Source organism: Paenarthrobacter sp. TA1.8 (assembly GCF_048595705.1).
Classification (GTDB): domain Bacteria; phylum Actinomycetota; class Actinomycetes; order Actinomycetales; family Micrococcaceae; genus Arthrobacter; species Arthrobacter nitroguajacolicus.
Genome location: NZ_CP184287.1, coordinates 2,575,449 through 2,690,791, shown reverse-complemented (window position 1 = coordinate 2,690,791; position 115,343 = coordinate 2,575,449). Strand labels below are relative to the sequence as shown.

General features: G+C 61.2%; 106 protein-coding genes and 1 pseudogene (2 of these 107 cut by a window edge). 78 read left to right on the top strand and 29 right to left on the bottom strand.

Annotated elements, in window-relative coordinates; all coding sequences use genetic code 11:
- Positions 1-843 carry the 5' portion of a hypothetical protein gene (locus tag ACNAOT_RS12395; protein ID WP_420178234.1) on the bottom strand. 129 nt of this gene lie to the left of the window's left edge, so only the first 843 of its 972 coding nucleotides appear in the window; its start codon is at positions 841-843; the stop codon falls past the left edge of the window.
- Positions 844-958: 115 nt separating this feature from the next.
- Here ACNAOT_RS12395 and ACNAOT_RS12390 point away from each other — a divergent pair, with 115 nt between their 5' ends.
- The 4 genes from ACNAOT_RS12390 to ACNAOT_RS12375 all read left to right on the top strand — a co-directional run bounded on the left by ACNAOT_RS12390 (position 959) and on the right by ACNAOT_RS12375 (position 5,436).
- On the top strand, positions 959-1,447 hold the full coding sequence (locus ACNAOT_RS12390) for a VTT domain-containing protein (RefSeq protein ID WP_091467891.1): 489 nt from the start codon (positions 959-961) through the stop codon (positions 1,445-1,447).
- Positions 1,448-1,478: 31 nt separating this feature from the next.
- Complete coding sequence (locus tag ACNAOT_RS12385; protein WP_420178233.1) at positions 1,479-2,282, top strand: thioesterase family protein; 804 nt, start codon at positions 1,479-1,481, stop codon at positions 2,280-2,282.
- Positions 2,282-3,031 (top strand): lipoate--protein ligase family protein, encoded by a 750-nt coding sequence (locus tag ACNAOT_RS12380; protein WP_420178232.1) that lies wholly within the window; start codon positions 2,282-2,284, stop codon positions 3,029-3,031. The genes ACNAOT_RS12385 and ACNAOT_RS12380 overlap by 1 nt, the downstream gene beginning before the upstream one ends.
- Before the next feature lie 86 nt (positions 3,032-3,117).
- The gene (locus tag ACNAOT_RS12375) at positions 3,118-5,436 is read left to right on the top strand and encodes an FdhF/YdeP family oxidoreductase (protein WP_420178231.1); all 2,319 of its coding nucleotides are present in this window, start codon (positions 3,118-3,120) and stop codon (positions 5,434-5,436) included.
- A 35-nt stretch (positions 5,437-5,471) separates the two neighbouring features.
- Here the strand turns inward: ACNAOT_RS12375 and ACNAOT_RS12370 are convergent, their stop codons facing one another.
- From ACNAOT_RS12370 to ACNAOT_RS12360, 3 genes are all read right to left on the bottom strand, one after another.
- Positions 5,472-6,110, bottom strand: coding sequence for an MBL fold metallo-hydrolase (locus ACNAOT_RS12370; protein WP_420178230.1), 639 nt, complete (start codon positions 6,108-6,110; stop codon positions 5,472-5,474).
- Positions 6,107-7,192 (bottom strand): S-(hydroxymethyl)mycothiol dehydrogenase, encoded by a 1,086-nt coding sequence (locus ACNAOT_RS12365; RefSeq protein ID WP_420178229.1) that lies wholly within the window; start codon positions 7,190-7,192, stop codon positions 6,107-6,109. Before ACNAOT_RS12365 ends, ACNAOT_RS12370 begins: the two co-directional genes overlap by 4 nt.
- A 148-nt stretch (positions 7,193-7,340) precedes the next feature.
- Positions 7,341-7,601, bottom strand: coding sequence for a mycoredoxin (locus tag ACNAOT_RS12360; RefSeq protein ID WP_091467878.1), 261 nt, complete (start codon positions 7,599-7,601; stop codon positions 7,341-7,343).
- A 168-nt stretch (positions 7,602-7,769) separates the two neighbouring features.
- Between ACNAOT_RS12360 and ACNAOT_RS12355 the strand changes: the two genes are divergently transcribed.
- Positions 7,770-8,516 carry an SOS response-associated peptidase gene (locus tag ACNAOT_RS12355; protein ID WP_420181161.1) on the top strand — a complete coding sequence of 249 codons (747 nt, stop codon included), beginning with the start codon at positions 7,770-7,772 and terminating at the stop codon, positions 8,514-8,516.
- Between the two features lie 3 nt (positions 8,517-8,519).
- Here ACNAOT_RS12355 and ACNAOT_RS12350 read toward each other — a convergent pair whose 3' ends face one another.
- A complete protein-coding gene (locus ACNAOT_RS12350) occupies positions 8,520-8,909 on the bottom strand; it encodes a hypothetical protein (RefSeq protein ID WP_091467874.1) in 390 nt (129 codons plus the stop codon).
- A gap of 46 nt (positions 8,910-8,955) precedes the next feature.
- Entirely contained in the window at positions 8,956-9,492 is a 537-nt protein-coding gene (locus ACNAOT_RS12345) for a TetR/AcrR family transcriptional regulator (protein WP_420178228.1), read from the bottom strand.
- 52 nt (positions 9,493-9,544) lie between these two features.
- On the opposite strand from ACNAOT_RS12345, the gene ACNAOT_RS12340 reads away from it, so the two are divergent.
- The 7 genes from ACNAOT_RS12340 (at position 9,545) to pdxS (ending at position 19,122) form a co-directional block, all read left to right on the top strand.
- Entirely contained in the window at positions 9,545-10,606 is a 1,062-nt protein-coding gene (locus ACNAOT_RS12340) for an FAD-dependent monooxygenase (RefSeq protein WP_420178227.1), read from the top strand.
- A gap of 81 nt (positions 10,607-10,687) precedes the next feature.
- On the top strand, positions 10,688-11,032 hold the full coding sequence (locus ACNAOT_RS12335; protein WP_420178226.1) for a DUF6504 family protein: 345 nt from the start codon (positions 10,688-10,690) through the stop codon (positions 11,030-11,032).
- 3 nt (positions 11,033-11,035) lie between these two features.
- A complete protein-coding gene (locus ACNAOT_RS12330) occupies positions 11,036-14,548 on the top strand; it encodes a DNA polymerase III subunit alpha (protein WP_420178225.1) in 3,513 nt (1,170 codons plus the stop codon).
- 151 nt (positions 14,549-14,699) lie between these two features.
- Positions 14,700-16,709 carry a threonine--tRNA ligase gene (thrS, locus tag ACNAOT_RS12325; RefSeq protein ID WP_420178224.1) on the top strand — a complete coding sequence of 670 codons (2,010 nt, stop codon included), beginning with the start codon at positions 14,700-14,702 and terminating at the stop codon, positions 16,707-16,709.
- A 19-nt stretch (positions 16,710-16,728) separates the two neighbouring features.
- Positions 16,729-17,322, top strand: a complete 594-nt coding sequence (locus tag ACNAOT_RS12320) for an HIT family protein (protein WP_091467865.1) — start codon at positions 16,729-16,731, stop codon at positions 17,320-17,322.
- The gene (gene pgsA / locus ACNAOT_RS12315) at positions 17,312-17,941 is read left to right on the top strand and encodes a phosphatidylinositol phosphate synthase (protein ID WP_091467863.1); all 630 of its coding nucleotides are present in this window, start codon (positions 17,312-17,314) and stop codon (positions 17,939-17,941) included. The genes ACNAOT_RS12320 and pgsA overlap by 11 nt, the downstream gene beginning before the upstream one ends.
- A 254-nt stretch (positions 17,942-18,195) precedes the next feature.
- Positions 18,196-19,122, top strand: coding sequence for a pyridoxal 5'-phosphate synthase lyase subunit PdxS (gene pdxS / locus ACNAOT_RS12310; protein WP_017197521.1), 927 nt, complete (start codon positions 18,196-18,198; stop codon positions 19,120-19,122).
- Positions 19,123-19,320: 198 nt separating this feature from the next.
- On the opposite strand, the gene ACNAOT_RS12305 is transcribed toward pdxS, so the two are convergent.
- Entirely contained in the window at positions 19,321-21,333 is a 2,013-nt protein-coding gene (locus ACNAOT_RS12305; RefSeq protein WP_420178223.1) for a M3 family metallopeptidase, read from the bottom strand.
- A gap of 73 nt (positions 21,334-21,406) precedes the next feature.
- Here ACNAOT_RS12305 and ACNAOT_RS12300 point away from each other — a divergent pair, with 73 nt between their 5' ends.
- Positions 21,407-22,672: a CapA family protein gene (locus ACNAOT_RS12300; RefSeq protein ID WP_420178222.1), complete on the top strand. Its 1,266-nt coding sequence runs from the start codon at positions 21,407-21,409 to the stop codon at positions 22,670-22,672.
- Between the two features lie 3 nt (positions 22,673-22,675).
- On the opposite strand, the gene ACNAOT_RS12295 is transcribed toward ACNAOT_RS12300, so the two are convergent.
- Entirely contained in the window at positions 22,676-23,452 is a 777-nt protein-coding gene (locus ACNAOT_RS12295; RefSeq protein WP_420178221.1) for a type 1 glutamine amidotransferase, read from the bottom strand.
- Entirely contained in the window at positions 23,449-24,777 is a 1,329-nt protein-coding gene (locus ACNAOT_RS12290; protein ID WP_420178220.1) for a MurT ligase domain-containing protein, read from the bottom strand. Before ACNAOT_RS12290 ends, ACNAOT_RS12295 begins: the two co-directional genes overlap by 4 nt.
- Before the next feature lie 102 nt (positions 24,778-24,879).
- Between ACNAOT_RS12290 and pdxT the strand changes: the two genes are divergently transcribed.
- From pdxT to ACNAOT_RS12245, 9 genes are all read left to right on the top strand, one after another.
- Complete coding sequence (gene pdxT / locus ACNAOT_RS12285; RefSeq protein ID WP_420178219.1) at positions 24,880-25,581, top strand: pyridoxal 5'-phosphate synthase glutaminase subunit PdxT; 702 nt, start codon at positions 24,880-24,882, stop codon at positions 25,579-25,581.
- A gap of 3 nt (positions 25,582-25,584) precedes the next feature.
- Complete coding sequence (locus ACNAOT_RS12280; RefSeq protein ID WP_091467853.1) at positions 25,585-26,340, top strand: YebC/PmpR family DNA-binding transcriptional regulator; 756 nt, start codon at positions 25,585-25,587, stop codon at positions 26,338-26,340.
- A gap of 65 nt (positions 26,341-26,405) precedes the next feature.
- Positions 26,406-26,984, top strand: a complete 579-nt coding sequence (gene ruvC, locus ACNAOT_RS12275; RefSeq protein WP_420178218.1) for a crossover junction endodeoxyribonuclease RuvC — start codon at positions 26,406-26,408, stop codon at positions 26,982-26,984.
- Between the two features lie 103 nt (positions 26,985-27,087).
- The gene (ruvA, locus tag ACNAOT_RS12270; protein ID WP_091467851.1) at positions 27,088-27,732 is read left to right on the top strand and encodes a Holliday junction branch migration protein RuvA; all 645 of its coding nucleotides are present in this window, start codon (positions 27,088-27,090) and stop codon (positions 27,730-27,732) included.
- The gene (gene ruvB / locus ACNAOT_RS12265) at positions 27,725-28,801 is read left to right on the top strand and encodes a Holliday junction branch migration DNA helicase RuvB (protein WP_420178217.1); all 1,077 of its coding nucleotides are present in this window, start codon (positions 27,725-27,727) and stop codon (positions 28,799-28,801) included. Before ruvA ends, ruvB begins: the two co-directional genes overlap by 8 nt.
- 143 nt (positions 28,802-28,944) lie before the next feature.
- On the top strand, positions 28,945-29,328 hold the full coding sequence (gene yajC, locus ACNAOT_RS12260; protein WP_402936167.1) for a preprotein translocase subunit YajC: 384 nt from the start codon (positions 28,945-28,947) through the stop codon (positions 29,326-29,328).
- Between the two features lie 114 nt (positions 29,329-29,442).
- Positions 29,443-31,194 (top strand): protein translocase subunit SecD, encoded by a 1,752-nt coding sequence (gene secD / locus ACNAOT_RS12255; RefSeq protein WP_091467847.1) that lies wholly within the window; start codon positions 29,443-29,445, stop codon positions 31,192-31,194.
- Complete coding sequence (gene secF, locus ACNAOT_RS12250; RefSeq protein ID WP_178992610.1) at positions 31,194-32,183, top strand: protein translocase subunit SecF; 990 nt, start codon at positions 31,194-31,196, stop codon at positions 32,181-32,183. The genes secD and secF overlap by 1 nt, the downstream gene beginning before the upstream one ends.
- Positions 32,184-32,344: 161 nt before the next feature.
- Positions 32,345-34,738, top strand: a complete 2,394-nt coding sequence (locus ACNAOT_RS12245; protein ID WP_420178216.1) for a RelA/SpoT family protein — start codon at positions 32,345-32,347, stop codon at positions 34,736-34,738.
- On the opposite strand, the gene ACNAOT_RS12240 is transcribed toward ACNAOT_RS12245, so the two are convergent.
- The 3 genes from ACNAOT_RS12240 to ACNAOT_RS12230 all read right to left on the bottom strand — a co-directional run bounded on the left by ACNAOT_RS12240 (position 34,735) and on the right by ACNAOT_RS12230 (position 37,899).
- Positions 34,735-35,343 (bottom strand): hypothetical protein, encoded by a 609-nt coding sequence (locus ACNAOT_RS12240; RefSeq protein WP_179016515.1) that lies wholly within the window; start codon positions 35,341-35,343, stop codon positions 34,735-34,737. The genes ACNAOT_RS12245 and ACNAOT_RS12240 overlap by 4 nt on opposite strands.
- Before the next feature lie 102 nt (positions 35,344-35,445).
- On the bottom strand, positions 35,446-37,038 hold the full coding sequence (locus ACNAOT_RS12235) for a DUF349 domain-containing protein (protein WP_420178215.1): 1,593 nt from the start codon (positions 37,036-37,038) through the stop codon (positions 35,446-35,448).
- Between the two features lie 66 nt (positions 37,039-37,104).
- Positions 37,105-37,899 (bottom strand): peptidylprolyl isomerase, encoded by a 795-nt coding sequence (locus tag ACNAOT_RS12230; RefSeq protein ID WP_420178214.1) that lies wholly within the window; start codon positions 37,897-37,899, stop codon positions 37,105-37,107.
- Between the two features lie 206 nt (positions 37,900-38,105).
- On the opposite strand from ACNAOT_RS12230, the gene hisS reads away from it, so the two are divergent.
- The 3 genes from hisS to ACNAOT_RS12215 all read left to right on the top strand — a co-directional run bounded on the left by hisS (position 38,106) and on the right by ACNAOT_RS12215 (position 42,221).
- Entirely contained in the window at positions 38,106-39,455 is a 1,350-nt protein-coding gene (hisS, locus tag ACNAOT_RS12225) for a histidine--tRNA ligase (RefSeq protein ID WP_420178213.1), read from the top strand.
- Between the two features lie 110 nt (positions 39,456-39,565).
- On the top strand, positions 39,566-41,371 hold the full coding sequence (gene aspS, locus ACNAOT_RS12220; RefSeq protein ID WP_178992614.1) for an aspartate--tRNA ligase: 1,806 nt from the start codon (positions 39,566-39,568) through the stop codon (positions 41,369-41,371).
- Positions 41,372-41,438: 67 nt separating this feature from the next.
- Positions 41,439-42,221 carry a GNAT family N-acetyltransferase gene (locus ACNAOT_RS12215; RefSeq protein WP_420178211.1) on the top strand — a complete coding sequence of 261 codons (783 nt, stop codon included), beginning with the start codon at positions 41,439-41,441 and terminating at the stop codon, positions 42,219-42,221.
- Here the strand turns inward: ACNAOT_RS12215 and ACNAOT_RS12210 are convergent.
- Positions 42,218-42,817: a Vms1/Ankzf1 family peptidyl-tRNA hydrolase gene (locus ACNAOT_RS12210; protein ID WP_420178210.1), complete on the bottom strand. Its 600-nt coding sequence runs from the start codon at positions 42,815-42,817 to the stop codon at positions 42,218-42,220. The genes ACNAOT_RS12215 and ACNAOT_RS12210 overlap by 4 nt on opposite strands.
- A 41-nt stretch (positions 42,818-42,858) precedes the next feature.
- Between ACNAOT_RS12210 and ACNAOT_RS12205 the strand changes: the two genes are divergently transcribed.
- From ACNAOT_RS12205 to nusB, 14 genes are all read left to right on the top strand, one after another.
- Entirely contained in the window at positions 42,859-44,355 is a 1,497-nt protein-coding gene (locus ACNAOT_RS12205; RefSeq protein WP_420178209.1) for a replication-associated recombination protein A, read from the top strand.
- Positions 44,356-44,560: 205 nt separating this feature from the next.
- Positions 44,561-45,181 carry a 30S ribosomal protein S4 gene (gene rpsD / locus ACNAOT_RS12200; protein WP_011774968.1) on the top strand — a complete coding sequence of 207 codons (621 nt, stop codon included), beginning with the start codon at positions 44,561-44,563 and terminating at the stop codon, positions 45,179-45,181.
- 157 nt (positions 45,182-45,338) lie between these two features.
- Positions 45,339-45,713, top strand: coding sequence for a DUF948 domain-containing protein (locus ACNAOT_RS12195; RefSeq protein ID WP_420178208.1), 375 nt, complete (start codon positions 45,339-45,341; stop codon positions 45,711-45,713).
- A 70-nt stretch (positions 45,714-45,783) separates the two neighbouring features.
- The gene (locus ACNAOT_RS12190) at positions 45,784-46,014 is read left to right on the top strand and encodes a hypothetical protein (protein ID WP_208295800.1); all 231 of its coding nucleotides are present in this window, start codon (positions 45,784-45,786) and stop codon (positions 46,012-46,014) included.
- Between the two features lie 115 nt (positions 46,015-46,129).
- Positions 46,130-48,808 (top strand): alanine--tRNA ligase, encoded by a 2,679-nt coding sequence (gene alaS, locus ACNAOT_RS12185; protein WP_420178207.1) that lies wholly within the window; start codon positions 46,130-46,132, stop codon positions 48,806-48,808.
- A 2-nt stretch (positions 48,809-48,810) separates the two neighbouring features.
- Positions 48,811-49,401, top strand: coding sequence for a Holliday junction resolvase RuvX (gene ruvX / locus ACNAOT_RS12180; RefSeq protein ID WP_178992620.1), 591 nt, complete (start codon positions 48,811-48,813; stop codon positions 49,399-49,401).
- Positions 49,398-51,092, top strand: coding sequence for an endolytic transglycosylase MltG (gene mltG, locus ACNAOT_RS12175; protein ID WP_420178206.1), 1,695 nt, complete (start codon positions 49,398-49,400; stop codon positions 51,090-51,092). Before ruvX ends, mltG begins: the two co-directional genes overlap by 4 nt.
- The gene (locus ACNAOT_RS12170; RefSeq protein ID WP_420178204.1) at positions 51,089-51,943 is read left to right on the top strand and encodes a shikimate dehydrogenase; all 855 of its coding nucleotides are present in this window, start codon (positions 51,089-51,091) and stop codon (positions 51,941-51,943) included. The genes mltG and ACNAOT_RS12170 overlap by 4 nt, the downstream gene beginning before the upstream one ends.
- Before the next feature lie 26 nt (positions 51,944-51,969).
- Positions 51,970-53,169 (top strand): chorismate synthase, encoded by a 1,200-nt coding sequence (gene aroC, locus ACNAOT_RS12165; RefSeq protein WP_420178203.1) that lies wholly within the window; start codon positions 51,970-51,972, stop codon positions 53,167-53,169.
- A 47-nt stretch (positions 53,170-53,216) separates the two neighbouring features.
- On the top strand, positions 53,217-53,726 hold the full coding sequence (locus ACNAOT_RS12160) for a shikimate kinase (RefSeq protein WP_091469547.1): 510 nt from the start codon (positions 53,217-53,219) through the stop codon (positions 53,724-53,726).
- The gene (gene aroB / locus ACNAOT_RS12155) at positions 53,723-54,814 is read left to right on the top strand and encodes a 3-dehydroquinate synthase (RefSeq protein ID WP_091467821.1); all 1,092 of its coding nucleotides are present in this window, start codon (positions 53,723-53,725) and stop codon (positions 54,812-54,814) included. Before ACNAOT_RS12160 ends, aroB begins: the two co-directional genes overlap by 4 nt.
- Entirely contained in the window at positions 54,811-55,332 is a 522-nt protein-coding gene (locus tag ACNAOT_RS12150) for a tetratricopeptide repeat protein (protein ID WP_420178202.1), read from the top strand. The genes aroB and ACNAOT_RS12150 overlap by 4 nt, the downstream gene beginning before the upstream one ends.
- Before the next feature lie 155 nt (positions 55,333-55,487).
- Positions 55,488-56,051 (top strand): elongation factor P, encoded by a 564-nt coding sequence (gene efp / locus ACNAOT_RS12145; protein ID WP_024816828.1) that lies wholly within the window; start codon positions 55,488-55,490, stop codon positions 56,049-56,051.
- The gene (gene nusB, locus ACNAOT_RS12140; protein ID WP_420178200.1) at positions 56,051-56,461 is read left to right on the top strand and encodes a transcription antitermination factor NusB; all 411 of its coding nucleotides are present in this window, start codon (positions 56,051-56,053) and stop codon (positions 56,459-56,461) included. Before efp ends, nusB begins: the two co-directional genes overlap by 1 nt.
- Before the next feature lie 86 nt (positions 56,462-56,547).
- Here the strand turns inward: nusB and ACNAOT_RS12135 are convergent, their stop codons facing one another.
- On the bottom strand, positions 56,548-57,831 hold the full coding sequence (locus tag ACNAOT_RS12135) for a PrsW family glutamic-type intramembrane protease (RefSeq protein WP_420178199.1): 1,284 nt from the start codon (positions 57,829-57,831) through the stop codon (positions 56,548-56,550).
- 110 nt (positions 57,832-57,941) lie between these two features.
- Here ACNAOT_RS12135 and pyrR point away from each other — a divergent pair, with 110 nt between their 5' ends.
- The 13 genes from pyrR (at position 57,942) to ACNAOT_RS12070 (ending at position 72,945) form a co-directional block, all read left to right on the top strand.
- Positions 57,942-58,526, top strand: a complete 585-nt coding sequence (pyrR, locus tag ACNAOT_RS12130; RefSeq protein WP_091467815.1) for a bifunctional pyr operon transcriptional regulator/uracil phosphoribosyltransferase PyrR — start codon at positions 57,942-57,944, stop codon at positions 58,524-58,526.
- Positions 58,523-59,530: an aspartate carbamoyltransferase catalytic subunit gene (locus ACNAOT_RS12125; RefSeq protein WP_420178198.1), complete on the top strand. Its 1,008-nt coding sequence runs from the start codon at positions 58,523-58,525 to the stop codon at positions 59,528-59,530. Before pyrR ends, ACNAOT_RS12125 begins: the two co-directional genes overlap by 4 nt.
- Entirely contained in the window at positions 59,530-60,855 is a 1,326-nt protein-coding gene (locus ACNAOT_RS12120; RefSeq protein WP_420178197.1) for a dihydroorotase, read from the top strand. The genes ACNAOT_RS12125 and ACNAOT_RS12120 overlap by 1 nt, the downstream gene beginning before the upstream one ends.
- Positions 60,855-61,376, top strand: coding sequence for a hypothetical protein (locus ACNAOT_RS12115; protein WP_420178196.1), 522 nt, complete (start codon positions 60,855-60,857; stop codon positions 61,374-61,376). The genes ACNAOT_RS12120 and ACNAOT_RS12115 overlap by 1 nt, the downstream gene beginning before the upstream one ends.
- Entirely contained in the window at positions 61,357-62,604 is a 1,248-nt protein-coding gene (carA, locus tag ACNAOT_RS12110; RefSeq protein WP_420178195.1) for a glutamine-hydrolyzing carbamoyl-phosphate synthase small subunit, read from the top strand. The genes ACNAOT_RS12115 and carA overlap by 20 nt, the downstream gene beginning before the upstream one ends.
- Complete coding sequence (gene carB, locus ACNAOT_RS12105; protein ID WP_091467807.1) at positions 62,604-65,912, top strand: carbamoyl-phosphate synthase large subunit; 3,309 nt, start codon at positions 62,604-62,606, stop codon at positions 65,910-65,912. Before carA ends, carB begins: the two co-directional genes overlap by 1 nt.
- Positions 65,905-66,780 (top strand): orotidine-5'-phosphate decarboxylase, encoded by an 876-nt coding sequence (gene pyrF, locus ACNAOT_RS12100; RefSeq protein WP_091467805.1) that lies wholly within the window; start codon positions 65,905-65,907, stop codon positions 66,778-66,780. Before carB ends, pyrF begins: the two co-directional genes overlap by 8 nt.
- A gap of 97 nt (positions 66,781-66,877) precedes the next feature.
- The gene (mihF, locus tag ACNAOT_RS12095) at positions 66,878-67,204 is read left to right on the top strand and encodes an integration host factor, actinobacterial type (RefSeq protein WP_091467803.1); all 327 of its coding nucleotides are present in this window, start codon (positions 66,878-66,880) and stop codon (positions 67,202-67,204) included.
- A 21-nt stretch (positions 67,205-67,225) separates the two neighbouring features.
- Positions 67,226-67,798, top strand: a complete 573-nt coding sequence (gmk, locus tag ACNAOT_RS12090) for a guanylate kinase (RefSeq protein WP_011774946.1) — start codon at positions 67,226-67,228, stop codon at positions 67,796-67,798.
- A gap of 39 nt (positions 67,799-67,837) precedes the next feature.
- Complete coding sequence (gene rpoZ, locus ACNAOT_RS12085) at positions 67,838-68,098, top strand: DNA-directed RNA polymerase subunit omega (protein WP_011774945.1); 261 nt, start codon at positions 67,838-67,840, stop codon at positions 68,096-68,098.
- Between the two features lie 27 nt (positions 68,099-68,125).
- Positions 68,126-69,382 (top strand): bifunctional phosphopantothenoylcysteine decarboxylase/phosphopantothenate--cysteine ligase CoaBC, encoded by a 1,257-nt coding sequence (gene coaBC / locus ACNAOT_RS12080; RefSeq protein WP_420178194.1) that lies wholly within the window; start codon positions 68,126-68,128, stop codon positions 69,380-69,382.
- 76 nt (positions 69,383-69,458) lie between these two features.
- Positions 69,459-70,688, top strand: coding sequence for a methionine adenosyltransferase (metK, locus tag ACNAOT_RS12075; RefSeq protein ID WP_017197561.1), 1,230 nt, complete (start codon positions 69,459-69,461; stop codon positions 70,686-70,688).
- 160 nt (positions 70,689-70,848) lie between these two features.
- The gene (locus tag ACNAOT_RS12070; RefSeq protein WP_420178193.1) at positions 70,849-72,945 is read left to right on the top strand and encodes a primosomal protein N'; all 2,097 of its coding nucleotides are present in this window, start codon (positions 70,849-70,851) and stop codon (positions 72,943-72,945) included.
- Here the strand turns inward: ACNAOT_RS12070 and ACNAOT_RS12065 are convergent.
- On the bottom strand, positions 72,942-73,562 hold the full coding sequence (locus tag ACNAOT_RS12065) for a PadR family transcriptional regulator (RefSeq protein WP_420178192.1): 621 nt from the start codon (positions 73,560-73,562) through the stop codon (positions 72,942-72,944). The two genes, ACNAOT_RS12070 and ACNAOT_RS12065, sit on opposite strands and share 4 nt — an antisense overlap.
- Before the next feature lie 152 nt (positions 73,563-73,714).
- On the opposite strand from ACNAOT_RS12065, the gene ACNAOT_RS12060 reads away from it, so the two are divergent.
- From ACNAOT_RS12060 to ACNAOT_RS12050, 3 genes are read left to right on the top strand one after another with little or no spacing between them, the layout of a single operon-like run.
- On the top strand, positions 73,715-74,818 hold the full coding sequence (locus ACNAOT_RS12060; RefSeq protein ID WP_420178191.1) for an aromatic ring-hydroxylating dioxygenase subunit alpha: 1,104 nt from the start codon (positions 73,715-73,717) through the stop codon (positions 74,816-74,818).
- 15 nt (positions 74,819-74,833) lie between these two features.
- The gene (locus ACNAOT_RS12055) at positions 74,834-75,835 is read left to right on the top strand and encodes a PDR/VanB family oxidoreductase (protein WP_420178190.1); all 1,002 of its coding nucleotides are present in this window, start codon (positions 74,834-74,836) and stop codon (positions 75,833-75,835) included.
- 14 nt (positions 75,836-75,849) lie between these two features.
- The gene (locus ACNAOT_RS12050) at positions 75,850-77,196 is read left to right on the top strand and encodes an MFS transporter (RefSeq protein ID WP_420178189.1); all 1,347 of its coding nucleotides are present in this window, start codon (positions 75,850-75,852) and stop codon (positions 77,194-77,196) included.
- Positions 77,197-77,226: 30 nt separating this feature from the next.
- Here the strand turns inward: ACNAOT_RS12050 and ACNAOT_RS12045 are convergent, their stop codons facing one another.
- The 4 genes from ACNAOT_RS12045 to ACNAOT_RS12030 are packed head-to-tail and all read right to left on the bottom strand — an operon-like array spanning position 77,227 to position 81,166.
- Complete coding sequence (locus tag ACNAOT_RS12045) at positions 77,227-78,321, bottom strand: glycosyltransferase family 4 protein (protein ID WP_420178188.1); 1,095 nt, start codon at positions 78,319-78,321, stop codon at positions 77,227-77,229.
- On the bottom strand, positions 78,318-79,262 hold the full coding sequence (locus tag ACNAOT_RS12040; protein WP_420178187.1) for an alpha/beta fold hydrolase: 945 nt from the start codon (positions 79,260-79,262) through the stop codon (positions 78,318-78,320). The genes ACNAOT_RS12045 and ACNAOT_RS12040 overlap by 4 nt, the downstream gene beginning before the upstream one ends.
- A gap of 10 nt (positions 79,263-79,272) precedes the next feature.
- Positions 79,273-80,169, bottom strand: coding sequence for an aldo/keto reductase (locus ACNAOT_RS12035; protein ID WP_179016537.1), 897 nt, complete (start codon positions 80,167-80,169; stop codon positions 79,273-79,275).
- A 34-nt stretch (positions 80,170-80,203) separates the two neighbouring features.
- Positions 80,204-81,166 carry a sugar-binding transcriptional regulator gene (locus ACNAOT_RS12030; protein ID WP_178992641.1) on the bottom strand — a complete coding sequence of 321 codons (963 nt, stop codon included), beginning with the start codon at positions 81,164-81,166 and terminating at the stop codon, positions 80,204-80,206.
- Between the two features lie 122 nt (positions 81,167-81,288).
- Between ACNAOT_RS12030 and ACNAOT_RS12025 the strand changes: the two genes are divergently transcribed.
- From ACNAOT_RS12025 to ACNAOT_RS12005, 5 genes are all read left to right on the top strand, one after another.
- On the top strand, positions 81,289-83,070 hold the full coding sequence (locus ACNAOT_RS12025) for a glycerol-3-phosphate dehydrogenase/oxidase (RefSeq protein ID WP_420178186.1): 1,782 nt from the start codon (positions 81,289-81,291) through the stop codon (positions 83,068-83,070).
- Between the two features lie 170 nt (positions 83,071-83,240).
- Positions 83,241-83,993: an MIP/aquaporin family protein gene (locus ACNAOT_RS12020; protein WP_420178185.1), complete on the top strand. Its 753-nt coding sequence runs from the start codon at positions 83,241-83,243 to the stop codon at positions 83,991-83,993.
- 82 nt (positions 83,994-84,075) lie between these two features.
- Positions 84,076-85,590: a glycerol kinase GlpK gene (gene glpK, locus ACNAOT_RS12015; RefSeq protein WP_178992644.1), complete on the top strand. Its 1,515-nt coding sequence runs from the start codon at positions 84,076-84,078 to the stop codon at positions 85,588-85,590.
- A 292-nt stretch (positions 85,591-85,882) separates the two neighbouring features.
- A complete protein-coding gene (gene leuS / locus ACNAOT_RS12010) occupies positions 85,883-88,411 on the top strand; it encodes a leucine--tRNA ligase (RefSeq protein ID WP_091469541.1) in 2,529 nt (842 codons plus the stop codon).
- Positions 88,412-88,470: 59 nt separating this feature from the next.
- Entirely contained in the window at positions 88,471-89,454 is a 984-nt protein-coding gene (locus tag ACNAOT_RS12005) for a DegV family protein (protein WP_420178184.1), read from the top strand.
- Positions 89,455-89,484: 30 nt separating this feature from the next.
- On the opposite strand, the gene ACNAOT_RS12000 is transcribed toward ACNAOT_RS12005, so the two are convergent.
- Positions 89,485-90,834 (bottom strand): ComEC/Rec2 family competence protein, encoded by a 1,350-nt coding sequence (locus ACNAOT_RS12000; RefSeq protein ID WP_420178183.1) that lies wholly within the window; start codon positions 90,832-90,834, stop codon positions 89,485-89,487.
- A gap of 127 nt (positions 90,835-90,961) precedes the next feature.
- On the opposite strand from ACNAOT_RS12000, the gene ACNAOT_RS11995 reads away from it, so the two are divergent.
- Positions 90,962-91,153 (top strand): hypothetical protein, encoded by a 192-nt coding sequence (locus ACNAOT_RS11995; protein ID WP_420178182.1) that lies wholly within the window; start codon positions 90,962-90,964, stop codon positions 91,151-91,153.
- Here the strand turns inward: ACNAOT_RS11995 and ACNAOT_RS11990 are convergent.
- Positions 91,118-91,570: a helix-hairpin-helix domain-containing protein gene (locus ACNAOT_RS11990; protein WP_420178181.1), complete on the bottom strand. Its 453-nt coding sequence runs from the start codon at positions 91,568-91,570 to the stop codon at positions 91,118-91,120. The genes ACNAOT_RS11995 and ACNAOT_RS11990 overlap by 36 nt on opposite strands.
- Before the next feature lie 648 nt (positions 91,571-92,218).
- Between ACNAOT_RS11990 and ACNAOT_RS11985 the strand changes: the two genes are divergently transcribed.
- The 14 genes from ACNAOT_RS11985 to ACNAOT_RS11920 all read left to right on the top strand — a co-directional run bounded on the left by ACNAOT_RS11985 (position 92,219) and on the right by ACNAOT_RS11920 (position 107,123).
- Positions 92,219-93,247, top strand: coding sequence for an ornithine cyclodeaminase (locus tag ACNAOT_RS11985; RefSeq protein ID WP_420178180.1), 1,029 nt, complete (start codon positions 92,219-92,221; stop codon positions 93,245-93,247).
- A gap of 150 nt (positions 93,248-93,397) precedes the next feature.
- The gene (locus tag ACNAOT_RS11980; RefSeq protein WP_420178179.1) at positions 93,398-94,615 is read left to right on the top strand and encodes an ABC transporter substrate-binding protein; all 1,218 of its coding nucleotides are present in this window, start codon (positions 93,398-93,400) and stop codon (positions 94,613-94,615) included.
- Positions 94,612-95,370 (top strand): ABC transporter ATP-binding protein, encoded by a 759-nt coding sequence (locus tag ACNAOT_RS11975; RefSeq protein WP_420178178.1) that lies wholly within the window; start codon positions 94,612-94,614, stop codon positions 95,368-95,370. The genes ACNAOT_RS11980 and ACNAOT_RS11975 overlap by 4 nt, the downstream gene beginning before the upstream one ends.
- Positions 95,367-96,146, top strand: coding sequence for an ABC transporter ATP-binding protein (locus ACNAOT_RS11970; protein WP_420178177.1), 780 nt, complete (start codon positions 95,367-95,369; stop codon positions 96,144-96,146). Before ACNAOT_RS11975 ends, ACNAOT_RS11970 begins: the two co-directional genes overlap by 4 nt.
- Positions 96,139-97,008, top strand: a complete 870-nt coding sequence (locus ACNAOT_RS11965) for a branched-chain amino acid ABC transporter permease (RefSeq protein ID WP_420178176.1) — start codon at positions 96,139-96,141, stop codon at positions 97,006-97,008. Before ACNAOT_RS11970 ends, ACNAOT_RS11965 begins: the two co-directional genes overlap by 8 nt.
- A complete protein-coding gene (locus ACNAOT_RS11960) occupies positions 97,008-98,057 on the top strand; it encodes a branched-chain amino acid ABC transporter permease (RefSeq protein WP_420178175.1) in 1,050 nt (349 codons plus the stop codon). The genes ACNAOT_RS11965 and ACNAOT_RS11960 overlap by 1 nt, the downstream gene beginning before the upstream one ends.
- A complete protein-coding gene (locus ACNAOT_RS11955; protein WP_420178174.1) occupies positions 98,047-99,441 on the top strand; it encodes a M20 family metallopeptidase in 1,395 nt (464 codons plus the stop codon). The genes ACNAOT_RS11960 and ACNAOT_RS11955 overlap by 11 nt, the downstream gene beginning before the upstream one ends.
- Positions 99,438-100,736, top strand: a complete 1,299-nt coding sequence (locus tag ACNAOT_RS11950; protein WP_420178173.1) for a glutamine synthetase — start codon at positions 99,438-99,440, stop codon at positions 100,734-100,736. Before ACNAOT_RS11955 ends, ACNAOT_RS11950 begins: the two co-directional genes overlap by 4 nt.
- Entirely contained in the window at positions 100,726-101,880 is a 1,155-nt protein-coding gene (locus ACNAOT_RS11945; RefSeq protein ID WP_420178172.1) for an amidohydrolase family protein, read from the top strand. Before ACNAOT_RS11950 ends, ACNAOT_RS11945 begins: the two co-directional genes overlap by 11 nt.
- An 83-nt stretch (positions 101,881-101,963) precedes the next feature.
- A complete protein-coding gene (locus tag ACNAOT_RS11940) occupies positions 101,964-103,079 on the top strand; it encodes a M20 metallopeptidase family protein (protein WP_420178171.1) in 1,116 nt (371 codons plus the stop codon).
- Positions 103,080-103,187: 108 nt separating this feature from the next.
- The gene (locus ACNAOT_RS11935; RefSeq protein WP_420178170.1) at positions 103,188-104,081 is read left to right on the top strand and encodes a MurR/RpiR family transcriptional regulator; all 894 of its coding nucleotides are present in this window, start codon (positions 103,188-103,190) and stop codon (positions 104,079-104,081) included.
- Positions 104,082-104,196: 115 nt separating this feature from the next.
- Positions 104,197-105,738, top strand: a complete 1,542-nt coding sequence (locus ACNAOT_RS11930) for a zf-HC2 domain-containing protein (protein WP_420178169.1) — start codon at positions 104,197-104,199, stop codon at positions 105,736-105,738.
- 210 nt (positions 105,739-105,948) lie between these two features.
- Entirely contained in the window at positions 105,949-106,305 is a 357-nt protein-coding gene (locus tag ACNAOT_RS11925) for a helix-turn-helix domain-containing protein (RefSeq protein ID WP_420178168.1), read from the top strand.
- A 167-nt stretch (positions 106,306-106,472) separates the two neighbouring features.
- Entirely contained in the window at positions 106,473-107,123 is a 651-nt protein-coding gene (locus ACNAOT_RS11920) for a nuclease-related domain-containing protein (protein ID WP_420178167.1), read from the top strand.
- A 30-nt stretch (positions 107,124-107,153) separates the two neighbouring features.
- Here the strand turns inward: ACNAOT_RS11920 and ACNAOT_RS11915 are convergent, their stop codons facing one another.
- The gene (locus ACNAOT_RS11915) at positions 107,154-107,456 is read right to left on the bottom strand and encodes a hypothetical protein (RefSeq protein WP_420178166.1); all 303 of its coding nucleotides are present in this window, start codon (positions 107,454-107,456) and stop codon (positions 107,154-107,156) included.
- A gap of 665 nt (positions 107,457-108,121) precedes the next feature.
- Between ACNAOT_RS11915 and ACNAOT_RS11910 the strand changes: the two are divergent.
- Positions 108,122-108,907 (top strand): annotated as a pseudogene (locus ACNAOT_RS11910) (penicillin-binding transpeptidase domain-containing protein).
- A 104-nt stretch (positions 108,908-109,011) separates the two neighbouring features.
- On the opposite strand, the gene ACNAOT_RS11905 reads toward ACNAOT_RS11910, so the two are convergent.
- The 5 genes from ACNAOT_RS11905 to ACNAOT_RS11885 all read right to left on the bottom strand — a co-directional run bounded on the left by ACNAOT_RS11905 (position 109,012) and on the right by ACNAOT_RS11885 (position 112,603).
- Positions 109,012-109,743: a hypothetical protein gene (locus tag ACNAOT_RS11905; protein ID WP_420178165.1), complete on the bottom strand. Its 732-nt coding sequence runs from the start codon at positions 109,741-109,743 to the stop codon at positions 109,012-109,014.
- A 93-nt stretch (positions 109,744-109,836) separates the two neighbouring features.
- Entirely contained in the window at positions 109,837-110,478 is a 642-nt protein-coding gene (locus ACNAOT_RS11900) for a matrixin family metalloprotease (RefSeq protein ID WP_420178164.1), read from the bottom strand.
- 838 nt (positions 110,479-111,316) lie between these two features.
- The gene (locus ACNAOT_RS11895) at positions 111,317-111,757 is read right to left on the bottom strand and encodes a hypothetical protein (protein WP_420178163.1); all 441 of its coding nucleotides are present in this window, start codon (positions 111,755-111,757) and stop codon (positions 111,317-111,319) included.
- 224 nt (positions 111,758-111,981) lie between these two features.
- Positions 111,982-112,314, bottom strand: coding sequence for a PadR family transcriptional regulator (locus ACNAOT_RS11890; protein ID WP_420178162.1), 333 nt, complete (start codon positions 112,312-112,314; stop codon positions 111,982-111,984).
- 13 nt (positions 112,315-112,327) lie between these two features.
- Positions 112,328-112,603: a hypothetical protein gene (locus tag ACNAOT_RS11885; RefSeq protein WP_054808075.1), complete on the bottom strand. Its 276-nt coding sequence runs from the start codon at positions 112,601-112,603 to the stop codon at positions 112,328-112,330.
- 197 nt (positions 112,604-112,800) lie between these two features.
- Between ACNAOT_RS11885 and ACNAOT_RS11880 the strand changes: the two genes are divergently transcribed.
- Together ACNAOT_RS11880 and holA are read left to right on the top strand one after the other, a co-directional pair.
- The gene (locus tag ACNAOT_RS11880) at positions 112,801-113,250 is read left to right on the top strand and encodes a hypothetical protein (RefSeq protein WP_420178161.1); all 450 of its coding nucleotides are present in this window, start codon (positions 112,801-112,803) and stop codon (positions 113,248-113,250) included.
- 92 nt (positions 113,251-113,342) lie between these two features.
- Positions 113,343-114,359 carry a DNA polymerase III subunit delta gene (gene holA, locus ACNAOT_RS11875; RefSeq protein WP_420178160.1) on the top strand — a complete coding sequence of 339 codons (1,017 nt, stop codon included), beginning with the start codon at positions 113,343-113,345 and terminating at the stop codon, positions 114,357-114,359.
- Positions 114,360-114,451: 92 nt separating this feature from the next.
- Here the strand turns inward: holA and rpsT are convergent, their stop codons facing one another.
- Together rpsT and ACNAOT_RS11865 are read right to left on the bottom strand one after the other, a co-directional pair.
- Complete coding sequence (rpsT, locus tag ACNAOT_RS11870) at positions 114,452-114,712, bottom strand: 30S ribosomal protein S20 (protein ID WP_054808077.1); 261 nt, start codon at positions 114,710-114,712, stop codon at positions 114,452-114,454.
- 178 nt (positions 114,713-114,890) lie between these two features.
- Positions 114,891-115,343, bottom strand: partial view of a type II toxin-antitoxin system PemK/MazF family toxin gene (locus ACNAOT_RS11865; protein WP_420178159.1) — the 3' portion only. Its footprint extends 75 nt past the window's final position; the window shows 453 of its 528 coding nt (coding positions 76-528); its start codon lies beyond the right edge, outside the window — the gene reads right to left on this strand; it ends in the stop codon at positions 114,891-114,893.

The window sequence follows — 115,343 nt, the reverse complement described above, 5'->3', positions numbered from 1 at the left end:
TTCAAGAGTGGCCAGACGCTTATTGATGTCTTCGATCTCGGATTTGAGGTCTGTTCGACGGCCGGCCAGCTCTTTGACGGTGTCCCACGCCTCGGATGCTGCCGCTTCTGCTTCCTTGGCGTCCTTGTCGGCGGCTTCGAAGTCGCGGCGGGCCTCTTCCAGTGCGGCTTGTTGTTTGGCGGCACGCCGATCGGCGAGGGACGTCGCCTCGTCCTTTGGTTCCTTCTCTTTGGACGGCTTCTCTTTAGAGGGCTTGTCCTTGGAAGGTGACGCCGGTTCCGTCTTGGCCGCGCGCTTTGCAGGCGCCTTCGCAGATACGGGGCCAGCTTCGTCGTCCGGACCGGTCGCAGCGATGGCACCTGTAAGGTCCACTGTCTCAAAGCCGCTCCCGCTGAGTCCCCGCACCAGCCGCCCGGTTCCTACCGCGGCGGCGGCCCCGGCATCGGCCATGGCGGCCCTGAGCGTTTGCTCAACGTCGGATGCCGCGGCAGCACTAAGAGGAGCGCCAAGCTCGGAGGCAAGATCTTTGGCCGCATGCACAGCAGATGTCAGTTGGCCCTGGCGCTGCTGCCCGAGTTCGCGAAACACTTCTGCGTCGCCCTCCTCCTGGGCGGTTCGCAGCGAAACACCAAAGCGTACGACGCCGTCAATCACCTCGGGCTTGTGAACGGCCAGCATGTTGATGGCCCAGGCGCCGGCGGCCGGCTTTGGGAGGTTGCCAATCTCTTTAGCCAGGTCCTTCTGGCCGGCATCCTTCGCTTTGCGGACAAGCGCAGTTCGTTCGGCCGTGAAATCACGGGGTGTCACGGCGTACAGCTCCTGGGCGGCATCGCGGAGGTCCATCCACTCATCCTAGGGTTCGCACTGGTCCTTCGGTTTGGACTCGTCCAGAGTTTCCGCCGTGCAGTCCATGAGCGCGAGTCTTCATTGACCCGCTGCTTAGGGTAGCCTAAGTCGAGTGGACCAGATCATGAGTTTGCCTTTCGGCGTCGCACTCGCGGCGCTCTTCGCGATCGTCATGATCCGCGTCAACGTCACCTACTGGATTGGGCGGGGAGCGGTGGCCGGACTCGCGCACACCCGCTTCGGTGATTCTTTGGAGCGGCCCAAAGCAGCGCGTGCCCAGGCCCTGATTCAGCGCTGGGGACCGTACGCCGTCGTACTCTCTTTCCTGACCATCGGCCTCCAGACGGCCATCAACCTTGCAGCGGGCGCAGCCCGCATGCCGCTCCGACGGTACTTGCCCGCCGCCGTGGCGGGTTCTGTCATCTGGGCACTGCTTTACGCGACCATTGGTCTTGCTGCTTTGGAGGCGTGGCTGGCGGTAGCGGCGGCGTCGCCAGTTGGTGCTGCGGTGGGAATCGCAGCCTTGGCGGCCATCGTCGTCTGGGTTGTCGTGTTCCGTCGGCGTCGGGCGAGGACCAAATCAGCGGATACAGTGGTCTGAGTTCTACAGCTGGATCGGCGAAAGGCCTGGGTTGACTACTGCATTACCGGAACTGGCGGACGGCGATTTTTACTACGAATCATTGGGCGAGGGCCGCTACCGGTCCACCATCCATGCCCAAGGCGCGTGGAATCCCCACGAACAACACATGGCCCCCGCCTCGGGCATCATCGCCGATGCCCTGGTTCGCCATGAGCCACGAAACGACGTCCGCCTGGCGCGGATCAGCTACGAAATCCTCGGTCTGATTCCCGGTGGCGAGTTCCAGGTCACCACCTCGACGTTGAGGCCGGGACGGACCATCGAACTCATCCAGGCAGAGCTTTCGGCGGGAGGCCGTGTGGCAATCCGTGCTGCCGCGTGGCGTATGGTCACCAGCGACACCAGCGCTGTAGCCGCAGTGGAAGATGAGTCCATGCCGGCCCCGGACGAATGCAAGCCATGGGATGGCGCCAGCGTGTGGCCCGGGGGATACATCCGGTCCTTGGAGATGCGCATTGCCGAAGGACACCGGCCTGGTTCGGGCAAGGTGTGGATCCGGACATCCCATCCGCTGACCGACCAACACGACAGCACCGATCTCGCCCGCCTCATGGGCTTGGTGGATACCGCGAACGGCATCGCGGCCCGTGTTCCACCTGGTGAAAACAGCTACATTTTTCCCAATGTCGATCTTCAGATCCACATGTACCGTGCTCCGTCGGGTGAATGGTTGGGGCTGGACAACAAGGTCTCTTTCGGGGCTGACGGCATCGGCCTGACATCCACTGTGCTCCATGATGCCAACGGACCTTTCGGGCGGGCTGAACAGATCCTGACGTTGAGGAAGAGTTGATGGGCGGCTCGGAAGCAGGGACCCGCCAGCTTACGGTTTATCGCCAGAAGGATTCGATGGGGGCGGCGGGAGACCTCGATTTCGCCTTGGAGCTGCTTCAGCGTGCCCGCAACGGCAAGCTCGGTCCGTCCCTCCGCCTGTATCGTCCGCAACCTACCGTGGCTTTCGGCCAGCGCGATGCCAACCTTCCTGGTTTTCACGCAGCGGAGGAGGCATGCCGGGAACTCGGTTTTGAGCCCCTGATACGCAAAGCCGGGGGCCGCGCCGCCGCGTATCACCAAGGGACCCTGGTGATAGATCATATTGAGCCGCATCCCGACGCGATCGTGCGTGCCAAAGCCCGTTTCTCGGAGTTTGGTGAGCTGCTGGCCGGTGCGCTTCGCAGCGTCGGCGTCCATGCCGCCGTCGGCGAAATTCCGGGGGAGTACTGTCCGGGGGAGTTTAGCGTCCACGGTGAGGACCCCGATTTTCCTGCTCACCGCATCAAGCTCATCGGCACTGCCCAACGCGTCGTCTCCGGAGGTTGGTTGTTCAGCTCCGTGATCGTGGTGGAGGACTCCAAACCCATTCGCGAGGTACTGGCCGCGAGTTATGCTGCGCTCGGCCTCGAATGGGACACCGCCACTGCCGGGGCTGCGAATGACCTGCTGCCGCATCTGGACGTAGCAACCGTGGAGGACGCCGTGATTGAGGCTTACCGCGGTTACGCAGACATCATCGACGGCGACTTCCAGACTTTGCTGGCCTAGTCGCCGCAGGTCCGTTGAGCGTGTTGGTGCCCGGGTCTAGTCTGAATTAGACAGGGTTTCCCAAGCACGCGGATCGCGGTGGAACAATGGGCCGGAAGAAGCACCCTATTGAGGATTCTGACGTAGGCATCAGCGTCAGCCCGCCCAAGAGATCCGCCGCGGGATTGCCCAGTCTGAGCGAAACACTTCCGCACGCCATGGCCGATATGGGGCCGTCCCGGGCGTGGAAGACACTACGGGCCGTCAACCAAAAGGACGGTTTCGATTGCATGAGTTGCGCCTGGCCTGACCCGCCGGAACGTAAGGCTGCTGAATTTTGCGAGAACGGCGCCAAGGCAATCGGGTGGGAGGCGGAGCCACTCAGGATTCCCACGCAGTTCTGGGCGGACAACACCTTGAGTGCCTTGGAGTCCAAATCCGAGTACTGGCTGGGACAGCAAGGAAGGTTGGTGGAACCGGTCTATAAGGCTGCGGGCTCTGATCATTATGAACCTGTGAGTTGGGACCGGGCGTTTGAGGTCATCGCCCAGGAGCTGAACGGGCTTGGGACCCCTGACCAGGCGACGTTCTATACCAGCGGACGCACGAGCAACGAGGCAGCGTTCCTCTATCAACTTTTCGTTCGGGCATTCGGAACCAATAATCTCCCCGACTGCTCCAACATGTGCCACGAATCCACAGGGGTCGCCATGGGGGAAACCATCGGGGTGGGGAAGTCTGCCATCACCTATGCGGACTTTGCCAAGGCTGACCTGATCATCATCATGGGCCAGAACCCGGGAACCTGCCATCCGCGGATGCTTACGGCCCTGGAGGAAGCGAAAGAAGCGGGCGCGGAGATTGTGGCCGTGAATCCGTTGCCCGAGGCTGGTCTGATCAACTTTCGGAACCCGCAACGGCCTCGGGGATTGGTAGGCAAGGGCACAGATCTGGCAGACCAGTTCCTGCAAATCCGCATTGCCGGGGATATGGCATTGTTGCAGGCACTATCGAAGCGTGTCCTCGATGCCGAGAGGGCTGCCCCCGGAACGGTGCTGGACCGCACGTTCATAGATGAGCATTGCCAGGGCTTCGTCGGTTTGGCAGCCCACCTCGCCACGTTGAATGAACGCGATGTCCTCATTGCCACTGGGCTTGGCAGCGCCGATATTGATGAACTGGCCGCAAGGTACGTCCGTGCCGATAAAGTCATCATTACGTGGGCCATGGGCATTACCCAGCACAAGAAGGCCGTGCCCACCATCAAGGAGATCATCAACCTGCTCCTGTTACGCGGCAACATCGGAAAGCCCGGCGCAGGGCCGGGCCCGATCCGTGGACACAGCAACGTCCAAGGCGACCGGACCATGGGCATTTGGGAGAAGATGCCGCCACGGTTCCTGGAGGCAATCAAGCGGGAGTTCGGCTTTGCCCCGCCACAGAATCCCGGCGTCGATGCAGTGGACAGCATTAGGGGCATGCGGGATGGCAGGATCAAAGTCCTGATCGCGTTGGGAGGTAACCTGATCCACGCAATTTCAGACACCAAGGTTGCTGAAGCGGCGGTGCGGAAAACGCGTCTGTCTGTACAAATCTCAACCAAACTCAACCGCTCCCATGTGGTGGTAGGTGAGCAGGCCCTGATCTTGCCGACGTTGGGTCGCACAGAGATCGACAGGCAGGGCGGCGTGGCGCAGTTTGTCACCGTGGAGGACACGGTCTGCGCGGTACATCGCTCGGTGGGTCCGCTTGAGCCAATAGCCCCGAATGTGTTGTCCGAGGTGGCCATCGTCAGCCGCATGGCCCAAGCTGTCCTAGGCGATAAAGTGCCGGTTGACTGGGTCGGGCTGGAACGCAACTATGACGCCATCCGGGATCACATATCCCGCGTCGTGCCGGGGTTTGAGGATTTCAATGCCCGCATCCGTGAGGAGGATGGCTTCGTCTTGCCGCACGGGCCAAGAGACAGCAGGACATTCCCGACAGCAACGGGCAAGGCCATGTTCTCCGTTAACGAGCTGGAGACAATTACGATTCCCAAGGGCCGCCTGCTCCTGCAAACAATCCGGTCACATGATCAGTTCAACACCACCACGTATGCCATGAACGATCGGTACCGGGGCATAAAGAAAGGCCGCATGGTCCTCTTGGTGAATTCATCGGACCTGGCCGAATTGGGTTTCGAGGACGGGGGCTACGTGGATGTACACAGCGAGGCCGACGACGGCGTTGACCGTGTCCTGCCTCAGTTGCGTTTGGTCGCGTACCCCAGTGCGCGGGGATGCGCAGCGGCTTACTATCCGGAGGCGAACGTCCTGGTGCCGTTGGATTCGACGGCGGAGGAGAGCAATACTCCGGCCTCGAAGTCGGTGATTATCAGGCTTGAGCCGGCCGCCGCCCCGGTATACGGGTCGGCAGCCGGCTGACGCGAACGAAACCGTGAAGCTCGCTAGCGCTGGAGCTAGTGACCCCTTGCGATCCACTCATCCAGGTGCGGCTTTTCCGCGCCGATGGTGGTGGAATCGCCGTGTCCGGTGCGGACCACGGTTGCCTCGGGCAGCGGGAGGAGCTTGGTCCGGATGGACTCGATGATGGTGGGGAAGTCGCTGTATGAGCGTCCCGTCGCACCGGGTCCGCCTTGGAAGAGTGTGTCTCCGCTGAAGAGTGTTTCTTCGCTGGGCAGGTGGAACGAGACAGACCCGGGCGAGTGTCCGGGAGTGTGGATCGCTTTCAGTGTTGCACCGGCAATGGTGAACTCGTCGCCGTCCACGATTGCCACATCGGGATCAATTTCGGGGAACACTGCCCGCCATAGCATCCAGTCGTCCTGGTGCAGGTGGATGGGAGCTTTGACGAGCTCCCAAAACGCGCCGGCGGAACTGATGTGGTCGTCATGGCCGTGGGTCAGCAAAATGGCTTTGACGGTGCGGCCGCCCACGGCCTCACGAATCGCTTCGGCGTTGTGGGCGGGGTCGATGACGATGCATTCGGAGTCGTCGCCGATGATCCAGACGTTGTTGTCAACGTCCCAGGTTCCGCCGTCAAGGGAGAATGTCCCGGAAGTAATGACGTGATCGATTGAGAGGTTGCCGGCGCTCACAGCTCAACCACCGATCGCAGGACGGCGCCTTGATGCATCTTGTCGAACGCTTCTTCGACCTGGTTAATGGTGATGCGCTCGGTCACGAATGCGTCCAGGTCCAGCTTGCCCTGCTTGTAGAGGTCCACGAGCATGGGGAAGTCCCTGGAGGGCAGGCAGTCGCCGTACCAGGATGACTTGAGTGATCCGCCTCGGCCGAAGACGTCTAGAAGTGGTAGTTCCAGGGTCATCTCCGGAGTGGGGACACCAACCAGGACCACGGTGCCTGCGAGGTCGCGGGCGTAGAACGCCTGCTTGTAGGTTTCGGGACGTCCGACGGCGTCAATCACCACGTCTGCGCCGAAGCCGCCTGTCAGGGCGCGGATTTCTTCGACAGGGTCTCCTGCGGATGAATCCACGGTGTGTGTCGCGCCGAGTTCTTTGGCGCGCTCGAGCTTCTTTGCGTCGATGTCGACGGCGATGATGGTGGTGGCGCCTGCGAGCGCGGCACCGGCGATGGCTGCTACGCCCACGCCGCCGCAACCAATGACGGCCACCGAGTCGCCACGCTTGACGCCGCCGGTGTTCAGTGCCGCACCCAAGCCTGCCATGACGCCGCAGCCGAGCAGCCCGACAGCGGCGGCATCGGCGTCGGGGTCTACCTTGGTGCATTGTCCGGCGGCGACCAGGGTCTTTTCGGTGAACGCGCCGATGCCCAGGGCGGGCGAGAGTTCCGTGCCGTCTTCGAGGGTCATTTTTTGGGTGGCGTTGTGGGTGTTGAAGCAGTACTGGGCTTGGCCGCGGTTGCAAGCACGACAGTTACCGCAGACTGCCCGCCAGTTGAGGACGACGCGGTCGCCGGGGGCTACATCGGTGACATCGGGGCCCACCGCGCTGACAACGCCGGTGGCTTCGTGGCCGAGCAGGAACGGAAAATCGTCGCTGATGCCGCCCAGTTTGTAGTGGAGGTCGGTGTGGCAGACGCCGCTGGTGAGGATGTCCACCAAGGCTTCGCCGGGACCGGGCTCGGGAACCATGATGGTTTCCAGGGTTGCGGGTGCGCCTTTGGAGCGGACGACGACACCTTTGACTGCGTGGACCATGGAGATGTTCCTTTCGGGCTCGCGGGTAGCGGGGGCCCTTAAATGCAGCAGGGCCCGCTACGGATTCCCAATCTGTCTATCACAGGTGACAGACAGCGTGTGGATTGTTCCGTGCGGGCCCTGGAGGGGTTACGCGTGGAGCCGGCGGTTAGACGGCGACCAGGCGCTTCTCAACCTCGGAAGCGGAGGGGTTGGTGGCCGCGGTTCCGTCGGGGAACAGCACGGTGGGGACCGTACGGTTTCCGCCGTTGAGCTGCTCGACGAGTTCGGCAGTGCCATCCACTTCTTCAATGTTGATCTCGGTGTAGCCGATGCCCTTGGCGTCCAGCTGCTTCTTCAGGCGGTTGCAGTAACCGCACCAGGTAGTCGAGAACATGGTGATGGTGCCGGAGTCGGGAGTGAAGTCCACAGAGCTCTCCTCAGTATTGATCGTTTGCACGGGATGGTTCGTTGATATCAACGGTAACCCGCGATCAAATAATTCCCGTTCGGTCGCGAAGCCGGGTTACGTCACATGCCTGCGCTGGTGCGTTTGGCGGGGAGGAGGCAGACTGTTGCCATGTGTGGACGTTATGTGATGGCCCGTGCGGTGGGGGACCTGCTTGCCGATTTCGACGCCGAGCTTGAGAACGAGATTGCCCTTGGGAAATCGTGGAATGTGGCTCCTACGGACGCTGTTCCCATTGTGTTGGAGAGGTTGATTGACGACGACGTTAAGCGGCAGCTCCACGTCGCGAAGTGGGGGCTGGTGCCCTCATGGGCGAAGGACCCCAAGGGCGGCGCGAGGCTTATCAACGCCCGCAGCGAAACGTTGTTGGAGAAGCCGTCCTTCAAGAAAGCTGCGGTGGCCAGGCGTTGTGCGGTTCCCGCGGACGGCTACTACGAGTGGAAGAAGGGCGAGGGCAAGAACAAGCAACCGTACTATGTGCATCCGGCGGACGGCCACGGTCTGGTCTTTGCGGGCTTGTACGAGTGGTGGCGGGACCAGTCAGCTTCCCCTGATGACCCGGGCCGCTGGTTGCTGTCCATGTCCATCCTGACCGCCGACACCCCCACGGTGGAGGAGGCGCGAACCCGGCGCAGTGCTTCGGTGTTTGACGAACTGACCGCCCTCCATGACAGGGTTCCGTTGCCCATGAGCACGGAGACGATGGAAGCGTGGTTGGATCCGCGCGAGAAAGACGCCCAGGGTTTGGTGGACATGGTCCGGTCCAGGGCGCACGACGCCGCCGCTGACTGGACGCTGGACCCGGTGGGGGCCGCAGTGGGCAATGTCCGTAACAACTCACCGGAACTCATCGAACCGGTGGAGGGTCTCTTCTAGGAGTCAGAGGGCTTCGTTCACCGGCACGCCGGATTGGAACTCCCGGCCATCGGCTTCGCTGAAGCCCGTCATGACGTGGCCTTTGCTGAGGCCGTGGATGGCCGACATCGGGAAGTTCCCCGTGATGACGTTGCCGGAGTGCTCCACGCCCTTGATGTCGTAGTTCTCCTCGGCACTGAGGGAGTGGTTGAAGGAGTAGAACGAGATTGCCTCGCCGTTCATGAACTCGATTCCGAGCCTGCGCTGTGAGGAATAGTCCTCGCTGGCAGCAACAAGGCCCACGACGTAAGCGCCGGAGCCTGGTATGTTGCCATCGATTTCGAACCGTGCCACGAGGTTGTCGTCTTCGGCGGAGATGTTGACCTGCTTCAGGAGTGCGTCATTGGTGCTCATGCCACAATCCTGCTCTGTGGACCGGCTGCCGTCCACCCCTTGACTTTCACCCTTCCAGCAAGCGCCGGACGTTCCGTGCCACCGTAGCGCTGTCCGTGTGCTGCCCTTTGCGGGCGGTCAGCAGGTGCATGGCCAAGCCGTCGCTGTAGTCGGATATTGCTTCCGCCCGGGCCCTGGCTTCTGGTATGCCCATGGCTCCGAGCAGTTGCGCCAAGGCCGATACCAGCCGCTCGTGCCCGGCAGCCACAACATCGGGCTGGTCAAGGGCAAAGGCGAAACGGGCCCGGGTCAGTTCCGCGTTCTCATGCGCGAGTCCCATGACCGCTCCGGCGATCTGCTCTGCCAAGGCGGCTACCGACGTCGGGATTTCCCTTCCACCCTGCTGGAGCAGGAGGCGGTCCCGTTCTTCAACGCGGTCGACGGCGGCCCCTATCAGCGCTGCACGGCTGCGGAAATAGTTCGAGGTAGTTCCGACGGCGACGCCTGCTTGGGCGTCGACGGCCCGGTGGGTGAGTCCCTTGAGGCCCTTGGCAGCAACGACTGCGAGCGCTGCGTCGGCAAGTTCGGTTCGGCGGTCCGGCATGGCGAAAGTCTAGCTTCAAACCCTATCGGTACTACAAATGTAGTAGTACAGTGTGGCCATGGAAAAAGTGGACATCATTGGTGGAGGAATCGCCGGGCTTGCGCTCGCAGGAATGCTCAACCCCGGCAGGTTCGACGTCACTGTCCATGAACAGCGGACCGAACTCCCAACAGTCGGAACAACCCTGGCCATGTGGCCGGAAGCCCAGCAGGCGTTATCCAGACTGGGGATACTCGGGGCCGTGCGGAATCATGGAGCCATTATCAAAGCCGGCGCACTTCGACGGCCCTCCGGAGAAGCCCTGCTGTCCATGGAGGGTGAGGGTTTGTTGGGAGTATCCCGACCCGAACTGCTGAGGCTGCTGGACACCGCGGTGCCCGTTTCGGTACGCCGGGTAGCGGGGAGGGTGGATCACCCTTCGGGCGCAGCCGCGTTGACCGTGGGAGCCGATGGAGTCAACAGCATTGTTCGGAGGGATTCGTGGGGCAAGCGAAGTGCGGCAAAGCCCACGCCCTTCCTGGCAGTCAGGGGAGTCGTTCCCGGAACCCCGTCCCCACGCGACGTTGGAGAATACTGGGGACGCGGTGAAATTTTCGGCTTGGCCCCTGCCGTAGGGGGAAGCAACTGGTACGCCTCCTTCCGCTCCGAGTTGGGCCCGGACAAGGTAGACGTCGCAGAGGCACTCGAAGTGACACGTCAACGCTATGCCAACTACTCGTCCGCTGTGCGGGTTGTACTCTCGCAGGCAAATCCGGAGACGTCACTGGCGCAACGCATCTGGACCACTCCACCCATGGGCCGATACACGCGAGGGAGCGTTGCGCTGGTAGGGGATGCCGCGCACGCCATGACCCCAAACCTGGGGCGTGGCGCCTGCGAAGCCCTCATCGATGCTGTGACCCTGGGCAAACTGCTGAACGACCAACCCATGGACCAGGCACTCGCCACCTACAACAGGAGGCGGGTCATTCGCACCCAGCTACTCCGCTCGGCTTCTTCCGCCATGGGGAGCGTTGCTCTTGCCCAGGGCGCACAACCATGGCGCGACGCCTTGTTGAAGCAGGTGGGAAAACGTGTGGCCGGAGCCCGGGAGGGCGCTGAAACTTCGAAGTAGGTTTTGTCGGTACGTCGGCGTAAACTTGATTTATTCGAACATACTTTCGAATATGGTTTCCTGGCGTAAAGAGGTGAGGGCATGGGGCTGTTCAGTGAATCTGTCGGAGTTAGCTGCACTGACGCAGGCCAGCCGCGGGAAGTCCAATGGAAAGGAACGCAATACACGGTCACCAACGAACCTGTTCGATGGTACGAACGGCGCCAATGGTGGCTTGAAGAAAGCCGCGCCCCCCTTGGCAGCGGAGCTGGCCTGGTTGACCACGAGATCTGGCGTGTCCAACTCCTGCCAACCTCAGCTGACGCAGAAAACAGCCACCCCATCACCCTCGACCTGGTCCGGCACGTAGGAAGCGGACGCTGGAGACTCCTGCGCATCCACGACGCCGCACCAGCACGCGCCGTAGAACCCGAAGAAGCGGCGTAAACGTTGAGCTTCACCCACCTGCACGTCTCCACGGCATTCAGCGCTCACTACGGCGTCTCCTGGCCGGATGAGCTGGCCCAAACAGCCGCAGCAGACAGAGCCACAGCGCTCGCCTGCACAGACCGGGACGGCCTGTACGGCACCATCAAACACCTCAAAGCATGCATGGACGCAGGCATCGACCCCATCGTAGGGGTGGACCTAGCGGTATTCGACGACGACCACCGCACCCAAGTCGCGGGCCGCGTCGTCGTACTCGCCCACGGAAACAACAACGGCGCAGGGTACAGGGCACTGTGCCGCCTTATATCCGACGCCCACGCACGCACTTCAGGCAAAGCCGGGGGAGCGGTCCCCGCTGCAGTCACCCGCGGCGAACTCGCCTCAAGGACCCTCGACCCCAAAACCCTCAAACCAGTCCTGACCGTGCTGATAGGACCCGACTCAGACGTCGGCCAAGCCATGGGAGGCCGCAAATACCTCAGGCCCAGAACCCTCTTCAAACAATGGATAGACGCCATGCCACCCGGCACCATGGTCGCTGAAGTCGTATCCCACCTCAGCGCCCCCGGAGAACCACTAAGCACAGCCCATGCCGTGCGCATGCTCAAGCTCGCACTCGAATACAACATTCCCGCAATCCTCAGCAACGCCGTCCGCTACTGTGCCCAGGACGGCGCCGCCACCGCAGACGTCCTCGACTCCGCACGAACCCTCAAATCCCTCCCTGAACTCTCAACGGCACCCCCGCTCCAACCAACAGGGATGCTCCAACCAACAGGGCAGGGCTGGCTTAAGACCCCGCACCAAATGCTCCAACTCGGCAAAGAAATCATGAGCGCAGCAGGCCTGGGGAAAGCCGACCTCACCAAACTCCTCGCAAACACTGAAGTGCTCGCAGACAAATGCCGCATCAATCCTGTCCTTGATATGGGATGGAAGAAGCCGGTAGTTCCCGAGGCCTCCATCATCGGCATCGACGCTGACCCCATGATTGAACTCAACCAACGCTGCGAAGCCGGAATCACCCGACGGTTCCCGGGCATCAATGGAGATGCAGAAGAACATCTGCGCTCGCGGTTGGAGCACGAGCTGGGGATCATCGGCAGGCTCGGCTTTGCCTCGTACTTCCTTACAGTGGCAGAAGTTTCAAGGATGATCCTCGATATGGGTGTCAGGGCAGCTGCGAGGGGATCCGGTGCCTCAAGCCTGGTCAATTACTTGATCGATATCAGCCAGGTTGACCCGATCCGCCATGACCTCATCTTCGAGCGCTTCCTCTCCGGCCGCAGATCCACGCTTCCTGACATTGATATTGATGTGGAAAGTGCTGAAAGGCATAACGTCTACCGAAAGATTTTTGACCGCTTCGGTGCCGAACGCGTCACCCTGATGAGCATGCAAAACGGCTATAGGGCACGTGGTGCCGTTCGGGATGCAGGCATGGCCCTGGGAATGCCTGACGAAGAAGTGGGTGAGATTGCCAAGCAGCTGTGGAGATTCTCTGCACGTAAGTTCCGCGAAGCCCTGGTGGAGAAGCCCGAGTTGCGCGATTTTGCCGGGCGCGTGGAGAGGGGTGCCATGGAGGAGAACCAGCAGTTGGATTTGTTGGTGGATCTCACCGAAAGGCTGGATCGGCTGCCCCGGCATATCTCCATGCATCCCTGTGGAGTGATTTTGGGAGATGCAACACTCCTGGACCGAACTCCCGTTCAGCCCAGCGGTTTGGGCCTGCCCATGAGCCAGTTCGACAAACACGACATGGACCCCATGGGCATGCTCAAACTGGATGTCCTGGGAGTGCGCATGCAGAGCGCCATGGCATTCGCGGTTCGGGAAGTAATCAGGCTGCATCCTTCCAAGGCTGAAGTTGTCGCAGCCGGGCGGCATCCAGTGGAGCCAGGTGGCGCAGGTCCCGACTACATCGCCCCTGACGGCCGGATTGACCTCAACGCCGTACCGTTCGACGATGAGCCCACCTATGAGCTGATCCGGAGCACCCACACACTCGGTTGCTTCCAGATCGAATCACCGGGACAGCGTGAGCTCATTGGAAAGATGGCGCCCCGGGAATTCAACGACCTCATCATCGACATCTCACTTTTCAGGCCCGGACCCATGAAATCCGACATGGTGCGACCCTTCCTGGAACATCGGCATGGCTTTGCTCCTGAGATTTATCCCCATCAGGACCTGAAGCCCGTGTTGGAAGAGACCCATGGCGTTACCGTGTTCCATGAACAGATCCTGAAGACCTTCCGCGTCATGACTGGCTGCGGTTTGGACAGGGCTGATGAGTTTCGCAGGGCCCTGGGCGACGAAGTGCATGAGCCGGGAGTGGAGAAGTACTTCCGCAGGGAAGCAATCAAGAACTACTCTCCCGAAGTGGTGGACAAGGTCTGGGGAACCCTGAAAGCCTTCGGCAGTTTTGGTTTCTGCAAAGCCCACGGTGCTGCCTTTGCGGTGCCCACTTATCAGTCCGCCTGGCTCAAGGCCCATCATCCCGAGGCTTTTCTTGCCGGTCTGTGGGAACATGACCCCGGGATGTATCCCAAACGCCTTCTGGTAGCGGAAGCCCGCCGACTCGGCATTCCCATCCTTCCTTTGGATATCAACAGGAGCCAAACCGAATATCGGGTGGAGAAAATCCAACAGGGCCCCGATGAGGGCAAGCTCGGCATCCGCTTGAGCCTCACAGGAATCTACGGACTTTCAGGCGCGGAATTGAAGCGGATCGTGGCCGGGCAACCTTACGACTCCCTGGCGGACCTGCGTGCGCGGGCAAGGGTGAGCAAGCCGAACATCAAAAGACTTGCCCAACTTGGCGCCTTCGATGCTTTGCATAAAGATTCTGGCGGAAAAGCTAACCGGGCCGATCTTGTGCACCATTTGCAGGCACTCCAAAGCAGCCCTTCGAAAAAATCTGCAGATGTCATCGAAGGTCAACTGTCATTTGCCTTGGGCGATATTGAATTGAGGAACCTGGCTCCTGAACTTCCCGAACCTTCCATGGTGGACAACGTCAGGGCGGAACTTGATCTCATGGCTGTGGATGTCAGCGAGCATCTGATGGATAGCCACAGGCCACTGTTGGACAAACTGGGAGTTACAACGGCAGACAAACTCCTGGGCCTGCGCAACGGGACCGAAGTCCTGGTGGCAGGGGTCCGAATAGCGACCCAGACCCCACCCATGCGAGGCGGGCGGCGCGTCGTCTTCATCAGCATCGACGACGGGACCGGTTGCGTGGATTCAGTCTTCTTCCATGAAGCCCAGGAAGAATCCGGGCCACTGCTGTTTGGTACCCGATTGCTACTGATCCGTGGAACCACCAGAAGGACCGGTCCCAAGGGAATCAGCCTGAGCGCAAGCAAAGCCTGGGACCTCAGCCGGCCCGAAGCATTGCCATATGCCGAACTCCTGCCTGCCGAAATGGGGCTACCGGAGGGTTACACCCACCATGGGCCGCTCCACGGCATCTCCAGGAACCTTGCCATCACTGGTCTGGGAAGCTGAACCCGCGGCTGAATCTTGCCCCGGCCAGCCCAATTCGGTCCCGGCGCGCTGCTTTGGCCGCCTTCGCTGAAGCGGATACGATTGTCGGTGGCTGGCTGTGGTCCCCGTACGCCACAAGCTATGAAGCCTTAACTATGAATAGGAGACACCCGTGTCAGATGCCCAACAGATCACCCTCATCGTCGATGGCGAAGAGACCAAGGTGACGGAAGGGACTACCGGCGCGGAACTCTTCTTCGAGCGCCGCGACGTCGTTGTAGCCCGTGTGGATGGTGTGCTGAAAGACCTTGACCAGATCCTCACCGAAGGCGCAGACGTCCAGGGCGTCACCATCGATTCCCCCGATGGGCTCAACGTTCTCCGCCACTCAACAGCCCACGTCATGGCACAGGCTGTTCAGCAGTTGCGCCCCGACGCCAAGCTCGGCATCGGCCCGTACATCACCGACGGCTTCTACTTCGACTTCGACGTCGCTGAGCCCTTCACCCCGGAAGACCTCCGCACGCTGGAAAAGATGATGCAAAAGATCATCAACCAGAACCAGAAATTCGTTCGCCGTGTGGTCACCGAAGAAGAAGCCCGCGAAGCGATGGCCAACGAGCCCTACAAGCTCGAGCTGCTGGGCAAGAAGAACGACGCAAGCGATGCGGTGGAAGGCGTCAATGTCGAGGTAGGTGCGGGCGACATCACGATCTACGACAATGTGGATCGAAAGAGCGGCGAGAGCATCTGGTGCGATCTTTGCCGCGGTCCCCACCTGCAGAACACCAAAATCATCGCCAACGCCTTCGCGTTGACCCGCTCTTCCGCCGCGTACTGGCTCGGCAACCAGAACAACCAGCAGTTGCAGCGCATCTACGGCACCGCGTGGCCCACCAAGGAAGCCCTCAAGGCTTACCAGGAGCGCATTGCTGAAGCTGAGCGACGGGACCACCGCAAGCTCGGCGTCGAACTTGACCTCTTCTCCTTCCCGGATGAGCTGGGCTCAGGCCTCCCTGTGTTCCACCCCAAGGGTGGCATCATCCGCAAGGCAATGGAGGACTACTCCCGCCAACGCCACGTGGACGCAGGTTACGAGTTCGTCTACACCCCGCACATCACCAAGGGACACCTCTACGAGGTCTCCGGCCACCTTGACTGGTACAAGGACGGCATGTTCCCGGCGATGCAGGTAGACGCTGAATTCAACGAAGACGGCACTGTTCGGAAGCCGGCCCAGGATTACTACCTGAAGCCGATGAACTGCCCCATGCACAACCTGATCTTCCGTTCACGGGGCCGGTCCTACCGCGAACTTCCGCTGCGCCTCTTCGAATTCGGCTCTGTGTACCGCTACGAAAAGTCCGGGGTTGTGCACGGTCTGACCCGCGTCCGTGGCATGACACAGGACGACGCCCACATCTACTGCACCCGCGAACAGATGAAGGACGAGCTCACCACCACGCTGAACTTCGTCCTGGGCCTGCTCAAGGATTACGGCCTGGACGACTTCTACCTGGAACTCTCTACCAAGAACGAAGAGAAGTTCGTTGGTGACGATGCCGCTTGGGAGGAAGCCACCCGCACTCTTTCCGAGGTTGCTGCGGCTTCCGGTTTGGAGCTGGTACCGGACCCGGGTGGAGCAGCATTCTACGGACCTAAAATCTCCGTCCAGGCAAAGGACGCACTCGGCAGGACCTGGCAGATGTCCACCATCCAGCTGGACTTCAACCTGCCTGAGCGTTTCGAACTGGAGTACCAGGCAGCCGACGGCACGCGCCAGCGGCCGGTCATGATCCACCGAGCCCTTTTCGGTTCCGTGGAACGCTTCATGGGTGTACTCACCGAGCACTACGCCGGGGCGTTCCCGGCCTGGCTGGCTCCTGTCCAGGTGGTGGGAATCCCCGTGGCGGAAACTTTCAACGACTACATGTTCGACGTCGTTGGCCAGCTCAAAGCTGCAGGAATCCGTGCCGAGGTTGATATCTCCTCGGACCGGTTCCCGAAGAAGATCCGCACGGCCAGCAAAGACAAGATCCCCTTCGTCCTGATTGCCGGTGGTGAGGACGCAGAAGCCGGTGCGGTGTCGTTCCGCTTCCGGGACGGCAGCCAGGATAACGGGGTTCCCGTGGCCGAGGCGGTCCGCAGGATCGTTGACGCCGTCAAGAACCGCGAGAGCTGACGGAACGGACACATAGACGGTGCAGGAGAACACAGGCGCGGCAGCTGACCTTCCAGGCGACGCAGACGTAACCGATGACTTCGGATTGGCGGGCGTACCGGACGCGTTTCAGCGCCTGTGGACTCCGCACCGTATGGCCTACATCAAGGGCGGGCAGGATCAATTCAAGAACAAGGATGACTGCCCGTTCTGTGTAGGACCCACGCGCTCGGATGAGGAATCCCTCATCGTCCATAGGGGAAGGACCTGCTATGTGGTCCTGAATTTGTTCCCGTACAACCCCGGGCATCTGTTGATCTGTCCCTACCGGCACGTTCCCGACTACACGGACATCACGGCGGAGGAAACGGCGGAGTTCGCCGATCTTACCCAGACGGCAATGCGCGTGCTGCGGAAGGTTTCGAATCCCAGCGGCTTTAATCTGGGCATGAACCAAGGCGTTACCGGCGGTGCAGGCATCGCCGCGCATCTCCATCAGCACGTGGTTCCGCGCTGGGGCGGGGATGGAAACTTTTTCCCGATCATCGCTCAGACCAAGGCCATTACGCAGACCCTTGATGAGGTCCGCAAGCTTGTGGCTGAAGCCTGGCCGGGGGAGTCGAATGCTCAATAGGCATGCGCGCGGCTTTTTCACTTCACTTTTTACACCTTTAGCGCGTTGGCTCCTCAGGATCGGTGTGTCTCCGGACGCAGTGACCATTGCAGGGACCGCCGGCGTCATCCTGGGGGGACTCGTCCTCTACCCGCTGGGCTTCTTATGGTGGGGTTCAGTCGTGGTCGCCTTTTTTGCGTTCTCGGATGTCGTAGACGGAATCATGGCAAGGCTGCAGGGGCGGAGCGGTGGTTGGGGTAATTTCCTGGACTCTACCTTGGACCGTCTCGCCGATGGCGCGATTTTTGCCGGCCTCACCATCTGGTTTTTCACCGGCGGTGAGGATCCGGCAATAGGCACCGCCGCCGTCGTCTGCCTGGTTCTTGGCATGGTTGTTTCCTACGCCCGGGCCAAAGCGGAGTCCTTGGGCTACCAGGCCAGCGTGGGGATCGCAGAGCGCGCAGAACGCTTGGCTTCCGTGCTGCTCATCACGGGGCTCACGGGATTGGGGCTCCCGCCGGTTGTGTTGTTCGGGACCCTGATTCTTCTTGCCCTGGCCAGCTTGGTGACGATCGTCCAGCGAATGTCGGCAGTGCGGCGGCAGGCCATGGCTGAAGCCGATGGAACCGCTGCAGCGTAAACGACCAGCAGGCAATGCTTGCCAAAGGAACTGGCAAGCGACCAATGTGGCTCCTCCGAAGTTGTGCACCTGCCCTACTGGAGCCCGCTTTGTTGCCCGCTCAGGCAGTAATGAATGTACAGCCACCATGCAAGGTGCGACTACTATTACTAGTACTTGGTCACCTTGACCTGAAACCCGGTGTGCGCTGATAGCGGTCTGTGGCTGCGTGCGCCCCCGGCAAGAAGGTCGTTTATCTACCCATAGGGGTTTTTGTGTCTACACCAGATGTAAGCAACGAAGCCGGTTCGTCCGCGAACAGCGTCACGGGCAGCAGCCGCGTCAAGCGGGGCATGGCGGAGATGCTCAAGGGCGGCGTCATCATGGACGTCGTTAACGTCGAGCAGGCCCGCATCGCCGAGGATGCCGGTGCCGTCGCTGTCATGGCGCTCGAGCGTGTCCCGGCCGATATCCGCGCCCAGGGCGGAGTGTCCCGCATGTCCGATCCGGACATGATCGACGCGATCATCGCCGCCGTGTCCATCCCGGTCATGGCCAAGGCCCGCATCGGCCACTTCGTCGAAGCCCAGGTCCTGCAGTCCCTCGGTGTTGACTACATCGACGAGTCCGAGGTCCTGACCCCGGCGGACTACATCAACCACATCGACAAGTGGAACTTCACCGTCCCCTTCGTTTGCGGTGCCACCAACCTTGGTGAGGCCCTGCGCCGCATCAACGAGGGCGCGGCGATGATCCGTTCCAAGGGCGAAGCCGGCACCGGCGATGTTTCCAACGCCACCGGGCACATGCGCAAGATCCGCTCCGAGATCGCCAAGCTCGCCGCCCTTCCCGAGGACGAGCTGTACGTTGCGGCCAAGGAACTGCAGGCCCCGTACGAGCTGGTCAAGGAAGTTGCCGCCACCGGCAAGCTCCCCGTGGTGTTGTTCACCGCCGGTGGCATCGCTACTCCGGCTGACGCTGCGATGATGATGCAGCTCGGCGCCGACGGCGTGTTCGTCGGCTCGGGGATCTTCAAGTCCGGCAACCCGGCAGAGCGCGCCGCCGCCGTCGTCAAGGCCACCACGTTCCACGACGACCCCGATGTCATCGCAAAGGTCTCCCGCGGCCTCGGTGAAGCCATGGTCGGCATCAACGTCGACGACATCCCGCAGCCGCACCGCCTGGCTGAGCGCGGCTGGTAAGCCGCACTTAAGTCTCGGACAGCGGCAATCCTCTGCGTGCTATTCCCCGCGCCCCGTTGGCAGCTAAGTAGCTGCTCAGGGCGCGGGGCCCCTTTTACGCACACTGCCGGATCGCCCCTGCCCTCAGCTTGAGGTGCTTGAGGTTATGAACGACGCCGGACGGTCGCCTTATGAGGTGAGCGTCCGGCGTCGTTGTGTTTAGTTGAGGCCTCGGCGCTTTAGTAGGGGGGCCAGGTCGGCGTCATGGCCTCGGAATGAGCGGAAGGATTCCAGCGGATCGCGGCTGTTACCCCTCGATAGCAGCTCGGATCTGAACCGGTCCCCGTTGGATCGGGTAAGGCCGCCGTTTTCCTTGAACCACTCCACGGTGGCCGCGTCCAGCACCTCGCTCCAGATGTAGGAGTAATAGCCGGCTGCGTAGCCCGCGCCGGCGAAGATGTGCTGGAAGTAGCCGGTGCGATACCGCGGCGGGATCAGTGGATGCGCGACTCCCGCGTCGGCCAAAGCCCTGGCTTCGAAGGCGGGAATGTCGTCCGGAACTTCGGACTCTGACAGCACGTGCCACGCCAGGTCAAGGAGGGCCGCGCCGAGGTATTCGGTGGTTGCGAAACCTTCTCCCCACAACAACGACTCATTGAGTTTGTCCACCGTGTCCTGGGGGAGAGCTTCCCCGGTGGAGTAGTGACGTGCGTAGTTGGCCAGTACCTCCGGCCACATGATCCACATTTCGTTGACCTGGGACGGGTACTCCACGAAGTCGCGCGGCACGGACGTGCCGGAGAACCGCGGATAGGTGACATCGGAAAAGAGGCCGTGCAGGGCGTGGCCGAATTCATGGAAAACGGTACGGACCTCGTCCAAGGACAACAGTGTAGGCTCGCCGGGCGCCGGCTTGGTGATGTTGAGGTTGTTAATGACCACGGAGCGCGTTCCCAGGAGGCTGGACTGTTCGACCAGGGAATTCATCCAGGCACCTCCGCGCTTTGATTCCCGCGTGTAGTAGTCGCCCAGGAAGAGGCCGAGGCCGCTGCCGTCTTCATTCCGGACCTCCCAGATTCGGACGTCGGGGTGATAGCCGTCCAAGTCTTCGCGCTCATGGAAAGTGACCCCGTAAAGCTGCGTTGCCGCATGGAAGACACCGTCGTTGAGCACGGTTTCAAGGCTGAAGTAGGGCAGGAGTGCCTGCTCGTCCACCTGGAACTTTTCCTTTCGGACAAGTGCAGAGTAGTACGCCCAATCCCATGGCTCGAGTTGGTGTCCGGCGGATTCCGCTAAGGCGTCTGCCTCCTTCCGGGCGTTACGCACAGCAGCAGGTGCCAACTGGCCCAGCATCGCCGCCACCTCGCTGAAACCGGGAGCAGTCTGTTGGTCCACGACCAACTCAGCGAAGTTGGCAAACCCCAGCAGCGTTGCTTTCTCGGCCCGCAAACGCGCGGTAGCCTTCACAAGTTCACGGACATCCAAGTCGCCGCCCTCGGTGCCGCGTGCCAGAGACGCTTCGAACAGACGACGGCGGATGGTCCGGTTCTCCAAGGACGCCATGGCAGGTTGGTTGCTGGGTTGGATCAAGGTCAGTAAGTACTTGCCGTCATGCCCGGCAAGCTTGGCTGCTTCCGCGGCGCCGGTGACCACTTCGGGCTGCAGCCCGGCAAGATCATCGGCGTCGTCAAGAAGCAGGGCGGCGGACTTCATGCCTTCCTTGACGCGCTGGCCAAACTCGGTGCCCAATCGGGACAGTTCGGAGTTAACTTCACGCAAGCGTTGTTGCCCGGTGTCATCCAGTTGAATTCCGGACTGCCGGAACTCCTTGAGGTACTCCCGTACTAGTCGGGACGATTCTGCTTCCAAGTCTGTTGTATCGATGGCCGCGAATCGGTGGTAGAGCGCGCGGTTCATGTAAACAGCATCCTGGTGTGCCGACAACTTAGGTGACAGCTCTGTCTCCAGCGCCTTGATGGCGTCGGAAGCATCCGCGGAAACCAAGGTGAAGAATGCCGCAGCCGCCCTGTTGAGGAGAAGCCCCGACCGCTCCATGGCCAGTGCCGTGTTTTCCAAGGTAGCTGGCTCCTGATTGGCCACGATCCGGGAAATCTCCTGGAGGTGCGATGCCAATCCTGCCTCTATAGCCTCCGCATAGTGCTCTGCTGAGATGCCGGCAAAGGGCGGCAGCCCATAGGGCAGGGGGCTGGGGCTCAAGAGTGGATTAGTCATGAAGTGACTCTTTCACGTAAGAATCGTGTCCTCAAGGGCGGCACGCCCGCTTCCGCAAAGCTCCCGCCGTAGGATGAAACCCATGGGCAAAATCACATTTTCCGGGGGATGGTTCGGTCCTCGCAAGGCGGTACTCGTGCTGAGTGCCGTGGTCGTGTCCCTATCGGTGAACGCCTGCGGTGTCATCGCGGAAAATGATGACGGGAACCGCAGCAGCGCCACTTCCGCCCCGGCAAACGTGAGCCCAAGCCCAACCCGCACCCCCGCACCGAACCCCACCCCAGGTAAGGGGCCCGCCTGCCCGGAGTTACGCTGCACCTCCATCACGGTGACAGGCGACATGTTGGTCCATACGCAGCTCTGGCAACAAGCGAGAGCTGACGCTGCGGCAGCTGGTCAGCCCGGCTACACGTTCGTTCAGCTTCTCGAGGGGCAGCGTCGCTACATTCGTAACAGCGATCTCGCCATTTGCCACCAGGAAACTCCCGTTGCAACCCCGGAAGGGCCGTTCTCTGCCTATCCATCCTTCAACGTGCCACCGCAGATCATCACAGCATCCAAGGATGTCGGCTACCAGGCCTGCACCACGGCCAGCAACCACACCATTGATCGCGGTACTGAAGGTTTGCTCCGGACACTGGACGCGTTGGACGCGGCGGGCCTGAAGCACACGGGGTCCTACCGGACGGAAGCGGAGTCCAAAGAGATACTCATGCTCCAAACGGACGCTGCCAAGGTGGCGGTCATCATTGGAACGTATGGCCACAACGGGCAAATCCCTGAATACCCGTGGTTGGTTGACGAGCTGGACCCAATGGCCATGATCGCTAAGGCGAAACAGGCAAAGGCGTTGGGAGCCGACATTGTCCTGGGCGTCATGCACGCCGGTGACGAGTACGCCAGCGAAGCCAATGCCCAGCAGCAGGAAGTTGCGCACGCGTTGGTGGACAGCGGCCAGTTCACCATGATCTACGGGCACCACACCCACTCGGTGCTGCCGATCGAGAATTACAAAGGCACCTGGATCGTCTATGGGCTGGGCAACGGCGTCACCGAGCTGTCCCCGTGGTACGTCCTGAACAATGAGGGGCTTCTAGTCCGGGCACAGTTCAGCCAAAACGCAGCAGGTGTTTGGACTGCGTCGGATCTCGCCTGGGCCCCGTCAGTGATCGTTCGGGATCCCTATCGTTGGTGCTCCGTGGCCAGCGATGCACCACAGGGAGTCTGCGCTACACCCGCGGCCGATGCTGAGACCTACCAGCGGACCAAAGCGGTGGTTGAGTCCATGGGCGCAGCAACAGCAGGCGCGCACGAACTGCTGATCACCAAGGAAAAGTAGCGCCTACCGCGGCCGGCGTGCGGCGTGTTCGCGCGCAAGGCGGGCGTAACCGTCGTCGGGCGTTCCCGGCACGAACGTTCCGAACTTGCGTTCGGCTGCCATTCGGATCAGGAAGTCCGCAATGGCCGGATTCTTCGGGAGCAGTGAACCGTGCAGGTAGCTCGCTACGACGTTGTTGTAGCGGGCGCCTTCATGTCCGTCCTTGCTGTTGTTGCCGGCGCCTTTCGTGACGGTGCCGAGGGGCTCGACGCCGGGACCCAAAGTTGTCTGCCCGCTGTGGTTCTCGTAGCCCAGAATGTCGCCGAACTCGGCTGATTTCATGGTTACGTTGCCGATGAGTCGCTCGTCAGTACCGTGGGTTTCGACGTCAAGAATGCCGATGCCGGGAATGACGGGCCCGGTGCTGGTCTTGAAGAACTTGCCGAAAAGCTGGTACAGCCCACAAATCACCAACATGGGGGCACCTTCATCCGCGAGTTGCTTCAACTGCGTGGCACGCGCCTGGAGATCGTCCTGGATGACCAGTTGTCCACTGTCCTGCCCGCCTCCGCCCACAATGATGTCGACGTCGTCCGGGAACTCGTCACCCACGTTGTATTCGAGCAACTCGGGCGTATAACCGTGCCACTTGATGCGTTGCTTCAGTACCAGGGCGTTGCCCCAGTCGCCGTAGATGTTCATTTCCCGCGGGTAGAGCTGGAGGACGCGGATTGTTCCCTTGCTGGGCTGTGCGTCTGAGTGGGGCTGTGTTTCCGGGTGGGGCTGTGTTTCCGAGGTCATGAGACCACCTCAACTATGGTGATTTTGGCCAGTTCACGGCGAATGGCGAGCATGGAGGTGTAAGTGCAGAAGACGCGCTTGGGCTTGCCTCGCGAGCCGTCTATGAAAGTCCGCAGGGCAGCGGTGATGTCCGGTTCCACTGTTCCGAACGGCACATCGTCGTACTGGAGGCGGAGGGCCATGTCGTAGGCGCGGACGCCGGTGAGGACTTCCACGCCGTCTTCCCGCAGGGATTCGAACTCGACGTCCCAGAGCCAGGACATGTCCCTGCCGTCGGCGTAGTTGTCGTTGATGGCAATCATGGTGGCGTATCCGCCGGCGGGGAAGGACTTCAGTCCGAGTCGGAAACCGCTCGGGTTCTTCACAAGCACCAGCTCCAGGGGCTGGCCGTCCACCGTGAGGCTTTCGCCGCGGCCGAACGCGGGAGCAACTTTTCCCAAGGCCTTGACGAGTTTGGGCGTGTCCACCGGCCCGGTTCCCAGGATGGCGCGCGCCAGCGACAAAGCTGCCGCCGCATTGAAGATGTTGTAGACGCCACGCAGTTTCATCGATGTGGTGACGGTTTCGTCGTCGAACTCAAAGTCAGCGTCCTGGGCGCCTACCCGGCGGAGTACGACGTCGGCAGCCGGCAGTTCTACATCGTCACCGGTTTCCGCAGCAACAGAGGTGCCTGACGGGGATGGACCAATGCCTGTGCGCATTTCGTCGTCGTTGGGGAAAGTGCTGCGCAACGATTCGTCGAGTCCGAAGTACCGGATTTCGGGGTGGTGAACAGCGTCTAGGGTGTTGAGGGCGGCGGCAATCCGGGCAACGCGCGGGTCTTCCCGGTTGAGGACCACGGTGTCCGTCGTCTTGGAGGCGATGTGCTCCAGTAAGCGGGCGGTCTTGTCGATTTCTCCAAAGCGGTCCAGTTGGTCGCGCAGGACATTGAGCAGGAGGCTGAAGCGTGGCTCCACTTTGTTGACGAAGTGCACGGCGTGGGCTTCGTCGAGTTCCAGGATGGCGATGTCCGCATCGAGTCGTCCACGCCAATCCACATCGCCCAGGAGCGAAGCGGCCACACCTCGGGTGAAGTTGCTGCCGCTGCGGTTGGTGAAGACCTTTAAACCCTGGCTTTCAAGGAGTTCCACCACCATTTTGGTGGTGGTGGTTTTACCGTTGGTACCACTGACCACAGCTACGCCGAGGGGGAGCGACGCGAGCGTTCGCTGCATGAAGCCGGGGTCGATCTTCTCGACCACCAAGCCGGGAAAAGCTGACCCTCCGCCCCGGAGTCGGGACAGTGTGCGGACCAGCTTGCCGAGGGGAACGCTGAAGGAAAGCATGCTCTGTAATATATCCCAGTCGGAGCATGGAACCCTGACTGACGGCAGCGCCCGACGGCCGGACACAAGGTTACTGAGGGCTTGGGCCACTATGATGGACCAATGACCAACCCCCTTTCCGACGCTTCGTCACGCGTGGGTGCAGGACTCCGAATAGGCGTGCTGGCTCTCCAGGGCGACTTCCGCGAGCATATCCACGCTGTTGAGGCCGCTGGAGCCACCGGCGTGGGTATTCGCCGCCCGTCAGAGCTCGACAACATCGACGGCCTGATTATCCCCGGCGGCGAGTCCACCACCATAGACAAGCTTTCCCGGATCTTCGAAGTCCGTGACCCCCTTCAAAAGCGCATCGCGGAGGGCCTTCCCGTCTACGGTTCCTGCGCCGGTATGATCCTGCTGGCCAATGAAATTGCAGACCCGGCTACGGACCTTGACGGAAACCCCCAGCAGACTTTCGGCGGCCTGGATATTACGGTCCGCCGCAACGCTTTCGGACGACAACGCGAATCCTTCGAAACCGACCTCGATTTCAAGGGCTTGGATTTCAGTGCCGGTGAATCCGGTGTGGATCCCGTTCACGCGGTATTCATCCGCGGCCCCTGGGTGGAACGTGTTGGTCCGGGCGTGGAAGTCCTTGCCCAGGTTGATCCCGACCACGCCAGCCACACGGCTACTTTGCATGGAGTGGCTAGAATTGTTGCAGTGCGTTCCGGCCAACTGCTGGCCACCTCCTTCCACCCGGAAGTGACGGGAGAGAAACGCGTGCATGAACTCTTTATTCGAATGATCAGAGGAGAAGCGTAAAGCATGTCAGGCCACTCCAAATGGGCGACCACCAAGCACAAGAAAGCCATCATTGACGGCAGGCGTGCAAAGTCGTTCGCGAAACTGATCAAGAACATCGAAGTTGCTGCCCGCATGGGTGGACCGGACCTTGCCGGCAACCCGGGCCTTGAGCTCGCAGTCACGAAGGCAAAGAAGACTTCGGTACCCAACGACAACATCGACCGCGCCATCAAGCGTGGTGCGGGCCTCACCGGTGAAGTGGTGGACTACACCGAGATCATGTACGAAGCCCGCGGTCCCCAGGGTTCGGCGTTGTTGATTGAATGTCTGACCGACAACAAGAACCGTGCCGCTTCCGAGGTGCGACTGGCGATTTCGCGCAACGGCGGCACCATCGCCGATCCCGGTTCCGTGAGCTACCTCTTCGCCCGCAAGGGTGTTGTTGTCCTGCCCAAGAACGGCCTTAGCGAAGACGACATCCTGATGGCTGTCCTTGATGCCGGAGCCGAGGAAGTCAAGGACAGCGGTGAAAACTGGGAAATCCACTCCGAGCCCTCCGATCTCCAGGCCATCCGTGACGCCTTGAAGGAAGCCGGCATCGACTATGAAACTGACGAAGCCGAATTCGTTCCGTCCATGCAGGTCGACTTGGACGTTGACGGCGCCAAGAAGTTCATGAAGCTCGTGGATGCGCTGGAAGACCTGGACGATGTCCAGAACGTGTACAGCAATGCGGACCTCAGCGAGGAAGTGCAGGCTGCCCTCGACGCCGAGTAATCGGGTGGGCGCAGCGCATCAATTTTGACAACCAGCAGGCTTACAGCCATCAGGAAGGCCCGGACTTGACTCTTCGCGTATTGGGAGTCGATCCGGGCCTCACCCGTTGCGGCATCGGTGTGGTGGACATTGAGCGGAACCGCCGGGCAACCATGGTGGCCGTCGGAGTGGTGGGCACGTCCGCCGAGTTGACCTTGGACAAGCGTTTGCTGGTCATCGCCCAGGCAATCGACGAATGGTTGGACCTGCACAAGCCGGATGTCGTCGCCGTCGAACGTGTTTTCTCGCAAATGAACGTGAGCACGGTGATGGGCGTAGCCCAGGCTTCGGGCGTCGTCATCGTGGCGGCGGCACGCCGGGGTATCCCGGTCGCCATGCATACACCCTCCGAGGTGAAAGCCGCAGTTACCGGCAGCGGCACTGCCAACAAGGATGCGGTCACCAAATTGGTGACCAAGATTCTGCGTCTGGATGCTCCACCCAAGCCGGCTGATGCTGCCGACGCCCTGGCCCTGGCCCTCACCCACGCGTGGCGCGCAGGCAGTGGCATGGGCTCAGCCGGTGGTGCCAGCGGCAAGGCCGGACTTACTCCCGCGCAGAAAGCGTGGGCCGAAGCCGAAGCAAAAGCGCGCCGCAAACGGTGATTGTCGGCCGCTCTTGCTAGGGTATTCGTAGATATGTTCGGATAGTCCGCTTTGGCCGCAGTTTTCACGGTAACGGAGCAGGCAGTATTTCAGGAGCCGGGTCTTGATCAGTTTTCTCCGTGGAACCGTAGCCCACGTTGGTTTGTCCACCGCTGTTATCGACCTCAACGGTGCGGGAATGAGTGTCTTCGCCACACCGCAGACCTTGAGCCACCTCAAAACAGGAACCGAAGCCAAGCTTTTCACTTCCATGATCGTCCGTGAAGATTCACTCACGCTGTTCGGATTTGCCGACGACGACGAACGCGAAGTTTTCGACGTCCTGCTCAGTGTCAGCGGGGTTGGGCCCCGTTTGGCCTTGGCCGTCCTCGCCGTGCACGAACCGGAAGCCATCCGGGTGGCGGCTCACACTGGTGACAGCAAGGCATTCACCAAGGTGCCGGGCATCGGCCCCAAGGTGGCCGGCCGTATTGTCCTCGAGCTGGCCGGGAAGTTGGTTCCGCATGGAACCGGCACTGGTGCTGCTCCCGCCGCGGCCCCGAACGCAGAATGGAAGCCACAGGTAGTCGCAGCCATGACCAGTTTGGGATGGTCCGAGAAAGACGCCAACGGCAGTATCGACAAAGCAATGGCCGACTCGCCGGAACTCGTAGACGCAGGAAACGTGGCCCAAATACTTCGGGCTACGTTGCGCTGGCTTGGCCAGGACGGGGCGCGCGCCGGCAACCGTGTAGGCAGCCGTGGTTGAGCAGTCACTCGTCAACGGGGGAGAGGAACCGGAAGAGCGGGTCATTGAGGCTGCTCTCCGCCCCAAGAACCTGCACGACTTCGTAGGACAGCATCGGGTCCGCAAGCAACTTGCCCTGGTGCTTGAGGCTTCGAAGATGCGTGGCCGCAGCGCCGACCACGTGCTGATGTCCGGACCTCCCGGACTCGGTAAGACCACACTTGCCATGATCATTGCAGCGGAGATGAACGCGCCGTTGCGTATCAGCAGCGGACCGGCCATCCAGCATGCCGGGGATCTCGCTGCCATCCTTTCCTCGCTCTCGGAGGGCGAGGTCCTGTTCCTTGACGAAATACACCGCATGTCCAGGCCTGCAGAAGAAATGCTGTACATGGCCATGGAGGACTTCCGCGTGGACATCGTGGTGGGCAAGGGAGCAGGCGCAACTGCAATTCCCCTGGAGCTTCCGCCTTTCACCCTGGTAGGTGCCACCACCCGCGCGGGACTTCTTCCGGGGCCCTTGAGGGACCGATTCGGTTTCACCGGGCATCTCGAGTTTTATTCGGTGGCCGAACTCGAACTCGTCCTCCGCCGTTCTGCCGGGCTTCTGGACCTGAAGGTAAACTCCGCGGGTTTCACCGAGATCGCAGGTCGCTCCCGGGGAACGCCGCGTATAGCCAACCGGCTGCTGCGCCGTGTCCGTGACTGGGCGCTTGTTCATGGCATCGATCAAATCGATGCCCGTTCGGCGTCAGCTGCCTTGGATATGTACGAAGTAGACGAGCGTGGCTTGGACAGGCTGGACAGATCCGTCCTGGAAGCCCTCATCACCAAGTTCAACGGTGGCCCTGTTGGCTTGTCCACGTTGGCCATTGCCGTCGGTGAAGAACCGGAAACGGTGGAGACCGTTGCTGAACCGTTCCTGGTACGCGAGGGACTTCTGGGACGTACTCCGCGGGGTCGAATTGCGATGGCGTCGGCTTGGACCCACCTTGGTTACGCCGTACCGGCCGGAGTCTTTGGTCAAGAGACCCTCGCCTTGTTCGGTGAGGACGAAAACCACGCCGAAAGCATAGATACAGTCGGTTAACACGCTCTGTTCAGCTTTTCCCACTAGACTGGTATGACGCTCGGCACGTTCGAGTCCTTGATCCATGCCCGCTATGCGGATCTGCCAGGGACGTTGCCGTGAACCAAAACGTAAGTACAGAACGGAACTTCCCTGTGGATCCAATGACCATATTGCTGTTCGTCATGCTTGGACTCTTTGTCTTCATGATGTTCCGCCGCAACAAGAAGACCCAGCAGCAGCAGGCTGAAATGCAGTCCAAGTTCGCTCCTGGTGTCGACGTCATGACCAGCTTCGGTCTCTTTGGCCGCATCGTGTCCATCGACGAAGCCGAGAACAAGGTCGTCATCGAACTTTCCCCGGGTAACCAGGCCACGGTTCACCGCCAGGCAGTCACCAAGGTGGTCGAAACCACCCCCGAGGAAGCACCGGTTGTCCCGGATGACGCTTCTTCCCTGACCGCCGCGGAGGCTGAGGCTCCTGCCGCCGTCGAGACACCGGAAGAAACCATCGCACGCCTCAACAAAGAGGACAAGAAGGACAACTAGCACCGTCAGTCGCGGCGACACCGCGCAAGGCAACTTCTACGGCAGCGGAGAGCCGCCGGCAGACGCTCACCAGCGTCGGCCGGCGGCTGTCCGGCGATAACAGGAAGATCGATAATGGCACGGACCGGCCCCAAAAACTCAGCCCGCAGGGTGCTGACCTGGCTTGGAGCAATTTTCGTTGTATTAACCGCTGTCCTTGCTGGCGGAGTGGTGACTGGCAATGCCAGTTGGGCTCCCAAGCTTGCTCTGGACCTTGAAGGCGGAACCCAGATGATCCTGGCACCCCGCGTGGAGGGTTCCAGCGAGATCAATGAGGAGCAACTCAACCAGGCAGTCGCCATCATCCGGCAGCGAGTGGATGGCTCCGGTGTTGCTGAAGCCGAAATCAGCACGCAGTCCGGCCGCAACGTGGTGGTCAGCCTTCCGGGAACACCATCGAAGGAAACCCGCGACCTGATCCAGGCTTCGGCCGACATGAACTTCCGTCCGGTCATCACCTATGGCGACCCGGCAGCTATACCGGCCGAGCAGCGCACTCCTGAGGACCAGCTGAACAAGCCGACGGCGGAGCCGGCCAACGCGAGTGATGTCAACTGGATCACCCCGGAAGTCCAGAAGGAATTTGAAGCGCTCGACTGTGTTAATCCGTCACCGGAAAAGCGCGACCGGTCGGATCCTGCCAAACCGCTGGTAACCTGCGAGGCGGCCACTGCCACGACTCCGGCAATCAAGTACATCCTCGGGCCCGTTGAGGTCAAGGGCCAGGACATCAGCGATTCCACCTTTACCCAGGTGCAGGGTGCCCAGGGCTCCGTGACGAATTCCTGGGGCGTCAACATTGTCTTCAACTCGGATGCAACGGCAAAGTTCAAAGCCGTAACCGAACGCCTCAACCAGTTCTATGCTGCAGCGCAGACCCAGGGTACTGACGATCCCAAGTCACAGTTCGCCATTGTCCTGGACGACAAGGTACTTTCAGCCCCGCGAGCCCTGGCTGTCATCACCGATGGCAAGCCGCAGATCACGGGTAACTTCACCCAGGCGTCTGCGAAGGCTTTGTCTGACCAGTTGCGCTACGGCGCGCTGCCCATCAGCTTCGAGATCCAATCACAAGAGCAGATTTCGGCCACCCTCGGTGGCGACCAACTTCGCCTCGGCTTGCTGGCAGGCATGATCGGTCTGTTGCTGGTGGTTGTGTACTCCCTGTTCCAGTACCGCGCTTTGGGCCTTGTCACCATCGCGTCCCTTGTGGTGGCTGGTGTGCTGACCTATCTCGCCATTGCCATCCTTGGGTGGACGGAAAACTATCGTCTCTCCCTGGCAGGTGTGGCGGGCCTGATCGTGGCCATTGGCCAGACTGCTGACTCGTTTATCGTCTACTTCGAACGCATCAGGGATGAGCTGCGCGAGGGCCGTGGCCTGGTGTCCGCCGTCGAGAATGGTTGGAAGCGGGCCAAGCGCACCGTGCTGGCTTCCAAGGCCGTCAACCTCCTTGCCGCTCTGGTCCTCTATTTCGTAGCTGTCGGCAACGTACGTGGCTTTGCCTTCACCCTCGGCCTGACGGCCCTGGCTGACCTCCTGGTGGTGTTCATGTTTACGCACCCCATGCTGCAGGTCCTTGCCCGCACCAAGTTCTTTGGCGAAGGGCACCGTTTCTCAGGGCTTTCCCCGGACCGTCTCGGCGCAGTTCCCCTTTACCGGGGCGCGGGCCGCCTCCGTACGCCTGAGGAAAAGCCTGCCGTGGTTCGCGCACGCAACACCGGCGCGGCAGCCGAAGCCGAACGACGCATGACCATTGCCGAGAGGCGCCTTGCCGAGAAGGGCCAGCTCACTGGTACTTCCAACGGCACCAAGGAGGAGAAGTAATGACCACGAGCTTCGCAACCTTCGGCCACGAGCTATACACGGGCAAGCGCTCGTACAACTTCGTCAATTCCAAGAAAATCTGGTTCATCATTGCGGCGGTCGCCGTGGCACTCTCCATCCTGATTCCGGTGGTCAAGGGCGGTTTCAACCTTGGAATCGAATTCCGTGGCGGCTCCGAGTTCACTGTTTCAAATGTCAGCACCACTGATGCAAGCCTGGGCGAAAAGGCCGTCCACGACATCGTGCCCGATGCCATTCCCCGCGTTGCCAACGTGGCAGGCAACACCATGCGGATCCAAACGGATCAGCTGACCGATGACGAGACGAACCGGATCAAGGATGGCCTCACCAGCGCCTACGGCGTGACGGAAAACGAAGTGACATCCAACTTCGTGGGCCCAACCTGGGGTCAGGATGTCACTCGCCAGGCCCTCATCGGCCTGGTGGTCTTTGTTGCCTTGGCCGCTGTCCTGATGGCGCTGTACTTCAGGACCTGGAAGATGTCCTTGTCGGCACTCGTCGGCATGCTGGTCACCATGTTCACCACGGCGGGCGTCTACGCCCTGAGCGACTTCGAAGTGACGCCTTCGGCGATCATCGGCTTCCTGACGGTCCTCAGCTACTCGTTGTATGACACCGTGGTGGTCTTCGACAAGATCCGTGAGAACACCTCGGACATCTCCACCTCCACCCGCCGGACGTTCAGTGAAGAGGTCAACCTGGCCGTCAACCAAACCTTGGTCCGCTCCATCAACACCATGATGGTGGCCGTCCTCCCGGTGGCGGCAATCCTCTTCATTGGTGCCGGGCTTCTGGGCGCGGGCACCCTGCGCGATCTTTCCCTGGCGTTGTTCGTGGGTATCCTCATTGGTACCGCGGCCACGATCTTCATTGCGGCACCGCTGTACGCGTGGCTCCGCCAGAGCGAGCCCGACCTCGTCAAGCAAGCCAAGAAGGTTGCCCACCGCAGGACTGAAGCCACAGTCTAGGGGTTTTCAGTACCGTTGTTTGGCCGGGAGCCGGCCTCCGCATGACTGCGGAGGCCGGCTCTTTGACTTGCCTGCGTCATCGTCATGTGCTGCCCGGTTGCAGAAGCATTCACCTGCGGGAATAGACTGGGAGAATTAAATCGGTTGTGAGGGGTACTTCTGTGGAAGAACGTGCGACGTCGGCACCACCGGCGGGCGGGAATGACGGCCGCAAGACTGTGGCAGTTCCGGCAACGAGTGTGCCCGGACGGACTGCAGCTGCGGTTCCGGTCGATGCTCCCGGCGCGCGTCCCACCTTCCCGGGACGGCGGGAGCGTACGCGTTCCCGGCTTGCCCGCCTGACGGGACGGGGAATCGCTCCGTACTCGCCGATCCTGGAGCCACTGCTGCGGACGGTCCGGGCGAACAATCCTAAAGAGGACTTCGACCTGATCCAACGCGCCTTCGCAGTGGCAGAGCAGAGCCACCAGGGTCAGAAGCGCAAGAGCGGTGATCCGTACATCACCCATCCGGTGGCCGTGGCCACCATCCTGGCTGAACTCGGCATGACCGGGACTACTCTGGCAGCAGCGTTGCTTCACGACACAGTAGAGGACACCCCCTACACACTGGCTGACCTTACGCGGGACTTCGGACCCGAAGTTGCCATGTTGGTGGATGGCGTCACCAAGCTGGATAAAGTCAGTTTTGGCGAGGCTGCGCAGTCGGAAACCGTTCGCAAGATGGTGGTCGCGATGGCCAAGGACATCCGTGTCCTGATGATCAAGCTTGCAGACCGCCTCCACAATGCGCGCACTTGGCGGTTCGTTTCCGCGGAGTCTTCATCGCGCAAAGCCCGTGAGACCCTGGAGATCTTCGCACCCCTGGCTCATCGCCTGGGTATGAACACCATCAAGTGGGAGCTGGAAGATCTCTCCTTCGCTGCGCTGTATCCCAAGGTGTACGAGGAAATCGTGCGCATGGTGGGCGACCGCACACCGGAGCGGGAAAAGAGCCTCAGCGTCATCCGCAACCAGATAGCGGATGACCTTCGAACGGCACGAATCAAGGCGACCATCACTGGCCGGCCCAAGCACTACTACTCGATTTATCAGAAGATGATCGTCCGGGACAAAGACTTCGACGACATCAACGACCTCATGGGCGTGCGTGTCCTGGTTGATTCGGTTCGTGATTGCTACGCCGCCTTGGGGACGCTGCATTCGCGGTGGAACCCCCTCCCGGGCCGGTTCAAGGACTACATCGCGATGCCCAAGTTCAACATGTACCAATCACTGCATACGACGGTGATTGGCCCGGGTGGCAAGCCTGTGGAAATCCAGATCCGCACCCACGAGATGCACCGCCGTGCAGAATACGGTGTGGCAGCCCACTGGAAGTACAAGGACCAGCCCAACCGCACCGCGCAAGGCCCGGGCAGCCCTCGTGACGGCGACATGGGCTGGCTGCGGTCGCTGGTGGACTGGCAGCAGGAGACGTCGGATCCCGGAGAATTCCTGGATTCGCTCCGCTACGAGATCAACGCCCGGGAAGTGTTTGTTTTCACGCCAAAGGGTGAGGTCATGGCCCTTCCGGCCGGATCAACCCCTGTGGACTTCGCCTACGCCGTGCACACGGAGGTGGGCCACCGAACCATTGGTGCCCGCGTCAATGGCAAATTGGTTCCGCTCAACAGCGAGCTGAACCATGGCGACTGGGTAGAGATCTTCACCTCCAAGGCGGAAGGCGCCGGGCCCAGCCAGGACTGGCAGCACTTCGTCAAGTCGGCGCGGGCACGCAATAAGATCCGCCAATGGTTCACCAAGGAACGCCGCGAAGAAGCCATTGAACGCGGCAAGGACATGCTGACGCGGGCGATGCGGAAGCAGAACCTGCCCTTGCAACGCCTGATGACGCACGACGCTTTGTCCGCGGTGGCGGAGGACTTCCACTATGTAGACATCTCCGGGCTGTATGCGGGCGTTGGCGACGGGCACACCTCGGCCCAGTCCGTCATGGAAAAGCTCGTGGAGCACTTGGGTGGTCATGAAACACCCGACGAAGACCTCGATGAAGTCAGTATTCCTACCCAGGTTGCGAAGTCGAAGTTCTCGGATTCGGGCGTCATCGTGCGCGGCGTGGGTGATGTGTGGGTCAAGCTGGCCCGGTGTTGCACCCCGGTACCACCGGACCCCATCCTGGGCTTCGTAACGCGTGGATCAGGAGTTTCTGTCCACCGGACTGACTGCACCAATGTCTCGGGTCTTCGTGACCAGCCGGACAGAATTGTTGAAGTTGAGTGGGCACCCACCCAGTCGAGCGTGTTCCTGGTGGAGATTCAGGTGGAAGCTTTGGACAGGAAGTCCCTGCTGTCCGACGTGACCCGTATCTTGTCCGAGAACCATGTGAACATCCTGGCCGCGTCGGTTCATACGTCGAGTGACAGAGTGGCGATCTCGAAGTTTGCCTTCGAAATGGGCGATCCGAAGTACCTGCATCACGTCTTGAACGCGGTTCGCCGCATTGATGGCGTTTTTGACGTGTATCGCACCACGGGGAACCGCCGTCGCAGCTAGCCCGGATCTGAGGAAGCCAGCTGGCCCAGTGTTGCCAAGGCACGCTTCTTATGTGGCACTCGGGGAGCCGTCTCGACGGCCAGGGTGAGCAGCCGCAGCCTGATGCCAAGCTCCTCGCGTTCAAGAAGGCGCTTCAACGCCGGCAGCGCGCGATCGGGTTCGACGTGGAGGGCGATGTCCGCCGCGGTACGTAGTGGGCTGCTGACCAGCATTCCTCCGAGACTGACCACGTCCATCTGACCCAGCCGAACCTCATGGAGACTACATTGTGTGGTTCCCCGCAGGCTGGATATGCGATGTTTTGCATCGACCAGTAGTGACAGGTGCTCGGGCGGATTGGCGCAACCGTAGATCCATGCTGCCGTGAGCCGGCCGGCCACAACCTTGGTTCGGATTCTTTCCGGGACTGTGAGCGCCGCTGCACGGGCTCTGAGGCGGTGAGTGACAGCAACACCAGGGGAGGCGTAACTCTTCCCGTACAGGGGCAGCAGGATGCCGTCGAACGCCATACTTTGCAGTTCGTTCCACGTAAAGATGCGGCTGGGGGAGTAGAGCTCGGAGATGACCGGCTCCAGTAAATGCGGGGCGTTGACAGCGGGGACCATTCATCGATCATTCCGTGCGGCCACCCTACGAGTACAGGCTCCGTCCCGGTTATGTGGATAACCGGAACGGAGCCTGCAGGAAGGATTTTGGCCCGGAGTCCTCTAGGCGAGGTCGCTTGCCGAGCGCTGGATCTGGTCAAGCCATGCCTGGCGAGCTTCCAGAGCCTCTCGGGCGGCCTTGATACGGCGCTGGTCGCCGGCCTTCTCGGCCTTCTCCAGATCGTCTTTGAGGCCTGCAATAGCCGATTCAAGCTGTGACAAGGCGCTGTTGGTGCGGGCCTTGGTTTCCGGGTTGCTCCGGCGCCACTTTTCTTCCTCGGCTTCACGGACCGCATCTTCGACCTTGCGAAGCCCGGCCTCAATCCGCCCCATGTCGGCGCGGGGAACCTTGCCGGCATCTTCCCAGCGGTCCCTGATGGACTGCAGGGCCTTCTTGGCGGCGTTGAGATCGTTGATGGGCAGGAGCGCCTGCGCCTCAGCCACCAACTGTTCCTTGACGGCCAGGTTCGCAGTGTATTCCTGGTCGATTTGCTCGTTGGCGGCCTGGCGGTTGCTGAAGAAGACGTCCTGGGCGGCGCGGAACCGGCCCCAGAGAGCGTCATCGTCCTTGCGGCTTGCACGCGGAGTGGTCTTCCACTGGTCCATCAGCCTGCGGTACTCGCCGGCCGCGAACCCCCAGTCGGTAGACATTGAAAGCGCCTCGGCCTCCGCGATCAAGGCCTCCTTGGCTGACTTTGCCGCGGAGTTATTGCTGTCAAGCTGCGAGAAGTATGCGCGGCGGTGACGATCAAATACAGTGCGTGCCGAGCGGAAGCGCTTCCACAGTGCATCTTCGTTACTACGGCCAAGCCTGACCCCGCTCTTTTGTGCGGCTTTCCAGGTTTCAAACAACTCGTTCATGCGTGCGCTTGAAGTCTTCCACTGAATCTGCGCAGGATCTTGGCCGGCAATGGTCTCAGCTTCGGCAACAATTGCTTCGCGCGCGGCGAGTTCGTTGGCGCGCACCGCCTCGTGGGCAGCCTTCTCGGACTTCTCGAGTTCTACGATCTGGGCTGACAGGGCGTCCAAGCGGGCCTCAGCAGCACGGATGTCACCCACCATGTTGCGTTCCGCAAGTTGCTCGCGCAAATGAGTGACCGTCTTCTGCATGTCCGTGGCAGGAGCCTTGGACTCCACGCGGTGTTCCAGGAGAACCACCTGCGCGATGATGTCGTCGAACTTACGGGCAAAGTAGCCAAGTGCTTCGTCGGTGCTGACACCCGGGTACTGACCGACAGGGATTTCCTCACCATCCAGCGTCAGGAAGACGTGGCCATCACCTTCAGCCCGTCCCCATTTGGCTGCCTCGGCCAGTGAGGCAGCGGAGACCGCCGGGGCGGCAGGTACGACGGCGGCAGGAGCCTTGGGCCGGGCCGCGAAGGCCGCGGGGGACGGCGCCGCGGAAGGCGTCGGACGTGGAGCGGCAGGGGCTGCGGGTTCTGCGTCCGGCGCCTCTTCCGGTGTTTCCGCGGCAGCCGGAGCAGTTTCCGCGGCTGGGGCGGCCTCCACCGGAGCTGATTCGGCAGCCGGAGTTGCTTCGTTGGCTGGAGTGGGCTCCGCCGGAGCTGGTGCCTCGGTACCGTTGGTGCCGGTTGCCTCGACTGTGTCTTGGTTGGCCACTACTGCTGTTTCGTCGGATTTCTGACTGTCTGTCACCGCTAAAAGTCTTTCGCTTGGAGGGAACTGCTCAGGTAATGCACCGCAGGCCGGGCCTGGAGCTGGTTACTTCAGAGAAAACGAGTCTATCGTGACAGGTGCCACAGGGGCGCCGTCGGTGGCGTTTTCACCGGGCTTAAGGCCTGCTGCGGCGATCTTGGTGACCACGTCCAGGCCGCTGGTCACCTTGCCGACCACGGTGTATCCGCCTGCGGTATCAGCCGGAATGGTGGTGTCCTTGTAGACGATGAAGAATTGGTGGCCGTTTCCATAGGCATCGTTGCCGGTGCGGGCAACGGCAATCGTCCCTGCAGGGTACTTGTTGTCTGCGGGGGTATTTTCCAGTGGCCCCCACCGATAATTTGCGTCGTCTGCGCCGTCTTCGGATTTGGCTCCGCATTGGAGGAGGCCAAACGTTTCGGACGTTGTCAGCCGGTGGCAGAACGCTCCGTTGTAGTAGCTGGCGTCGCTCAGGGACTTGAACACGGCAGCAGCTTGCGGAGCGGCGGTTCCGTTGAGTTCCAAACCGACAACACCGCTGTTCAACGCCAGCTCGCCGGTGAAGGTCTTTCCGGCAGCCGTATCAGGGCTGGGAATGTCGGCGCTGTTGGAAGCGGACGGGGAAGCGGAGGGCGAACTGAGCCCGGCCTCCGCGGCGGCGAACTCAGCCTCGGTGGGGTTGGAACTGAAGGCGGTCAGTTGCAGCACTACGGCCAGAACCACTGCAACGCCAGCTGCACTCACGGCGATGGTGTTGTCACGTTTGCGTCGTTTGCCCTGTTCCTGCCGCAGGGCACGCTTCGCTTCCATCTGCCTGATGCGCCGTTTCGCTTCGCGGTCATCCCGCGACCTTGTTGCCAAGAGTCCTCCTGATTGTGTCCACTTTGGGTGGCTGCCGACAGGAACCGGGCATGCTGCATTAGATGTGCACGCGCGGAAAGCATAAACTGGCTGCCGCACATAGTTTATGCATGACCGGCTGGACGCCCGCCCTGTAAACGCCGAAAGGGCGTTTAAAGCTGCGGTGCAAAGCCAGTTTCAGCTTACTTCGAGGAGACTTTTCCACCATGGCACGTACCGCCTCCCTGTCCGGATTCCCCGAGTGGCTTCCCCAGGAGCGGTTGGTGGAGCTCCATGTGCTGGATACGCTCCGGAAGACGTTTGAGCTACACGGCTTTTCTTCCATTGAGACCCGCGCTGTTGAGACCGTGGGCCAGCTGCTTCGCAAAGGCGAGATCGACAAAGAGGTCTACGGCCTGAGCAGGCTGCAGGACGATGAGGGTGAGGATGCTAAATCCGACAAGGCTGACCCGAACGCCTTGGCCCTCCACTTCGACCTGACCGTTCCCTTCGCCCGCTACGTGGTGGAGAACGCCGGGTACCTGGCATTTCCCTTCCGCCGGTACCAGATCCAGAAGGTCTGGCGGGGCGAGCGGCCGCAGGAAGGCCGGGCACGCGAGTTCACCCAGGCAGACATCGATGTTGTGGGCGACGGCGAACTGCCGTTCCGCTACGACGTCGAAATCGCGCTGGTCATCGCTGAGGCCCTTAGCGCCCTGCCGATCCCGGACTTCCGGCTCCGGATCAACAACCGCAAGCTGGCCGAAGGCTTCTATCGCGGCATTGGGCTGACGGACACGGCCGGAGTACTGCGTAGCATCGACAAACTGGAAAAGATCGGTGCCGCGAAGGTGGCGGAGCTGTTGAAGAGCGAGCTAGGTGCTACTGATGAACAGGCCGGTCTTGCCCTCGAATTGGCCACGATCCGTACGGAGGACACCTCCTTCGTGGACAAGGTCCGCGCGCTCGGAGTGAAGGACGATCTCCTTGAAGAGGGCCTCAATGAACTTGAGCAGGTCATCCAGGCGGCAGTCCAGCGCGCTCCCGGCAAGGTAGTGGCAGACCTCAGCATCGCCCGCGGCCTGGACTACTACACGGGGACCGTGGTTGAGACGGTGCTTGTGGGCCACGAGCAGCTGGGTTCCATTTGCTCCGGAGGCCGCTATGACGCACTTGCCAGCAAGGGCAACCGCAAGTTCCCCGGCGTCGGACTTTCCATCGGCGTGACGCGGCTTGTTTCCCGCATCCTCAGCCAGGAACTGGCCACAGCGTCGCGTTCTGTGCCTACGGCGGTACTGGTCGCCCTGAACTCGGACGACAGCTGGTCGGCTGCGCAGGACATTGCAGCCCAATTGCGGGGCCGGGGGATTGCCACGGAGGTGGCCGCCAAGGCCGAGAAGTTCGGAAAGCAGATTAAGTTCGCTGATCGCCGGGGCATCCCTTTCGTCTGGTTCACCGACGACGACGGCAACCACCAGGTCAAGGACATCCGTTCCGGGGAACAGGTTGACGCCGACCCCGCCAGCTGGACGCCCTCTGCAGAGGATTTGTTCGTCCGCGTTACCACCGCGGGCTAGGAAACATCCATTGTTCCGTCCTCGTGGCATGAGCTGTGGCGGGGGCGGGTAAACTCGGACGGGATCGTCTTTGCAACGATCCCCCTATATTTCATGCTGAAAGGAATGCTGTGCTGCGCACACATGACCTCGGATCTCTTCGCTCCGAGCACATTGGACAAACCGTTACCCTGGCCGGCTGGGTGGGGCGCCGCCGTGATCACGGTGGCGTTGCATTCGTTGACCTGCGTGATGCGTCCGGTGTAGCCCAGGTGGTTGTCCGTGAGGAAGAGGTCTTCCACGGCTTGCGGAATGAGTACGTCCTGCAGGTGACGGGTACTGTCAACAAGCGTCCTGAAGGCAATGAGAACCCTGCGTTGGCTACGGGTGAGATAGAGGTCATCGCGGACAAGGTTGTCATCCTCAACACCTCCGAACCCCTGCCGTTCCAGATCGACGAACACGTGGAGGTCGGCGAGGAAGCCCGTCTCAAGCACCGCTACCTTGACCTCCGCCGCCCCGGCCCCGCCCGCAACATGCGTCTGCGTTCCGAGGCGAACCGTGTGGCACGTGAACTCCTCCACCAGCGGGGCTACGTCGAAATCGAGACCCCCACGCTGACGCGTTCGACGCCGGAAGGCGCCCGTGACTTCGTGGTCCCGGCACGTCTGGCGCCGGGTTCCTGGTACGCCCTTCCGCAGTCGCCGCAGCTTTTCAAGCAGCTCCTCCAAGTGGGCGGCTTCGAGAAGTACTACCAGATTGCCCGCTGCTACCGTGATGAGGATTTCCGCGCGGACCGGCAGCCGGAATTCACGCAGCTGGACATCGAAGCCAGCTTCGTGGACCAGGACGACGTCATTGAGCTCGGCGAGGCAATCGTCAAGGCCTTGTGGCAGCTGATCGACGTCGAGATCCCCACCCCGATCCGCCGTATGACGTACTTGGACGCCATGGCCAAGTACGGCTCGGACAAGCCGGACCTGCGTTTCGGTGTTGAACTGACTGAGCTCACCGAGTTCTTCAAGGACACCAACTTCGGTGTCTTCAAGGCGCCGTACGTGGGCGCCGTCGTGATGCCCGGTGGCGCTTCCCAGCCGCGCCGTACCCTGGACGGTTGGCAGGAATTTGCCAAGCAGCGCGGGCACAAGGGCCTGGCCTATGTCCTGTTCAAGGAAGACGGCGAGTTGGCTGGCCCGGTGGCCAAGAACCTGACCGAGGCCGAGCGCGAAGGCCTGGCGGACGCTGTTGGCGCCAAGCCCGGCGACTGCATCTTCTTCGCGGCAGGCGAAAAGTCCGCAGCCCGCGCCCTGCTGGGTGCTGCCCGCGTTGAAATCGGTCACCGCACCGGCCTGATCGACCCCAAGGACTGGGCTTTCGTCTGGATCGTGGACGCTCCCATGTTCGAACCCGCGGCCGCGGCTGTCGCGTCCGGTGACGTTGCAGTCGGCGGTGGCCAGTGGACGGCTGTGCACCACGCCTTCACCTCGCCAAAGCCCGAGTTCCTGGACACCTTCGACAAGGACCCGGAATCGGCGCTCTCCTACGCCTACGACATCGTCTGCAACGGCAACGAGATCGGTGGCGGTTCCATCCGTATCCATGAGCGCGAAGTACAGGAACGCGTCTTCCAGCTCATGGGCCTGGACAAGGAAGACGCCGAAACCAAGTTCGGCTTCCTGCTCGAAGGTTTCAAGTACGGTGCACCTCCGCACGGCGGAATGGCACTGGGCTGGGACCGTGTGGTTGCTTTGCTGGCCGGCGTCGAGTCGATCCGCGACGTCATTGCCTTCCCGAAGTCGGGCAACGGCTACGACCCCCTGACCGCGGCACCGGCACCGATCACGCCGCAGCAGCGCAAGGAAGCCGGCGTCGACTTCAAACCGGAGGTCAAGTCGGAGTCCAAGCCCGCAGCCAAGCCGGAAACCAAGTCCGAGTAAGTTTCTGCCCAAAAGGCTCCTCACTGATGTGGGGAGCTTTTTGCGTTCCAGCCACAAGGAGACCCGCATGATGGAGCAAGCAGTCCTGGAAACACTTATGGACAAGGCCTGGCCCGCCCTTGAGCGTGAAAAATCGGGGGAGTGGGTCCTCCGTGCTTCGGGCGGAGTTACTCAGAGGGCTAACTCCGTGTGGCCAAGCACCTCGGGCGGCGGCCCGAACGGCAAGCCGGGCATCACACGAGGCGTGCGTGCAGCAGCGGAGTGGTATCGGCATCGTCGCCTTCCCTTGATCTTCCAGGTGTTCGATGACCACCGCAGTGCCGGGCTCAATGCCGTCCTGGATGAGCAACGCTTCACCAGGCAATCCGCAACGAGGATCATGGTCCGCGGCATGGATGAGCTGCCGGTCAGCAGTTCGGGACGGAACGTTGAACTGGCTGATGAGCCCTCCGAAGAATGGCTGCGCGTCTGGTGGTCCGTGGACGGCCGTGGCGGTAGTGCAGAACTGTCCGTCGCCCACAAGATTCTCAGCGGCTGTCCGGCGCTGTACGCAATGGTGAGGGACGACGACGGCGTCCCCGCCGCCGTCGGGCGTCTCGCCCTGGTGGATGGTTGGGGCGGAATTTACAGCATGGCGACGTCGGCCGGGCACCGCAGGCGCGGCTATGGGACGGACGTGCTGACTGCGTTGTTGCACGCCGGGACCCGGCAGGATCTTAAGGGATTCTGGCTCCTCGTCACCGAGGCCAATCGTGGAGCGCAGATACTGTACTCGCAAGCAGGTTTCGCCCACTCCGGCAGCTACCTGTACCGGCAGGCGCCGCTGAGGCGTGCGTCCAGCGGCTGCTAGGGTTGCGGGTCGGTGACCGTAATGCGCACAGAGCAGGCGTCGGCAGCCGCTTTCGCCAGCACGGCAGTCCTTGGCCCTTGAATGTCCAGGAAGGCTAAGCGAGTCCGTCCTGCTATGGCTTTGAGTAAGGGCTGGGAGAGAAGCTGATCCACCAGGACGCGGTCGCCGCCCGGGACGATGTACTCAATGCGGTGTTCGTTGAAGATGCGGGAGGCCTGTTCTGCCGTGGCTTTGGCTTCGAGGAAACGACTGCCGCTCTTCGAAGCCAGGATCGTGGAACCGCTGGCAGCAGCTATGGCGTAGCCGCCCCTGCGAATAAGGAGTAGTCCAAGCCGCCTTTCCTGGTTCGCAAGCGAAGCCAGGCGTTCCAGCTCAGTACCGCCCCGTCCCGGACGTCCGTCAGCCGGCCAAGGGGCCTTCAACATTGCAGTCGCACCGTCGGCTGCCCGCAGGAGCAGCCCACCGTCGTCGAGGTCTTCAGCAACGGCGCCGTGGCTCTCCGCGAACCGGTCGGCCCAACCCTGCAACCTGGCCGCGGGCACCAAAGCGGTCCGCCTGCCGGAAGGCTGGTGCGGGGCAGATGCTCGGCGATCCACGTCGATGTCTCCTTTGCTGGAACTATGAGTAGCCTATCCATGTGGAAGATCTCTTTGGTGCCGGTGCAGTTGACGACGACGAGTCGGAGGATCTGCCTGCGTCAGGGGGTCCCTCCGATGCTCATTGGATGGCTTCCCAACGCAGTCCACTGGCGGTAAGAATGCGTCCCCGGTCGCTGGACGAGGTGGTAGGGCAGCAGCACCTCCTGGGGCAAGGTTCGCCTTTGCGGCAACTGGCAGCGGGTGCTGAGGCTGCCGGCCCGGCGGGTCCGAGCTCGGTGATCCTTTGGGGGCCTCCCGGGACAGGGAAGACCACGCTCGCCCACGTGATCGCGCGCGGACCCGGACGTAAGTTCGTTGAGTTGTCGGCAATCACCGCCGGAGTCAAGGACGTCCGGCGCGTCATGGACGAGGCCCTGACGGCCCGGGACCTGTACAAGAAAACCACGGTTCTCTTCCTCGACGAGATTCATCGCTTTAACAAGGCCCAACAGGATGCACTGCTGCCCGGTGTCGAGAACCGCTGGGTTGTGCTGGTAGCTGCAACCACGGAAAATCCTTCCTTCTCCGTGGTGTCGCCGCTCCTGTCACGCTCACTCCTGCTCACCCTGAAGCCGCTCACCGATGACGACATTTCGGGACTGCTGCAGAGGGCTGTGGCCGACGCCCGCGGCCTTGCCGGCCGTGTGGAGCTTAGCCCCGAGGCATTGGACCACCTGGTCCGGCTATCCGGCGGTGATGCCCGACGGGCGCTGACAGCACTGGAAGCAGCTGCCGGCGTCGCCTTCGGTGACTCTACCGCCGTCGATATTTCGGATGACGCCCCAACAGTGGCCGAAGGGGAGGGCGACGCTGACGACGGCGAATCCGGACTCGCCAACGACGGCCTGCCTGATGCTCCGGTATTGGTGGAACTCCGGCATACTGAACGCGCCTTGGATGCGGCGGCCGTTCGCTACGACCGCGCCGGCGACCAGCACTACGATGTGGCCAGTGCGTTCATCAAGTCCATCCGGGGCTCGGACGTGGACGCGGCCTTGCACTATTTGGCACGCATGCTTGAAGCCGGGGAGGACCCAAGGTTCGTGGCGAGACGGATCGTGATCTCGGCGGCCGAGGATATTGGCATGGCCGACCCCACGGCGTTGCAGACTGCAGTCGCGGCGGCGCAGGCAGTGCAGTTGATCGGTATGCCGGAGGGCCGCATCGTGTTGGCCGAAGCCGTGGTCCACCTGGCCACTGCGCCCAAGTCCAATGCCGCCTATATGGGTTTGAACAAAGCGGTGGCCGACGTTCGTGCAGGTTTTGGTGGCGGCATTCCCATGCATTTGCGTGACGCACACTACCCCGGGGCCAAACAGTTGGGCCATGGCAAGAGCTACAAGTACGCGCACGACGAACCACACGGTGTGGCAACCCAGCAGTATCCGCCGGATGACCTGGTGGGTAAGGACTATTACCAGCCCACCAATAACGGAGCTGAACGGGATATTGCCGCCAGGCTGGAACGGCTCCGCAAGATCATACGCGGGGAGTAGCCGGCAGGATCAGGCCAACTGCGGGTGGCGGCCCTGCGCGTGATAGGATAATTGCTTGTCTGGCATGGCCCGACGCACAACCCCTTTGAAGATTTCTTCAATAGTGCTGTGCGCCCGGGCTAGTAGCAAGAGGCAGCGGTTGGCCGATGCTCTCCCTGATGGAGGCCAGTAACACTGACACACCGCAGTAATTGGAAGGACACAAGTGGCTAACAACACTCGTGCTCGCCGTACCGCACGCCTTTCGCGTGCACTCGGCATTGCTCTGACCCCCAAGGCCGCCAAGTACATGGAGCGCCGTCCGTACGGCCCCGGCGAGCATGGCCGTGCCCGCAAGAAGCAGGACTCCGACTACGCCGTACGTCTGCGCGAAAAGCAGCGTCTGCGCGCCCAGTACGGCATCCGCGAAGCCCAGATGACCCGTGCCTTCGAAGAAGCACGCCGCACCAAGGGCCTCACCGGTGAAAACCTGGTTGAGCTGCTCGAAATGCGTTTGGACGCCCTCGTGCTCCGTGCAGGCTTCGCCCGCACCATCGCACAGGCCCGCCAGCTGGTTGTGCACCGCCACATCATGGTTGACGGCATCCGCGTGGACCGCCCGTCCTTCCGCGTTGGCGAAGGCCAGCTCATCCACGTTCACAGCCGCTCCGAGGTTATGCCCCCGTTCCAGGTGGCAGCCGCTGGCGCACACGTGCTCAACAACGTGCCGGCATACCTGGACGTCAAGATTGACGCCCTTCAGGCCCGCCTGGTTCGTCGCCCGAAGCGCTCCGAGGTCCCCGTGATCTGCGAAGAGCAGCTCGTCGTCGAATTCTACGCTCGCTAAATTCAAGCAGCGCATACAAAGAAGCCCGTGGCACACGCCACGGGCTTCTTTGTATGTAAGGTACCGGTCCAAATAGGTAAGGTACTTGGGGAGGCTTCGGCCAAAGCCGTGAACCGGCTGGTGCGAGGCAGCGAAACGATCCAAGGAGAGAAATTCTATGTCTGGTGGCGACATCGCCGGCCTCATCGCAGCAGGAGTCTTCGCACTCCTCGTCTTGCTTTTGGCCGTGCCCATTTTGAAGCTGGGCGGCGTCTTTGACGAGGTGCGAACCTCCATCCGTTCCATCAGCGACGGCGCCACGCCCCTGATGGATGAAGTGACTGCAACGGTCACCACCACCAACCAGCAGTTGAAGAAGGTTGACGGCATCGCCTCCAACGTCTCCGATGCATCAGCCAACATCTCCGCGTTGTCCTCGCTCATTGCAGCCACGGTAGGCTCACCGCTGATCAAGGTGGCTGCCTTCAGCTATGGCGTTCGTTCTGCCTTCGCCGGACGCCGGACGCCTTCCTCCGGCCGTCGCAGCCGCTGAACAAGTCAGCCGCCGAACAAGTCAGCCGCCGAACAAGCCAACTGCTGAATTACAGGGAGACTGAAACCTCATGAAGAGAATTGTCTGGATGGGCATCGGCGTCGCCATCGGCGTCATTGCCTTCCGTAAGATCACCGAAGCGCAAGCAAACCTTGGGCCGGAGGGCCTTAATCGTGCCGTCGGCCGGATGGCTGACGGACTGTTCGACTTTGCCGACGCCGTGCGTACAGGGATGCATCAACGCGAAGAGGATTTGCGGGCAGCGTTGGGGATCGACGACGCCGGAGCCGCTCGGCGCTAGTGGGAGCGGTTCGCCCCCACGCCCTCAACAGGGCAGAATGGAAAGCTGCGGAACGGCACCAGCCGGTTCCGCGCACATCGTGTGCAGTGAATTGAGAAGGGTAAGTAATCAGCTAATGAAGTCGCAGGAGATCACCAAGCGCTGGGTGGACTTTTTTGTCAACAAGGGCCACACCGCCGTTCCCTCCGCGTCGCTCGTTTCCAGCGACCCGTCACTTCTCTTCACTGTGGCCGGAATGGTGCCTTTCATTCCTTACCTGACCGCGCGCGAAGAGCCTCCCTACAGCCGTGCAACGAGCGTCCAGAAGTGCATCCGCACAGGAGACATCGAGGAAGTGGGCAAGACCGCCCGCCACGGCACGTTCTTCCAAATGTGTGGCAACTTTTCCTTTGGCGATTACTTCAAGGAAGACGCCATCAAGTTCGCTTTCGAGCTGCTCACCACCAGTGTTGACGACGGCGGCTACGGGCTTCCGGCCGAACGTCTTTGGGTGACTGTCTACGAAGAGGACGACGAAGCCAAGGAGCTGTGGCTCAAGAACACCGGAATTCCCGCAGAGCGCATCCAGCGCATGGGCAAGGCTGACAACTACTGGTCAACTGGCCAGCCGGGCCCGGCCGGCCCCTGCTCGGAGATCTATTACGACCGCGGCCCCGCCTACGGAATCGAAGGCGGCCCCCTGGCCGACGAGACCCGTTACATCGAAATCTGGAACCTCGTGTTCATGCAGTACCAGATCGAGAACGTCCGCTCCAAGGTGGACTTTGACATCGTTGGTGAACTGCCGCAGAAGAACATTGACACCGGCTTGGGCATGGAACGTCTCGCGATGATCCTCCAGGGTGTCGAAAACATGTATGAGACCGATCAGGTCCGTCCGGTCATCGACAAAGCTGCTGAATTGTCCGGCCGCGAGTACACCTCGGCTGAATCTCCGGAAGACCCGCACCACACGGACGATGTCCGCATGCGCGTCGTTGGCGACCACATTCGCTCTGCGTTGATGCTCATCGCTGACGGCGTCGCACCGTCCAATGAGGGCCGTGGCTACGTGCTGCGCCGGCTCATCCGCCGCGCTGTACGCGCCATGCGCCTGCTCGGCGTCGAAAAAGCTTGCCTGCCTGACCTCCTTCCCGCCTCCCGCGACGCCATGAAGGGCGTCTACCCGGTGGTGGAGACTGACTTTGCCCGCATTAGCCGTATTGCCTACGCCGAAGAAAAGGCGTTCCTGCGCACTATTGCTTCCGGTACGGCCCGCCTGGAGGATGCAGTAGCCGAATCGAAGGCTGCCGGCGTTCCCCTGTCCGGCGCGGACGCTTTCGCCTTGCACGACACTTACGGCTTCCCGATTGACCTGACCTTGGAAATGGCGGAAGAAGCCGGGCTCAAGGTGGACGAGGCAGGCTTCCGTGCGCTCATGCTCGAGCAGCGCCAGCGTGCCCAGGCCGATGCAAAGGGCAAGAAGGGCGGCCACGCCGACCTCAGCGCCTACCAGGAGCTCCTCGGCAAGAGCGAGACCGTCTTCACGGGATACGACGAACTTGAGGGCGAGGCAAAGGTCCGCGGCATCGTCAGCGGTGGCCGCGCCGTAGCGCACGCCTCCACCGGCGATGAGATTGAGTTGGTCCTCAACGAAACCCCGTTCTATGCAGAAGCCGGTGGCCAGTCGGCTGACACCGGCCTCATCACCGGCGATGGCTTCGTGGTGGAGGTCCTGGACGTGCAGCGTCCCATCAAGGGCCTGAGCGTGCACACAGCAATTGTCCGTGAAGGTGAGATCGGTTCCGACGCGCTGGTGCGCGCCGCCGTCGACCGTGAACGCCGCCATGCTGCCGAGCAGGCCCACACCGGCACGCACATTGTGCATGCGGCACTGCACCAGATCCTGGGCCCGGAAGCTACCCAGCGTGGTTCCTACAACAAGGCCGGGTACCTTCGCTTCGACTTCGCCTGGGGCGAGGGTTTGAGCACCGCCACACGGTCTGAAATCGAAGAGGTCTCCAACATCGCCATCCGGAACAACTACCGGGTGGACACCAAAGTCATGGGGCTCGCTGAAGCCAAAGCACTGGGCGCCATGGCTCTGTTCGGTGAGAACTACGGCAGCGAAGTCCGCGTAGTGGAGATCGACGGCGCGTGGTCCCGCGAATTGTGCGGTGGCACCCACGTTTCCAACACTTCCCTGATCGGCAGCCTTTCCTTGCTGGGCGAACAGTCTGTTGGGTCCGGAAACCGTCGTGTCGAGGCTTTTGTTGGCTTGGACGCATTCCGTCACTTGGCAGCCGAGCGTGCTCTGGTTTCCGAGCTCACGGAACTCTTGAAAGTTCCGTCCGGACAACTCGCTGACCGCATCTCCAGCACCCTGAACAAGCTCAAGGCCACGGAGAAGGAGCTTGACCGCCTCCGCAAGGAACAACTAGCAGCAGCGGCCGCAAACCTGGTGGGTACCGCCAAGGATGCCGCTGGTGTTCGGGTGGTAGCTCACGACGCCGGTCAGGTGGGCGGAGCTGACGATCTGCGCAACCTCGCCGTGGATCTGCGTAATCGCTTGGGTTCAGAGGCCTCCACCGTGGCTGTTGCGGGTGTGAGCAATGACCGGCCCGTCATTCTGATCGCTACCAACGAGGCTGCCCGGGAAGCAGGCGTAAAGGCCGGCATGCTTGTCCGCCTGGCCGCAGGGATCCTCGGTGGTGGCGGCGGCGGCAAGGACGATGTCGCCCAAGGCGGCGGCACCGACGCTGGGAAGGTCTCCGAGGCCCTCACAGCGGTGGTGGATGCGATAGCCAAGCGCTGACGGTGAATTCCAGTACTGACAGCGGCGTCTACCCCCACGGCATCAAGCTGGGGGTAGACGTCGGTACCGTCCGGGTGGGTCTGGCCATTTGTGATCCCGACGGGATATTGGCCACGCCGTTCAAGACGGTAGGGCGGGACAGCAAGAAAAACTCCGATGTTCGCGTAGTGGTCAAGCACGCGGCGGAGTTGCCGGCGGTCCAGATTTTTGTGGGTCTACCACGAACCATGAAGGGCGAGGAACGCGCGTCTGCCCAAATGGCCATGGACTACGCGGACCTTCTTACCAGTGAGCTTTCGCGCGCCGGTTTGGACGTTCCTGTAAACCTCGTCGATGAGCGACTTTCCACTGTTACGGCACACCGCAACCTGCACGAAGCTGGCATGAGCAGCAAGAACCACCGTAAAGTGGTTGATCAGGTTGCCGCTGCTGGAATACTTCAGCACGCAATCGACATGCAAAAAGCCCGAGGAACGGACGTTGGCCGCCGAGTGCAGGCACCGGCGCAGTCCGAGAAACCCAGCAGTGCCCCAACGCTGCGGGCTGCCTCAGGCCGTGAATCCGATTCTTCTAAGAGGGGACTGCAACTGTGAGCCCGGTCAACAACGACCCCTCCAGCGGTACCGCCGGCGGCGGTATGTCGCTAACCCGCAAAGAGCTGCGGGCGCGTGAACGATTCCTCGCCACGCAGAACCACAATGTGGTGCCCGTTCCTGAAGCGACTCCGGGAGAGGCGGCTCCCTCGGCGGAAGTTGAGCCGGAATTGCCCCGACCAGTCCCGGCCGTGCAACCTGCGCCCGTGACTCCGCCCCCCACACCCGTCGCGCCCCCAACACCTGTAGCGCCCCCGACTCCTGTGGCACCCCCAACGCCCGCGCCGCCTGTCGACGAGGCCGGCGACGCCGAGGTGCACGCAGCACAGGTGCTTGGTGAGCCGGAAAGTCATCACGAGGACCTGCACGAGGCAGACGTCCACGTCCGCGAGGATGAAGTCCACGCCCAAGAGGCCAGTGAACACGAGGTCAGTGAACACGACTTCAGTGAACACGCCGCCGTTGATCACGGTGATATTCACGACGGTCATAACCAGCACGAGTTGGCTGCGCATGACGGCCACTATGAGCTGGACATCCACGAAGAACTTCACGATGACGTTCATCTCCATGATGAGCACCACCATGACCTTATTGCCCCTGCTGCCAGTCCGGCGTCCAAGGCTGCCGCGAAGAAGGCCCGCCGCCGTCGTCGTGTCCTGGCTCTCCTGATCACGCTGGGTGTCTTCGTCGCCGCCATTGCCATTGGTGCGCAGTTCCTGAAGCCCCTGCTGGGCATGGATAGGGTCACCGATTACCCGGGTCCCGGAACGGGATCGGTGACCATCACCGTACCCGAGGGATCCGGTCCCAAGGCCGTAGCCAACGAGCTCGTTCAAAACCGCGTGGTTGCAGACTCCGATGCCTTTGTTGAGGCGTTCCTGAGTGAAGGCGGGGAACTGTCTCCGGGCGACTTCACGTTCCGTACCGAAATGAAGAATTCCGACGCCGTGGCTGTCCTCGTCAACAAGGACGCCGGCAAAGTGATGTATTTCGCTCTGAGTGCCGGCTTGCGCATCAATGAGTCACTGGAGGCCATTTCCAAGGGTTCCGGCATTCCCGTGCAGCAGCTCAACGCCTTGAACCAGGCTCCGGCGCAGTTCGGAGTTCCTGCCAAGGCTAAGAACCTGGAAGGCTTCCTTGCCCCGGGCGAATACCGGTTTGAGCTGGGGACGCCCGCGAAGGACATCATCCAGAAGTTGGTAACCACCACCCTTGATGAACTCAAAGCCCAGGGTGTTACGGACCCCGCCAAGCAGTACGACACCGTAACCATCGCCAGCATCGTGCAGGCCGAAGGTGGTCAGGCAGATTACGGGAACGTGGCCGGAGCCATTTACAACAGGCTCAAGCCCAACAACGTAGAGACCAGCGGCCTGATCCAGTCCGATGCCACTGTGACGTACGGCTTGGGCAAGAAGTCGTTCCACCTCACTGAGGAAGAAAAGGCCGACAAGTCCAACGCCTACAACACGTACGCCAACGTCGGGCTACCGGTAGGACCTATTGGCTCGCCTGGAAAGACGGCGATTGATGCTGCAGCCAAGCCAACGCAGAATGAATACCTCTACTGGGTGACCATCAACCTGGACAGCAAGGAAACCAAGTTCTCCAAGACGTTGGCTGAGCACAACACCTACGTTGAGCAGTACAACGCATGGTGCCAGGCCAACGCGGGACGGTGTGTGTGAGTCGTCGCGCCGCGGTACTGGGGCACCCGATCTCACACTCGAAATCTCCGGCACTGCACTCAGCTGCCTACGCCAAGTTGGGTGTGGATATCGAGTACTCGGCCATCGACGTCACTGTGGAACGGCTTCCTTCATTCATGGACTCGCTCCGCGGAGATGACGCTTGGTGCGGCCTCTCGGTCACCATGCCGCTGAAGTCGGCAATGATCAAGGAAGTGGACGAAGTCCGTGGCGCCGGCGCCCATCTGGGCGTTATCAATACGGTGGTTTTCGAGCACGACGCCGGACAGGTCCGTCGGGTGGGTTACAACACTGATGTTGCCGGCATAGTGGAAGCGGTCCGCTACGCGGGCGTCGCAGCCGCACCCCACGCGGCCATCCTTGGTGGCGGTGGCACCTCAGCTGCGGCTGTAGCCGCTGTGCAGGAACTTGGGGCCCGTCACGTCGACGTTTTCGTTCGCGACGCGGGACGTGCCGGCGATGCGCAAGCGGCCGCGGCCGCCGTCGGAATTTCCCTTGCCATCCGGCCCCTGGCGGAAGCGGCAACTGCTGTGGCCGGCACGGATCTGGTGATCTCCACGTTCCCGCCTCGCGCTGCCGATTCGTTGGCTGAGGAGCTTGCGGAGTTGCCCGGCACCGGGGCTGGAGTCCTGCTGGATGTTGCCTACGATCCTTGGCCCAGTCGCCTCGCGGAAGTGTGGCATGGTCACGGGGGAGCGGTAGTCCCGGGCCTGGAGATGCTGATGTACCAGGCGGCCGAGCAGATCAGGCGTTTCAGCGGCTGTGACGTGGATGCCGCCGTCATAGATGTGATGTGCGACTCAGTCGGGCTTCCCCGGCGAGTGTTCTAGAAGCCTTACATGGCAGGATTGGTTATATGTTGCGTTGGTTGACTGCCGGTGAATCCCATGGTCCGGCCCTGATCGGAATTGTTGAAGGCGTGCCTGCCGGTGTTGAACTCACCAGCGGGCAGATTCGTGACGCGTTGGCGCGTCGACGCCTGGGCTATGGACGTGGTGCCCGCATGAAGTTTGAACAGGACGAGGTCACCATCATGGGTGGTGTCCGGCATGGACTTACCCAGGGTGGCCCTGTTGCCATCCAGGTTGGCAACACCGAGTGGCCTAAATGGGAGCAGATCATGTCTGCTGATCCCGTGGACCCTAAGGTCCTCGCCGACCAAGCCCGCAATGCACCTTTGACCCGTCCGCGCCCGGGGCACGCTGATTTCACGGGCATGCAGAAGTATGGCTTCGACGAAGCCCGTCCGGTCCTTGAGCGTGCCAGCGCACGCGAGACCGCCACGCGAGTGGCTCTTGGTACCGTCGCTGCACAGTTCCTGAAGCAATTGGGCATCGAGTTGGTAAGCCACACCGTTTCCATTGCCAGCGTGACAGTGCCCGAAGGCCGGCCTTTGCCGTTGCCGCAGGACGTCATAGCCCTCGACGCCGACCCCCTGCGTTGTTTCGACCGCGAGACGTCCAACGCGATGGTGGCTGAGGTTGATGCTGCCCACAAGGAAGGCGAAACCCTGGGTGGCGTGGTAGAGGTCCTGGCATACGGGCTTCCCCCGGGACTCGGCAGCTACGTCCACTGGGATCGTCGCCTCGACTCCCGCCTCGCGGCCGCACTCATGGGCATCCAAGCCATTAAGGGCGTAGAAGTGGGCGACGGCTTCCTCACGGCTGCACGCCGTGGATCTGCTGCCCACGATGAGATCCTCAAGGACGGAAACGGCAAGATCGTTCGCCAGACCAACCGGGCCGGTGGCATCGAAGGCGGCATGAGCATCGGTGAGGTTCTTCGTGTTCGGGCGGCCATGAAACCAATTGCCACGGTCCCTCGCGCACTTCGCACCATTGATGTCAGCACGGGTGAGCCTGCCAAGGCACACCACCAGCGTTCAGATGTTTGTGCGGTTCCCGCAGCCGGCGTTGTGGCGGAGGCGATGGTGGCTTTGGTTCTGGCCGAGGCTGTCGCCGAGAAGTTCGGTGGCGACTCCGTCGCGGAGACCCAGCGGAATCTGCAGAGCTACCTTGAGAGCATCCCGGCCACCCTGGACTCGGTCGGCCGGTAGTGGTTGGCGCTATCCCGGATGGCCGCCCCGTTGTTCTCGTGGGCCCCATGGCCGTCGGAAAATCGGCGATCGGCCAGCAACTGGCCCACCAACTCCGTGTACCGTTCGTGGACACTGACGCGGTGGTGGTAGCTGCCCACGGCAGCATTGCAGACATCTTCGCCGGCAGGGGAGAGCATGCGTTCCGCGAGATTGAAGCGCGGGCAGTGGCGAAGGCCATTGAGTCTGCCAAAGTAGATCCGGCCATCATTTCCCTGGGCGGCGGGGCGGTGCTTGACTCCGGGACCCAGCAGTTGCTGGGGGAGTGCACCGTTGTCTATCTGGAATGCGATGCGGAAACGGTCGCAGACAGGATTGCCCGGAACACCGGACGGCCACTGCTGCAGGGTGACGCCATGACCCGCTGGGAAGCATTGTTTGCCACCCGGCGTCCCGTCTATGAGCGTCTCGCGGACATTGTCATGGATGTCCGTTCCGGATCCGTGGCAGAAATCGGCCTCCATTTGGAGGAGCGGCTGCTCCAGCATGCAGCCTTGAAAGAGGAAGTTGAAAAGTGAGCAACGAAGCAACTGTCATCAAGGTGACCGGCCAGTCGGTTAATGAGAACTACGACGTCGTGGTGGGCCGCGGGCTGTTGGACACCCTGCCCGCCAAGCTTGGCGAACGCGTACGACGAGTTCTGGTGATCCACCCGCGGGCCTTGCGCCTGACCGGCGATACCGTCCGGGACGAACTTGAGGCTGCAGGGTTCACGGCACTCACAGCCGAAATCCCGGATGCTGAAGAGGGCAAGCACATCCAGGTCGCGGCGTTCTGTTGGCAAGTGCTGGGCCAGAACGATTTCACGCGGTCCGACGCCATCGTGGCAGTTGGTGGCGGCGCTGTAACGGACCTCGCCGGCTTCGTGGCGGCAACGTGGCTCCGTGGCGTCAAAGTCATCCACATGCCCACGAGCTTGCTGGGCATGGTGGATGCCTCGGTGGGAGGCAAGACAGGCATCAATACTGCCGAGGGCAAGAACCTTGTGGGCTCCTTCCACCCCCCGGCCGCAGTCCTGGCTGACTTGGACACGCTCCAGACCCTGCCGAAGAACGAGCTCATTTCAGGGATGGCCGAGGTCATCAAATGCGGCTTCATCGCTGACCCGGCAATCCTCGACCTCGTGGAAAAGAACACCGACGCAGTAATGGATCCGGGATCCGATGTAGTTCGGGAGCTCATTGAACGCGCGATTTCCGTGAAGGCTGAAGTCGTTTCCCAGGACCTCAAGGAGTCCGGCCTCCGCGAAATCCTGAACTACGGTCACACGCTGGGCCACGCCATCGAGCTCGTGGAACGCTACTCATGGCGTCACGGCGCCGCCGTTTCCGTGGGAATGATGTTCGCTGCCGAGTTGTCGCGAAGTGTCGGGCGTTTGTCCGATGCTGACGCAGACCGGCACCGCACCATCCTGGAGAGCCTTGGCCTGCCCATCACGTACCGCAGGGACCGCTGGCAGGGTCTTCTGGATGGAATGCGCCGGGACAAGAAGTCCCGTGGCGATCTCCTCAGGTTCGTTGTCCTTGACGGCGTTGCCAAGCCGGGCATCCTGGAGGTCCCCGACACGTCACTCCTGTTTGCCGCCTACCAGGAGATCGCATCATGACCGTCACTCTTCGGGAAGGCATCAGCGACTGGCCTACTGCCGGTTTCCCCGGAGTCCGGATGAACCCGGACACTTTGCTTCCCGTGGTTGTCAATGAGGAAGTCATGGAGTCCGCCCTCGCGGCGTCGGAAGACCCCGCGGACCGCATCATGGCTTTACTGCTGGACAACCAGCCCAACGAGGCGGCTGAGCTGTTGGCCGAGGCTCGCTACAAAGATCCGGAGTCGTTCCGGTTGAGGATTTTTGAAGCGGAAGTCCACCGGGCAACCAACCGGCTGGACCGTGCGGTGCAGTTGTTCAGGCACCTGTTGCAGGACGTCCAGGGCAGCTCCAAGGAAGCGATCGTGCACCAGTATCTGGGCAGGGCATACTTCGTCAGCGGCAATGCACTGGCCGCATCCGAGGAATTCGCCAAGGCCTTGGATCTCCGCGTAGCCATGGCCGCCGATGCGGCGCTGATCTACTCTTCCACTGTTGCCCTGCAAAGGGCCCGGAATGTACTTGAACTGGCTTCCTGAAGCAGCGGGAAAAGCAGCTCGCAAGCCGTGGCCGTATTTGCCGGTAGAATGGTTCTTGGATTTTTGATAAATACGCGCTGGCGGGCCGTTTGGCATGCCTGCTTGGCATAGACAAACTGGCAGCTTGAACCAGTGAGAGAAACCAGAGGATACGAGTGGCAACCACAAACGACATCAAGAACGGGACCGTACTGAAGCTCGAGGGCCAGCTCTGGAACATCATTGAGTTCCAGCACGTCAAGCCGGGCAAGGGCGGCGCCTTTGTTCGCACCAAGATGCGCAACGTCATGTCCGGCAAGGTGGTCGACAAGACCTTCAACGCCGGCCTGAAGATCGAAACCGCAACGGTTGACCGCCGCGACTACCAGTACCTGTACCAGGACGGCGAAGATTTCGTCTTCATGGACACCCAGGACTACGACCAGATCACCGTTTCCGGTGCCACTGTAGGCGACGCCACCAACTTCATGCTCGAGAACCAGATGGTCAACATTGCCATCCACGAGGGCACGCCGCTGTACATCGAATTGCCCCCAAGCGTTGTCCTCGAGATCACCTACACGGAGCCGGGCCTTCAGGGCGACCGCTCCTCGGCAGGCACCAAGCCCGCAACTGTGGAGACGGGCTACGAAATCCAGGTTCCGCTGTTCGTTGAGCAGGGCACCAAGGTCAAGGTAGACACCCGCGATGGCGGCTACTTGGGCCGGGTCAACGACTAGTGAGCGCACGCGGTAAAGCCCGTAGCAGGGCGCTCGAAGTACTTTTCGAGGCGGAGCAGCGCTCCGTTTCGGCTTTCGACGCGATGACAGCGCGCCGGGAGAAGACCGATCTTGTCATCAACCCCTACACGGTGGAAATCGTGGAGGGCGTTGTTTCCATGCAGGGGACCATCGATGAATTCCTGGAGACCTACGCCCAGGGCTGGACGTTGGAGCGTATGCCGTCCGTAGACCGCATCATCCTTCGTATCGGCGCTTGGGAACTTCTCTACAATGACGAAGTTCCTGACGGCGTAGCTGTCAGCGAAGCTGTGGCGCTTGCCAAGACGATGTCCACCGACGAGTCACCAGCCTTCATCAACGGGCTGCTTGGCCGCTTGCAGAAGCTCAAGCCGTCACTTCTCGCTTAGGCATTCATGAGAAAAAGGACCCGCATCCACAGGATGCGGGTCCTTTTTGTATTACCAGCATTTGTATTACCAGCAGGTCCGGTGCGCTACTGAAGCACGGCCGCCCTGAGGGAGGGGATGCTGCGCAGGTGCTCCAGTTCATCGTGCTGGTGAACGTAGACGTCCCGGCCACTGAGGATCCGCTGCCGGGTAAACGCCAGTGCCGTGGCACCCTTGATGAATGACTTCATCTGGTTGCCGCGACCGCGCGACGACGCCCAACGAACAGCCTGCCGCCGGCCTCGTGACGTGGCCAGCATCTCCACTTCTGCTGGCGTGAACCAGCCTGCCCGGGCATACTCGAGAAGCCGCTGGCGGGTGATTTTTCCTTCGGCAACGCGGAGAAGGATGATGCCTGCAGCAGCGATCAGGAAGATAGGCACCTGGACCACGAAGTACTCCACCAGGAAGTTCTGCCCCATGCTGTTCCAGCGGTTGTGCAGGAACATCGCGGGCAGCAAACCGACGAAGAAGGCCAGCACGGCATAGCCCGAGTGCCATTTCCGGGCTGCGAAGCCCATGATCAGTCCGGTGGTCCCCGTGAACACCGCGTGGGCGAACGGCGACATGACGCCACGGAGGATGAAAATTCGGACCAAGTCGGTGCCCGGGTCGGCGGAGGAGGCTATTTCGCGGCCAAAGTAGAGGATGTTCTCCGTGAAGGCGAAGCCGGCGGCGATGGTGAAGGCGAAGACGACACCGTCCACAGGTCCGTCAAAGTACTTGCGGGCAGCCAGGATCAGGACCAGCAACCCCAGTGACTTGGTGAACTCTTCCACGATGGGGGCCTGGACCGTGGCCATGAAGTAGGTGAAAGCTTCTTCGCTGGAGGTTGGTGCGGCGAGTGCGAACACCGGCTGGATGAGCAGCGTCCCGGCAATGGAAACCGCGGCACCCCATGTGAAAGCGAACCACAGGAGCCTCTTTGGCTCGGGCTCCCAGCGATCGATCAGGCGTACTGTCAACAGCACCACGGACAGCGGAACAAGGGAGGCGATGAAGCCGACCACGAAACCGGTAATGCCCGTATTGCCCAACAGGAACGGCACCACCAGCAGCAGGCTGCCGAAGACCAGTACGGTTCCCACAATGAGTAACGGAAGCATGCCCCAGGACCTGCGACCTGGCGGCGCCGGCGGCATGGCCCAGGTTTGGCGGGGGAGGGACGTCGGATTACCCGGAGCCGGTTGATAGTTCCCCGGCTGGACGCGGCCGATCCAAGTGGGATTGGCGCCAGGTTCCAGATAAGGCCGCGGATACGGTTGGCCGTGGTGGTTCATGGTCATGGGCACGAGCCTATGCCACACTGCGAAGTGTGAGCTTAAACTCACGCATCACTACCGCCCCCGGTGAGGTGGGAAAGGGGTGCTGTGGTAGCTTTGAAAAGCAAATATTCCTTTTTTAATTCCGTCCCGTGAGGCGGGGAAAGGGGAGACGAGCGATGACTGAAGTCACTTCAGCGCACGTGCCGTCGCGGGTTGTTCTCAATCAGGCGGACATTGACCGTGCGCTCACTCGTATCGCCCACGAGATCCTCGAAGCCAATAAGGGCTCCAAGGACCTGGTCCTGTTGGGCATTCCCAGCCGCGGCTATCCTTTGGCAGTGCGGCTTGCCAACAAGATTGCAGCGGCCGACCCCACAGTGAACGCCGAGACGATGGTCGGCCAGCTGGATGTCACCATGTTCCGTGACGACCTCTCCCACCAGCCCACGCGGCCCCCACGCCACACACGGCTTCCGTTGTCCGGGATCGACAACAAGGTTGTTGTCCTGATCGACGACGTCCTTTATTCGGGCCGGACCATTCGCGCCGCGTTGGATGCTTTGGTTGACCTTGGCCGTCCGCGGATAGTCCGCTTGGCTGTGCTGGTGGACCGGGGCCACCGCGAGCTTCCCATCCGTGCAGACCACGTGGGCAAGAACCTGCCCACTTCCTCATCTGAAAAGGTCCGGGTCCACCTCGAGGAGATCGACTCCGTGGACGGCGTGCCCGTTAACGAAGTAGTTATTGAGGCCGGCAAGTGAAGCACCTCCTTTCCACCGAAAACCTCAGTCTTTTCGACGCCATTCGTGTTCTGGACACGGCTGAGGAAATGTCCGCCGTCGGCGAGCGTGAAGTAAAGAAACTGCCGGCACTGCGCGGCCGTACCGTAGTCAACCTTTTCTTCGAGGACTCCACCCGTACCCGTATATCCTTCGAGGCCGCGGCCAAACGCCTGTCAGCCGATGTCATCAACTTCGCCGCCAAGGGGTCCTCGGTTTCCAAAGGGGAGTCCCTCAAGGACACGGCGCAGACACTCGCAGCCATGGGTGCGGATGCCGTCGTCATCCGCCACTGGGCTTCCGGCGCGCCACACCGGCTCGCTGCCACTGACTGGATTGACGCAGCTGTTATCAATGCCGGCGATGGCACCCACGAGCATCCAACCCAGGCGCTGCTGGACGCTTTCACCATGCGTCGGCACTGGTCGCGGGTCAACGGCACCGAGTCCACGGGAGCAGACCTGAAGGGCATGCGGGTAGCAATAGCCGGGGATGTCCTGCACTCCCGTGTCGCCCGGTCCAACGTCTGGCTGCTGAAGACCCTTGGCGCTGAGGTCACCCTGGTGGCACCGCCCACGCTGCTGCCCATCGGCGTCGAGCACTGGCCTTGCAAGGTCAGCTACAACCTGGACGAGACGCTGGAGGCCGGCATCGACGCCATGATGATGCTGCGTGTACAGGGCGAGCGCATGAACGCGTCGTTCTTCCCCTCGACCCGCGAGTACTCGCGCCGCTGGGGTTTCGACGACGCCAGGCTCCGAACACTGGACGATCTCGGCATGAAGGACACCATCATCATGCATCCCGGCCCCATGAACCGGGGGTTGGAAATATCTTCGGCAGCTGCGGATTCGCCGCGTTCCACTGTGCTCGCACAGGTGCGGAACGGTGTCTCAGTCCGTATGGCCGCCCTTTACCTGCTGCTCTCCGGGGACTCCCGTGAAGCCGCCCCGACCGTAAGCCAGTCCAGCAAGGAGACCAACTGATGGCCGAGAACACCTACCTGATTCGTGGGGCCGCCATCCTCGGCGGCGAAGCTGAAGATCTCTTGATCCGTGACGGCGTCATTGAAGCACGCGGCAAGGACTTGTCAGCTGACGACGCAACAGTCATCGACGCCCAAGGCCTCATTGCCTTGCCTGGCATGGTGGACGTTCACACCCACTTGCGCGAACCCGGCCGCGAAGACGCCGAAACGGTGGAAACCGGCACCCGGGCCGCCGCGCTTGGTGGCTTCACCGCGGTCCACGCCATGGCCAACAGCAACCCCGTGGCAGACACCGCGGGCGTCGTGGAGCAGGTTCACAGCCTGGGCCGGGCGTCCGGCTGGGTGGATGTGCGTCCTGTCGGTGCCGTGACCGTGGGCTTGGCGGGGGAGCGGCTCGCCGAGCTGGGGGCCATGGCGGATTCCCGTGCCCAGGTCAGGATGTTCTCCGACGACGGCATCTGCGTCCACGATCCCGTCCTCATGCGCCGGGCCTTGGAATACGTCAAAGCGTTCGACGGCGTGGTGGCCCAGCACGCGCAGGAGCCGCGCCTTACCGCTGGCGCACAGATGAACGAAGGTGCTGTTTCCGCGGTGCTGGGACTCACCGGCTGGCCGGCTGTCGCCGAGGAAAGCATCATTGCCCGCGATGTCCTGCTTGCCCAGCATGTTGGTTCCCGTCTCCACGTATGCCACGTCTCCACGGCAGGTTCCGTGGAAATCGTGCGCTGGGCGAAGGCGCGTGGAATCAATGTCACTGCCGAGGTCACCCCTCACCACCTGCTCCTCACCGATGAGCTGGTCCGTAGCTACGACCCCGTCTACAAGGTCAACCCGCCGCTCCGTACCGACGCCGACGTTCAAGCCCTCCGTGAGGGCCTGGCGGACGGCACCATCGACGTCGTGGGAACCGATCACGCCCCGCACCCCAGCGAGCACAAGGAATGCGAATGGGCGCAGGCAGCAATGGGAATGACCGGCCTTGAAACCGCCTTGTCCGTGGTCCAGGAGACCATGATCGAAACCGGCCTCATGACCTGGGCCGACTTCGCCAGGGTTACCTCGTTCGCGCCGGCAGTCATCGGCCGGGTGGCCGATCAGGGCCGTCCGCTGGAGGTTGGAGAGCCCGCCAACGTCATCCTGGTGGACCCGGATGCGCGTTGGACCGTTGACCCCCATAAAATGGCAACCATGGGCCGCAATTCACCGTTCAAGGGCAAAGAGCTGCCCGGATCCGTGGTGGCTACTTTCTTCAAGGGTCACCCAACCGTCCTCGACGGCCAGCTCAACACGCCGTACAGGTACCCGGCAGTCAGCAGCAACTAATGGACAACCAAACACTGACCGTGCTCATCACGGTGCCGCTGATCGTCGTCGTCCTGGCGATGATCTGGCTGGGATGGCGGAACCGGCTGAGGCGACAAGCCGACGTCGAACGCCTTCCCCGGGTGCCGGAGCAGCTGACGCCGGCAACGGTGGTCGCGGACGGCCAATACGTTGCCACCACCACCGCGGGCGACTGGCTGGACCGGATCGCAGTGCAGGGCCTGGGTATCCGGACAAATGCGGAACTGAGCATCCACGCAGAAGGCGTGCTGTTCGACCGATCCGGTGCCGCCCCTGTGTTCATCCCGCGAGCCGCCCTGGTGGACAGCCGCGAAGCCAACGGTATGGCCGGGAAATTCGTCGAAAAGGACGGACTCCTGGTCGTCAACTGGAAGCTTGGTGACCGGGAACTCGACACCGGATTCCGTTCCAGGCACGCAACCGACAAGCAGCTCCTCCTCGAAGCCCTCCAAGAATTGATCTCCGCAGCCCCTCAGGCAGATGCCGATAGTGGAAAGTAATAAAGTGACGGATAGTAAAGCAGCCACCACACCCACCCCCTCAGCAGCAGTACTCGTGCTCGAAGACGGCCGCATGTTCCGCGGCCGCAGCTACGGAGCCCAGGGAACCGCTCTTGGTGAGGCCGTCTTCGCCACCGGCATGACCGGCTACCAGGAGACCATCACCGACCCCTCCTATGCGCGTCAGCTGGTGGTCCAGACTGCGCCGCACATCGGCAACACCGGCGTCAACAGCGAAGATGCTGAGTCACGCCGCATCTGGGTGGCAGGGTACATTGTGCGCGACGCCGCCCGCCGCCCCTCAAACTGGCGGTCCGAACGAAGCCTCGATGATGAACTGGTGGAGCAGGGGATCGTTGGCATCCAGGGCGTGGACACCCGCGCCATCACCCGCCACCTCCGCGAGCACAAGACAATGCGCGCAGGTATTTTTTCCGGCGAGGCCGCGCAGGCCACCGACAAGGAACTGCTGGACGCTGTCCTGGCCAGTGCGCCCATGGAAGGCGCAGCGCTGGCTGAGGAAGTCTCCATTGACGAGGCCTACGTCGTGGAGCCCAAGGACCACGGCTGGGAAGGCGAGCCGCGCTTCTCCATCGCTGCCGTTGACCTTGGCATCAAGGCAATGACTCCGGTGCGCTTCGCTGAGCGCGGCGTGCGCGTGCACGTCTTGCCGGCCACGTCCACCCCGGAGGACGTCAACGCGGTCAAGCCTGACGGCTTCTTCATGTCCAACGGACCCGGCGACCCCGCTACGGCCGACCACCAGGTTTCCCTGCTGCGCTCGGTGCTGGACGAGAAACTCCCGTACTTCGGCATCTGCTTCGGTAACCAGATCCTGGGCCGGGCCCTGGGCTTCGGCACCTACAAGCTCCGTTACGGCCACCGGGGCATCAACCAGCCGGTGATGGACCGCCGGACCGGCAAGGTGGAAATCACGTCGCAGAACCACGGCTTCGCCGTTGACGCGCCGCTGAACGGCTCCACCGTGGCGCCGGAAGAGCGCTTCGGTCGCGTTGAAGTCAGCCACGTTTCGTTGAACGACGACGTCGTTGAAGGACTCGCCTGCCTCGACATCCCTGCGTTCTCGGTCCAGTACCACCCCGAAGCGGCGGCCGGACCGCACGATGCTGCCTACCTCTTCGACCGCTTCATCGACCTCATGGCCGATACCAAGTCCAAGGCCACAGGCGCCAACTCCACCGACTCCAAGACTGAGGACAAGAAGTAATGCCCAAGCGTACAGATCTCAAGAGCGTCCTTGTCATCGGTTCCGGCCCCATCGTCATTGGCCAGGCGGCCGAGTTTGACTACTCCGGTACCCAGGCACTTCGCGTCCTCAAGGAGGAGGGCCTGCGGGTCATCCTCGTAAACTCCAACCCGGCCACCATCATGACGGACCCCGAGTTCGCCGATGCCACCTACGTTGAGCCCATCACGCCTGAGGTGGTGGAGAAGATCATCGCCAAGGAGCGTCCGGACGCCATCCTGCCCACCCTGGGTGGCCAGACGGCCCTGAACACTGCCATCGCATTGGACAAGAACGGTGTGCTGGAGAAGTACAACGTGGAACTCATTGGCGCGAACATTGCTGCCATTGAGCTCGGGGAAGACCGTGAGAAGTTCAAGGGTGTGGTGGAACGTTGTGGCGCGGAGTCCGCACGCAGCCACATCATCCACACCATGGAAGAAGCCTTCGCTGCTGCTGAGGATCTGGGCTACCCCATGGTGGTCCGGCCGTCCTTCACCATGGGTGGCCTGGGCTCAGGCTTGGCTTACAACGAGGACGACCTCCGCCGCATCGTCGGCCAGGGCCTCCAGTACAGCCCCACCACCGAGGTCCTGCTCGAAGAGAGCATTCTCGGCTGGAAAGAGTACGAGCTTGAGATGATGCGCGACAAGAACGATAACGTCGTTGTTGTCTGCTCCATCGAGAACTTCGACCCCGTGGGCGTCCACACCGGTGACTCCATCACGGTTGCACCGGCACTGACCCTCACAGACCGCGAGTACCAGAAGCTCCGCGACGTCTCCATCGCCGTCATCCGCGAAGTGGGCGTGGACACCGGTGGCTGCAACATCCAGTTCGCCATCGACCCCGCCACGGGCCGCGTAGTGGTCATCGAAATGAACCCGCGCGTATCCCGTTCCTCCGCGCTGGCCTCCAAGGCAACGGGCTTCGCAATTGCCAAGATCGCGACCAAGCTCTCCCTCGGTTACACACTGGACGAGATCCCGAACGACATCACGCAGAAGACGCCGGCCTCCTTTGAGCCCACGTTGGACTACGTCGTGGTCAAGGTTCCGCGTTTCGCCTTCGAGAAGTTCCCGGCAGCCGACAACACGCTGACCACCACCATGAAGTCTGTTGGCGAAGCCATGGCCATGGGCCGCAACTTCACCGAAGCTCTGCAGAAGGCCCTTCGCTCCTTGGAGCAGAAGGGCTCGCAGCTGGACTTCAGCTCCGTGCCGGAGTACGAGGTTGCCGAGCTCATCGAGAAGGCCAAGCGACCCACGACGGACCGCCTGCACCAGGTGCAGCGCGCGCTCCTGGGTGGTGCCACGGTGGAAGACCTTTTCGAAGCCACCAAGATCGACCCTTGGTTCCTGGACCAGCTGCAGCTTCTCAACGAGACCGCGCAGGAGATCCGCAAGGCCGGCGTGCTCACCGAGGAAATGCTGCGCAACGCCAAGCGCCACGGCTTTTCCGACGAGCAGATCGGTGCCTTGACGCACAACAACGAGGCAGTGGTCCGCGGCGTCCGCCAGGCCTTGGGGATTCGTCCGGTCTACAAGACGGTGGACACCTGCGCCGCTGAGTTTGCCGCTTACACCCCGTACCACTACTCGTCCTACGACGAGGAGGATGAGGTAGGCCTGCACGCCAAGCCCTCCGTCATCATCCTTGGCTCGGGGCCCAACCGCATCGGCCAGGGCATCGAGTTCGACTACTCCTGCGTCCACGCCTCCATGGCGCTGCGCAAGGCCGGCTACGAGACCGTCATGGTCAACTGCAACCCCGAGACCGTCTCCACGGACTACGACGTTTCCACGCGCCTTTATTTCGAGCCGCTGACCCTTGAGGACGTCCTCGAGGTCATCGCCGCTGAAGAGCGCACCGGTGGCGTCATGGGTGTCTTCGTGCAGCTCGGTGGCCAGACTCCGTTGAAGCTGGCACAGCAGCTCGCCGACGCCGGTGTTCCGATCCTTGGCACGTCGCCGGAAGCGATCGACCTCGCCGAGCACCGCGGTGCCTTTGCCCGCGTCCTTGACGAAGCCGGCTTGACTTCCCCGAAGAACGGCACCGCCGTTTCCTTCGAGGACGCCAAGAAGATCGCCGACGAAATCGGCTACCCGGTACTGGTCCGCCCGTCTTACGTCCTGGGCGGCCGTGGCATGGAGATCGTGTACGACGAAGCAAACCTCTCCCGCTACATCGCCAATGCCACGGAAATTACCCCGGACCACCCGGTGCTGATTGACCGGTTCCTCGAAGACGCGGTCGAAATCGACGTCGACGCGCTCTTTGACGGCACTGACATGTACCTCGGCGGCATCATGGAACACATCGAAGAAGCCGGCATCCACTCCGGTGACTCCGCTTGCGTGCTTCCTCCGATTACCCTGGGCAATAACGTGATCGAGCGCGTGCGCACGGCAACCCGTGCCATTGCCGAAGGCGTGGGTGTCCGCGGCCTCATCAACATCCAGTTCGCGTTGGCCTCCGACGTCCTGTACGTCCTTGAAGCCAATCCGCGTGCTTCCCGCACGGTTCCGTTCGTCTCCAAGGCAACGGGTGTGCAGATGGCCAAGGCGGCAGCCCTCATCGGCACGGGGGTGACCATCAACCAGCTCCGCGGCGCCTACAAGATGCTGCCGGAGTCCGGTGACGGCTCCACCCTGCCCCTGGACGCCCCGGTTGCCGTCAAGGAAGCGGTCCTTCCGTTCAGCCGCTTCCGTACACCTGAAGGTAAGGTCGTCGATTCCCTGCTGGGCCCGGAAATGCGCTCCACCGGTGAAGTCATGGGCATCGATAAGCACTTCGACACCGCCTTCGCCAAGAGCCAGGCCGCGGCCAACAACGCGTTGCCCACCGAAGGCAAGATCTTCGTCTCGGTAGCCAACCGTGACAAGCGTTCGGTAATCATGGGCGTCAAGCGCCTCTCGGACCTCGGCTTCGAGATCGTCTCCACCGGTGGCACGGCTGACGTCCTGCGTCGCAACGGCATCCAGGCGACTCCGGTCCGCAAGGTTGCCGAGGGCAGCAGCGCAGAAGGCGAAGGCACCATTGCGGACCTGGTTATTGCAGGCGAGATCGACATGGTCTTCAACACGCCCTCCGGTGGCGAAGCCCGCAGCGACGGATACGAACTCCGTGCCGCGGCAACGTCCATCGGCATTCCCTGCATCACCACCGTTGCCGAGTTCAACGCCGCAGTGCAGGCCATTGAGGCGCTGCGCACCTACGAATGGTCCGTGACCAGCCTGCAGGAGCACGCTGCCAACTTGGCAGCAGCAGTGGAAGCAGCCAATGCCTGAGTCTGCTTCACCAGAGCAAGGGCAGCAGCCGGTCCGGGAGTCTTTTGGCTCCCGGCTGGCTGCCGCCATGGCCTCGCGCGGTCCGCTGTGCGTTGGAATCGATCCGCACCCGCAGCTCTTGGCTGAATGGGGATTGAACGACGACGCCGCGGGACTGGAACGCTTTTCGCTGACAGTGGTGGAGGCCGTGGCTTCCCTCGCTGCCGCGGTCAAGCCGCAGGTGGCACTCTATGAGCGTCACGGCTCCGCCGGCATGGCAGTCCTGGAGCGCACCCTGGCTGCCTCCACGGAGGCAGGTGTGCTCAGCATCGCCGATGCCAAGCGCGGGGACATTGGCTCCACCATGGCGGCGTATGCCGATGCCTGGTTGCGGGATGGTTCGTCCTTGGCTGCGGACTCCGTGACACTGAGCCCCTACCTTGGCTTTGAATCGCTGCGCCCCGCTTTGGACCTTGCTGCGCAATACGGCAGGGGAGTGTTTGTACTTGCACTGACATCGAACCCCGAAGGTAAGTCGGTGCAGCATGTCGGCGGAGGCGACTCGGTGGCGCGCAGAATCGTGGCCGCAGCTGCGGCCGAGAACCAGCGGTACGCGGGCTCCCTTGGTTCTGTTGGCTTGGTTGTTGGAGCCACTATCGGTTCCGCGCTTGAGGATCTGGACATCCACCTCGGCCCTGTCCGCGGGCCGATCCTGGCTCCTGGTCTTGGTGCCCAGGGGGCCACCCCGGCCGATCTTCGAGCGACGTTCGGCGTTGCCTACCCCACTGTCCTGGCGACCTCCAGCCGGGGGATCCTGGCCGCTGGTCCATCCCTGGCCGGCCTTCGTGCCGCAACGGAAGGGACGCTGGCCGGGCTTCGCTCAGAGTAAGTTTCCTACCCTCATTGCGCAACGCGGCCCCTGCCGGTAGGTTCAGGATCAGTCCGCGTGATCTGGATCACAATTGCGATCTGACAGGGGTTTGGCAGTGGGCCTTAAAGAACTGACACCGCAGGAGCGTTCCGATGCGCTTGAAAAGGCTGCCAAGGCGCGGGCCGTGCGTGCCGCTGCCAAGGAAAAGCTCAAGCGGGGCGAAGTGAGTGTCGCGGAGCTGATTTCTTCCGGTTCAACGGACGAAGCGATTGCGCGCATGCGGGTGGTGGAGTTGCTGGAGGCCCTGCCGGGCATTGGGCCCGTCAGGGCTGCCGGGATCATGGCGGAGATTGGTATCGCAGGATCCCGGCGCATCAAGGGCCTGGGAATTCATCAGGCCCGAGCGCTGGTAGATTTTATGGATACCCAGCAAAGCGTTTGACGCATCTCCCCGAAGGAATCCGTGAGCAAGAAACCCGGACTGACTGTCCTTGCAGGCCCCACTGCCGTTGGCAAGGGAACCGTATCCACCTATATCAGGGACAACTATCCAGAGGTTTGGCTCTCGGTCTCGGCAACCACCCGGGCTGCGCGTCCGGGCGAAAAGGACGGCGTTCACTACTTCTTCAAGTCCGCCGAGGAGTTCGACTCCCTGGTAGCTGAGGGTGAATTGCTCGAGTGGGCTGTGGTCCACGGGCAGAACCGCTATGGGACGCTTCGCAGTACCGTTGACGCCGCCATCGCCGACGGCAAATCAGTGTTGCTGGAGATCGACCTCCAGGGTGCGCGACAGGTCAAAGCTGCCGTGCCGGATGCGAATTTTGTGTTCCTGGCACCGCCCAGCTGGGACGAAATGGTCCGTCGCTTGGTGGGGCGCGGCACCGAAACACCTGAGGAACAGCAGCGCAGGCTGGAAACCGCTAAACTGGAACTTGCTGCTGAACCGGAGTTTGACCACACCGTCATCAATGACGACGTTCGCCGGGCAGCGGACGAGCTTGTTTCACTCATGGGGCTTACCCCGCACCAGCGCTAAGCGCTTGCATTTGTTGGCCCGCTAAAATTTGGAGAATTCGTGTCCACGAACCTTGAAGGCATCATCAACCCGCCGATCGATTCGCTGCTTGAGGCTGCTGATTCCAAGTATGGCCTGGTCATCTTCGGCGCCAAGCGCGCCCGCCAGATCAATGCCTACTACGCACAGTTGCACGAGGGCCTGTTCGAGTACGTCGGCCCGCTGGTTGACACCAAGCTGAACGAGAAGTCGCTGTCCATCGCACTCCGCGAGATCAACGAAGGCCTTCTGGTTTCCACGCCGATCGAGCCCACCGAATAACAAAGACTGCCTGTTGACGGAGGTCACGTGCGCATAGTCCTCGGAGTCGGGGGAGGGATCGCAGCCTACAAGGTTGCATCGCTCCTCCGGCTTTTTACTGAAGCCGGTCACAAGGTGACGGTCATCCCCACCGAAGCCGCAACCCGATTCGTCGGAGTGGCCACGTGGGAAGCCCTCTCCGGCAACCCCGTAAGCAATAGCGTCTTCGACGACGTTGATAAGGTCAACCATGTCCGTCTGGGGCATGAGGCTGACCTGATCGTGGTTGCTCCCGCTACGGCCGACCTCCTGGCCAAGGCAGCAACCGGACAAGCGGGAGACCTCCTCACCAACACGCTCCTTATGGCCCATGGGCCGGTTCTGTTTGCTCCTGCGATGCACACGGAAATGTGGCAGCATGCCGCAACCCAGGCAAACGTGGAGACCCTGCGCAGCCGTGGCGTCACAGTGCTAGAACCTGCCTCGGGTCGCCTTACGGGTGCTGACTCAGGTCCCGGCCGTTTGCCTGAGCCCGAAGCGATCTTTGCTGCTGCCATGGCGCTGGCCGAGGCCTCGGTGGATGGTGCAGCGAAGGCCGAACCTGCCGCGCACGCATCCTTGGCAGGCCGTACCGTCACCGTTTCCGCAGGCGGGACCAGGGAAGCGTTGGATCCCGTCCGCTTCCTGGGTAACCGATCTTCTGGAAAACAGGGGGTTGCTCTGGCTGCTGCGGCCCTGGCTGCCGGTGCAACTGTGAGGTTCCTCGCAGCGCACATGGACGTCGAGCCGCCTGCCGGCGTCGAGCTTGTCCGCGTCGAATCAGCCTTGGAGCTACGCGACGCGGCGCTGAAAGCGGCGGTGGACTCCGACGTCGTCATTATGGCCGCTGCCGTGGCTGACTTCCGTCCGGCAGAGGTTTCGGACACCAAGATCAAGAAGGTCGACGGCGAGGATGCCCCTGTTGTGCGGTTGATCCGCAATCCGGACATCCTGCATGAGCTCGTGGAACGCCGCAACGCCGGGGGCGGCCAGCAGCTGATTGTTGGTTTCGCGGCCGAAACGGGCGACGCCCAGGGCGATGTCCTGGAGCATGCAACGGCCAAGCTCAAGCGAAAGGGCTGCGACCTCCTGGTGGTTAATCAGGTGGGGATTGGCCGCGTGTTCGGCCAGGATGACAATTCCGTGGTGATCCTTTCCGGCCACGGTGCCGAACCTCAGTCGGCTGCCGGTTCCAAAGCCGACGTCGCCGCTGCCGTGATTGATCGGGTGGGCGCCGAGCTCACAAGGGTCTTCCCGGCTATGTAATTGAGCCCACACCCGAATTCTTAGCAAAGGGACATACGGCAAAGACCGCCGTCCCACAACCCAGTAAGGTGGACGAGTGACTTTACCGCTGCACCATGAACACCATGGCACCCCGTCCAAGCTCCGGCTCTTCACCTCCGAGTCGGTCACTGAAGGGCACCCGGACAAGATCTGCGACCAAATCAGCGATGCCATCCTGGATGCGCTGCTCGCCGCTGATCCTGAATCCCGCGTGGCCGTTGAAACCATGGCCACCACCGGCCTGGTGCACGTGGCGGGTGAGGTCACTACCGACGCTTACGTGGAAATTCCGCAGATTGTCCGCGAGACGATCCTTGGGATTGGATACGACTCGTCCGCCAACGGCTTCGACGGTGCCCGCTGTGGTGTGTCCGTTTCAATAGGCCAGCAGTCCAACGACATCGCTGGTGGCGTGTTCAACTCACTCGAGGCCCGTGAAGGCCGCCAGGAGGACGACTACGACCTCCAGGGTGCAGGTGATCAGGGCATCATGTTCGGCTACGCCAGCGATGAGACGGCGTCCTATATGCCCACTCCCATCTGGCTGGCCCACCGTTTGTCTGAACGCCTCACCGAAGTCCGCAAGAACGGCGAGCTGGCTTACCTCCGCCCGGATGGCAAGACCCAGGTCACCGTAGGGTACGACGGCGACCGGCCGGTTTCGGTGGAAACTGTGGTCATCTCCAGTCAGCACGCAGAAGAAGCAAGCCTTGAGCAGCTTCGTGCAGACCTTGCCAGCTACGTGATCGACCCCGTGATGTCGGCGTCCAACCTGGATATTGCCCGTACGGCGAACATCCTCAATCCTGCAGGCGCCTTCGTCATCGGCGGCCCGGTAGGCGATGCAGGCCTCACAGGCCGCAAGATCATCGTGGACACCTACGGCGGATTCTCCCGCCACGGCGGTGGCGCCTTCTCCGGCAAGGATCCGTCCAAGGTGGACCGCTCCGCCGCCTACGCCATGCGCTGGGTTGCCAAGAATGTGGTGGCCGCTGGACTGGCCAAGCGCGCCGAGATTCAGATTGCCTACGCAATCGGCCAGGCACGCCCTGTTGGAACATATGTTGAGACCTTCGGCACCGAAACTGTTGATCCGGCGCGCATCAGCGAAGCAATCGACGAACTGTTCGACCTCCGTCCCCGCGCCATCATTGATGCCCTTGACCTCAAGCGGCCCATTTACACCAAGACGGCGGCCCACGGTCACTTCGGTCGCGACGAGCCCGACTTCACGTGGGAACGCCTGGACCGGGTGGCAGACCTGAAGGAATACTTCAACGCCTGACCTGTTTTGTCGTTGGCCCCTGTTTTTGTCGGTGGCCCGTGATTGGCTGGTGCCAGAGAGATGCCCGCAGCGGGTCGATCCCGCTGTGGGCATCCTGCGTTGAGGTGTGTAGAAGCGTTCCATGGGAATCAGCTTGTGCAATGACTGGGAGGTGACGAGCATGACAGGACACGAGGCCCAACAGTCCTTGCTTCAGCCTTCGCTGCTGCAGGGATTTCCGGATCGGGCACCGGTCAACGGACCGCCTCTGGCCGCGAAGGATCCGGTGGCCCGTGTGGTACTGGAGTCATCCGTGCCGCACCTCGACAGGCCCTTTGACTACAGTGTTCCCGCTGACCTCGCCGAAACGGCGGTCCCCGGCGTCCGCGTGAAAGTTAAGTTCAACGGCCAGGAACTGAATGGTTACATTGCTGAGCGCCGCGCGGATTCCGACGCGGCCCATCCGCTAACTCAGCTGCATAAGCTGGTTTCCCCCGTAGCGGTCCTGACTCCGGCCATTATGGGGCTTGCCGGGACTGTCGCCGCCCGTTATGCCGGAACACTGAGCGATGTCCTTAGAACGGCTGTTCCTCCACGGGTGGCGAAGGTGGAGAAGGAACTGCTGGCCGGAGATTCTGAGTCTGACGTAGTGGACCTGAAGCCGGCCACGGATGCCCATGCCTGGGCTTCGTACGCGAACGGGGCCGCTTACCTGCAGCACCTGGCCAGCGGAGGTTCGCCCAAAGCTGTCCTCACGGCTCTTCAGGGCTTTGGCCCTGATGGTTGGCCGGCTCTCGTGGCGTCTGCCGTGGCTACTGTGCGGGCCTCCGGGCGCGGAGCCGTAGTAGTGGTGCCGGACTATCGGGATCTTGAGCAGTTGGAGGCTGCACTTGCCAAGGTCCTGCCGACGTCGGACGTTGCCCGACTAACGGCGGATGATGGCCAAACGCCCCGTTACAGGAATTTCCTGCGACTTCTGAGCGGCGCCGCGGGCGTTGCCATCGGCACGCGTTCGGCGGCGTACGCTCCTGTTCGCGATCTTGGCTTGGTGGTGTGCTGGGACGACGGCGACGACCTCCACATCGAGCAAAGGGCTCCCTATGCACACAGCAGGGAGGTCCTTCTGCTTCGGGCCGAGCAGGAGAATGCCGCCTGCCTCATGGCGTCCCATAGCCGCAGCACCGAACTCCAGCGCCTTGTTGAAAGGCAATGGGCGGTGCCCATTGAAGCGCCGCGCACTACTGTCCGAGCCACCGTGCCCAGAGTCCTCAACACAGCTGACAGTTTCGAGCAAGAACGTGATCCGCTGGCCCGCATTGCCCGTTTGCCCGGCGCAGCATGGCGGGCGGCCAAGGAAGGCCTGGAACGCGGGCCGGTCCTGGTTCAGGTGGCCAGGGCCGGTTACGCCCCGTCCTTGGTGTGTGAGACGTGCCGGGAACTAGCGCGCTGCAACGCCTGCCAGGGCCCCTTGGCCGTGTCCAGCAGTTCCGCGATGCCGGCATGCCGGTGGTGCTCCACCCCCGCTCCTCAATGGCGTTGCGCCCACTGCAGCGGGACAAAGCTGCGCCGTGGAGCGGCTGGAGTCATGCGTACTGCCGAGGAACTGGGACGGGCCTTCCCCGGCAAGGCCGTGGTGACGTCCTCCGGCGAACACATTAAGGCAACAGTCCCGGATGCACCCGCACTGGTAGTCGCTACGGTGGGTGCCGAGCCGGTTGCACCACACGGTTACGCGGCTGCCCTGCTGTTGGACGGCAACTCGCTGCTCCGGCGGGAGAACCTGCGGGCGGGGGAGGACACTGTTCGCCGGTGGTTCAATGCCGCCTCCCTCGTGAAGCCGGCCAGCCAAGGTGGGCTGGTGGTGATTACTGCGGACGACACCGCGGCGACGGGAGCACTGTTGCGGTGGGATGCTTCCGGCTACGCATCACGCGAACTGACGCTTCGGAAGGAGCTGCAGCTGCCCCCGGCGGTCAGGGTGGCTTCCGTGACCGGCGCAAGGGCCGACGTCGTGCATTTCAGTGACGCGCTGGAAGCCAACGCCGAGCTGGCGTCGGCACCGAAACTTCGCAAAGCCGGACCTGCGCCGGTGCAGCTATTCGGAGGAGCCCAGTCGTCAGCAGATGAGAGCGATGCGGAGGTCAGGACGCTCTACTTCATTCCCTACGCTGACGCTGCGACCGCCACCCGTGCCATGCGGGCCGTGAAGGTAGCAAATGCCGCCAAGCGTACCGCTGGCCCTGTGCAATTGCGCTTGGACGGCGTAGACGTCCTCTAGGTCCCTGGTTCATTCACCGGATCAGACGTTTCGGGGTTCTCTATATCCTCAAGTATCTGCAGGCCGCGCTTCGCCCACGCGATTTCCTGCTCGGCATGGGCAAGCTGACCTTCATAGGCGAAGACTTTAAAGCGGACAATATGCTCTCGTTCCTCTTCGGAATACAGGGCGAGGCGCCGGGCAAGCGTGGGATGGGTACGCTGCTCGAGAGCTTCGATCATGTACAGAGTTTGGAGGCGTTGTTCGTCGTAATGGGCTATGTGGGCTCGCAGCTGCGCAGCCGCCACGCCGGACGGTGCCCACTCGAAGTAAGCGGCCCTGAGGCGGGCAGGGTCCCGGTCCCGGACGTAAGTGAGCGGCTGATTCTGCCACTCGATCAGAGCCGCCTCGCCTGCCGGCGCGAGGGCATATTCCGTTTTCGTTGCTCCGCGGGTGCCCCACGGCACAGGCCTGCTGGAGAGTAAGCCCTCGGCGTGCATCCTACGCAGCTCCGGGTAGATCTGGGAGTCGGGGGCGTGCCAGACGTGGCCCACGGAGGAGCTGAACTGCTTGACCAAGTCGTAGCCCGTCAGCGGGCCTGAGGACAGCAGTGCCAGCAGAGCTGAGCGAAGGGTCACACGCGCTCCTTTCAGGACGGCAATTACAGCTTAGCTCCAGAAGAGCTTTGCAAACCACTATCGAGATAGATAGTATGTGTCTCACGTCACCAAATAGCTATGTTGATAGTTATTTTCTGCCCTCCGGCCCGCTCAAAGATGAGGACCGCTTCATGACTGTCTCTGCAACAAAGACCACATCCACCGCCAAGCTCCTGCCCTCTCCGCTCAACGCATGGTTCGTGGCGGGGTGGGATCATGAGATTTCCGCCAAGGGGATTCTGGCCCGCACCATTGCGGGCCGCCCGCTGGCCCTCTACCGAACCGAGGACGGCCGCGCTGTCGCATTGGCCGACGCCTGCTGGCACCGTCTTGCCCCGCTGTCCCAGGGTAAACTCGTGGGCCGCGACGAGATCCAGTGCCCGTACCACGGGCTGCGTTACAACGCTGCTGGCCGTTGCACCTCGATGCCCGCGCAGGAAACCCTCAATCCTTCAGCCACGGTGCCCTCTTTCCCTGTGGTGGAGCGGTACCGCTATGTGTGGGTCTGGCTCGGTGACCCTACGAAGGCCGACCCGGGCCTGTTGCCGGACATGCACCAGTTGGAGAGCTCCGAGTGGGCGGGGGACGGCGAGACCATCCACGCCCCGTGCAACTACCAGCTGGTCCTCGACAACCTTATGGACCTCACCCACGAGGAGTTCGTGCACAGCTCCTCGATCGGGCAAGAGGAACTGTCCGAGTCCGAGTTCGAGGTGACCCACGACGAGGCATCCGTCACTGTCACCCGCTGGATGCGCAACATTGATGCGCCGCCGTTTTGGCTAAAGAACATGCGCGACAAGTTCCCGGACTTCGAGGGAAAGGTGGACCGCTGGCAGATCATCCATTACTACTTCCCGTCCACCATCTGCATCGACGTCGGAGTCGCCGCGGCCGGGACCGGAGCTCCCGAGGGCGATCGCTCCCGCGGGGTGAACGGCTACGTGATGAACACCATCACGCCGGAGACTGAACGTTCCTGCCACTACTTCTGGGCGTTCATGCGCAACTACCGGTTGGAGAGCCAGCTCATCACCACGCAGCTGCGCAAGGGCGTGCACGGGGTCTTCGGCGAAGACGAGGCCATGCTTCTTGCGCAGCAGGCGGCCATCGACGCCAACCCCGACTACGAGTTCTACAACCTCAACATCGACATGGGCGGGATGTGGGTGCGCCGGCTCCTCGAGCGTGCGCTCGAAGCCGAGGGTCGCCTCGCAACCCTGCCGGGCAGCTGAGCAGGGGGAGAAACCATGGCCGATTCCCACCACATCCTCTGGCAGCGGGCCGTCGTCGACGCCGTATCCGACGTGGCAGAGAACATCCGCCGCATCGTCCTGCGTCCGGAGCGTCCCTGCCCCATTCGTCCCGGCGAGCACGTGGATGTCCGCACGACCATCGACGGCGAGCAGCATGTCCGCTCATACTCCGTGGTCAAAGCCGCCGACGATGGCACGCACCTCGCCCTCAGCGTCTACCGGACTCCCAACTCCCGGGGAGGATCCGTGTTCATGCACTCACTCCAGCCGGGGCAGCGCCTGGAGATCACCCAGCCGTTGCAGAACTTCCCGCTGCGGATCGGAGCCCCCTCCTACGTCTTGCTTGCCGGCGGCATCGGCATCACCGCAATCGCCGGGATGGCCGCGTTGCTGCGCCGCCTCGGCGCCGACTACCGCCTGGTCTATGTGGCCCGTTCCCGGGATGCGATGGCCTACCTGGATGACCTCGCCGCCATGCACGGGGACCGTTTCGAGGCGCACGTCGACGCGGAGGGCGCTCCCCTTGACGTCCGGGCTCTCGTGGGCTCAGCCCCCGAGGACGCAGAGTTTTACATGTGCGGGCCTATCCGGCTCATGGACGCTGTCCGCCGTGCATGGACCGAACGGGAGCTCGAACCCACGAACCTGCGCTACGAGACTTTCGGCAACAGCGGCTGGTACGAGGCAGAACCGTTCACCGTACGGATACCGCGGCTGGGGGTAGAGACAATTGTTGGTTCCGACGAGTCCGTGCTGGAGGCCCTCGAACGTGATGGCGTGGACATGATGTCGGACTGCCGCAAGGGTGAGTGCGGCCTGTGCCAGGTCAAGGTCCTTGAGCTCGCCGGACGGATCGACCACCGCGACGTTTTCTATTCGGACCGCCAGAAGGAACCCAACACCAAAATGTGTTGCTGCGTCTCGCGGGTGGCCGCCGCCGAACCGGGCACAGACCCGACGCCCCGTCCCACCATCCTCACCATCGACGTCCCCTGAGAGGCATCAGCACCATGGATATCAGACACCAGATCGACGCATCCAAGATGTCGTCCTACCAGTGGCTCATCATCGCCGTGACCACTTTCCTCAACGCCCTCGACGGCTACGACGTGCTGGCCATGGCCTTTACAGCCACGTCCGTGACCAAGGAGTTCGGACTTTCCGGTTCCCAGCTTGGCTGGCTGCTCAGCGCGGGCCTCATCGGTATGGCCGTGGGTTCGCTCGTCCTCGGGCCCTTCGCGGACCGCTACGGCCGACGCAAGATCCTTATCGTGGCACTGGCTATCAACGCCGTCGGACTGTTCCTGTCCACAACAGCGAACTCCGCGCTTGAGCTCGGCCTGTGGCGCGTCGTCACAGGACTGGGTGTGGGCGGCATCCTCGCCTCCGCGACTGTGATCACGAGTGAGTACGCCAATGCCCGCCGTCGCGGTATGGCCGTCAGCATCTTCACCGCGGGCTATGGAGTAGGTGCCACGCTCGGTGGGATGGGAGCGACCCAGCTCATCCCCGCCTTCGGGTGGCGCTCCGTGTTCCTTGTTGGTGGCCTGCTGACTCTCCTGGCGATCGCTCTGGTGGTTGTCCTCATGCCCGAGTCCGTCGACTACCTCCGCTCCCGGCGACCGGAGGGCGCGGCCGCGAAGCTCCAGCGCATCGCCGGCCGTCTGGGTCTCGAGGGTGACGTCAATCCCGGTCCTGCCCCTGTGAGCGCCGGTAAGCAGCAGGGCAGCGTGGCGGTGCTCCTGAGCCCGCGGTACCGCACTGCCAGCATCCTGCTTTGGATCTCCTTCTTCGTCATCATGTTCGGCTTCTACTTCGCCAACTCATGGACGCCCCGGCTGCTCGTGGAATCAGGGATGACGGAGCAGCAGGGCATCATCGGCGGACTCATGCTCACCGTGGGCGGAACCTTCGGTTCGTTGCTCTACGGGGTGCTCACAACCCGGTGGGACGCGCGGTTGACCCTCATGGTCTTCACCGTGCTCTCGGCCGTGACCCTCGTCCTGTTCATCACCACAAGCCCCCTGCCGCTGCTGGCGTTCTCGTCCGGCGTGGTCGTCGGGATGCTCGTCAACGGTTGCATCGCTGGCCTCTACACCGTGGCTCCCATGACCTACGAGCCTGGTGTCCGCACCACGGGTGTGGGCTGGGGGATTGGTATCGGCCGGGCCGGTGCCATCCTCGCTCCCATTGCGGTCGGCGCGCTGCTTGACAACGGATGGAACCCCCACCAGCTCTACATCGGAGTGGCCGTGGTGGTCCTCCTCGCGGCAGTCGCCCTGTTTCGACTGCGGCCCTACGAAGAGATTGCATCCTCCGCAACCAACCAGCCTGCGTCAAGAGCGACTACTGGATGACAGGGTGCCGCCCCTGGACCTGGGAGTGCGCTAAGCGCGTTCCCGGGTCTTGCGTGCGCGCCGGGCCACAACTTCTTCCGCCGCAGCCACGAGCTGCCGTGCAGACTCGTCCCAGTTGAATTCTGCAGCGCGTTGCACTGACTTGCGGGAGCGTTGCTGCCAAAGTGCGTCGTCGGCAAGGGCCGTCACAGCGGCCGCGAATTCCGTCGGCGATTCGGGGTGGACGTAGCTGACGGCGTCACCACCCACTTCACGGAAAATCGGAATATCGCTTGCGATAACGGGGGTGCCCAAGGCCATTGCCTCCACCAGCGGCAAACCGTACCCTTCGGCCCGTGACAGGCTGATCAACGCGGTGGCCCGCAGCAGGAGTTCGTCGTACTCGGCGTCAGTGACACCGTTATGGAACAGCACCTTTGCTCCATCGGGGATCAACGCCTCCAACTCGGCTTTGCGCTCGGGGGTGATCCGGCTGAGCAAATGCAACGTGTAATCGTGCAGTCCGGACATGCCCCGGATCATGGTTTCCACGTTCTTGTAAGGCATGAACGAACCCATGTAGAGGAGGGATTTATCTGCGCCTCCTTCAGGGTCGCGGGGTGTTTGACCGGGTTGGGGTGCGTTGCCCACGATGCGCACGGGACGCTTGGTCAGTTTGTACTTGGCCATGAGGGCTTCAGTGGTGCGGCTGATGGTGGCCACGATGTCCGCGCGGTCGAGCAGGAGCCTCTGCGGCCAGAACGCCTTGTGGTAGAGCCTCCAGAGAAGGCGAACGGGGGCTGGCAGGAAGCCCGGGGGAGTCGGGTGCTCATAGTAAATGAGGTCATGAAGGGTAAGCACCAGTCCATAACGGCGGCCCACGGTGCCCATGGTCTGCATAGGACACACCACCACGTCAGCACCAAGGGGGTTGACCTTGCGGGCGACGAACAATTCCATAGGTGACAGGGGGCTGTTGAGCATCACGTACGGGACGTCGGGCAGAAGTGCCAGTTGGCGCTTGTCGCTGATGAGCATGGTGACATCGGCGATTTTGGACGTTGCGGCTATGAGGCTGGAACCGTAGCGGCTGATGCCATCGTGATGGTCCGTTCGGGTAAAGCGGGCGTCGATGACAATTTTCACGCGGGATGTTCCTCCAGGAAGGTACGGATTGCTTCAGCGGCCGGAACCGGCGTCTCATAGTGGATAAGATGCCCGACGTCGGGAATCACTTCCAGCTTTGCGTCAGGTAGTCGCTTCATGAGTTTGTGCTGGTTGGGAAGAGTGGCGATCTCATCTTTTTCGCCGGCGATCAACAGTACGGGAAGTGTTAGTTTCCCGGCGACCTCGGCCACGTTGCCCGAGACGGAGGCCTTGAACGATTCGAGCAGGCTCTTCCTGTCTGCGAAGGCACTGAAATATGCGTCGTGCTGGCCGTGGATGAAACGACGAAGGGCTCTGTCCTTGGTTTTGGCCATGGTGATGCTCATGATGCGAACGATCACCCGATTCCGAAGGACCGCTAGTCCGAGCTGGCGGGGAAGCTTGGCGGACGCCTGGTAGTACAGCACCGCTAGTTTGGTCATGATGCCCTTGGGACCCTCCAACGCGGGTGCGGCAATGGGGTTGATCAGGATCAGCGGATAGACGGTTCCGGGATTCGCGGCGACGAAGTGGCTGGCCACGATGGAGCCGAAGGAGTGGCCCAGCAGGACAGTCTCGTCATTCAAATCGAGCGCGGCCATGAAACCGGAGATGAACTTTCCATAGCGCTCAACGCAGTGTTCATCGTGGACGAAAGGCTCCGAGCTTCCGAAGGCCGGCAAGTCCGGCATGATGATCCGCATCCCGGGAAGTTGGTCGGCTACGCGCAGCAATCCGTGGTGGTCACCCCGGAAACCGTGGATCACCAGGATGGTGCGCGTCAGGGGAGTGACGGTGACCGGCTCGTAGGTCCAGTAAGCTACCTTGCTGCCATCCACCTCAACCTCCGAGGCATGCGTCCGCCCCGGCAAGGATTCGCTGAAGAATTCGCTGGGGGCCTGCGCACCCTGTGGGGAGTGCGCGGTGTCCACGTTGTCCATTTGTCTATTCCTAGTTCACGTTGTCCGGGTGGGACCCGGTCCGATGGTGGCGTTCCAATGCGGCTATGCCGTCCATATCCCCGGCGTCCAATTCAAAATCGAAGACGGCGATGTTTTCCTTGATCCGTCCGGCCGAGCTTGCCTTGGGAATGACCAGGTTCCCCAGCTGAAGATGCCACCGCAGAATGACCTGGGCCGGAGTCCGGCCGTACTTTTCTGATAGCGAGACAATAGCGGGGTCAGCCAGGACTTGCCCGCGACCAAGGGGACTCCACGCCTCGGTACGGATTCCGAGTTGCTCGTGCAACGTCCGCAATCTGGTCTGCTGCAACCAGGGGTGCAGTTCTATCTGGTTAACTGCGGGAACAACCTCTGCCTTTTGCATGAGCTCATCCAGGTGTCCGGGCTGGAAATTGGAAACACCTATGGCCCGGATTTTGCCTTCCCTGTAAAGGGTTTCCATGGCTTTGTAGCTTTCCACGAACAACCCCCGGCCGGCGCACGGCCAGTGGATGAGGTAGAGGTCCACGTAATCAAGTCCAAGGTTCGCCATGGACGTGTCGAACGCCCGTAGTGTCGCGTCGTAGCCCTGGTCATCGTTCCAGACCTTGGTGGTAACGAAGAGGTCTTCGCGTGCCAGCGCGTGTACCGACTCGCCGGAGCCACCGGTACCTCTGTTGGCTTCCGCGGCGTCACCGATCGCACCGCCGAGAGCGCGGCCCACCCCGACTTCGTTGCCGTACATCGCGGCAGTATCAAACCGGCGGTAGCCCTCACCCAAAGCCGTGGCAACCAAGGCCTCTGCGTCTTTGGCGGGAACTTTATAGAGCCCGTATCCCATGCGATCCATCTGAACGCCGTTGTTTAGTGCCAGCCTGTTCGATGTCAGCTTGGATGGGGATCTCATAGCAACGACTCTACCCATTCCTTGCACGATTGCTTCAGGAATGGCCATTGAAACTCACCAGGCGTCGGGCTGAGGCTTCGTCCAGAATGAGGTCCGTCGCGAGTCCCGCAGCCAGGGCTCCTTGGAGGCCATTGATCTTGGATGCCCCGGAGACCACGCAGATCCGTCGCCTGACTTGCCGCAATTGTTCATGGCTGGGACCGGTTGACCTCTCATTCAAGGTGATGCCGTCAGAGGAACCATCACTCCGGAAGAAGACCGTCGCTACATCGCCCACAACATCGTCTGCGGCCAGCATGGTGAGGTCGTGTTCATCGAGGTATCCGCCGGCATAGACATGGCTCGGGTAGTCCGAGTCCACAGATCCGACGCCGAAGATAGCGATGCTCATCCGGGCCTGCAGGTCCAGGATGCGTTGAACGCTGCGCTCATTCCACATGGCGGTCTTGGTGGAGGCATGATCAAAAAAAGCCGGAACAGGGAACTGTTCCACGCGGGCGCCGTACGCACTGCCGAAGCGGCGCATGATGTCACTGGCATACGTAATGCCGGTGGTTTGCATGTTGCCGGCGCCATTGAGCTGGACCACGATGCTGTCGTGGGTCACCTTGCGCGTGAGGTGCCTGCTGACCGCGCTGAGCGTCGCACCCCAGGCCACTCCGATGATGGCATTCGAGTCCACCAAAGGTCCGATTGTCCGTGCAGCCTGCATGGCTACGCGGTCCAGGGTCTCTGCTTCGTTGAGCGTGTCCAGTACCGGAACCACGTGGACATCCACGCCGTATTGGTTCCGGATCTGGCTTTCCAGCTCAGGTCCGGTATCGAAAGGGCTTCGAATCTGGACCTGCACGAGGCCCGTTTCCCTCGCCGAAGACAACAGCCTGGACACCGTGGACCTGGATGTCCTCAGCTCCCGGGCGATCGCATCCATGGTGAGGTCCTGCAGGTAGTACATCTGTGCAGCCCGGAGTGCATCCGAGTGACGTGATCGTCCCATCTCATTTCCTTACTGCACGTTTGTGCAAATAGCTTGACTCCATTTTCCACCTTCGCCAGATTAGTGGTGAACGGTGCAGCAGCGAGTGGCGCGGCGCACGAACCAAGCCCAAGGGAGCAGTTTTGGGACACAACAGGATTTCCGGTACCTCACAGCACACACAGCGCGACTCCGTCGTTGCACTGCAGGAGCGGCCCTCGGCCAAGGTACTCATCATCGGCGGTGGCATCAATGGTGTCGGAACGTTCCGCGATCTCGCCCTCCAGGGTGTCGACGTCGCGCTTGTTGAACGTGGTGACTACTGCCAAGGTGCCAGCGGTGCCTCCTCCCACATGATCCACGGCGGCATCCGGTACCTGGAAAACGGCGAGTTCCGCTTGGTCCAGGAGTCCGTGGTCGAGCGCAACAGGCTCCTGCGGATCGCGCCCCACTACGTGAAGCCGCTGCAGACCACCATCCCGATCTTCAGCACGTTCTCCGGCATCCTGTCTGCACCCATGCGCTTCCTCACCCACAAGCAAGGCAAGCCCAAGGAACGCGGCGCTTTCCTGATCAAGGTTGGCCTGAGCATGTATGACTTCTTCTCCCGCGACGGCGGCAGCGTACCGCGCCACCAGTTCCGTGGGCGGACCAAGGCCTTGGCTGAACTTCCCAAACTTCATTCCGGCATCAAGTACGCCGCTACCTACTTTGATGCTTCGGTTCATAACCCGGAGCGTCTGACCCTTGACGTCCTGCAGGACGGGGAGAAAGCAGGCCGTGGCGGAGGACTCCCAGGAGGAAGCGCCCGCGCCAGCAACTACGTTTCTCTCGTGTCCATGGGCTCGGACGGAGTCCGGCTCCGTGATGAACTGACGGGCAAGGAATTCGACTTCCAGGCGGACGTCATCGTCAACACCACGGGGGCCTGGGTTGACCTCACCAACCAGGCCATGGGCGCAGTCAGCAAGTTCATGGGCGGCACCAAGGGATCGCACATCGTCCTGGACCACCCGGAACTGCTGGCAGCGTGCAACGGCCGCGAAATCTTCTTCGAGCACACCGATGGCCGTATCGTCCTGATCTACCCCATGGGGGACCGCGTGCTGGTAGGCACCACGGATGTGGACGCTGATATGTCCCAGGACGCCGTGTGCACTGAAGAAGAAATCGACTACTTCTTCGACCTCGTCGGCCACGTGTTTCCCACCATCAAGGTGGAGCGCGACCAGATCGTCTACAGCTTCGCCGGTGTCCGGCCCCTGCCGCGCCACGACGAAACCCAGCCGGGATTCGTCTCACGCGACTACCGCATCGAACGCAGCGTCCGCACCGGCAGCGGCTCCATCGCTACGCCAGGCGGTAAGGCCGCCGTCGTGCTCAGCCTGGTGGGCGGCAAGTGGACCACCTTCCGCGCCCTGGCCGAACACATGACCAATGACGTCCTCCGCGAACTGGGCATGGAGCGCAAGGTCTCGACGGCGAAACTCGCTATCGGCGGCGGCGCCGGCTTCCCTGCCACTGAACAAGGGGAGCAGGAATGGATCAAGAAGCACATGGGGCCGGGGTTGGATGCTGACCGCGTGGCCGTCCTGTTGACCCGGTACGGAACGCGCGCAGATGCCGTCATCGACTACCTGAATGCCGGACACGACACTCCGCTGCGTTCCACCCGCGAACTGAGCGTCCGGGAGCTGGCGTTCATGGCCGAGCACGAGCAGATCGGGCACCTGGTGGATGTCCTCATCCGCAGGACGTCGCTGGCGTTCCGTGGGCTTGTCACCGGGGAGTTGCTCAATGAAATAGCAGCAGCGTTGGCCGAGCCTCTTGGTTGGGATGCTGCTGCCCGTGAAGCAGAAATCCGCCACGCCCAGGAAGTACTGCAACGGTTCCACAAGGTTGACGTGCACAGTCTCGTAGCCTGACACCAAGCAGCGGAAACAGCTTGACCGTCCCAATGTGCGGCAGGGGCGGAATGGGGTAGGTGGGCCCGCCAGGGGACCACCACACCGGGACGGTTCCGGAGACAACGGAACCGTCCCAACAGCCTCTTCACCCGCGAGGGGGCTGACAACAGAAAAATGAGGAGTCAAAGATGTCTCTTGGAATTGTTTTCCTTTCCGAAGTATTCGGAACCATGATGCTGACCCTGCTGGGTTGCGGCGTTGTGGCAAACGTTGCGCTCAAAGGCACCAAGGGCAACAACGGTGGATTCTTGATGGTGACCTGGGGCTGGGGTATTGCGGTCTTCGCGGGCGTTTTCGTGGCCGCAAAGTCCGGTGCGCACCTTAACCCGGCCGTCACCCTGGGCCTGTTGGTCAACGGCAAAGCAGAATACGCCCCCGGTGTTCCCGTGGATTTCGCGTCCACGCTGACGTACTTCGGCGCTGAACTGCTCGGCGCTTTCCTGGGTGCAGTTGTTTGCTGGCTCGCTTACAAGCAGCACTTCGATGAAGAGCCCCTCGCAGCGAGCAAGCTGGGCACCTTCTCCACCGGTCCGGCCATCCGCTCCACCCCGTGGAACCTCATCACGGAAATCATCGGCACGTTCGTCCTGGTCTTCGTCATCCTGACCTTCGGCGGGACCCCTTCGGGCCTCGGCCCGCTGGCTGTTGCACTGCTCGTTGTTGGCATCGGTGTTTCCCTCGGTGGTCCCACCGGTTACGCCATCAACCCTGCACGTGACCTCGGTCCCCGCATCGCCCACGCCATCCTTCCCATCAAGGGCAAGGGCACCAGCGACTGGGCCTACTCCTGGATTCCCGTCGTCGGACCGCTGGTTGGCGGCGCCCTTGCAGGCGTCGTTGCCCTCTGGGTACCGGACATCATGCCTGCAATCGCAGGCTAGTTCCGCACGTACGCACTTCGCTTCACCGCACGTTGTAGATAAAACACTTGAGAAGCTAACAAACAAAGACAAGGACGTCACCATGAATCAATACGTCATCGCCATCGATCAGGGCACAACCAGCTCCCGCGCCATCGTTTTTGACCACACGGGCAACATTGTGTCCACCGGCCAGATGGAGCATGAGCAGATCTTCCCGCAGGCCGGCTGGGTTGAGCACAACCCCGCCGAAATCTGGAACAACACCCGCGAAGTCATCGCCTCCGCCCTGTCCAAGGCGAACCTGACACGGCACGACATCGCCGCCGTCGGCATTACCAACCAGCGCGAAACCGCTGTCGTTTGGGACAAGAACACCGGCGAGGCCGTCTACAACGCCATCGTCTGGCAGGACACCCGAACCCAGCCCATCGTGGATGAACTGGCCCAGGACGGGGGAGTGGAGCGCTTCAAACAGAAGGTCGGCCTGCCTTTGGCCACGTACTTCTCGGGAACCAAGATCAAATGGATTCTGGACAACGTGGATGGCGCCCGCGAACGTGCCGAAGCCGGCGACCTCCTGTTCGGCAACACCGATGCCTGGGTTCTCTGGAACCTGACCGGCGGTGTTGACGGCGGCGTGCACGTCACCGACGTCACCAACGCTTCCCGAACCCTGTTCATGGACCTCGAAACGCTGCAGTGGGACCAGGAGATCCTGGACGTCTTCGGCGTCCCGGCCTCCATGATGCCTGCCATCAAGTCCTCCTCCGAGGTATATGGGCACGTCCACACCTCGCAGTTGCTTCGCGAAACGCCGGTCGCCGGCATCCTCGGAGACCAGCAGGCGGCAACCTTCGGGCAGGCTGCATTCCAGCCCGGCGAAGCCAAAAACACCTACGGCACCGGCTGCTTCCTGATCTTCAACACGGGCGAAGAGATCGTTCACTCAAAGAACGGCCTGCTCACCACCCTCGGATACAAACTGGGCGACGCCAAGCCGCACTATGCCCTTGAAGGCTCCATCGCCGTCACCGGGTCCCTGATCCAGTGGCTCCGCGACAACCTCGGCATGATCAGCTCCGCACCTGAGGTTGAGGACCTGGCTGCCGCCGTCGAGGACAATGGTGGCGTCTACATCGTGCCGGCCTTCTCCGGTTTGTTCGCACCGTATTGGCGTGCAGACGCACGCGGCGCGATCGTCGGACTCACGCGCTTCGCCAACAAGGGCCACATCGCCCGGGCCGCACTCGAAGCAACTGCATTCCAGACGCGTGAAGTACTCGACGCCGTCAACGCCGACTCGGGCGTTCCGCTCACCGAGTTGAAGGTCGACGGCGGCATGGTCGCCAACGAGGCACTCATGCAGTTCCAGGCCGACATCCTGGGCGTGCCCGTCGTCCGCCCGAAGGTCGTGGAAACCACGGCCCTCGGTGCTGCCTACGCGGCCGGCCTCGCCGTCGGCTTCTGGAAAGACCTCGGCGAGCTCAGCGCAAACTGGAACGAAGACAAGCGCTGGGAGCCACAGCTTCCGGCGGAGGAGCAGGAGCGTCAACTGCGGCTCTGGAAGAAGGCCGTGACCAAATCCATGGATTGGGTCGACGAAGACGTTAAGTAAGCATCTCTCGACAGAGGTTCCGGGGACTCCCGCCCGCCCGCTTCGCGGTGCCCACCACACCATGGCGGGGAGTCCCCGGAACCTCTTTCGGCATACGGACGTCTTGCGCCCAGTCCATGGGTTTGGTGCGGTAAGGTGTTTGTATGCGTGCGATCCTTCTGCTTAGCTAGCCGCTCGGCTTTCAATAGCCGTGCGGCCGCCCCTCCATTGTTGAGGGGCTTTTGTGTGTCCGGGACTTTCCGGTGCCATAGCAGGAGTCAAAACCGCCATCGAAGAACAGAAGAGGGCAGCAGTGAGCGTTCAGCCGGAGACAGAGACCGGAACAGCACAAACAGCCGCAGCCGAAGCGCCCGAAGAAGGCGTCTACAGCTTCGCTGCGATGGAAGCCAAGTGGCCGCAGGTCTGGGAGGACCTCAAAGTCTTCACGCCTGCCGACGATGGTTCGCGGGAACGCCGCTACGTGCTGGACATGTTCCCGTACCCCTCCGGCGACCTCCACATGGGCCACGCCGAAGCCTTCGCCATGGGTGACGTCGTGGCGCGTTACCTGCGCCAGAAGGGCTTCGATGTCCTGCACCCCATCGGCTGGGACTCCTTCGGCCTGCCCGCTGAGAACGCTGCAATCAAGCGCAACGCACACCCCAGTGAGTGGACCTACGCCAACATCGACACCCAGGCGGCGTCCTTCAAGCGCTACGCAATCTCCGCCGACTGGTCCCGCCGCCTCCACACCTCCGACCCCGAGTACTACCGGTGGACTCAGTGGCTGTTCAAGCGCTTCTACGAGCGTGGCCTGGCCTACCGCAAGGACTCGCCCGTCAACTGGTGCCCCAAGGACCTGACTGTGCTCGCCAACGAGCAGGTCGTCAACGGCGCTTGTGAGCGTTGCGGCACGCCTGTCACCAAGAAGTCCCTGAACCAGTGGTACTTCAAGATCACGGACTACGCCGATCGTCTTCTTGAGGACATGGACCAGCTGCAGGGTCACTGGCCCGAGCGCGTTCTGGCCATGCAACGCAACTGGATTGGCCGCTCCGAAGGCGCCCACGTGCGTTTTGTCATTGAAGCCACGGATGACCGTGCCGAGCGCGAAGTCACCGTGTTCACCACCCGGCCGGACACCCTCTACGGTGCAACGTTCTTCGTCGTTGCAGCGGATGCTCACCTGGCGCTGGATTTGGTGACGCCTGAACAGCACGATGAACTTATGGCCTACCGCGAAAAGGTCAAGGCACTCTCGGAAATCGAGCGCCAGTCCACCGAACGCGAGAAGACCGGTGTCTTCACCGGCCGCTACGCCGTCAACCCGCTCAACGGAGAAAAGCTCCCGGTGTGGGCCGCTGACTATGTCCTGGCCGACTACGGCACGGGCGCCATCATGGCGGTCCCGGCACACGACCAGCGCGACCTCGACTTCGCCAAGACTTTCGGGCTGCCCGTCCGTGCGGTACTGGATACCGGTGACGAAGATCCCGCAGAGACCGGCGTCGCCACTGCAGGTGAAGGCACGCTCAAGAACTCCGGTGAGTTGGACGGCCTTTCCAAGTCCGACGGCATTCCCGCGGCGATCGAGATTCTCGAGAAGCTCGGAACCGGCGAAAAGTTCGTCAACTTCCGTTTGCGTGACTGGCTGCTGAGCCGCCAGCGCTTCTGGGGTACTCCGATCCCCATCATCCACTGTGGTGAATGTGGCGAAGTGCCCGTTCCAGATGACCAGCTCCCCGTCAGGTTGCCCGACAACCTGCGCGGTGAGGCGTTGTCGCCGAAGGGGACCTCCCCGCTGGCCGCCGCCGTCGAGTGGGTCAACGTTGAGTGCCCCAACTGTGGCCGTGCAGCGCAGCGTGATACTGACACCATGGATACGTTCGTGGACTCGTCCTGGTACTTCCTGCGATTCGTATCGCCGGATTACACCGAAGGCCCGTTCGATCCCGAAAAGATCAACAACTGGATGCCGGTCGGGCAGTACGTGGGCGGCGTGGAACACGCCATCCTGCACCTGCTGTACGCACGTTTCTTCACCAAGGTCATCAAGGACATCGGCCTGATCGAAGCCAACGAACCGTTCTCTGCGCTGCTCAACCAGGGCCAAGTACTCAACGGCGGAAAGGCCATGAGCAAGTCCCTCGGCAACGGCGTGGATTTGGGCGAGCAGTTGGACAAGTTCGGTGTCGACGCCGTTCGCCTCACCATGGTCTTCGCCTCCCCACCTGAGGACGACGTCGACTGGGCGGACGTTTCCCCGTCAGGTTCGGCCAAGTTCCTGGCCCGTGCGTGGCGCCTTGGCCAGGACGTCAGCAGTGAACCGGGCGTTGATCCGGCGACTGGTGACCGTGCGTTGCGCACTGTGACGCACAAGACCATCGCAGATGCCGCTGAACTGCTGGACAACAACAAGTTCAACGTCGTGGTTGCCCGCCTCATGGAGTTGGTCAACGCCACGCGCAAGACCATCGATTCCGGTGCAGGTGCCGCAGATCCAGCTGTTCGTGAAGCGGTGGAAGCCGTAGCCGTAATCCTGAGCCTCTTTGCGCCCTACACGGCCGAGGACCTTTGGAACACTCTCGGTCACCCGGCTTCCGTTGCGAATGCAGGCTGGCCGAAGCACGACGATGCACTGCTGGTGCAGGACACCGTCACCGCCGTTGTCCAGGTGCAGGGCAAGGTTCGCGACCGTCTTGAAGTGTCGCCGGACATCACCGAGGACGCGCTGCGTGAGCTCGCCTTGGCCTCGGAAAACGTCCAGCGTGCCTTGGACGGCCGTGGCATCCGCACCGTCATCGTGCGTGCACCTAAACTGGTGAACATCGTTCCTGCCTAGCAGGGATAGTGCGGCCGCCGGCGTTCTGCCGGCGGCCAGCCATCATCTTTGGAGGTTGCGTGCCTGAGCGAGAACCACCCGCATGGATATGGCTCAAGGAAAGAGTGGCGCGCCTCCGGCAGCCCACGGCACCGGTTCCTGTCGCTGACGTGCCGCTGGCCGCCGTCGTCAAAACCGCGGTTGTCACCGATTCGGCCGCTGCCCTGCCGCCGGACTGGGTATCTGCCTTTACCTCAGACGGCCGCCTCGCGGTTGTTCCCATGCCAGTCATGGTGGGAAGCGAAATCTACGGCGAGGGCGAAGACGACATCACACAAACCCTATCCTTGGCTCTTGCCTCCGGCGCCTCGGTGAAAACTTCACGACCGTCGCCTGGACAGTTCGAACAGGCGTACCTCGCTGCGGAGCGCCGCGGTTTCGAGGCTGTAGTGTCCATCCACATTTCGTCCGAGCTCTCAGGAACCGCTGATGCCGCAAGGTTGGCTGCCGCACGCGTCCGCATCCCGGTTGAAGTAGTGGACTCGCGCACTGTGGGGATGGCTCAAGGCATGGGTGTCCAGAGTGCAGTGGTGGCAGCAGCCGATGGCCAAGGAGCGGCAGAAGTCCGCGAATTTGCCGAGAAGCGCATGCGGCGAACCAAGGTCTACTTCTACGTGCCCAGCCTCGAACAATTGAGACGGGGTGGGCGCATCGGGGCGGCAGCGTCGCTGTTCGGTACCGTCTTGGCTATTAAACCCATCCTGGCGGTCGACGGCGGCAGGATCGTGCCGCTGGAAAAGGTCCGTTCCGCTGTGCGAGCCGTGGCCCGCTTGGAGGAGATCGTTGCCGCTGACGTCGCCTCCCGCCCGGCCGGCCAGCAACGTTTGGCAGTTCACCATTTTGGCAATCAGTTGGAGGCCGAAGCCTTGGCAGCCCGCCTGAACGAAAAATGCCCTGACTGCCCGGCACCCCAAATCAGTGCGCTTCCGGCTGTGTTGGCAGCACATGCAGGATTGGGCGTTCTTGCGGTCATCGTGGGGGAGAGCAGTACGCCAACGGATTGATCCTTGACCGCCGTGGCACATGGCGCAAAGCTATGTTTCCTCGGATGGTCCGCGCCCGCCCGCGCGTTTCCACAGCCAGCGATCGAGGAGCACCACCACGGCATCGTGCAGCCCAACGACGCCTGCCATAGCTTGCATAGGGTGAAGCGCTACCCAGACAACTAATAAGGTCATCATCGAGAAGGCCGCCATGGACACAATCCCGACCGGTCCTTCGGCCCATGGCAGGGCGGCCCCGGGCAAATGCGCGAAGAACCTTGCCACGCCAGCCACCACTCCCGCGCATGCTCCGGCGAGGGCTATGGGAACTGCTGCCAACCATGGCAAGCCCACTGATAGGGGAACGGCGAGAGTCCCGAAAATCGTCACGGGTGCCACCAAGGTGCCGGCCACCACGTTAGCGATGAGCGCATAAGGAGTGAACTGCGGTTGAAGAGCCACTATCACCGGACCGCACAACAGCTGCGCAGACAACGGAACGGCAACACCCGCGGCCAACCACCGTGGCACCCATACAGGGATCCATGACGCCACGCGAGTGGCCAGCAGGACAATACCCAACGTCGCCAGCACCGACAGCAGGAACCCGACGTTCGTCGCCATACTCGGATCAAGAAGCAAGAGAACAACGGTGGCCAGGCTGAGGAACGTCAAGGATCGACCCCGCAGGCCCCCGATCAAGGCCGCCAGCCCCACAGTCCCCATCACAGCAGCTCGGAGCACGCTCGGATCCGGACCCACCATCACAACAAAAGCCACCAGACCGCATGCAGCAAGAACCCCGGCTGCGGGGCGTGTCAACCTCAGGCATCGCGCTAACAGAATGAAGCCTCCCAGTACCAAGCTGCAATTGGCACCGCTGACCGCGGTCAGGTGTGTCATTCCGGTTGTCTTCATATCCGCCTCCAGACTTTCCGGAAGCGCGCTGGTGTCTCCTGTGACCATGCCCGGCATCAGGCCGGCCGGGTCGGGCGGCAACCAATTCGAAGCTGCGATGAAGTGCCTCCTTACGTCGGCGGAGGATTGTCGTAGATCAAGAGTCGACGCGACGTGAACGGGCGCGGAGGACGCCGACAACAGAGCTGCCTGCGTTTGTCCCTCCCGCACACCCTTCAGCGTTCCCGAAGTTCTGACACGCTGCCCGGGCCGCACGCCTTGCCAGCCGTTGCCACCCATAACCATCAAGTCTGCGGAACCTCGAATGACGGAACCGTTGGAGGTGACCTCAACCAAGGTTGCAGCTACCGACCACCTGTTTCCACTTGACTGGCCCGGTGCGCGGACCTCAGTTGGAGATCCTGTGATGAGCACTTGGATAAGCACACCGCCACCCTCAGCCACTGCCTCAGCCAGAGGCCCCTCTTCTCGGGTGTTGGCCATGACAGCACAATGAACGGCTACTGCAGCCCCAAGAACGCAAGCAAGGGCAAGGGTGGCGGGGATCGTTCTGGCACGGGGCAGGGATGGCCAATGACGCCGCGCCCCCACCAACAGCAGAGCCCCAACCATGACCAAAATACCGGCCAAGGCTGCGGACCACGCTGCATCGATAAAAGCCCCGGCAAATGCAACGGACCAGGTCACCAGCACAGCGGGAACCAGTCTCAAATCCATGCGCTTCGATCGCGATGAAACTGCACTGATCCTTGTCACCTCAGTCGAATTAGCCACCCTGGACCGTCACCAGATCTTTGAGTGATTCCATGAGCTTAGGTCCTATCCCGTCAACGGCGTCAAGTTCGTCGACGGAGGCAAAAGGTCCGTGTTCTTTCCGCCAATCAATAATTCCTTGAGCAGTCACCGGCCCAACTCTGGGGAGCGTTCCCAGTTCTTCCAAGGACGCAGTGTTGATGTTGACCTTGGCCCCTGCCACGTCACCTCCGGTACCGCCAGCAGCGCCGGAGCTTCCAGCAAGTGGGGCAGGCTGCGGCACCTCCCCGACCACCGGGACCTGAATCTTGGCCCCGTCGCTCACCACCTCTGCAAGGTTGAGGCCATTGAGTTCCGCGTTGGAAACAACTCCGCCCGCAGCCTCAATCGCTTGGAAAATCCGGCTGCCCACCGGCAAGGAAACAACACCAGGTTTCTGTACCGCACCGGCAACGTGCACGAGCACGCTCCCCCCAGCTTCCGTGTCCTCCGACTGAGGGGATTTTGAAGTATCAGGCAAGCCGGGCCCCACAGACGAGGAAGAAGCGAGGTGTTCTGTTGTTGGTTGCCCCACGGCCGATTGCCACAAGTTCCAGGCAATAATGCCAACTCCTACAACGGCAAGGAGGGCAGCCACCCGCCAGGAGGTTCGCCAGCGGGTCCGCACACAATGCATCCCGGATTGCAGATCCGAATCTTCAGGCGTCGGATCTGGTTCGACGGGCAACTTCAACAGAGGAATGGTCTGGGTGTCCGTACCCAGGCGGGACGCAAATCGCTGCCGGGCTGCCTGCGCTGCGGCATCTGGGGAGGCATCCCGGTTCCGGCGTGGCATAAAACGAGCCTATGGCTGCTGCTGCTGTCACAGCGGGGCGAGTTGCTCTATGTGGATAAGACGAGAGAAGGAACACTCCGTTTGCAGACAACCCCCGCAGAAGTGATCTGTGCTCGGACCGCCTGAACTGCATGGCTGTGCGACGCCCGGTTTGCCATAGGCGGTCTTGAAAGAATCATAACAAATTTAAGAAAAGTAGTGACTTTGAATGGTTTGTAACGCATGATGGATTGAGCCGATCCCGAGGACGTGAACGGCACGAACCAGAAGGGAGCGCAGATGACGCGCTTTGTCGATGTAAGCAACATGATCCGCTGGGTCAGATCCCAAGGCCCGGAAACGATCATCAAAGACCTGATCCACTACATGGAAGAGGACTTCCGACGCTGGGCGCGGTTTGATAAGACGCCGCGCGTCGCCAGCCATACGCCGTACGGCGTTATCGAACTCATGCCCACGAGTGATCACGAGACCTACGGCTTCAAATATGTGAACGGGCACCCCTCCAATCCAGCCCGTGGCTACCAAACCGTCACGGCGTTCGGCGTCCTGGCAGATGTCCACAACGGCTACCCGACGTTCCTGGCGGAAATGACGATCCTCACGGCGCTACGCACCGCAGCCACATCCGCCATGGTCGCCAAGGCCTTGGCTCGATCCGATTCCAGCGTCATGGCCATGATTGGAACCGGGAGTCAGGCAGAATTTCAGGCACTGGCGATGAGGACGGCGCTGGGGGTGGCGAAGCTTCAGGTTTGGGATACCGATCCCGCCGCAGTGAACAAGTTCATCCGCAACATGGTTCCCCTTGGATTCGAAGTACATGTTGCTTCGTCTGCTCTGGAAGCAGTTCAGGGTGCCGACATCGTCACGACGTGCACGGCAGACAAAACCCAGGCAACGATCCTAAGCGTCCAACACATTGCTCCTGGAATCCATCTGAACGCGATTGGCGGAGATTGTCCCGGAAAAACGGAACTTGACCCATCGGTCCTGGAGATCGGCGACGTCTTTGTTGAGTATGAGAGCCAGACACGGATCGAAGGTGAAATCCAGCAGATGCCGGCCGACTTCGCCGTCACAGAGTTCTGGAAGGTCCTGCTCGGCGCGGCACCAGGGCGTACCTCCGAAGAGCAAATCACCATCTTCGATTCCGTTGGATTTGCTGTGGAAGACTTCTCGGCCCTGCGATACGTGCGGGACTCCGTGGACGGTACCGAGTTCTTTGAAGACATAGACCTCGTTGCAAATCCGGACGATCCCAAGGACCTGTTCGGTCTTGTCGGTGCCCTAGCGCCCGTCGGATAGACGATTTACCCCATCGTCGCCACTATCCACTAAATGCCGTCAGTTATGACTTCAAACCCGGACCAAAATCCCCATCTCCTACGGAGCGCTATGTCCACCTCAATCAAGCCCAGATTACGTTCTTCACTCCTCCTTTCCGCGGCCACTCTCATGGCTATCTCGATGGTGAGTTGCACCGTCCCCACCGGTGAAAGTGGTGACTCCGGGGTCACCGGAGCTGCCATCAAGCTCGGGCTTCTGGCCCCCCTCACAGGTGTGGCCGCAGCTGACGGCAAGCTCATGGAACAGGGCGCTCGACTTGCAGTCGACGAAATCAATGCCAAGGGCGGCATCGATGGCAGGAAGATCGAACTCAAAGCCCTTGATGTACGTGACCAGAAATCGGATGCAGTCTCGGCCGCTGTGACGCAACTGACCTCAGACCCCGATGTTGCGGCGGTGCTCACCGGTTACGCCAGCACCACCAACTTTGAAATTGATCAACTGGCAGAAGCGGGAATTCCGTACTTGCTGAGCGGCAACAGTGCCCAAACACAGGACATCATTTCCAAGGACCCCGAAAAGTATCCTGGAGTTTGGTCCCTTGCCCCTTCATATGAGGGCTACAGCACCGGCATCCCTGAACAATTGGATGCATGGAACGCTGATGGCACGTTCCCGCTCACCAGCCGCCGTGTTTACATCATCTCCAGCGACAATGCGTACTCCAACGGCATAGCTTCCGGGTTGGACAAGAACTTCAGGGCAAAGGGCTGGGAAGTTACGGGACCCGACACTGTTCCTTTTGGGGAAGTGGACGACTGGACCACGCAGATAACCAAAATCCGTCAGGTCGATCCGGCCGTGATCATCAACCTCGACTACCTGACTGCAAATGCGTCAAAGTTCCTCACCCAATTCCGTCAGAATCCAACTCAGTCATTGGTGTTTTCGCAGTACGCTCCAAGCGTGCCGGAGTTCACTGAGCTTGCAGGCAAGAACGCTGACGGCGTGCTGTACAACCTTCCGTTCGCCCCACTGCCGGCTTTGGCCGAAACTAAAGAGCTCACCCGGAAGCTTACGGAGGCATACGAGAACGAACCCAGCCTGTATAGCTACGGCCTCTACGAACAGGTCTATTTATGGGCCGATGCGGTGAAGGAAGTCGGTGATCCTGACAAGCGCGATGAAGTCGGGGTTGCATTGGGCAAGCTGGACAAGCAAACCACGCTGGGTCGTGTCCATTTTGATCCCAAAACGCATCTGGCCGTGGCCGGCAAGGACGGTATCCCGATGACGTATTACCAAATCCAAAACGGAAAACGCCTGAACATCGCTCCCGAAGAGTTCGCTGACGGCACGTTCCACAGGCCCGAGTGGATGAAATGAGAATCTCCGAGTCATCTGCCCGGAGCACTTCCGCCGGTCACCTTCTGGAAGTACGGCAAGTCAGCCGCCGCTTCGGTGGATTCGTGGCCGTGGACAACGTCACGCTGAACGTCGACGAGGGGGAGATCCTGGGGATTGCCGGTCCTAACGGTGCCGGAAAGAGTACGCTCTTCAATTTGATCTCCGGGGTCCCATTCGGCCCCACAGACGGAGAAATTCTCTTCGACGGCGTCCGGATTGACAAGCTCGCTGCGCACAAAATCGCTCGTTTGGGAATGCGTCGAACCTTCCAAGCAGAACAGCTGTTCCCGTCGTTGAGCGTTTCAGACAACATGGCTGTGGCCAACCATTACCTCGGTGGGCGCGGGCGCTACAAGGGCGACGTGGAAACTGCCTTGGAAACCGTAGGAATCACCAGATACAGGGACGATAAGGCGGCGGATATACCTCTGCTTGCAAAAAAGAAGCTGATGATAGCGAGCGCCCTTGTCTCAAAGCCGCGGCTCCTGATGCTGGATGAACCGGCCGGTGGCCTCAACGATGAGGACCAGGCTGAACTCATCCTGCTCCTGAGGGAACTTCAGAAGGGCGGCCTGACATTGCTAATCATTGAGCACGTACTCAGTCTCATCCGCGATCTTGCCAAGAGGATGATCATCATGTCATCCAGTGAAGTCCTGGTTGAAGGAACCCCCGACGCCGTTCTTGCGGATCCGCGGGTGATGGAGGCATATCTGGGGAAGGCCACAGCGTGAATCACCTTCAGCAGAAAGTTAGCCCACTGCTCGGCGTGTATGAGCTTGAGGCAGGATATGGCCGCCTGCCTGTAGTCCGATCGTTTTCCATCGAGGTCGTACCGGGTGAAGCACTGGCCCTGTTGGGTCCCAACGGTCATGGAAAGACGACCGCCCTGCGCGCCGTCTCAGGCCTGGGCAGGACATCGTCAGGTCGGGTTGTCTTCGATGGCAGCGATATCACCGGCATGCCCGCCTACAGGATAGTCAACCAGGGAATTATGCACGTGCCCCAAGGCAATCAGCTCTTTCCGAGGCTCACTGTCAGGGAGAACCTGGCATTAGCAGGCGGGATCCCGGCAGCGAGGGATCAGCGGGAAGAGACTCTGGAAATGGTCCAGGAACTGTTTCCCAAGCTCCGGCAACGTCGCGGACAACTTGTGGGCACGCTGTCCGGCGGAGAACGCCAAATGGTGGCCATTGGAATGGGCCTAATGGCCAAGCCCAAACTTCTGGTGCTGGATGAACCGACCCTCGGGCTGGCACCCAAGATCCGGTACGAAATCCTTGAGACACTCCACGAAGTCCGCCGATTGGGTCTGTCGCTAATAGTCGCCGATGGCGATATTGAGTTCCTCTTCGAACTCGCGGACCGCTGGCATCTTGTGGAGCTCGGACGGATTCTCTCCAGCGGAACCACCGCAGTCAAGCCCAGCCACGAGGAAGTCATGGACATGTACGTCGGCTCCCACGCGTCAACCGCCACCAACACCATTGAAGGAGACAAGCATGACTGACGCGCTCCTATCCATCCTCGTCTCAGCCCTCGTGCTCGGGTCGCTTTACTCGTTGATGGCCAGCGGACTGTCCCTCATATGGTCCACGCTGGGAGTCTTCAACTACGCTCACGGTGCGCTCCTGCTGCTGGGGGCATACTTCATCTGGACGTTCTCAGAGAAGGTCGGGCTCCCGGTTCTCCTCGCCTTCGCCGCTGCGGTTCCCCTGCTGGCTTTACTGGGCATGCTCCTGGACCTCGTCGCAGTCCGGCCATTCATCAGCAGGCCAAACGGAACGCTCTTGGTCATGGTTTCCACCCTCGCAATTGCCAACGCAGTGGAGGGTGCAGCACAACTGGTCTGGGGACCGCAGAACAAGCAAATAAAGTCCGTGAGCACCTCAACGTTTGCCATGGGCGACGTAAAAATCGCAAGCTCCACCCTCATCGCCCTGGGCCTGGCCTTAGTCCTGGTTATAGGACTGATTATGTTGCTGCGCAAGACGAAGTGGGGGATGGCCGTCCGGGCAGTGGAACAAAACAGGGATATGGCAATGCTCGTCGGAATCAGGCCGGCGCGCATATACGCCGGCGTCTTTGCGGTCGCATCAATTCTGGCCTGCGCCGCCGCCTTCGTCTATGGAACCACCACCACCATTACTCCCACCAAGGGCTTTGAACCCCTGCTGACTGCCTTTGTCGTCCTGGTCTTCGGCGGGTCGGCCACTTTGTGGGGAACCTTGGTCGGTGCCTTCACCATAGGCCTGTTGGAAGCGGGCACGACGTACTGGCTCGGGCTGCAATGGAGCCCTGTCGCCGTCTTCCTCGTCCTGGTCCTCATCATGCTGGTCCGCCCCCAAGGCCTAGTGAAAGGACGTTCGTGATGAACAGTCTTGGATCCCTCAAGCGATTCGCTACGTGGCCGATACTCTTGCTTGCCGCAGCCTTGTTGCCGTACGTCGTCATCAGCGGCTCTGCACGCTTGCTGGCCGCGACGGCGCTCATTTACGCGCTGCTTGCCGCCAGCTGGAACCTGACCTTGGGCATCGGCGGTATCTTCAACTTTGCCCACGTTGGCTTCTTCGGCGTCGGAGGTTACACGATGGCCGTTGCCACAGTTACATGGGATGCAAATCCGTGGATCGGGCTCCTTCTGGCAACGGTTGCGGGAGGGCTGGCCGGTGCACTGGCTTACATTCCGGTGATACGCATGCGCGGCATCTACATCGCACTTATCACCTTCGTCTTCGTGCAGTTGTGCTACTACCTGGTTCTGGCCGTTCCCGGAATCACCGGCGGATCCAGTGGTCTGACGGGCGTGCCGGCTCTGAGCATAGGCAATTTTTCTTTCGCCAAGTACTCGGGGTTGGGCTACTTATGGTTGCTCGGCGGGGCCGTGGTCCTGCTCCTGGTCCTGCTCCAGGCCACCCTACGCAGCCCGTTCGGGAAGAGCCTTATCGCGCTGCGTGACAATGAAAGCCTGGCAGTCAGCCGCGGTATGAACCGCATCAGGCAGCATCTTTTAGCCTTTGTCCTCAGCGGTGCCGTTGCCGGCGTGACAGGAGCCCTCTATGTTGCCTACTTCCGCGTTGCGGACGTCACGCTCTTCAGCTTCGGATTCGTCACCCTTGGCTTGAGCATGATCTTCCTCGGCGGCACCGGTCATATCTGGGGTCCTGTCCTGGGGGCGCTGATAGTCACAGTCATCGACCGCCAACTCACGGATTTGGGTCCTGCGCGTGCGATCATCATCGGCGTCGGGACCTTGCTGGTTCTTATTTTCCTCCCGAGCGGCATCTCAGGCCTCCTCCAAGACGCACTGGACAGAACGCGGAGGATTCTTCGAAGAAACCGGAACAAACCCGCCGAGACAGCGAACCAAATACCCGCAAGCCAACATTCGGAAGTCGAGGAAACCACACATGTCCGTTGATGCCATGGCCCGAACTGAGCAGAACCAGCGTAGGGCAGTCCTGGACGCAGTGGATCGTCTGGCTCCCAGGATCGTCCAGTCTATCTCGGACGCCGTCAAGATCCCGAGCATAAACCCTAAGTATCCCGGTCAGGACTACGGGAAGCTTGTGGGCGCCGAGGGGGAGGTCAGCGCTCTTATGAATGATCTTCATCGCGAAGCGGGTGCCTCGACGGAACTCGTGACAGTTGAGAAGGGCCGGGACAATGCTTGCGGGCGGATTGCCGGTACAGGTGGTGGCCGCTCGCTGCTGCTCAACGGGCACGTGGATGTGGTGCCGCCAAACCGTGAAGGTCTTTGGGACCATGCGCCCTTCTCCGGTTTGATCACCGATGATGCTGTCCATGGCAGGGGAGCTACGGATAATAAAGCCGGCACAGTCGCCGCGGCATACGCTGCCATCGCCTTAGCCACCGCAGGCATCCGGCTCCAAGGAGATCTTGTGCTGCAGGCGGTCGTCGGAGAAGAAGTCGGTGACCACCTTTCGGGCACAACGGCAGCTTTGCAAGCAGGATATGGGGCCGACGCCGCGATCGTCTGCGAACCGTCGAACTTCTCCGACGCACCTCCCAATCTGGTTCCCAGCACCCCGGGCCTGTTGTGGTTCTCACTGTCCCTTGTCGGCAAAGCGGCGCACTCCGGTTTGCGGGGTCTTACCATTCATCCAACCCTTGAAGGCGAAGCTTTGGGTGTCAACACCATCGACAAGTTCTGGATCATCTATCACGCCCTGCGGCAGTTGGAAGATACCTGGGCGCGGCGTGACAGGCACCCCCTCTTCCAGCCGGGCTACTTCAATCTCTTGCCCGGGGTGATCCGAGGAAACCCGGAGGGGGTTCTGGTCCCGTTCTTCCTTGCCGACACGCTCACAGTCGAATACTGCGTCTATCACCATCCTGAGCGAAGCAACCACGAAGTCATCGATGAGATCGAGAAAACCGTGCGTCAAGCTTGCGCCAACGATCCCTGGCTGAGCGCCCACCGTCCCGAAATTGACTGGAAGCTCCTATGGCCGCCATACACTGCGCCAGCCAGCCATGAACTCATCCCCGCTGTCATGAAAGCCCACAGTGATTCTGTCGGCGGGTTTGGCCTCGCCACGCCACCCAAGCAGGAAGGGTTCCTCGGTGTTTGCGACCTCACATGGATGGATGCCCAAGGTATCGACGGGCTCGTTTATGGTCCCGGGGTCGGCCGGACCGCGCACGCGGAAAATGAGTACGTGCCGATCCACCAGATCATCACCGCAGTGAAGACGTACGCCTTATCCGCAATGGACTACTGCGGCGTCTCGGGCACTGAATCCAGCATCAAACCACCCACAACTGGCCGGAGGCGCCCGTGAACACCCCTGATATTTTCGTTGCTACCTGCGATCTCGCAGGGCAGGTCAAGGGGCGGGGTGCTCCTGGCGAAGCCTACGGCTCGGTTCTTCGCTCCGGGCTGGGATGGGTACCGGCGAACCTCGGCATTTCGGCTTTCGGCAGCATAGCGCCGGGCAGTGCCTTCGGCTCAACCGGAGACTTGCGCCTGATGCCGGACGAAGCCACCGAAATCACCATTGCCGACGGGCCCGCCACGACTCGACTCAGGGTTTTGGTGGCGGACCAAACACAAGCTGACGGAACCGACTGGGACTGCTGTCCCAGGACCTTCCTGCGCCGAGCCATCAACGACTTTCGGGAACAAACGGGCCTGCGCGTTATCGCCACTTTTGAACACGAGTTCGTTTTGGAGGGCCTGCCCCAATCAGCTCCGTTTTCCTTGCGCAGGCATCTCGACGCCGATCCGTTCGGACCAGACCTGCTGCGTCTCTTAACGGATTGTGGTCTCGCACCGGAGAACTGGTTGCCTGAATACGGGGCGAACCAGTTTGAAATCACGGTGGAACCGAGCGATCCCCTCACTGCCGCAGACAGGGCGGTGCTCTTACGCGAATTGGTCCGCGACTTGGCAATCCGACGCGGCCTCAGAGCGTCTTTCGCTCCGCTTCACGAACCAAACGGTACAGGGACCGGTGTCCATGTCCACATCAGTTTGGTGGACGACGGCGGTAATCCGGTTCTGCTCGACGCCAACCGTCCGGGCCGGCTATCCGAGGTTGGATCCAGATTCAGTGCAGGAATCCTGCGTCACGCCGAAGCACTGACGGCGTGGACAGCACCGAGCCCGGTTTCCTTCATGCGCCTGGCTCCGGATCGATGGAGTGCAGGCGGTATATTCCTGGCGGAACGAAACCGTGAGGCTCTTCTCCGAATCTGTCCAACCAGTTCGGCAGGTGGATCTGCTCCGGAGCGCCAATTCAACCTTGAGTACAGGGCAGCCGATGCAACCGCCAACCCGTGGCTCACGCTTGGTGTCCTGCTCAGGGCCGGTATGTCCGGAATCGTAGGTGGTGACGAGTATCCAGAACCTGACGTTTTCCCGGAGACGGCAGGGCCGGCTGAATTGAACGACGTGCCTCGACTCCCGGCTACTCTCCAGGACGCACTTCTGGCCTTGGAAAAAGACCAAAGCGTGAGGTCGTGGTTCCATCCGGATTTGTTGGCAACGTACGTGGCGGTCAAACGGCATGAGCTCGCCCATGTGGCTGCCCTCGATGATGCTGCCCGAATCAAAGCGGTATCTGATGTCTACTGACCCCATCGAAGGACTCCTGTCTGCCATCGAGGAAATGCCTTTGGTGGACCACCATGTGCATGGAGCGCTGAAGAATGACGTTGATCGATCCTCGCTGGAAGAACTGCTGACAGAGTCCGACAGGCCCATTCCTGAATGGATGACGCAATTCGATTCCCAGTTGGGCTTTGCGATTCGTCGTTGGTGTGCGCCGTTGCTGGGCCTTCCTGCCCATGCGAGTGCCGACGCATACTTTGAACGGCGTGTGGAGCTCGGGACGCCCGAAGTAACCTCACGCCTGCTCAGGTCTGCAGGAATAGGCCATTTCCTGATCGAGACCGGATATCGCGGGGATCAAATCCACGGCCTTGCGGGGATGAACAGCATCAGCTCAGCCTCAGTGGGCGAGATCGTCAGGCTCGAGTCCATAGCGGAGTCTCTGGCTTGGGAAGGCGTATCAGCCGCGGATTTCGCTAATGCCTATACGGCCCGGCTTGCTCTGGCAACGCAGAACGCGGTTGGAGTCAAGAGCATCATCGCCTACCGTCATGGGTTCGACTTTGACCCAGTCCGGCCGTCCAAAGAAGAGGTGGGAAAAGCGGCTGCTTCCTGGCTCCGTCTGGTAGCAGCCGGTTACTCGCTCCGTGTCTCGGATCCTGTGCTTTTGCGTTTCTTTCTCTGGTCGGGCGTCGACCGCGGCCTGCCCATACAAATGCACACTGGGTACGGCGACCCTGACTTGCGTCTGGACCGCTGCGACCCACTGCTGTTGGTTCCCTGGTTGAAGCTGATTGAACCCTTCGAGGTGGACGTACTTCTCCTCCACTGCTATCCGTATCATCGGCACGCAGGCTACCTTGCGCAGGTATTCCCGCACGTCTACTTCGATGTCGGCCTTGGGACCAACTACACAGGCGTTCAGTCTTTGGAACTGATCAAAGAGTCTCTCGAGCTGGCACCGTTCTCCAAGATCCTGTTTTCCACGGATGCGTGGGGACCTCCGGAACTCCATTACCTTGGGGCGCGGCTATGGCGCGAAGGAATGAGGAAGGTTCTGGGGGCCTGGGTTCGCGATGGAGACTGGGCTGAGGAGGACGCCATTCGAGTAGTTCGGATGGTCGGAAGGGATAACGCGCGGCGCGTCTATGAGCTGGGGGAGAAGTGAATCCTGAACTGTTTGAGGTGCTCAGGAGACGCATTGACCAGGAAATTCCGGGTGCAATAGCACTGCGCCATAAATTGCACAGCATGCCGGATCTATCCGGTTCCGAAGGGCCCACCCTTGAACTGGTTTTGAGTGCTTTGCCTGGGGACCTGCAAGCCAGGTTTGTGGCCGGAACAGGGGCAGTTCTGCGAATTGGCGGGCCGGGCAAGGCGATTGCTATCCGTGCTGAGCTGGATGCGCTGCCTGCGTTGGAAGAGTCCGATCTCGATTGGGCTTCTAAAAGGCCAGGTGTCATGCACGCCTGTGGGCATGATGTCCATCTGTCTGCTGTTGTTGCCTTGGCCAGGGCCGTCCACTCAACAGCGGGCGCTGCCCCCGTGGCACTGGTCTTCCAACCCAGGGAAGAGACGTATCCGTCCGGCGCGAAGGACATCTGCGCCACGGGGATACTCGAGGAGCAAGACGTGCGGGCCACCGTCGCGGCCCATGTTCAGCCTCTGCTGCCCGGAGGGACGGTGGCGTGCACGCCGGGGGCTGTGAATGCCTCATCGGACGAGTTCGTCATCAACATTCATGGACGAGGTGGCCACGCAGCCTACCCGCACATTGCAGCGGACCCTGTTGTGGCGTTATCCCACGTTGTGGTCTCGTTGCAAAACATCGTGAGCCGGAACGTTGACCCCATGGATTCGGTCGTCCTCACCATTGCCACCCTTCAGGCTGGAACCGCGGCTAACGTCATACCCGGTACTGCCGCTGCCCGCGGAACAGTCCGCACCATGTCCACACCAGTGAGGGCGGAAGTGCTGCGGCGACTTGCCGAGACGGTCCGCCTGGTTGCAGCGGCCCACGGCTGTAGTGGTGAAGTTACCGTCACCGAAGGCGAACCCGTTTTGGAAAATGATGCGCACATCGTAAAAGCGACTACTCCTCTCCTGCTGGCTCTCGGCATGGAAGTGGACAGTAGTCTCAGGTCTGCGGGTTCCGATGATTTTTCGTATTTCTCGGAAAAGATGCCGTCACTGATGATGTTCGTGGGTACCAGCGGCGCCGGGGATCGGTTGCATTCAAGCACATTCGTACCCCACGACTCGCATGTCTATGATGTGGCGCATGCGCTTCTGGCTGGATACGTTGGCGCCGCCAGGACGTTACTGCCCGCACATGAATTGCCGCTGGTTGTCGCCCCAACAAGCTGACCGCATGCTACTGGTCAAGCCGTTTTGCGTTTCCTGATTGAATGGGGATCAAAAGCGGAGCCGTCACAACTTCTTCCAGCTTTACCGCTTATGCAAGAAAGGAATGCCATGTCGCAGTCCGGACAATTTGAACAGTCTGAGAACCAATCTGCCCGGTTGACCCTGGCGGACAGAATCCGTCAAATTCAGGGTTCGCTCTCCCCGGCAGAGCACAAGCTCTCGCGAGTGTTCCTCGCCAACTACCCGACTGCAGGGTTGGAGTCCACGGTTGAATTTGCCAAGAAGGGCAATGTCAGTGCCCCCACCGTGCTCAGGTTCGTCAGCAGACTGGGCTTCAACAAGTACCGGGACTTCCAGGATGCACTCCGCGAAGAAGTGCAGGCGCGGAGGGCATCCCCGCTGACCCTTCAAGGCAAAATACGCGCTGATTCAGATGCTCCGGAATTGGCTCGGTCAATGGCCGAAACGGCCGTCGAAGGCATCGAGAGCACGGTCACTTCGCTGCCGGAGCATGAGTTCGACCGTGCCGTTGCACTTCTCTGCAATGCCTCACTGCAAATTACTTCGATCGGCGGCAGGTTCTCTCACCTCCTGGCCACCTACTTGGACTTACACCTTCGTCTAATGCGACCGAACACCTTGGTGCACGCCCAGCATCCGAACAATGACTCCACATTCATAGCTGACCTCGGCAAGCGCGATGTCTGCGTCTTCTTTGATTTTCGTCGCTACCAGAAAGACACCGTTGATCTGGCAAAGGCAGCCCGGGCGAGGGGGGCCAAGATCATCCTCATTACAGACCCGTGGCTCTCACCGGTTTCATTTAATGCGGACGTTGTTCTGCCGGCACGGGTGGAGTCTGCGGGTTCATTCGACAGCATCGTTCCGGCGACCGTTTTGGTGGAAGCCCTCATCGCAGCGGTTCACGTCAAACTTGGGCCGGCGGCCGAAGACCGTATGCGGACTTTGGAAGCCGGCTATGGCACAGTTCTGGCCGATTAAGCCCGGCTTTCTTCAAGCCGGCCAACTTTCCCATGGTGAAAGTGACGCAGAACTTGTCGAGCAGGTGCGCTCCGGACAATTAGCCTCTTTCGAGAAACTGTACGATCGACACTGTATGGCAGCCCGCCATGTAGCCTCAGCACAGGCCGACAATGCTGCCGATGTTGATGACGTTGTTGCAGACGCCTTTTCGTATATTCTCCATTCGCTCGCTGCTGGTAAGGGGCCGGATACATTCTTCCGGGGCTATTTGCTGACGGCAGTTCGTCGCATAGCCCATAAGCACAACCAGGCGGCGACCCGCGCGAGTGTCACGGGTGACGATTTCGTGCTGGACAGCAAGCATGTGGATGCTGATCCGGTCATCGCGGACTTCGAATCTTCGGCCATCGCCGGTGCCTTCGCGACGTTACCGACACGTTGGCAGGAGGTTCTTTGGTATGTCGACATTGAGGGGATGAAGCCGGCTGCTGCGTCTCCACTGCTAGGCGTGACGCCCAACGCCATATCCTCCCTGGTCCTGAGGGCCCGCGAACGACTTCGACAGGCCTATCTTCAGAATCATGTTGGTTCCGCAGTGGGCGAGGTCTGTGAAGAATGTTCAAACCAACTGGGCGCCTACGCACGTAACGGTCTGGGTTCGCGGTCCGCGGGCAAGATTCGGGAGCACCTGGACAACTGCTCGAAGTGCACGGCACTTCTGGTGGACCTCAATGACATGCAGTCTGCAATGCGTGCTGTGGTCTTCCCCATGTTTGCCGGCATAGCTTTCACAGGGGCGATACCTGCGCTGTCGGCAGGGGTGGGCGGGACCGCTATCAGCGCAGTTGGGTCTCACAGTGCCCACGGGGCTTTGCCTCTGTTGTTGAAGATGGGTACCTGCGTGTTGGCGGCGTCAGTTGGTGCTGCCGTAGCAATGGGAGGGACCGGTGCGCCGACCGCCGATGTTCCTGTCGCGGAGGCATCACTGGTACCCGGGCCCACCATTGTGCCGAGCCAAACGACGGCGCCTGCCGAGCAATCGCCGATGGTCCCGGCCGCGGAGGAGACAGTCAGGCGGCAGGAACAGTTGCCTCCAACGGTTCCAGCCTTGGTCAGGCCGTCCAGTCCTAGGCTGGTTAGTCCTGGTCCGATCCTTTCAGCGCGGCAGACATCCCAGGCGTGGGGCAGCTCGCCCGTGGCGTCAGTACCGCCGCTATTCCCGGGGTTTGCTGGCCCTGTCGACCCGATCCCGACTACACTTCCAACGGTGTTACCGACGCCGGGCGCTACGCCGACCGTTGCAGGTACACCTTCACCAACGCCGCAGGTTGCTGCGTCATTTCGCGTAGATCCGGGCACGAGCGCCGCGGAATTGAACATCGTCGTCATCTTTAGCCTTGGAGAAGAAACAGCACCTGCCACAGCCGAGGCAGTGTTCGCTATCTCCGGCGGGGCTCAGATGATCCCCGGAAAGCTGATTGAGCCAGCCGGATGGACATGTAGAACCGACAACACAGTCATTGATCAGTTCCGCTGCACCAGCGACAACGTTGATCCGGACAGGTTGGTCTTCTCCATGGGCGTGTACAAATCAGACTCCTCGCGGACGCGGACCATGGACTACACGTTCAGTGGCGAGGGCATTGAAACAGCCCGCTTCTCCAACGATTTCTAGTTGGGTGTGTTGTCTAGGCGGCAAGGGATCACATTGACGTCGAGGACTACATCACAGAGGCGTACAGGCTAACGGCCGAGCGGACTGCCGCAAGCGATCTGCCAGAATAGACGGCATTCGCCGTGAGAGGCCAGCTCGGTGTTCTCAGAAACATGCGCTTGCTCTGCCAAGTTGCCTTGACGCTGGACAGGGACAAGATCATGATGAGTCATGGCAAGGTTTAGCGGCGGCCCAACTGTTCATCGGGCGATCAAAGGTCCCCGATTGACCGGAGTGTCCCGGTCGAGCCCGCAGGGCTGGAAGGCGGAAGTAGTTACGACGCTGAGGGCTATTCAGGAGGTGCGCCAGGCCTGCGATAACACTGAGGTCAGAACCGTCAGATATGCGCGGAAGGCTGGCTTGTCATGGGCAGAGATCGCCACTGCTCTCGGGGTATCCCGCCAAGCGGTATGGGAACGATGGCACGAGCTTGACGAGACCCTGCCCAAGAACGATGCTTGGGGACCTTCTTCCCTGAATGACCCGGAGCCTGAGAGCCCGGCAGCGCCGGAGAGTACACCTGCATGAAGCAGATGAGGCTCCGGTATAGCGGAGTTTGCTGGCAGTGCGGGACCTCCATCGCGGCCGGGTCGGAAGCGATCTACGAGAGCGAAAGTAGGACCGTCCGATGCCTGGCGTGTTCCACTGAGCCCGATCAAGCACTTTCTTCGGGTCCGGAACCGACGCGTGGCGGGTTGCTGTCACCTGCAGCCGGCACGGCAGGATCCTCTGCCCGACGCGAGTATGAGCGACGCAAAACTAAGGACCAGGATAGGCTCCGCGAGAAATGGGGACGGTTCGGCGCCCTGGCTGTCACGCTCTCTGATGAACGGCCGTCCACCCAGTCTTGGGCTCAAGGCGCCATCGGCGAGGGACGTTTAGGCGCTCGGCTGGATGCAGCGTCCTCAGATAGCCTGGCTGTCCTCCACGACCGGCGCATCCCTGGATCGAAAGCCAACATCGATCACATAGCTGTTACGCCGGGCGGAGTCTGGGTGATCGACGCCAAACGGTACAAGGGCCGGCCTGAACTGAAGATCGAGGGTGGCTTCCTTCACCCACGGGTCGAGAAGCTTCTCGTGGGCAGGCGTGACTCTACGAAGCTGGTTGATGGTGTGCTCAAACAGGTCGACGTTGTGCGGGAGCATGCCGGCGCAGTTCCGGTGAATGGCGTGCTGTGCTTCATCGAAGCGGACTGGCCGCTGGTTGGGGGAGCCTTCACGACTCGTGGCGTGCACGTACTCTGGCCCAAACGGCTCGCAAAAGTACTTGCAACGCGGGCAGCCGGCGATGTTGATGTGGCGAGGATGACGGCGTTGCTAGCCACGCGGTTCAGGCTTGCGTGACGACACCGGCTGGCTGACGCAACCTCGCTTCTACTGCGGCTTGATCGATGACAGCCGATTAATTCCCTGTCGTGCAGCGGCTATCAAAGGCCGTGTCGCCAGAGATCCTGCCTTCAGAGAACCAAGAAATTTGCTGATGCTGCCGCTGAATAGTTCTTTGCTACGCCAGTTTTGCGTCAGTTCCCAAGTTATGCGGGTGAAGTGCACGGCCAGCACGACAATAAAGAGCGAGATCACCAGGCCGGCAATTGAAGCGGCCACGATCATCACCCCTGTGATGTGCACCAGGAGGACGGCAGAGATCACGACTGTGTGTGCGTCAAGAAGTTCCATATATATTTTCTCGTTTGATGCGGGCTGGTAAGCGGGTCCGAGCCGGTCGTTGAGACCGAATCGCGGCAATCAGCGGGAGATGCGGCGGTCAGGAGTGATCGGAGGCCTTGTCACAGATGTGCCTTCCAGGAGCTGGACACCGGTGGCACTGCGCATTTGACCCGGAGCTCGATGTAGTCGAACACCTTTGTGGCATGGTCATCAAGGACGCTTCCGGGGCCCAGAAGTGTCCGCCGGTCTGGGCGGACACGCTCCAGGCAGCCTTGAACTGGATGTCTAGTTGTTCCCCTGGGTACGTCGTCACGAGGGCAGCATATCTGCGGTAGAACCGTGGCGCACAGCGTTACGGTCCTGTGGCGCGTTTGCCGGGGAGTGATTGACTCTTGCCTGTGCAACGTGTCCTATGACCTTGCCGTGTACCGGCCAGACCGCACCCAACCGGCCGTGACAAGGTTTTCATCAATCTCTCCGATAATTCAGGCACTGGGGCGTCCTGCTTTTCACCATTGCTCGTCATGCACCGAGGCTTTTCTCATAAGGATTGGTTGCTGGAAGGCACTCTGTCCGCAAAGAAAGCCGCTGCCGTTGAGCGTAGCTGGTGACGCAGATCCGCCCCTGGTGGATGGCTTTGGTGGCATGCGCCGAAGGAAACGACATCGCTTTTGATGCAAAGGATTTCGACGTTGCCCCGAAGCGTCAATGGGCAGATGTTCCAGGATTCCTTTGTGCATGGGGAGCAACAGCGGACATTTGCGGGCATCATTGGTGATTCCATGAACACCGGCACAGTCATGGTGGGGGAGAAGCTCACTCGTGAGCAGCGCTACGAGTACCTACTGAAGTTCGGTATCGGCCAGAAGACCGGTATTCAGTTGCCTGGCGAATCTGCTGGTTTGCTGGTCCAACCGGAAGAGTAGGACTCCCGGCAGGAGTTCTCTGTGTTGTTCGGACAGGGGGTGTCGCAGACACCGCTGCAAACAGCCATGGCGTTTCAGGCAATGGCCAATGAAGGTGTGCGGCTGAAACCCCAGCTGGTTGAGTCCACGGTGAATGAGGACGGCGTCGAGCAGGTTTCGGAGGTGGGGGTAGGCACGAAAGTGATCAGCCCGGATACAGCCCCGAAAGTGCGCGACATTCTTGAAAGTGGCGTTACCACCGGCGGTGCCAAGGATGTGAAAGTTCCCGGATGCTGCATAGGTGGCAAGACGGGAACGGCTGAAGCCGTTGCCGACAACGGAGCAGGCTTCGATGGGTACACGGCCTCATTCGTTGGCATGGCGCCCATGGAAGATCCGGAGTACCTAGTGCTGGTCAACGTTCAGCGCCCGAAGGGCAATATCCACGGCATCACCCAGGCCGGTGTGTTCAACGACGTCATGGCCCAGGTGCTGTCCCGCTATCAGGTGCCTGCGTCGACTACGCCGTCTGTGAGCCTGGCTCAGAAATACTAAAAAAATTGGTTGCTCGAAGGGTCGTTGAGTCAAAGAGATGCCCCTCAGGCTTGGAGAGTCTGAGGGGCATCGTCAATTGGCCTCATTATTGAGAATCGTGGTGGCTAGGGAAGCTTCACGAAACTGTCAAGGCGCTCCCATGTTTTTGTGTCATTGTTGAGTACGGTTGCTTCAGTGCCGACCCCTTTTACTTCTCTTAGTCCGTGCTGGTAGCCAGTGATTGAGTACTCCTTCAAGGCTCCCTCTTGAACCGTTTGGGGGATCAGCAAGACGATATACTCCTTATCTGTCTCAATGTCCACGTCGTCGGTGATCGTCGCCTTGATGAATTTCGCATCCGTAGGTTTCGAACCGCCGTTCAGTCTTAGGATCTTTTCCTGCTGCGCTTTGTTGAGGCTGTTCCAGTATTCGTCATAGGTCACCGTGCCACCAACCCGCGAATAGTTCAATTGCGTGCCTGTCTCAATGTCACCTTTGTAGACCTCTCGGACAGTCATTTTTCCGACGGTCTGAGGGAAGACATATTGATTGGCAACGGGGCTGAATGAGCGTCCACCGTCGATAGATTCGATGTGGACACGCGCAACAATGGGAGATTTGTTGAATCCGTAGAAGGGATCCTTTGGTTCCCAAATAAAATCAAGATCCGTGCCGGCCGTTTCAATCTGATCGGCTGGGATTTTGGCATAGGCATTGTTGGAGCCTTGCAGAGCCGTCTGCTTGGCTGACTGATTAGGCCCTGAACCGCCGGCGTCGGTCGTTCCGGAGGCGCAAGCTGACAAACCGCCCAGCAGCAGCACTGCGGCGATCACCATGGGCGTTTTCAACTTGTGCATGATGTAGACACGCCTCCTTGTGTTTTGAGATTGATAGGGAGTGAGAACCTGACCCTCGTCGAGTCGTTGCGGAGTCGCGGAGGTAGCACAAGATCAGTACATGTAGTTGATCGCATCGTTATCCACTCCCGCCACTCGTTGCATGATCCGTCCGGAGCCTGTCTGGCACATGATGCTGTAGCGATTGGTGTTGTAATGAGCAAGCCCGAATGCGTGGCCCATCTCGTGAATAGTGGTTCCGAGGGCAGCGTCGTTGCTGACACTTGCCGAGCTGTAGACGGAGTTGTTTATGTGCACTTCTGCGTACGTCCAGTTTGATGACGCTGGATTTATTGCGCCGCCAGTCGCGGAGAAAAACGAGGTATGGGCCAAGGTGTTCATGCCCCCGCCGAAGTAGGCATCATTATGTTGATGGAAGTCCATCGTAGAGCCCACGTTACTACCAACAAAGCTGACGTAAATTGGGTTATCCCAGCCGGGGTACATCCAGTTATTTGCTGCACCGGTGATGAGATGTTCCCAGTCACCAACTCCGGATGAGTAATTAAGCCATGCTGTGATGTTACCGACGCCATTTTGATAGCGGTAGCCGAAAGTAGGTGTTGCTGCCTGGGCACTTGTGGCCGGCAGTATGACCATGATCATTGCCAGCAAAACTGCCAGTAACGGTCTTCGAGCTCTCTCAAACAGCATCGTGGGCTTACGTCTGCCCATTGCATGGGCATCCACGTCCATGTCCGCGGTCGTGTTTGGATCGGCAGTGTCCGTGATCCGGTGAGGTCGCCCAGAATGAGTCCGGGAAATTTGCCTGCCATTCGATATGCGAGTTTCAATCACGTTGTCCCCCTCATGACATTTTGAACGTCATTGTTCTACTGTGCACACGAGGGTCATCCCTCGCGCAAAACCGAAGTTACGAGCTTCGGAACTCATCGGTCGATTGCTTAGCCGAAAATGCAACTTCAGTCCGTTTGTGCAGAGTATAGGAGGCGGGCGCTGTTGTCAGCATTTGCATAAATGTTTTCTAGGTATTGCTTGCAACTCGCTTTAAATACCGGAGTTTATGACTTTTTGGAATTTCTTGGAGAAATATATGAGTTTTGGCGTCACGAATCTCCTGTAGGTGTCTGTGAGGGATCTTCAGTCGCAATGCGCGTCTGAAGGGCGCTGACCCGGCAGGGTTGATGGAGAGGGGCAGTCAGCGAAGGGCACTTGGTCCAATTGGTATGGCGATCGTGCTGTGCTGCGATGGGCGAGGTCCGTGGACTCAGCGAGGCGGAGCCCATGGCTGCTGCTCTAATGTCGTAGAGCAGATCCCCGTTAGCGCTGCTCACCCAGATCTGGCTCCGGAGAAACATTGCTAATTCTTGGGCTTGAATGTTACCGCCACGGGTGTGGTGAATCTCTAGCTGAGGTCTAGTGCGGAGGTAGTAGTGAAATGCAGGCCTTGGATCGGCGAAGGCCTGCATTTCTTTGTGGCGATGCTACCTCGATGATTTTCGCGGTCATAAGTCGCATGCGAGGCCCGCCCAACGTGTGCGCTATCTCTGCCGTCACGCTATTGGTCAGAAGGTCATCCGATGAATTTCGAGCCGTCTTCGCGTGTGTAGATGACCCGACCCTTTTCGTCCACGGGGAAGTCCTCAATGACCTTCCCTGTGGATGTGTCAATGATGACGATCGAGCTGGCTGGCCAAGTCGGATCCGGGACGACGTTGTAGGTGGCATCTCCGGCCGTCAGCACTTGTCCGGCCGCGTTCTTCGCCCAGTTGGAGTAATCGACGATCTTTCCGGTGTTCGTGTTTACGGCCACGGTCTCCTCCGGGCCTGCAGGGGTTCCGTCCAAGTGCGATGAGTTCCACCATCCTTCATAGCCGCCAATGGGTCGGTCTGCCACCGGTCCCTTGAATGAAAAGGCGTCATTCTGCGGCGTTGTGGCGTTAGCCTGGACGCTTACCGCGACTGCACCAGCCAGCACCACTGCCGTGCCCAAAGCACCTATTACGAGCTTCATGTTTTCCCCCTTGGTAATGTGCGACAGGATCATCCCGCCGCGATGTTTGAGGTCGTAAAACCTCGACGTCACTGATGAGCATGCAGCGCCAAACAGCAAAGTGGCAGGAGATATGCCCATTCCTGGACCGTCCAGTAGGTCAGCTTTCCACTGTTCTTCCCGGATTCGCCGAAGCCGTGCAGGCGTCAAGGCGAGACATACAGCAAGGACTGCCTCTTTTGGCTTCATGCAGCGCTCCATGCACTATCGCCGAAAGCGGGCGACGGGGGCGTAGCAGAGGAAGTCCGTGATTTTTGCGCTCTCACAAACTCCTGCGCCAGTGGACGGGCGTCGGCAAGGAGACGGTAGTAACGCCGTCGTGGTCCTTTGCGTTCTAACGAAGTTTCCCATTCCCCTTGCACCCAGCCAGCGGCTTCGAGGCGCTCCAGGATGGGATAAACCGTACCGGGCTTTTTGCCCGTGTCTTTGACGATCTGCAGCCCCCACACGCTCTCTGCCGACAACAGCGCTTCGAGGACAAGTGCAGTGGCCGGGGTGATCCGTCCCAAGTTCTCCATGCGCCTAATCTAGCTATATAGATTTAGAAGTCAAGTCGACGTTTGTTGGCGGGCTGCCGGGCGAGGTGGATTCCGGCCCAATGGTTAGCGCCGCGATTTTCTTACGGAACACCAGTGTTGCCAGCGGTACTGTCAGCAGGAAGACGCAGACGACGAGGAAGGTCGCCAGAGCAGTCGCCAGGACAATCAAGCACATCAAGGCAATGTGGATTTCGGTTGAGCTGATATCGCCGATGTCATCAACCGCTTGAACGCGCAGTAACTGGGTGCTGGCAAATCGGAAGGCCATCTTTCGCTCCTGTGGATTCTGATTTATGAGTCAGAAGTAAGTACGGAGCAGGTTCATCCTGTGGCGCCAGTCGGGGAGAAGGTTATGCTCTTGTGATCCGCCGCATGCGCCGTGGGAATGGAGATGGTTCTACGGTGGCAATGATTGGGCTTCCCGGAGTCCGAGCAGGTATGGATCATTAGCCTTGGGGGAAAGTGATGAAGCGTAGACATCCGGCCGGCATCGCAATAGCGATCTCTCTTCTCGGGGCCTCGCTCGCGGGATGCGCGGGGCAGCAAGCGGCCAGCAATGAACTGCAGTCTTTCAGCTCCATGGATGAGGCGTACGCTGCCGTCGATGAGATCCTGGGATGCGATTCTGAAGCCATTGGCAACCCGGTTGTTCCTATGGGCGATGGCGGCCGACTCGCTTCCGCGCAGAGAGTCTGTTCAGAGAATGTGCAGATAGACCTGTATCCGAATCAGGGCGCCCTGGATGAAAGCTATCAAACGTGGGCTGACTCAAGTCAGGGCAAAATCCCCCTGGTTCGCGGTGCCAACTGGATGGTTGTCGATCTCAGCAGAATCGCGGGCGGCCAGTCGTCAACAACGGACCTCCAAGGCCTGGCCGACAAACTGAAAGGCGAGTACGCCGTCGTCGGCACTTAGCTCGAGGCGGCAGCACAATCACTAAACGCAGTACGGTCACCAAACATGGCAGACTTGAAGCCGGCAAAATAAACGTCCGGAAGGAACTACCAGTGGCTGCTGCCCAAAACACCCGGGCCAAGAGCGTCGCGGCCAACACTGTCAGCTGGCGTGACGCCGCGCCGGCCGCCGTGGTCCTGATCATGGGCCCGGAGGAGTACCTCGGAATTCGCGCCACGGATGGGATTCGTACCCAAGTTCGAACCAGCACTCCGGACGTTGAGCTCAGCCGGCTGAACGCCGGCGCCTACGAGGCCGGGTCTTTGGCGATGACCGTCACCCCGTCGCTCTTTGGCGAGGGCAAACTCATTGAGGTCGAGGGCCTCGAGGCTATGAATGACGCCTTCCTGGCAGACGGGTTGGCCTATCTCCAGCATCCGGACCAGGACGTTGTCCTTGTCCTGCGCCATGCCGGGGGAGTACGTGGCAAGAAGCTGCTCGACGCCGTGAAGTCTGCCGGCTGGCCAGTCATTGATTGCCAGCCCCTGAAGAAGGACTCGGACAAGACGGCGTTTGTCGTCTCCGAGTTCAGGGCTGCGGGACGCCGCATTGAAGGCGAAGCCGTCCAGGCTTTGGTGAATGCCGTGGGTGCCAATCTCTCGGAGCTCGCGGCGGCATGCAGCCAGTTGATTGCCGACGCCACCACAGCTGTAACAGCCGAAACCGTGGAGCGTTACTACGGTGGCCGAGTGGAAGCTACGGCGTTCAAAGTGGCCGATGCTGCCATGGCCGGCAACGGACCGGTGGCATTGTCCACTCTGAGGCACGCCTTGGCCACCGGCGTGGATCCCGTTCCTTTGGTTGCGGCACTGGCGGCCAAGCTGCGCACCCTGGCAAAAGTTGCGGGAGCCAATGGTTCGCCGGCCACCATCGCCAAGAACTTGGGAATGCAGCCCTGGCTCGTAGAGCAGGCCCAACGCGATGTCCGCCGCTGGACGCCTGATGGCCTGATTCGCTCTATCCAAGTCATCGCCGAGGCGGATGCCCAGGTGAAGGGTGAATCGCGTGACCCTGTCTATGCGGTGGAGCACGCGGTCACGGTTATTGCCACGTCGGCCAGCCGCCGCTGACCTGAAGCGTTCACCGCGGCTTCCGGTTAAACCCAAAGGCCGGCACCCAATGGGCGCCGGCCTTTTGATCAGCTCAGTCGAACTGGAAAACCTTAGAGTGCGTTGACCTTCTTGGAGATCGCCGACTTGCGGTTTGCAGCGTTGTTCTTGTGAATAACGCCCTTGCTGACAGCCTTGTCCAGCTTGCGGCTGGCAGCAACAAGTGCAGTTCCAGCAGCATCCTTGTCGGCAGACTCAACGGCGGTGGTGACGGCGCGGATGGCCGTCTTCAGCTCAGACTTGACGGCGTTGTTACGCAGGCGAGCCTTCTCGTTGGTGAGGATGCGCTTCTTCTGGGACTTGATATTAGCCACGTATGAACTCTCTTTTTAATGCGGAAATGGTCTAGAGGGTTTTCAGGTTGGCCATCGACTGAGCGGCGTGGGGATGCCTATGGCAGCCAACCATGTATGGCCGTCGACCTGCACGGACACACAGCTATAAAGGATAGCAGAAACTCAGGGGTCACGCAGAACCTGGCGCATAGGCTGGCTAGTTCCGGGCTTGTAGCGCCCGGGCAACCTCGTGGAACTGCGACTTTCCCAGAACAGCGCCTTCCCGCCGGATCGCGTTAGGATTCAGCCGGATGACGCGACCCACGTTGATTTCACTGGGCCTGCCTTGCCGATCCCAGGCGCCGGTTCCGATATCGACATACTCGCCCGCCCGCGCGTCGTTGTCGTGGTCCTTGGACGTCAGCATGAGACCCAACAGCCACTCGCGGTCCCGACCAACAAGAAGTACGGGGCGGTCTTTGCCTTTCGTGTGGTCCTCTTCATAGGGAACCCAGCTCCACACAATCTCGCCAGGGTCCGGTTGGCCATCGGGCTTGGGGGAGTAGTTGACCTTAACTGAACCGCGGAAGTCGCCGGGATAGGGGCCTGGCTGATGTTCGACGTCGGATCGCCGGGACTGCGTCCTTCGGGCGCGTGCAGGGGTGGCCGT

Excerpts from the sequence above, each read along its gene's own strand:
- ACNAOT_RS12380 (WP_420178232.1), top strand. The coding sequence starts at position 2,282 with ATGGGCGGCTCGGAAGCAGGGACCCGCCAGCTTACGGTTTATCGCCAG.
- ACNAOT_RS12375 (WP_420178231.1), top strand. The coding sequence starts at position 3,118 with ATGGGCCGGAAGAAGCACCCTATTGAGGATTCTGACGTAGGCATCAGC.
- ACNAOT_RS12365 (WP_420178229.1), bottom strand. The coding sequence starts at position 7,192 with ATGGTCCACGCAGTCAAAGGTGTCGTCGTCCGCTCCAAAGGCGCACCC.
- ACNAOT_RS12355 (WP_420181161.1), top strand. The coding sequence starts at position 7,770 with ATGGCCCGTGCGGTGGGGGACCTGCTTGCCGATTTCGACGCCGAGCTT.
- ACNAOT_RS12350 (WP_091467874.1), bottom strand. The coding sequence starts at position 8,909 with ATGAGCACCAATGACGCACTCCTGAAGCAGGTCAACATCTCCGCCGAA.
- ACNAOT_RS12345 (WP_420178228.1), bottom strand. The coding sequence starts at position 9,492 with ATGCCGGACCGCCGAACCGAACTTGCCGACGCAGCGCTCGCAGTCGTT.
- ACNAOT_RS12335 (WP_420178226.1), top strand. The coding sequence starts at position 10,688 with ATGGGGCTGTTCAGTGAATCTGTCGGAGTTAGCTGCACTGACGCAGGC.
- pgsA (WP_091467863.1), top strand. The coding sequence starts at position 17,312 with ATGCTCAATAGGCATGCGCGCGGCTTTTTCACTTCACTTTTTACACCT.
- ACNAOT_RS12305 (WP_420178223.1), bottom strand. The coding sequence starts at position 21,333 with ATGACTAATCCACTCTTGAGCCCCAGCCCCCTGCCCTATGGGCTGCCG.
- ACNAOT_RS12300 (WP_420178222.1), top strand. The coding sequence starts at position 21,407 with ATGAAACCCATGGGCAAAATCACATTTTCCGGGGGATGGTTCGGTCCT.
- ACNAOT_RS12295 (WP_420178221.1), bottom strand. The coding sequence starts at position 23,452 with ATGACCTCGGAAACACAGCCCCACCCGGAAACACAGCCCCACTCAGAC.
- ACNAOT_RS12290 (WP_420178220.1), bottom strand. The coding sequence starts at position 24,777 with ATGCTTTCCTTCAGCGTTCCCCTCGGCAAGCTGGTCCGCACACTGTCC.
- pdxT (WP_420178219.1), top strand. The coding sequence starts at position 24,880 with ATGACCAACCCCCTTTCCGACGCTTCGTCACGCGTGGGTGCAGGACTC.
- ACNAOT_RS12280 (WP_091467853.1), top strand. The coding sequence starts at position 25,585 with ATGTCAGGCCACTCCAAATGGGCGACCACCAAGCACAAGAAAGCCATC.
- yajC (WP_402936167.1), top strand. The coding sequence starts at position 28,945 with ATGACCATATTGCTGTTCGTCATGCTTGGACTCTTTGTCTTCATGATG.
- secD (WP_091467847.1), top strand. The coding sequence starts at position 29,443 with ATGGCACGGACCGGCCCCAAAAACTCAGCCCGCAGGGTGCTGACCTGG.
- secF (WP_178992610.1), top strand. The coding sequence starts at position 31,194 with ATGACCACGAGCTTCGCAACCTTCGGCCACGAGCTATACACGGGCAAG.
- ACNAOT_RS12240 (WP_179016515.1), bottom strand. The coding sequence starts at position 35,343 with ATGGTCCCCGCTGTCAACGCCCCGCATTTACTGGAGCCGGTCATCTCC.
- hisS (WP_420178213.1), top strand. The coding sequence starts at position 38,106 with ATGGCACGTACCGCCTCCCTGTCCGGATTCCCCGAGTGGCTTCCCCAG.
- ACNAOT_RS12215 (WP_420178211.1), top strand. The coding sequence starts at position 41,439 with ATGATGGAGCAAGCAGTCCTGGAAACACTTATGGACAAGGCCTGGCCC.
- ACNAOT_RS12195 (WP_420178208.1), top strand. The coding sequence starts at position 45,339 with ATGTCTGGTGGCGACATCGCCGGCCTCATCGCAGCAGGAGTCTTCGCA.
- ACNAOT_RS12190 (WP_208295800.1), top strand. The coding sequence starts at position 45,784 with ATGAAGAGAATTGTCTGGATGGGCATCGGCGTCGCCATCGGCGTCATT.
- alaS (WP_420178207.1), top strand. The coding sequence starts at position 46,130 with ATGAAGTCGCAGGAGATCACCAAGCGCTGGGTGGACTTTTTTGTCAAC.
- aroC (WP_420178203.1), top strand. The coding sequence starts at position 51,970 with ATGTTGCGTTGGTTGACTGCCGGTGAATCCCATGGTCCGGCCCTGATC.
- ACNAOT_RS12160 (WP_091469547.1), top strand. The coding sequence starts at position 53,217 with ATGGCCGTCGGAAAATCGGCGATCGGCCAGCAACTGGCCCACCAACTC.
- ACNAOT_RS12150 (WP_420178202.1), top strand. The coding sequence starts at position 54,811 with ATGACCGTCACTCTTCGGGAAGGCATCAGCGACTGGCCTACTGCCGGT.
- pyrR (WP_091467815.1), top strand. The coding sequence starts at position 57,942 with ATGACTGAAGTCACTTCAGCGCACGTGCCGTCGCGGGTTGTTCTCAAT.
- ACNAOT_RS12120 (WP_420178197.1), top strand. The coding sequence starts at position 59,530 with ATGGCCGAGAACACCTACCTGATTCGTGGGGCCGCCATCCTCGGCGGC.
- ACNAOT_RS12115 (WP_420178196.1), top strand. The coding sequence starts at position 60,855 with ATGGACAACCAAACACTGACCGTGCTCATCACGGTGCCGCTGATCGTC.
- carA (WP_420178195.1), top strand. The coding sequence starts at position 61,357 with ATGCCGATAGTGGAAAGTAATAAAGTGACGGATAGTAAAGCAGCCACC.
- carB (WP_091467807.1), top strand. The coding sequence starts at position 62,604 with ATGCCCAAGCGTACAGATCTCAAGAGCGTCCTTGTCATCGGTTCCGGC.
- pyrF (WP_091467805.1), top strand. The coding sequence starts at position 65,905 with ATGCCTGAGTCTGCTTCACCAGAGCAAGGGCAGCAGCCGGTCCGGGAG.
- ACNAOT_RS12070 (WP_420178193.1), top strand. The coding sequence starts at position 70,849 with ATGACAGGACACGAGGCCCAACAGTCCTTGCTTCAGCCTTCGCTGCTG.
- ACNAOT_RS12060 (WP_420178191.1), top strand. The coding sequence starts at position 73,715 with ATGACTGTCTCTGCAACAAAGACCACATCCACCGCCAAGCTCCTGCCC.
- ACNAOT_RS12055 (WP_420178190.1), top strand. The coding sequence starts at position 74,834 with ATGGCCGATTCCCACCACATCCTCTGGCAGCGGGCCGTCGTCGACGCC.
- ACNAOT_RS12050 (WP_420178189.1), top strand. The coding sequence starts at position 75,850 with ATGGATATCAGACACCAGATCGACGCATCCAAGATGTCGTCCTACCAG.
- ACNAOT_RS12040 (WP_420178187.1), bottom strand. The coding sequence starts at position 79,262 with ATGGACAACGTGGACACCGCGCACTCCCCACAGGGTGCGCAGGCCCCC.
- ACNAOT_RS12035 (WP_179016537.1), bottom strand. The coding sequence starts at position 80,169 with ATGAGATCCCCATCCAAGCTGACATCGAACAGGCTGGCACTAAACAAC.
- ACNAOT_RS12030 (WP_178992641.1), bottom strand. The coding sequence starts at position 81,166 with ATGGGACGATCACGTCACTCGGATGCACTCCGGGCTGCACAGATGTAC.
- ACNAOT_RS12020 (WP_420178185.1), top strand. The coding sequence starts at position 83,241 with ATGTCTCTTGGAATTGTTTTCCTTTCCGAAGTATTCGGAACCATGATG.
- glpK (WP_178992644.1), top strand. The coding sequence starts at position 84,076 with ATGAATCAATACGTCATCGCCATCGATCAGGGCACAACCAGCTCCCGC.
- ACNAOT_RS12000 (WP_420178183.1), bottom strand. The coding sequence starts at position 90,834 with ATGGCCAACACCCGAGAAGAGGGGCCTCTGGCTGAGGCAGTGGCTGAG.
- ACNAOT_RS11995 (WP_420178182.1), top strand. The coding sequence starts at position 90,962 with ATGACCAAAATACCGGCCAAGGCTGCGGACCACGCTGCATCGATAAAA.
- ACNAOT_RS11985 (WP_420178180.1), top strand. The coding sequence starts at position 92,219 with ATGACGCGCTTTGTCGATGTAAGCAACATGATCCGCTGGGTCAGATCC.
- ACNAOT_RS11980 (WP_420178179.1), top strand. The coding sequence starts at position 93,398 with ATGGCTATCTCGATGGTGAGTTGCACCGTCCCCACCGGTGAAAGTGGT.
- ACNAOT_RS11975 (WP_420178178.1), top strand. The coding sequence starts at position 94,612 with ATGAGAATCTCCGAGTCATCTGCCCGGAGCACTTCCGCCGGTCACCTT.
- ACNAOT_RS11965 (WP_420178176.1), top strand. The coding sequence starts at position 96,139 with ATGACTGACGCGCTCCTATCCATCCTCGTCTCAGCCCTCGTGCTCGGG.
- ACNAOT_RS11960 (WP_420178175.1), top strand. The coding sequence starts at position 97,008 with ATGAACAGTCTTGGATCCCTCAAGCGATTCGCTACGTGGCCGATACTC.
- ACNAOT_RS11955 (WP_420178174.1), top strand. The coding sequence starts at position 98,047 with ATGTCCGTTGATGCCATGGCCCGAACTGAGCAGAACCAGCGTAGGGCA.
- ACNAOT_RS11945 (WP_420178172.1), top strand. The coding sequence starts at position 100,726 with ATGTCTACTGACCCCATCGAAGGACTCCTGTCTGCCATCGAGGAAATG.
- ACNAOT_RS11940 (WP_420178171.1), top strand. The coding sequence starts at position 101,964 with ATGCCGGATCTATCCGGTTCCGAAGGGCCCACCCTTGAACTGGTTTTG.
- ACNAOT_RS11935 (WP_420178170.1), top strand. The coding sequence starts at position 103,188 with ATGTCGCAGTCCGGACAATTTGAACAGTCTGAGAACCAATCTGCCCGG.
- ACNAOT_RS11930 (WP_420178169.1), top strand. The coding sequence starts at position 104,197 with ATGGCAGCCCGCCATGTAGCCTCAGCACAGGCCGACAATGCTGCCGAT.
- ACNAOT_RS11925 (WP_420178168.1), top strand. The coding sequence starts at position 105,949 with ATGGCAAGGTTTAGCGGCGGCCCAACTGTTCATCGGGCGATCAAAGGT.
- ACNAOT_RS11915 (WP_420178166.1), bottom strand. The coding sequence starts at position 107,456 with ATGGAACTTCTTGACGCACACACAGTCGTGATCTCTGCCGTCCTCCTG.
- ACNAOT_RS11905 (WP_420178165.1), bottom strand. The coding sequence starts at position 109,743 with ATGCACAAGTTGAAAACGCCCATGGTGATCGCCGCAGTGCTGCTGCTG.
- ACNAOT_RS11900 (WP_420178164.1), bottom strand. The coding sequence starts at position 110,478 with ATGGACGTGGATGCCCATGCAATGGGCAGACGTAAGCCCACGATGCTG.
- ACNAOT_RS11895 (WP_420178163.1), bottom strand. The coding sequence starts at position 111,757 with ATGAAGCTCGTAATAGGTGCTTTGGGCACGGCAGTGGTGCTGGCTGGT.
- ACNAOT_RS11890 (WP_420178162.1), bottom strand. The coding sequence starts at position 112,314 with ATGGAGAACTTGGGACGGATCACCCCGGCCACTGCACTTGTCCTCGAA.
- ACNAOT_RS11885 (WP_054808075.1), bottom strand. The coding sequence starts at position 112,603 with ATGGCCTTCCGATTTGCCAGCACCCAGTTACTGCGCGTTCAAGCGGTT.
- ACNAOT_RS11880 (WP_420178161.1), top strand. The coding sequence starts at position 112,801 with ATGAAGCGTAGACATCCGGCCGGCATCGCAATAGCGATCTCTCTTCTC.